Here is a 115,343-nt window from a genome sequence, read left to right as displayed (position 1 = left end):
CATTCATCCATTGGCTGGCAAGGTGCACTTGCAGTCGCACTTGTTCTTGTAGCGTTAACCATTTTAATTTGGATTCCACAGTTGAAATTTAATAAGCCTGAGCCTAATGTTAAATCTACGAAAGAGCGTACACCTTTATGGAAATCACCTGTTACTTGGGCAGTAGCGGGAGCTATGGGATTTCAGTCGTTATTATTCTATACAACTGCTGCTTGGATTCCTGAAATATATATAGCACAAGGATTAGCTGCAGATCGTGCAGGATGGATGTTTTCCATCATGCAATTTTCACAAGTCCCAATGGCCTTAGCTGTGCCTATTATCGCTAGTAAAATGATATCTCAGCGACCTCTCGTATTCATGTTTACGGCATTTTACTTAATTGGCTTTATCGGACTAGTAATGGAATGGACCAACCTCGCTATACTTTGGATGGTGCTACTAGGCTTAGCCGGAGGAGCTTCATTCTCATTAGCAATGATGTTCTTTACATTACGTACCCGTACAGCTTTTGAGGCAGCTGATTTATCAGGTTTTGCACAATCATTAGGGTATTTATTAGCCGCAATCGGTCCAATCTTATTCGGTTATTTACATGATATATTTGGTGGCTGGGATATTACTGGTTGGTTATTTGTTGTCGTAGCACTCATACTCTTCTTATGTTCATTTAGAGCTTCTAAAAATGAATATATAAATTAAAAAAGGTAGCTCATAATCTTATCTCAGCAGGTGTGGACACTCGCTGAAATAAGTTAACGTGAGCTGCCTTTCTCTTTCAATAAGGTGGTTTCTGATAAAAATAGTTAGGTGTATTGTAAACATTAACATAAGGCTTGTGATAAATATGAGTTGTAGCTGGCGAAAGAGGTGGAATCAACCATGTCCAATTGCCTGTAACCTCTCGATTTGCTGCTGTTTCTGAGTCCTCAAACAATTTAAATTGCTGTGCAGCTGTATGATGATCTACAATGCTCACACCATCTTTTTTAAAAGAATGTAGAACGGCCATATTCAGCTCAACTAATGCTCGGTCACGCCATAGAGAAGCCTGTTTAGTTGTATCAAGGTTAAAAATTTCTGCTATAGCAGGTAGCATATTATAGCGCTCATGATCTGCTAAATTACGTGCCCCGATTTCTGTACCCATATACCAACCATTGAATGGAGCTGCCTCAAAGTCGATACCTGCCATTTGGAAGCGCATGCTCGAAATAATCGGCACTGCATACCATTTTAATCCTAGCTTTTCTACTTGAGAAGATTCTGGGTGGCGAATCGGTACCTCTAGTACATATTCGTCAGGGATCAAAAACACTTGTGGCTCTCTGTCATCCACCTGTACGACAAGCGGAAGCACATCAAATGCTGTTCTCTCACCTTGCCAGCCAAGTGATTCACATACTTTTGTAAACGCAACGGAATGCGGATCACCAACGATTCCAGATTCCGTTTCATAGCCAGCATAGCGGATTAGCTGATGATTCCATATACGAACTCGCCCTGGTGCAAAAATCGTTATTGTCGGACGAATTTTCCCATCGTTTGTTGCGTATTGAATATGTTTAAGCAAAGCGTTGAAGATATCCTCTTCATGTGAAAGATCACGGGCATCTTTAACATGCAGCGATTGCCAAAACAATCGACCAATACATTTATTACTATTACGCCACGCGACTTGTGCACCAAAGATTAGTTCTTCCGTTGTCGGTGTATATTCTCCAGTTGTTTTAATATACTGTAATCTATTTTCTAGCCATGTTTTTGACTCGTTTTGCTCTACTTGATAAAGTTCTAAAAATCGTTGTACTTCATGTAAATTCATATCGAACTCCTCCATCTACCCTCATATTAGAGGAATGGAACTATTATCACCACGAAAAAATCTGCAAAAAAACATACATATTTTATATATGAAATACTTTGTTCAATATTTCTTATCATTTTGAGGGATTAGGGAAAAGATAGACACCTTCGCTTCAAGTGCTATTATGAGAATTTCGGGGGATTATAGAGGACAAAGCCTTTTTGTATGTAAAAATTGGTTATACAAGAGATATCTTCAGTTGCAAGTTCGATTTTATTTATCATGATTAAGCCCTTCGCAATACTTAGGAATAGACGTTATTACACGACCATTAGAAATAAAACTTCCTTAACACAAAGGGTGATCCTTTTTAGCTTTTAATTGGCATAAAAAAAGCATGTTACACAAATGTGCAACATGCTTGATGACCCCTACGGGATTCGAACCCGTGTTACCGCCGTGAAAGGGCGGTGTCTTAACCACTTGACCAAGGGGCCGTGGCTCCGAAGGCAGGACTCGAACCTGCGACAACCTGATTAACAGTCAGGTGCTACTACCAACTGAGCTACTTCGGAATAATGGTGGGCCTAAATGGACTCGAACCATCGACCTCACGCTTATCAGGCGTGCGCTCTAACCAGCTGAGCTATAGGCCCATTATTTTGGAGCGGGTGATGAGAATCGAACTCACGACATCAGCTTGGAAGGCTGAGGTTTTACCATTAAACTACACCCGCAAATGGTGGGTCAGGACGGAATCGAACCGCCGACACTTAGAGCTTCAATCTAATGCTCTACCAACTGAGCTACTGACCCGAAAAAATATGGAGGAGGTAGAGGGATTCGAACCCCCGCGCGGTGTTACCCGCCTGTCGGTTTTCAAGACCGATCCCTTCAGCCAGACTTGGGTATACCTCCGTAATATATAAATGGTGGAGCCTAGCGGGATCGAACCGCTGACCTCCTGCGTGCAAGGCAGGCGCTCTCCCAGCTGAGCTAAGGCCCCTTGTTAGGAAAGATGGTCGGAATGACAGGATTCGAACCTACGACCCCTTGGTCCCAAACCAAGTGCTCTACCAAGCTGAGCTACATTCCGATACTATTAGGCTTTATTTGGCGCGCCCGACAGGAGTCGAACCCATAACCTTCTGATCCGTAGTCAGACGCTCTATCCAATTGAGCTACGGGCGCATTTATAAAAACTGATGAGCCATGAAGGACTCGAACCTTCGACCCTCTGATTAAAAGTCAGATGCTCTACCAACTGAGCTAATGGCTCCTATTAAAAAATGAATGGCTGGGGTACTAGGATTCGAACCTAGGCATGACGGAATCAAAATCCGTTGCCTTACCGCTTGGCTATACCCCAATTATTAAAATGGGGCGACTGATGGGAATCGAACCCACGAATGCCGGAACCACAATCCGGTGCGTTAACCACTTCGCCACAATCGCCACTATATATAATCACAGTAGTGTTTGATAACGAGTACCTAGAAACCTGGCAGGGGCAGTAGGAATCGAACCCACACCAAAGGTTTTGGAGACCTCTATTCTACCGTTGAACTATGCCCCTAAAAATGGTGGAGGGGGACGGATTCGAACCGCCGAACCCTAAGGAGCGGATTTACAGTCCGCCGCGTTTAGCCTCTTCGCTACCCCTCCAAGGGATGATGCCGGCGATAGGAGTCGAACCCACGACCTACTGATTACAAGTCAGTTGCTCTACCAACTGAGCTACACCGGCAAAAAAAAATGGCGGTCCCGACCGGGATCGAACCGGCGATCTCCTGCGTGACAGGCAGGCATGTTAACCGCTACACCACGGGACCATTTTGGTTGCGGGGGCCGGATTTGAACCAACGACCTTCGGGTTATGAGCCCGACGAGCTACCACTGCTCCACCCCGCGATAATAGAGTGCTTGATAAAAAAATGGTGGAGGATGACGGGCTCGAACCGCCGACCCCCTGCTTGTAAGGCAGGTGCTCTCCCAGCTGAGCTAATCCTCCTGGGTATAATGCCTAGCGACGTCCTACTCTCACAGGGGGAAGCCCCCAACTACCATCGGCGCTAAAGAGCTTAACTTCCGTGTTCGGTATGGGAACGGGTGTGACCTCTTTGCCATCATCACTAGACTATTTTCGGCTTTCAATATACGTCGCATTTCTTCGTCAGCTTCAGTCGTTCAGTCAGTCACGTACTTAAGTACGCTCCTTCCCTCTCTCCATCGCTTCCTCGAACTACTCGTATCTTGAAACCCTATATGAAAGAAATTGTTCTTTCAAAACTGGATAAACGGTTCATTGAATGTTTCAAACATGTTGGTTAAGTCCTCGATCGATTAGTATTCGTCAGCTCCATGTGTCACCACACTTCCACCTCGAACCTATCTACCTCATCGTCTTTGAGGGATCTTACTTACTTGCGTAATGGGAAATCTCATCTTGAGGGGGGCTTCATGCTTAGATGCTTTCAGCACTTATCCCGTCCACACATAGCTACCCAGCGATGCCTTTGGCAAGACAACTGGTACACCAGCGGTGTGTCCATCCCGGTCCTCTCGTACTAAGGACAGCTCCTCTCAAATTTCCTACGCCCACGACGGATAGGGACCGAACTGTCTCACGACGTTCTGAACCCAGCTCGCGTACCGCTTTAATGGGCGAACAGCCCAACCCTTGGGACCGACTACAGCCCCAGGATGCGATGAGCCGACATCGAGGTGCCAAACCTCCCCGTCGATGTGGACTCTTGGGGGAGATAAGCCTGTTATCCCCGGGGTAGCTTTTATCCGTTGAGCGATGGCCCTTCCATGCGGAACCACCGGATCACTAAGCCCGTCTTTCGACCCTGCTCGACTTGTAGGTCTCGCAGTCAAGCTCCCTTGTGCCTTTACACTCTACGAATGATTTCCAACCATTCTGAGGGAACCTTTGGGCGCCTCCGTTACCTTTTAGGAGGCGACCGCCCCAGTCAAACTGTCCGCCTGACACTGTCTCCTGCCCCGCTAAGGGGCATGGGTTAGAATTTCAATACAACCAGGGTAGTATCCCACCGACGCCTCCTTCGAAGCTGGCGCTCCGAGATCTCTGGCTCCTACCTATCCTGTACAAGTTGTACCAAAATTCAATATCAGGCTACAGTAAAGCTCCACGGGGTCTTTCCGTCCTGTCGCGGGTAACCTGCATCTTCACAGGTACTATAATTTCACCGAGTCTCTCGTTGAGACAGTGCCCAGATCGTTACGCCTTTCGTGCGGGTCGGAACTTACCCGACAAGGAATTTCGCTACCTTAGGACCGTTATAGTTACGGCCGCCGTTTACTGGGGCTTCAATTCGCAGCTTCGCTTGCGCTAACCACTCCTCTTAACCTTCCAGCACCGGGCAGGCGTCAGCCCCTATACGTCACCTTACGGTTTTGCAGAGACCTGTGTTTTTGCTAAACAGTCGCCTGGGCCTATTCACTGCGGCTCTCATGCGCTTGCACGCTCAAGAGCACCCCTTCTCCCGAAGTTACGGGGTCATTTTGCCGAGTTCCTTAACGAGAGTTCTCTCGCACACCTTAGGATTCTCTCCTCGACTACCTGTGTCGGTTTGCGGTACGGGCACCTCTCACCTCGATAGAGGCTTTTCTTGGCAGTGTGAAATCAGGAACTTCGTCCATACGGACTCGCCATCACAGCTCAACGTTACAGTGTGCGGATTTGCCTACACACACGCCTTACTGCTTGGACGCGCATATCCAACAGCGCGCTTACCCTATCCTACTGCGTCCCCCCATTTCTCAAACGGTGAGGAGGTGGTACAGGAATATCAACCTGTTGTCCATCGCCTACGCCTATCGGCCTCGGCTTAGGTCCCGACTAACCCTGAGCGGACGAGCCTTCCTCAGGAAACCTTAGTCATACGGTGGACGGGATTCTCACCCGTCTTTCGCTACTCATACCGGCATTCTCACTTCTAAGCGCTCCACCAGTCCTTCCGATCTGACTTCAACGCACTTAGAACGCTCTCCTACCACTGACATCGTAGATGTCAATCCACAGCTTCGGTGAATCGTTTAGCCCCGATACATTTTCGGCGCAGCGTCACTCGACCAGTGAGCTATTACGCACTCTTTAAATGATGGCTGCTTCTAAGCCAACATCCTGGTTGTCTGTGCAACGCCACATCCTTTTCCACTTAACGATTACTTTGGGACCTTAGCTGGTGGTCTGGGCTGTTTCCCTTTTGACTACGGATCTTATCACTCGCAGTCTGACTCCCGTGTATAAATATCTGGCATTCGGAGTTTGTCTGAATTCGGTAAACCGGGATGGCCCCCTAGTCCAAACAGTGCTCTACCTCCAGTATTCTCATCACGAGGCTAGCCCTAAAGCTATTTCGGAGAGAACCAGCTATCTCCAAGTTCGATTGGAATTTCTCCGCTACCCACACCTCATCCCCGCACTTTTCAACGTGCGTGGGTTCGGGCCTCCAGTAAGTGTTACCTCACCTTCACCCTGGACATGGGTAGATCACCTGGTTTCGGGTCTACGACCACGTACTATTTCGCCCTATTCAGACTCGCTTTCGCTGCGGCTCCGCCTTCTAAAGCTTAACCTCGCACGTAATCGTAACTCGCCGGTTCATTCTACAAAAGGCACGCTATCACCCATTAACGGGCTCTAACTACTTGTAGGCACACGGTTTCAGGATCTCTTTCACTCCCCTTCCGGGGTGCTTTTCACCTTTCCCTCACGGTACTGGTTCACTATCGGTCACTAGGTAGTATTTAGCCTTGGGAGATGGTCCTCCCGGATTCCGACGGAATTTCACGTGTTCCGCCGTACTCAGGATCCACTCAGGAGAGAACGAACTTTCGACTACAGGGCTTTTACCTGCTCTGGCGGACCTTTCCAAGTCGCTTCATCTAACTCGCTCTTTTGTAACTCCGTATAGAGTGTCCTACAACCCCAAGAGGCAAGCCTCTTGGTTTGGGCTCTTCCCGTTTCGCTCGCCGCTACTCAGGGAATCGATTTTTCTTTCTCTTCCTCCAGGTACTTAGATGTTTCAGTTCCCTGGGTCTGCCTTCAAGACGCTATGTATTCACGTCAAGATACTACGCGATTAAACGTAGTGGGTTCCCCCATTCGGAAATCTCCGGATCAAAGCTCACTTACAGCTCCCCGAAGCATATCGGTGTTAGTGCCGTCCTTCATCGGCTCCTAGTGCCAAGGCATTCGCCGTGCGCCCTTAATAACTTAACCAAGTTATTAAGCCTATAAAAAACTTAAAAAATAAATGTGTTTGTTACAATTTCAATGTCGTTTTATCCAGTTTTCAAAGAACAAGTTTTGAAGTATTTCATTCAGAAGAATGAACCTTCAAAACTGAACGCAAAACGTAATCTTACAAACCCTAGGTTTGTATTCCGAAAATATCCTTAGAAAGGAGGTGATCCAGCCGCACCTTCCGATACGGCTACCTTGTTACGACTTCACCCCAATCATCTATCCCACCTTCGGCGGCTGGCTCCAAAAGGTTACCCCACCGACTTCGGGTGTTACAAACTCTCGTGGTGTGACGGGCGGTGTGTACAAGGCCCGGGAACGTATTCACCGCGGCATGCTGATCCGCGATTACTAGCGATTCCGGCTTCATGTAGGCGAGTTGCAGCCTACAATCCGAACTGAGAACGACTTTATCGGATTAGCTCCCTCTCGCGAGTTGGCAACCGTTTGTATCGTCCATTGTAGCACGTGTGTAGCCCAGGTCATAAGGGGCATGATGATTTGACGTCATCCCCACCTTCCTCCGGTTTGTCACCGGCAGTCACCTTAGAGTGCCCAACTAAATGATGGCAACTAAGATCAAGGGTTGCGCTCGTTGCGGGACTTAACCCAACATCTCACGACACGAGCTGACGACAACCATGCACCACCTGTCACCGTTGTCCCCGAAGGGAAAACCATATCTCTACAGTGGTCAACGGGATGTCAAGACCTGGTAAGGTTCTTCGCGTTGCTTCGAATTAAACCACATGCTCCACCGCTTGTGCGGGCCCCCGTCAATTCCTTTGAGTTTCAGTCTTGCGACCGTACTCCCCAGGCGGAGTGCTTAATGCGTTAGCTGCAGCACTAAGGGGCGGAAACCCCCTAACACTTAGCACTCATCGTTTACGGCGTGGACTACCAGGGTATCTAATCCTGTTTGCTCCCCACGCTTTCGCGCCTCAGCGTCAGTTACAGACCAGAAAGTCGCCTTCGCCACTGGTGTTCCTCCAAATCTCTACGCATTTCACCGCTACACTTGGAATTCCACTTTCCTCTTCTGCACTCAAGTCCCCCAGTTTCCAATGACCCTCCACGGTTGAGCCGTGGGCTTTCACATCAGACTTAAAGGACCGCCTGCGCGCGCTTTACGCCCAATAATTCCGGACAACGCTTGCCACCTACGTATTACCGCGGCTGCTGGCACGTAGTTAGCCGTGGCTTTCTAATAAGGTACCGTCAAGGTACAGCCAGTTACTACTGTACTTATTCTTCCCTTACAACAGAGTTTTACGATCCGAAAACCTTCTTCACTCACGCGGCGTTGCTCCATCAGGCTTTCGCCCATTGTGGAAGATTCCCTACTGCTGCCTCCCGTAGGAGTCTGGGCCGTGTCTCAGTCCCAGTGTGGCCGATCACCCTCTCAGGTCGGCTACGCATCGTCGCCTTGGTGAGCCGTTACCTCACCAACTAGCTAATGCGCCGCGGGCCCATCTTATAGCGACAGCCGAGACCGTCTTTCAGTATTTCACCATGAAGTAAAATAGATTATTCGGTATTAGCCCCGGTTTCCCGGAGTTATCCCAAACTATAAGGTAGGTTGCCCACGTGTTACTCACCCGTCCGCCGCTAACGTCAAAGGAGCAAGCTCCTTTTCTGTTCGCTCGACTTGCATGTATTAGGCACGCCGCCAGCGTTCGTCCTGAGCCAGGATCAAACTCTCCATAAAAGAAATTTGATTAGCTCAAATTGTTTTGCTGGCATCATGTTTGATGTCCAAAATTTTGTTTCGTTCACCAACTCAAGGTTAGCTACTAAAAACTTTATTGATTACGTTTTGCTTGTTCAGTTTTCAAGGTTCATTTCGTCACCACTTTTCAGCAGCAACTCTTATATAATAACACGCTACAAACCCGATGTCAACAACTAATTTCATTTAATTTAATTGTTTTTCAGAAGTTATCTTAGCGACTCGTATAATATTACACTCCTGATTCAAAAAGGTCAACACTTTTTCTAATAAAATTTTATACTTTTTCATTTCATTGAAAAACTTCCTATTTATATATTTACGAAAAAAATTATCATTAAACTCTACATCTTTAGTTAATTTAACTTTTTATTAGTATCTAAAATAGAATTTTAACATAACCATCAATAAAAAATTAATAGATTTCATAAAAAATAAATAAAAAACTCGGTATAGAAACCGAGCTTTTAAAATGGAAAGAAAAATGGAATTGCCAGCATCATAACGATAAACATAATAATCTGTAATGGTATTCCAATCTTCACAAAGTCCATAAACTTATAACCGCCAGCTGTCATAACTAGCGCATTTGTTGGGGAAGCAATCGGAGTAACAAACGCCATACTTGCTGCTACAGCAACAGCAATCATAAATGTCGTTGGACTTGCTCCCATCGCAATCGCAGCATTCATCGCAATCGGTGCGAATAATACAGCAGTGGCTGTATTACTAATAAACTGACCAAAGACTGCAGTTAAAACGTAAACTCCGATCAGTACTCCGTAAGGTCCATAGTTTCCAAGCGCATTAATAATACCATCAGATAAGATGGCCATACCACCTGTTTTTTCCAATGCAGTCGCCATCGGAAGCATTGCAGCTACAAGTACAATACTCTCAAAATTCATATTGCTGTATGCATCTTCCATATTACGTAAACAACCTGTTAATATCATCAATACGGCGCCAATCATAACGGAAATAACAGCAGGGAAAATTTCAAAAGCCATTAGCACAATCATTAAAAGCATAATGATACCTGCAATACCGGCTTTCCCCGTCGCTGCAGCTACACTAGCATGCTCTTTTGGCTGACCAACAACAACGACATCCTGTGTTTCCCTTGCAAGTAATAAAATTTCATCCCATGCACCTTGTACTAAAACGGCATCTCCAAATTTTAATTTATGCGTCACCATATCTTGCAGCTTATAGCCACCTCTACGATTGATGCCAATTATATTAAGATTATATTTCTCCCGGAAGCCTAGGGTGCTTACGGTCTTATTAATAAAGCTAGAATTTGGTGTCAATAATACCTCAGCAATACCAAGATGCTTCGATACTAATTCATCAGCCTCTCCTTCAGCCAGTTCCTGCATCTCCAGACTATAATCAGAAGCAAAACGACGAATATTCTCTTCCTCACCTTGGACGTACAATTCATCTTTGGCATGGATCACACTTGTCGGACCTGCCATTTCCTGATATGTCACTGGTAAAAAATTTATACCTTCTTGAGATCGTCGGTGAATTTTCATCATACAAAGCGTATATTTGGCCGGAAGCTTCAATTCTGCTAATGTTGCGTCAATAATCGACGAATCCTCGGGCACAAACACTTTAAACAAACGATTATTTAAATCATATTGCTTAATAATTTTCTTCGGAGATAGTCTATAATCAGCTTTTGTTTGTGTACGACTTTTTTCATTTGGTAAAAGAATGTTGCGCACAAGTACTAAATAGGTAATACCAACAATCATCCCTACAATACCGATGGGTGTTACTTCGAAAAAACCTAGTTTATTGTAACCACGATCGACCAATAACTGACTAACGATAAGATTTGTCGGTGAAGCAATAAGTGTCATAAGCCCAGAAAGACTTGCAACATAAGAAAGTGGTAGTAAAAATTTTGACGGACTTACTTTCATGCTAATCGCAATACTAACAACTATCGGCATCATCAAAGCTACAGTACCTGTATTACTCATAAATGCACCGACAGAACCTACAATAATGAGCAATAATACAAATAATTTCAACTCACTATTACCTGACCACTTTAGCAACAATTGCCCTGCCATCCCTGCAAGTCCTGTTCGTAAAATTCCTGCACCCACGACAAACAGCCCTGCAATCATTAAAACTACAGAGTTTGAAAAACCAGCTAATGCTTCTGCGGGTGTTAAAATATCCGTAATGACAAATGCTAGAAGTGACACAATCGCAACGAGGTCCGCTCGTACTTTATTAGTCACAAATGCAAAAATTGTCGCTCCTAAAATAAGAAATGTTAATGTAAGCTGCACTTCTAAGAATTCCTTTCTGACATTAAATCATTGTGTTTTACAAAAGGTTATACACAAAACCTGTTTCTATATCACTTAGATTTATTATATCTTACCCTAGACAACAAATGAGAAAGTTCACCATCTTTTCGAAATAAAAGTCTCGTCACATAACGTGAGGTTGATTTCCGTTTCAGCTGGGCGCTTTCCTAGGGGCGTCCGATGAGCCGCTTCGCTTCGCTGCAGGGTCTCATCTGTGACGCTAATCCCCAAGGAGTCGCCCAGCCTTCACTACAATCAACAACTTATCGACCAAAATAAACATAAAATAATACGTATCATTAAACTAATGTTGATTTCCACTCTGAGTTGGTGCTTTCAGCGCAAGCTCATCCCGTAGGAGTCGACATTCTCCGTGAAGAATCAACAACTCCTGATCATTAGTATTTGTAGGAAAGCTGCATCAAAAAAGTATAGCGATGTAAAACCTTTAAAACCCTACCTTAATTATAATGAAATATATTTTGATTATTTTTCATCCAAAGTAAACCTCTCCCCGAACGAAAAACAGGACCGTTCTGATGCTCCTTGCAATATCCTACACGGCGGGGTCTATCGATTAAATTATCCATACAGCTTTTCAGCAAATAGCGAAGCGCGGTATTATCCCGCACTCTCATGTATCGACCCTAGCTTGATTATTTTTGATAAAGATTATGCTCTTTAATATAGTCATAACAAGCTTCAGGGAGTAGGTATCTTGGTTCACCACCCATTGCAAATTCTTCTCGAATATAGGTAGAGCTAATTTCCATCGCTAACCCTTTATCAATTAAATGGAATCTTCCATCATCATGATTCCTCAAAATAGGAGAACGACTAATTGTTGATAACATATCTATTCCGTGCCTTGCCATTACAATAAATTTATTCTCAGCTACTAACGCATCTCCCCTTTTCCACAATCCTGCACCAATATCAACTAATAAATCAGCGCCCATAATAAAATGAATTTCATCATTCGGGTGTTGTTCTCTAAAATATTTCATCGTGTCATACGTATAAATATTCCAGCCTTCTTGCTCCATTTCATATGAATCTGCAATAAAACGCTCATCCTTAGCAATAGCCAAATGCAGCATATTCCAGCGATGCGTATTCTTTGTTTTTATCTCCTTGTCTTTTCGTTTGTTTGAGCAAGGTAAAAAGATCACTTTATCTAATTTGCAACGATGTGCGACTGTGCTTGCAGTCCAAAGGTGAACATTTGTAATTGGATCAAAAGATGATCCGTAAATCCCTATTTTCGCCATTTCCTACCTCCCATTCCACTTCTCTATTAGTTTCTCCCATTCATCATCTTCGTGACTTTTTCTTTAATTTCTTTAATTCTTGTCATTTTATTATCCCAGCACGCTTGACTTAAATCGACCGGATACTCTTCTGGATTCATTGTTCTTTTGTACTCACTCCATAGTAGATGTAAATTCTCCTCTACATATACTTGAATTTCTTGAAGTGTTGGTTCTTTGTACAAAATAGATCCACTTACCACAAGGTCTTGATGTAATTCTTTCGCTGTAAAATCCGTCACAAATTTACTGATATAAGTATGAACAGGGTGAAACATTTTCAAGCGTTTTTCCTCTTGCGGGTTTTCGTAGTCCAATGCAATATAATCTCCTTCAGCATGACCATTGGCTGTATTAATAATTCGATAAATACGTTTGCGGCCTGGAGTCGTTACTTTTTCCGGATTTCCGGAAATTTTGATGGTATCGACCATTTTCCCGTTTTCATCCTCAATAGATACTAATTTGTATACGCCACCAAGAGCTGCTTGATCGTAGCCTGTAATGAGCTTCGTTCCGATTCCCCATATATCGATTTTAGCCCCTTGAGACTTCAAATTAATAATCGTGTATTCGTCCAAATCATTAGATGCTATAACTTTTGCTTCAGTGAAGCCAGCTTCATCTAGCATTTCCCTTGCTTTTTTTGACAGATAAGCCAAGTCTCCGCTGTCCAGCCGGATTCCTACAAAATTGATTTTATCTCCAAACTCCTTTGCGGCCCGAATTGCGTTAGGGACACCCGAACGTAACGTATCATACGTATCTACTAAGAAAACGCAATCTCTATGCGTATTTGCATATTTTGTAAATGCAGTGTATTCATCACGATATGCCTGTATCATGGCATGTGCATGAGTACCTGAGACAGGAATGCCAAATAATTTTCCAGCTCTGACATTGCTAGTTGCAGAAAATCCACCAATATAAGCTGCACGAGTTCCCCAAATCGCTGCATCAAATTCATGCGCTCGACGAGTACCGAATTCCATCGCGATATCCTTTCCAATTACTTGTTTAATGCGCGAAGCCTTCGTTGCAATAAGAGTTTGGTAATTAACGATGTTCAATAAAGGTGTCTCCATTAACTGAGCTTCTGCCAATGGGGCTTCAATTCGTAAAATGGGTTCATTTGCAAATACTAGTTCACCTTCCCTCATTGCAGAAATAGTACCTGTAAATTTTAGATTTTGAAGGTATTTAAGAAATTCCTCTGAGTATTCTCCTTCCTCGCGTAAATATTGAATATCACTATTTGAAAAACCAAAGTTTTTGATAAACTCCATTATCTTTTTTAAGCCTGCAAATATCGCATAGCCATTCCCGAACGGAAGTTGTCGAAAGTATAGTTCAAAAACCGCTGTTCGATTTTGTGTACCATCGTTCCAGTACGTTTCCACCATATTTATTTGGTATAAATCCGTGTGCAACATGAAGCTATCGTCTGCATATTTCATCCCCCGCTCCTCCTCCGTTTATAAAATAGTAGCTCCGAGAGAATCCTCGAAATGTCCTAACGCCCACTCATGCCCTGCTTGATTAAAAGACGCTACTGCATCTTTATGAATAACAATGCTAAATCCTTTATTATAGGCATCTAACGCTGTATGAAGAACGCAAATATCCGTACATACACCAATTAAATGCAGTTCAGTAATGCCTCTTTCACGCAATTTAATCTCTAAATCCGTACCTGCAAAAGCAGAATATCTGGTTTTATCCAAATAGTAGACATGATCTAATTCTTTATTTCCTTCATATAACTCTTTTAATGAACCATATAGTTCTCTCCCCCTTGCACCTCGAATATTGTGAGGAGGGAAAAGCTTTGTTTCTGGGTGATAGCTATCTTCTTTTTCATGAACATCAATAGCGAAAACTACAAAATCGCCGTTTGACATAAATTCCTTTGTTAATTGTGTATTTACCCCTTCCAATAGTTGCCCTGATTTCCCGCAAGTTAGGGCTCCATCTTGAGCTACAAAATCCACTGTATAATCAATATTAATCAATGCACGCTTTGACATATTTCCATCACTCCAATTTCTCACTTAATTAGTAATTATTAAATTACAAATTAGTATATTGAAAATTAATTAGGAAAGACTGATGCTTTCCTAATGATAAATTGACTCTACTATTTCGAAGTCATTAAAAGAATATAATTGCGATGGTCTGAATGAATTTCTTTTTGTTTTCTTAGGTTTCCCATCTCCATCTAAAACTTTTTCAATAAAAGGCAGTTTAGGCGCTTTTGTAAAGAACACCGAATCGTTTGAAATACGCGGATCATCTCCCACTGTCAATAAAACTCTCTGTAGTTCAGATAACGTAAATTCTTTCGGTAAAAAATTTTTAGCAACTGTTGTTTGTATCATATCTTTCTTAATAAATTCTAAAGCGTCCGAAATAATTTTCCGATGATCAAAGGCTAAATCGAGTTTGAACACTTCATTTATATCGAAAAGCTCTACTTCTACCGCATCGTCACTGGCTTGACGTTGGTCAATGTATACTTCCGGAACGATTGCATAAAAGGCATTTGAAATCATCCAACCTCGAGGATCTCGATCTATATCATCGTAGACACCAAAGTGCTTAATGTGTAGACTATCTACATTCGTTTCCTCCTTCAATTCTCTTTTAGCAGCCATATAGGCGGTTTCCTTTTTTGTCGCATCTACAAATCCACCTGGAAGCGCCCATTTTCCCCCTTCGATATTTGGTTTTTCTTCATGATCTTTTTCGGCCCGTTTAATCAACATGATTTTAAGCGTCATCATCGGAGGTGCTTTTTCCTCTACTTTTTCGGATGTTATTGTAAAAATTGCGATATCTGATGTATATCCATCAGGTGTTTTATATTTAGAAGAATCATAATTCGCAAGAACTTCTTCTTGTGAACGATATTTTGTCATTTTAAGATAACTCCTTTGATTCAATGTTTTGTAGGAATGATGAAGAAGGTTTAGATAGAGCAAGTATTTGTTTTACTTCTTTATAATCACCACCATAACGTGTGGTCGATTTCCGTTCCGGCTGGGCGCTTTGTTACTGACGCTTCGCTTCGCTGCAGATTCTCAGGCCAACAGATTTTTTTGCGCGAAAGCGTAGTGTTAACGTAGCGGCAGCAGAGGGTTTTGTTTGTGCGAAAGCGTAGCGACAGCAGGATGTTGGTCACGAAGGCGTTAACACATGGCGTGATGCTTTTAGCCTTCGTTGCTCTATATCGCTAATCCCCAAGGAGTCGCCCAGCCCCACTCCAATCGACTTATATACGGTATTTGTTTAACAAATGTCATATATAAATTTGGAACTATACTTCATTATATTTTCTATAAATCGCTATCAGTAATTTGCAAATCAATAATTACTATTTAATAACATGATAACTTTTCCAGTTAACAATTTCAACAATTTTTATAAAAAAGAATAAGAAGAACAGCTTTCCATAAAAAAAGCATAAACAAAGCATTTCTGCCTTATTTATGCCTTTTTTATTATTTAATTTACTAGTTGATTTTTCAAAAGAATTCCATTCTGTACGACAACTCGCCCATTTTTAATGACAGTATTCGTATGATTCATACCATAGAAATATTGCAATTGCTTGTAATTGGCCACATCCAATATAATGACGTCAGCTTGTTTGCCCGCTTCAAGGGAGCCAATTTGATGTTCACGGTTAAGTGCATACGCTGCATTAACGGTTGTCGCCGTTAACACTTCCTCTAATGTCATCCCCATGTGCATACAAGCTAAATTCATAATAAATGGCAGACTCATCGTTGGAGATGAGCCAGGGTTAAAGTCAGTCGAAATAGCTACAGGTACCCCTTCATCAATCATCAGGCGTCCTCTCGCGAATGGTGCACGTAAGAAGAATGCTGTTCCAGGTAGCAACACAGCAATCGTGCCAGCTTCAGCCATTTTTTGAATCCCTTCATCAGAAGCGACTAATAAGTGCTCCGCAGAAATAGCTCCTATTTCTGCAGCAAGCTCCGCTCCCTCATAAGGTTCAATTTCATCTGCATGAATTTTCGGTGTTAACCCCAACGCTTTCCCAGCCTCTAAAATGCGTCGTGATTGTTCTGGCGTAAATACACCTTTTTCACAAAATACATCATTGAATTCTGCAAGGTTTAGCTCAGCTACTTTCGGTAACATATCATGAATGACTAGATCCACAAATTCATCCTCACGTCCTTTATAGTCACGCGGCACCGCATGCGCCCCCATAAAGGTACTAACGACATCAATATCATGTGTAGCTTGCAATTCCTTTGTCACTTCTAGTTGTTTCTTTTCAGTTTCCCAATCCAAGCCATAGCCTGATTTCGCCTCAACCGTTGTAACACCATGCTTTAAAAACACATCTAAATGATTCATCGCTTTTTCATATAAATCACCAAAGCTAGTTTCTCGTGTACGCTTTGTTGTAGCATGAATTCCGCCACCCGCATTCATAATTTCCATGTATGTGGCACCATTGAGACGCATATTAAACTCCTGCTCACGTGTACCTCCGTGAACTAAATGCGTATGACAATCGACGAGACCCGGCATAACAATCTTACCCGATGCGTCAATAACTTCAGCAACCTTTACAAAATCAGGGAAATCCGCTTCTAGCTGTTCAATAGAACCTACTGCTATAATGCTATTCCCCTCCATTAAAACACTACCATTTTCCACTATTGCAATGTCACGCATTTGTTCCTTTGTACGCGGACCTTGTACGGCACTTTTTAACGTGATCACTTCGTTTGCATTCTTTATTAAAATAGTCACTTAGCATCATCCTTTAACATTGGTATATGCACACCTTTGTTTTTCGCTGTATTAATAGCAATTTCATAGCCAGCATCTGCGTGACGCACAACACCCATTCCTGGATCCGAAATTAACACTCGTGCAATCTTCTCAGCAGCTAGCTCAGAACCATCCGCTACTAACACTTGGCCAGCATGTTGCGAGTAACCCATTCCTACACCACCACCGTGATGGACACTTACCCAGCTTGCACCACTTGCTGTATTAACAAGTGCATTTAAAATTGGCCAATCTGATACTGCATCAGTACCATCAAGCATACCCTCTGTTTCACGATTTGGCGATGCAACAGAGCCAGAGTCTAGATGATCACGACCAAAGACAATCGGTCCTGATAGCTCACCATTGGCAACCATTTCATTAACCTTCAATGCAAAACGATGACGATCACCATAACCTAACCAGCAAATTCGTGCAGGTAACCCTTGCCATTTCACCATCTTTTGCGCCATATCAATCCAATTCACAAGACCTTCATCTTCAGCAAACATTTCTTTTGCAAGTGCATCTGTTTTATAAATGTCCTCAGGATCACCTGAAAGTGCAGCCCAACGGAACGGCCCTTTCCCCTCACAGAACAATGGACGAATATACGCTGGAACAAAACCAGGGAAATCGAAGGCATTTGTAACACCCATTTCCTTGGCATAAGCACGAATATTATTACCGTAATCAAATACTTCTGCACCTGCTTGTTGGAATTCAAGCATTGTACGAACATGCTCAGCCATCGTCTCTTTTGCTCTTCGCTCATACGTTTTTACATCACTTTTACGCAATTCAATCGCTTCATCAAACGTCATACCATTCGGAACATAGCCATTGATCGGATCATGGGCAGATGTTTGGTCTGTGACAAAATCAGGGATAATTCCACGGTTCAATAGCTCACGATTAACGTCTGCACAGTTGCCAACAAGACCAATTGACGCAGGCTCTTTTTGGTCACGTAGTTTATTGACTAATTCAATCGCTTCATCAACTGTCTCTACAAGATAATCACAGTAACCCTCTTTAATTTTACGTTCAATTCGAGCACGTTCCACTTCGACTACTAAAATGACAGCACCAGCCATTTTCCCTGCTAAAGGCTGTGCACCACTCATGCCACCCATACCACCCGTAAGGATGAATTTGCCGCGTAAATCCGCTGTGCCAAATACTTTTTTGCCTGCCTCTACGAATGATAAGTATGTTCCTTGTAAAATGCCTTGAGCGCCAATATAAATCCAACTACCAGCAGTCATTTGACCGTACATCATTAAATCACGGTCCTCTAACTCATAAAAATGCTCCCAATTTGCCCACGACGGTACTAAATTAGAATTTGCAATTAATACACGTGGCGCATGTTCATGTGTACGGAATACAGCTACCGGCTTTCCTGATTGAATAAGAAGTGTTTCATCATTCTCTAATTCTTTTAATGACGCGATAATTTGCTCATAACTCTCCCAATTACGCGCCGCTTTACCGATTCCACCATAGACAATAAGCTCATCTGGATTTTCTGCTACTTCAGGATCTAGATTGTTCATTAACATACGCATTGCAGCTTCTTGTGTCCAACCTTTACATGATAATTCATTCCCACGTGGTGCACGAATATTTGTTTTGACTACCATAAAAAACACGCTCCTTTAAAATAGTAAAAATGCTATTGGTGTTACGATGATTAAAGTTAATACGACACGCTCAAACCAAATAAGTAAAATTTGGCGCAATGTCAATGGAATTTCAGATGATAAAATAAGTGGAATAACGGCTGAAAAGAACAAAACTGCCGATATTGATACAACTGCCACAATAAATTTCGTTACAAGTGTTGCTTGTGTGACAACAAGCGTTGGTAAAAATACTTCTGCTAACGATAATGACAGCGCTTTCGCTGCTAAATATGGTTCTGGAACTTGTAACAAGTATGTGAATGGTACAAAAATATGCGAAAGCCAATCAAAAATAGGTGTGTATGTTGCAAGCACAAGGCCTAACAGACCAATTGATAGAATCGACGGAATAACCCCCATCGCCATGATGAAGCCATCCTTTAAATTCATCCATAAAATTTTAGATAAAGGTGGATTTTGCTCAACTGCATCCATCGCTTGACGCCATGCTTCTTTAAAACGGTCCTTCTTCACAATCTTTTCTGGCATCGGCGTCGCGCCCTTGTAGTATTCATCCTTCATGGAACGAAGTGGATAAATGCGCGCCGTTAACGCCGTGACCACGAATGTTACAACGAGTGACACCCAAAAAAACGCATTCCAATGCTGCATAATATCCAGCGTACTCGCAATGACAACCATAAACGTTGCGGAAACAGTCGAGAAACCTGTTGCAATAATCGCAGCTTCCTTTGCTGTGTAGCGACCTTCCATATAAACACGGTTCGTTAAAAGTAAGCCAACCGAATAACTACCGACAAATGAGGCTACTGCATCCACTGCTGAACGTCCCGGTGTTTTGAAAATAGGCTTCATAAACGGCTGTGTTAAAACACCGATATATTCAAGCAACCCATAGCTTACTAAAAGCGCTAAAAACAAAGACCCGATTGGAATTAATATTCCCACTGGCTTAACAAGCTTCTCCAGTAAATACGGGCCTACACTTTCATCCGCTAACCACTCAGGTGCTATATTGAAAATTAACATAATCCCCGCAATCATACCGCCCACTTTAAAGATGGACATCACGATATTGACCGCCGACTTATTCCATTTCTTAGTAAGGAATGGATGAACCGCTCCACCTACAAGCATTATGAGCACATATGCAGTTACAAGTAGTGGTGCTTCGGCGCGAATAAAATTCACAATGTGATCAATTAAAATTGTATTCTTACCTTGCCATTCAAACGAGATGAAAAAACTAAATATTCCGACTAAACTACAGATAATCATCTTTAAAGCTGAGGAGACTCGAAAATCGGAGTCTTGCCTCAGCCCTTGTTGTTGAAATTCCATCCTATCCCCCCATGCAACTCTTTTTGAAAGAAATCCCCATCATTCGAACAAGTTGAAGGATTTTTTAGATTTTCTCTAGGAAGTTATCGTCTTATTGTTTACACATACTCATTCAACAGAACGTCACTCGTTAATAAGTACTCTGAAAGCGCTTCAATTTCATCACCGATAGGTTGATCCGCTAACAGCGGAGGGCAAAACTCACGCACTTTTTCTAAAAACCTTCGCGTTGTTGGAGATAACTGCTCCTCTGCTTTATCTAAATGGATCGCCTGCGATGCACAAATCATTTCTATCGCAATGACACGAGCGGCATTGTGTACGATTTGACGTACTTGGCGGGCTGATGTTGTCCCCATGCTCACATGATCCTCTTGGTTACCTGATGTTGGTATAGAATCCACACTTGAAGGATGTGCCAATACTTTGTTTTCAGATACGATAGAGGCTGCTGTATATTGAGCAATCATTAGTCCACACTCAATACCAGGATTTGTCGCTAAAAATGGTGGCAACCCTTCATTAAGCTGCGGATTAACCATTCGTTCTGTACGTCTCTCCGAAATATTCGCCCACTCACTTACACCAACTTTTAAAAAGTCCATCGCCAATGCAATTGGTTGACCGTGGAAATGTCCCCCAGACAATACTTCTCCATTTTCTAAAACAATCGGATTATCTGTCGTTGCATTCGTTTCAATTTGTACTCGGTCCTCCGCATAGAAAAATGACTGCCATGAAGCACCATGTACTTGCGGAATACAACGTAGTGAATAGGCATCCTGCATTCGGATTTCACCTTGTTTTGTCACACGTTTACTTCCTTCAAGCCATTTGCGGATTCGTCCACCAACAAGCTCTAATTCCGGGTGTGGTCTTACCGCCAAAAGCGCTGGGTCAAACGCTGAAGTAATCCCCCTCAGTGCCTCAAGTGTTAAACTCGCTGCCATATCTGCCGCTAGCCCCATACGCTCTGCCTCATTCACAGTTAACACGCCGATTCCCGTCATTGCTTGCGTACCATTTACAAGCGCTAATCCTTCCTTAGCTTGTAGTCGCACCGGTGTTAGTCCAGCTTGCTCTAACGCCTCATTGCCACTCATAACCTCGCCATTAAACTCCGCCTTACCTTCACCTACTAGCACTAAAGCCAAATGTGATAACGGTGCTAAATCTCCACTTGCTCCAACTGAACCTTGAGACGGGACAATCGGATGAACTCCCTTATTTATAAGATCCAATAGCAGCTGCACTGTTTCTAGACGAATTCCTGAAAAACCTCGAGCTAAAGCATTAGCACGCAAAACCATCATGGCGCGTACAACATCTGTTGGGAACGGTACACCAACACCTGTCGCATCCGAGCGTAATAAATTCAACTGTAAAAGCTCAATATCTTCCTCTTCAATCTTTATATTACTTAGCTTTCCAAAGCCTGTATTCACGCCATAAATGGTTTGCCCCTCAGCTAAGCGTTTTTCAATGCGTTCCCTACTTAAACGGATACGCTCCACACTGTCCGCAGATAGCGCAACCGTAGCAATACTGTTTACAATTTCCCCTATTTGTTGTCTTGTTAACGTCTTGCCATCAAGCTCGATAATAGACTTCATAATGCCATCCCCCTGTTCCCTTTACAACTATGTAAAAATGCTCGTAATCAATTTAGTTATCGCTACAAAAGATAAAAAAACAATTACTCTATCTACATTGTACTAACTACTTTTTTCAGAAAATAGGGAATTTTAAAAGAGAATACATGAATTATTTCAGATTTTTTGATATTTTAATAATATAACCGTATTTTTTTACGAAACTAGATAATTTTAAGGTGGGTTTGTATGTATGAAACTGCTATTAATTGATAGAGACTCCGCTGACCTTTCAGGTATTCGTTGGTTTTTACATACATATTTCCCTGGCGATGTAACCATCGAAATAAGTACAACTAATGAGGCAATTCATAGTATCCAGCAATTCGAGCCTGAGGTGATACTACTAAATATTGACCTATTCTCGAATAATCGTTTAACGGCACTTTATCGCGTTTTACAAAAACATTCAGGAACTATTTTAGCCATGACATCAGAGCCATTGTTTAAAAATGCATTAAAAGCAATCGATTTACAGGTCGCACATCTCTTCGTTAAACCAATTGATTTAGAATTATTAAAGCAAAAGCTCACTGCTATTTCCCTTCGGACACCAAGGACAGAAGCAGTGTATCAAGAAGCTACAGATGAATCTTTTTACGATCAACTATTTTTAGATAGTAAAACTAGTACCTTAGAGACAAATATACACTTCACCATGATCGAGCCTGAGCTTTCCGACATGTTTAACAAGCTATACAACTGGCTTCAGCAAACTCCTATTTATTCTAGTATAAGGATTTATCCTTTATCAGAGAGAATCGTTTGCTTATTCCAAACAACTGATTTAGAGAAAGATGTTCGAACATTAATCAAAGAATGGCGATTAACAAGTAATAGTTCTTTAAATATCGGTATTTACGATGGGGAACCTACAACTATGAAGAATATGTATACATTAACGAAGCGTGCACTTCGTCAAAGTTTTTACGAAGGCTATGGGCATATCTTTTATACGAGTAAACAACTGAAAACACAACCCTTCGATCCTTTACTAACACCCGAAGAGCAACAATTATTAATAAGTAGTTTAGAGGATGGGAATATTGAAGCTGTTAAAGCATTTTTATATCGACTATCTAATGAAGAAATTTATTACGAGCAGGATGACTTACGTATTCATCTAACAAGTGTTTTAGCACAAATCCGACGTTTTATGCTGAAGTATAAATTGCATGAGAAAGCTGCAATTGAACAAAATTATCGTCAGCTTTTTCATTTAATTATTGAGCACCCTATATTTTATACCATTCAAAATGGCATCATATCATTTACACAAAAACTGATTGAATTGGCCCGTGAGGCACGTATGGAGAAACGAGCTGACTATGTAGAACTGGCCATAGAAATTATCGACCAACAGTTTCAGGACAGCGGGTTATCTTTACCTTACGTTGCTCATAAATTAGGGATTAGTCCCAATTATTTAAGTACGATCTTTTCAAAGAAGCAAGGCTTGCCACTTAAACGCTACCTGCAGCAGGTAAGAATTCATAATGCCACAAAAATGCTAGTAGAAACTGATTTTGCTATTAGTGAAATTGCCTATTTAAATGGTTTCGAAGATTCGAATTACTTCATTAAAATTTTTAAACAGCACATCGGCATTACGCCTCATCGTTATCGTAAAGCTTAAAAGGACTTATCAACATAACGTGGGGTCATTTCCGCTCGAACTGAGAACTTGTGCGAAAGCGTAGCGAGCGAAGGCTTATCTTCACACGTGCAATCTCATTATCTAGTATTATTTTCAATTATCATATTTTCAATAAGAATAAATAAACAAGAGAATTCATTTGAAAGAGGTTAAATAATCCTCGAAAATGTTTAAAAAAACTAAATTTGTGGTAAAGGTTAGTCATAACCCCTTTAAATCTAGCATATATTTATAGTTTATATCTTACTATAAATATTCTTTAACAATAATAATTATAATTTACTAGCAATTCTATTTTGTATTTGTTATAGTTATTGTTGAAGAGTTTGACTCACAATTTTTTCTTCAGGAGGTAAACTAATATGACAAACCAAAATGATCGTAGCCGTCGTTTTACAACAGCAGGTGGCGCTCCAGTAGTAAGCAACCATGATTCAATGTCAGCAGGTCCTCGTGGTCCTCTACTTCTTCAGGATGTATGGTTAGTTGAAAAATTAGCAAACTTTAACCGTGAAGTTATTCCTGAACGTCGTATGCACGCTAAAGGTTCAGGTGCATTCGGTACTTTCACTGTAACGCATGATATTACTAAATATACTAAAGCAAAAATTTTCTCAGAGGTCGGGAAAAAGACTGAAATGTTTGCACGCTTCTCTACAGTAGCAGGTGAGCGTGGTGCAGCAGATGCTGAGCGCGATATTCGTGGCTTTGCACTTAAATTCTATACAGAAGAGGGTAACTGGGATTTAGTTGGTAACAACACACCTGTATTCTTCTTCCGTGATCCTTTACACTTTACAGATTTAAACCACGTGGTAAAACGCGATCCACGTACAAATATGAAAAACGCTAATTCAAACTGGGATTTCTGGACTTCATTACCAGAGGCACTTCACCAAGTAACAATCGTTATGTCTGATCGTGGTATTCCGGCTGGATACCGCAATATGCATGGGTTCGGTTCTCACACTTATAGCTTTATTAATGAAGAAAATGAGCGCGTATGGGTTAAATTCCATTTCAGTACAGAACAAGGGATTAAAAACTTAACTGGTGCTGAGGCTGCTGAAGTAATCAGTAACGACCGCGAATCTTCACAGCGCGATTTATATGAGGCAATTGAAAATGGCGATTTCCCTAAATGGAAAATGTCCATTCAAGTAATGACAGAAGAACAAGCTCGCGAATTACCATATAACCCATTCGATTTAACAAAGGTATGGTATAAAAAAGACTTCCCATTAATACCCGTGGGTGAATTCGAATTAAACAAAAATGCGGACAACTACTTTGCGGAAGTTGAGCAAGCTGCCTTTGCACCTTCTAACATTATCCCTGGCATTAGCTTCTCGCCAGACAAAATGTTACAAGCTCGTATCTTTGCATATGCAGATGCACAACGCTACCGTTTAGGTGTAAACCACTACATGCTTCCTGTAAACGCACCAAAATGTCCTTTCCGTACATTCCACCGCGATGGTGCTATGCGTTTCGATGGCAACCTTGGTTCAACTTTAGGCTATGAACCAAATAGCTATGGTGAATGGGAGCATAATTTAGACTATAAAGAGCCTGAATTACGTATTGACGGTAATGCTGGTATCCACGACTTCCGTGAAGACGACAACAACTACTTCGAGCAGCCAGGTAAATTATTCCGCCTAATGACTGCCGAAGAGCAACAACGCCTATTTGAAAATACTGCTAATGACATGGCATCAGTTGAAGAGTTCATTAAACGTCGTCATATCCTTCACTGCTATTTAGCTGATCCAGCATATGGTGAAGGTGTAGCAAAAGCTATGGGCCTTTCATTAGAAGGTATGGATCTATCAAACCCATACGTAAAACAACCAACTAACGTTTAATTGATTTCAGCGAGGCAAATTGATTTTTTTCCACTATTATTGATATCCAAATCCAACTTTCTCCATGTGAAGGGCCACTTCACATGGAGTTTTTTTATCTTAATGACAAATAAAACTTGTGCCCAAATTGATAGACACAAGCCCGCTCTAATAATTATTGATAAATTTGACTGCCCGCCTTTTTAAATTCCTTCGCCTTCTCTTGCATACCTCTGTGGATTGCTTCCGTCGTATTTAAGTCTTTCTCTTTTGCATAAGTACGAATATCCTGTGAGATTTTCATACTACAAAACTTAGGTCCGCACATTGAACAGAAGTGCGCAGTTTTTGCTCCTTCAGCTGGCAATGTTTCATCGTGATATTCGACTGCACGCTCTGGGTCTAGAGATAGATTGAATTGATCTCGCCAGCGGAATTCAAAGCGTGCCTTAGATAGCGCATCATCACGTTGCTGTGCCCCTGGATGCCCTTTCGCTAAATCAGCAGCGTGCGCAGCAATTTTATACGTAATAACCCCTACACGAACATCCTCACGATTTGGTAAGCCTAGATGCTCTTTTGGCGTCACATAACATAGCATTGCCGTACCAAACCAACCTATCATCGCAGCACCAATGGCTGATGTAATATGGTCATAGCCCGGAGCAATATCTGTTGTTAACGGCCCTAACGTATAGAAAGGAGCTTCCTTACACACCTCTAACTGCTTGTCCATATTTTCTTTAATAAGATGCATTGGTACATGCCCTGGTCCTTCTACCATCACCTGTACATCGTGCTCCCAGGCAATTTGCGTTAATTCCCCTAGCGTTTCCAACTCCGCAAACTGAGCCTCATCATTTGCATCTGCAATAGAACCTGGACGTAAACCATCACCTAAAGAGAAAGCAACATCATAGGTTTTCATAATTTCACAGATTTCTTCAAAATGAGTATATAAGAAGCTCTCTTGATGGTGATATAAACACCACTGTGCCATAATCGAGCCTCCTCTAGACACTATGCCAGTTACACGATTAGCCGTTAATGGCACATAGCGTAGCAATACGCCTGCATGAATCGTGAAGTAATCTACACCTTGCTCTGCTTGTTCGATTAACGTATCACGATACACTTCCCACGTTAAATCCTCTGCCACACCATTTACTTTTTCGAGCGCTTGATAAATCGGCACCGTCCCTACTGGCACTGCGGCATTACGGATAATCCATTCACGCGTCGTATGAATATGTTTACCCGTGGATAAATCCATGATGTTATCAGCACCCCAGCGTGTAGCCCAGGTCATTTTTTCTACTTCTTCTGCAATAGAGGATGACACCGCTGAATTTCCAATATTGGCGTTAATTTTCACGTGGAAGTTGCGTCCAATAATCATCGGCTCTGCCTCAGGGTGATTAATATTAGATGGCAAAATTGCACGCCCCGCCGCGATCTCTGAGCGCACGAACTCAGGATCCATATTTTCGCGAATCGCTACAAATTCCATTTCTGGAGTAATAATTCCCTTTCGTGCATAGTGAAGCTGCGTTACATTTTTACCTTTCTTCGCACGCAAAGGCTTTCTAGATAAATCCGGAAAAACATTTTCTTTCATTCGTGGATCTTCGGCATTGCGGAATCCATTATCTTCCGGCTTAATCGTACGACCCTCGTATTCTTCAACGTCGTCTCGTTCTCTGATCCATATACTACGTAAAGCTGGCAATCCTTTCGTAATGTCCACCTTATGTGCAGGATCAGTGTACGGGCCACTCGTATCATAAACACGCACTGGTGCATTTTCCTCTTCACCAAAGCTTCCTGTCGTCGGACTTAAAGCAATCTCACGCATTGGCACTAAAATATCTGGTCGAGAACCTTCTACGTAAACTTTTTTACTTCCTTCAAAATTTGACATAATCGTAATATTCTTTTCGCTAACTGTTGTCATAAACTACTTCGCTCCCTTTTATATTTATACAAGGACCGAATCTAGCTCACCCCAACAAAAACGAAAGCCGAATCCAAAAAAATTTTGGATCCGGCTAAGAATGTAAAGGTATAGTTATTGCAAATAACAGTGTGCAATAATGGTTAACTTTCCCACGCTGGTATGAGCCAGATCAGGTCCAAAGGGTCAAGAAACCTCTATGCGTTTCCCTCTCAGCCTGACTCATCAGACTCCCCTAGTTAATACTATTAAGTTTGATGCTAGTGTAGCAGATATTGCTAATAGATGGAAGCTTCATTTAATTATTTTTAGCACATTCATCAAGAATCAGCGTCAGATTAGACTTTGGCGCACAACTTCTCGTTATCTGATGAATTCATATACTTTGAAGTTTTATCGGAACAATTCCAGTTTGTATTAACCACGGCAATCAAATTAGCACCTAGCCATTAGGTAAACAACAACTCCGCTACATAAATCACAATCGTCACTGTAATACAGCTCACAATCGTTGAAAATAAAACTGTTTGTGCAGCAGTTGCCGATTCTACATCATATTCTAATGCCAGACTGGAACTATTTCGCGATGTCGGGAATGAACTAGCTATAAAAAGTGATTGTGCCACGACACCGTCTAGACCAAGCGCAAATATGATAAGCAATGCTACGGCGGGCCCTATGATTAATCGTGTAAAACAGCTAATGTATACCATCTTATTGAACATGGATTTTATTTCAAGCTGTGATAGCTGTGCCCCTAAAGTTATTAATGCTACAGCGATAAAACCATCTGCCACATGGTCTATCGGAATTCTTACGAACTGTGGAATAGGGATATTAAAATAGTTCATAGTAACGCCAATAATAAGCGCATGAATAATAGGCATTTTGAGGAAATCCTTCAAAATTGACATACCTGATTTTGTTGAAGAAATTAAATTGTACAAGCCGTAAGTATACGTCGTCATATTTTGAAATATAACGAGAATAACTTGAATCGCTACCCCAATCGGCTGAGTCACAAAAATCATTTGGGCAACTGGAATACCATAGTTCCCTGAATTAATGAGGACAACGCTATTTTTAAACACCGCAGCCTCTGTTTGTACTAAACCGAGCCCCTTTGCTAGAAAGTGACTAAGTACCATCTGGCTTCCGATAAAGAGTAGAATAAAAAACGCAACTTCCCCAAGCACAGACAACTCTATACTCGTTTCATATAAATTCACAAAAACAGCTGCTGGCATGAAGCAATATGTAATAAGTTGAGATAGCGCCTTTAAATTAAAGCGAAATTTCCTTTGTAAAACTGCGCCAAGTACTAGAAGCACTAAAATCGGAGCAACAATTTGAAAGAAAATCATACTGAGATACACCACAGTGTTGTCCCCCTTTCCTCTCCTATAGTAGTGCTGTTATTATGCTTGGTCAATGTACTTCAAAGTTAACTCATGGTCATTTATGAGAAATTTTCATCCACCTTCTTTTACTATAAAAAAAGAAAGACTGCCTCAAATATCGAAGCATTCTTTCTTAAAGTTCCATTAAGCAAGCTTAAAGCGATTAACGACCTCTTGTAATTCTTTTGAAATCTCGTTCATATTATTGATGGAATCCGCAACCTTTTGTAGTTCCGCTTGTTGGTCAATAGCAGATGCACTTACCTGTTCTGCAGATGCAGCAGTCTCCTCAGAAATAGCAGAAATACTTTGGATTGACATAATCGCTTGATTTTTATGCTCTAACATATGAGAAAGTTTAGTCATTAACTCACTAATTGACGTTGCAATAGAACTAGAAAGTTCACTATTGTCTTTAAACGCAACCTCCGTGCTTTTTACTGAGTCATTTTGAGCATGTATTAAGCCCGCGTTTGAGGCAATGACAGCAACTGTTTGCTGGGAATTTTCAAGAATGCTATCTACCGTTTGCTTAATAACCTCTGTTTCATTTCTGGATTGCTCTGCTAGCTTTCTTACCTCCTCAGCGACAACTGCAAAACCTTTACCATGTTCACCAGCACGTGCAGCTTCTATACTTGCATTTAAGGCTAATAGATTTGTTTGCTCGGTAATACCCTGAATAGACGCTATAATTTGATTGATATTGGCAATATTAGAAGCCAATGACTCCATTTGCTCCTGAATACGTCCATTCATTACATTCGTTTCTGAGTTTCGTTCACGCAAGCTTTCGACTTCTTTCATTCCTTTGTCTGTTGTTGCTTTCGTTTTATTCGACAGCTCATCCATTTCTTTTGAAAGCGTTGTAATAGTATCAATTTGATCAGATAAGTCAATCATCCGATAATTGGTTTCTTCTGTATCCTCAGACTGCTTTGATGCTCCCTGTGCAATTTCATTAATAGCTACCGAGACTTCTTGACTTGAAGCAACTATTTCGTTAAACGCCTCATGAACATGATTTGATGATTGATTGAGTAATGTCGTAGCATTCAGCACCGTTTGAATGGCGCTATTCGTTTGATCCAACATATTATTATAAGCTAATGCAACAGCACCAATTTCATCAGGCTTAATATATTTACCATCAACTTTTTGAGTTAAATCTCCAGCCGCTGCTGTTTCAATAGAAGTACGTAAAAACTTTAATGGCCTCAGTAATTTATAAATAAACAGTGCACTAGCGACGGTCATTAATACGACTATAATAATTGACGCAATTATGGTAAAGACAAGCACATAATTATAGGTTTCTAATATTTTGGATTTTGGTAGCACTAATTGCACAGTCCACGTTTCATCAATACCATCTAAATTCATCGGAGCAAAAACGTTAAATGAATTTTCCTTAAGCTCGTCGGAACCCAAATACATACTTTTTAGCTCGCCACTATCCATTGTTTGTTTAATGCTTTTCCAATCCAAAATATCCTGCATATTTATTCCTTCTAATGAATTACCAAAGCTATTTGTAGTTAAAACTCCATTATTTGTAATAATTGCAGCATAGCCACCATTTGGCTTTACAGACTCTGTCAATTCCTTTAAATAATCAATAGCTATATCAGCCGTCAATGTTCCAAAAAATGACCCCGCAGCATCGACTAACGGAACAGCAATCGTTGTCATTAGTACTGTTTGTCCATTTATTTTATAATCATATGGTTCCGTTAGAACAGATCTTCCTTCTTCTTTTGGTATCCAATACCATTCGGATATACTTTTGTCATCGATGCCTTCAAGTGCAGCCGTTGTTATTCCATTTCCATCCTTATTTAAATAAGGTATAAAGCGGTTTTTTGAATCCACTAAAGTAGCATTTATTATTGGCTCCATTTTTGTGGAGTTCTGTTCAAAAACAGCACCTACACCAAGTAAATCTTCATTATTGACTAAGTTAGTTTCCATCATATCTATTATGTCTTCTGCGGAAAGCTCACCTTTTTTCTCCATACCTTCAACTATACGTTTCGTCGTAAGTAAAGTCGTGTTTACTTTTTTAAAGCGTTCACTCATCTTTGCTGCCGAATATTCAGCAGTTTTCAATGTTGCACTTTCTGCATCATCAACACTTTGACCCTTCAAAATAACGCCTACAATAACAGTATATGTAATAAACAACACTAAAAATAACCCTATAATTAGAGCGGACAGCTTTAAAGCAATACTCCTAGATTTCCCCATCACAACACCCCACTTTTATACATAATAATAATGGATGGAATGTCGCATCACAATAAGATATTTAACGAATTAAGTAGAATTTTACCGATTTATAGAGAATTCAAAGGTATATATCCTAAAAATCTAAACTACATAATAAAGGACTAATTATTCACCAATTTTGGTTATCTAGTAAAACATACCTAACATATACTAAAATATTGAAATATATGATATATTATCTACAAAATACTATGATCGGAGTGATTAACTTGAAGAATAAAGCGTTATCAACTTTTATGGCTACTGCTATTACAGCAACTTTAGTTTTGCCAGTATCAACTGCAAACGCTGCTTCAAATGATTCACCTTTAAACCACTCAATTCAAATTGATGGGCAAGTAGCTTCAGCCAAAACAAAGGGGCAAACCGTTACCATTAACAACGTCACTAAAGATAAAGTACTTACATCCAATGGCCAATTTAAAATTAGCCAGTCGCTGAAGCCCCTATTTAACACATCGAACAAAACTGCACTGATGAATGCCGAAGCAACAATAGTAGTAAAAAACGGCGAAATTACGAGCGTTACAGAACTAACACTAACTAAAGCTGGCACAAACAATAAGGCAGTATATTTTAATGGCGGTGACGCAGAAATTTCAGGAAACCTAACTGTAAATGCGGATTATGTAAAAGTTCAAAATGTAACTATTAAAGATGAGCTTATTGTAACTAATCGTGTGAAGAAGGCAATTACAATTGATGACGTTACTATCGGGGATACAATTACTTTTAAACCTTTATTAACTAGAAAAATTAATTGGTTAAATGTCACTTTAAAAGATATTAAATTTCCAGACATTAACTTGGAGCGTACGAAAGTACATGTGACTTCTGACAAAACTATTTCAAAAGTCGATGTAGTTGGTAAAGTTACAGCATTTGAAGTTACGGCCAATGTTGAAAAGCTTACAATCGATGTTGAGAAAGATTTTAGCCTTTACGGGGAAGGTAAAATTGAGCAAGTGATTGTTAAACACGGGGAAAAGGTGGCATTAGATTCAGGACATCTTATTAACAAGGTGCAGGTGGATGATAAAAAAGCCTCTGTGAAATTACCTGTGGCGAATAAAACTGAGCTAAGTAATTTAGTAGCTATACCCCCATACGTTACCGTTTCTGTTAATGGGAACGACGTTTTAACAACCGAGAAATGGACAACGCAGGCTGAACGTACAGCATTCGAATATGCCGTAAGTAGCGCAAGAACAGTAGCTAATAATTCCAACGCCTCTCAGGAACAAATAAACAATGCTATTACACAATACAGGATTGCATTAACCGTTTATCAAGCTGCGCAAAAGAACGGAACAAAATATGTTTACGGCGATAAGTCTTCATTACAATCGATGATTAATTCTATTCAGTATGTAACGGTTTCTTGGAATAATGGTAATGATGTAGCTTCATATACGCCTTGGACGACTCAAAGTGAGAAGGATGCTTTAACTTCCGCCGTTTCATCCGCTCAGTCTGTTGCAAATAATACCTATGCAAGTCAGTCTGATATCTCAAGTTCTATTAGCAATTTAAACTACGCGATCACAGTTTATAAAAATGCACAAAAATATGGTACTTACCAAACTAATGCCGATAGATCTGCCCTTTTATCGCTGATTAACTCTGTTCAGTATGTTGCGGTTTCTTGGAATAATGGTAATGATGTAGCTTCATATACACCTTGGACGACTCAAAGTGAGAAGGATGCTTTAGCTTCTGCCGTTTCATCCGCTCAGTCTGTTGCAAATAATACCTATGCAAGTCAGTCTGATATCTCAAGTTCTATTAGCAATTTAAACTACGCGATCACAGTTTATAAAAATGCACAAAAATATGGTACTTACCAAACTAATGCCGATAGATCTGCCCTTTTATCGCTGATTAACTCTGTTCAATATGTAACCGTCTCTGTTAATGGATCTGAATTATCTTCTTATACAATTTGGACGACACAAAGTGAAAAAGACGCTCTAGTTTCAGCTGTTTCATATGCTCAAAATGTTGCAAATAATGGCTACTCGTCTCAGTCAGAAATTTCGTCTGCATATAATTATTTATATAGCGCTATTTCAACGTATAGAAGTAATCATAAATCCGGTGTAAACTATCGAAATTATGTTGATAAATCTTGGCTAACGTCACTCATAAATTCTGTTCAATATGTAAAGGTTTCTGCTAATGGAGATGGAACTGATATACCTTATTATGAAAAGTGGACAACAGAAAGAGCAAAACGTGACCTAGAAAAAGCAGTGCAAAACGCTCAATCTGTTGCCAATAACTCCTATGCATCTTCGTACGAAGTGACAGATGCTATTAACAATTTAGACAAGGCAATCCGCGTTTATAAGGAAGCTCAACTTGACGGTAGTAAAAGATAGAAAATAAAAAGGACTCTACACTGAGAGAGTCCTTTTCATTCTCATATAGAGTCATTCTTAACCTAAAACATCTATTTGAGCCTGTGTATATTCTCTATTCCAGTTTTCATACCATCTCACAATTCCTTTACTCAGCTCCACCGCTAAGTGCTCCTCCTGCATTTTTTAACAGCCAATCTATCTTCACTTGCCGAACCCCGCACCTTCTTAAGATTATTATAACAAACTCTTCCCTTTGTACGAGGGTTCTATCTATTACTTTGTAGGTTCTATCCCTCTCTGCGAAAAAAGCGGCCTACTTTCCGTTCATATTTTCATAAGTACATAAGACACAAAGTATTAAAAAAATACATAACCAATCTTCCTATCCACCTAAAATATAGATAAAAAAATCCCGAGATATGATAAAATTGGTTTACCAACATAAATTAGGATATTTCCGTCTAGACTAGACTCTTTTCAAGAGACAAATAATATACTTATTTCTCAAGGCAACAAAAGGTCTCACTTAGGATAAAAATCCTACGATATACCATTAAAATTTATTTACAACCAAATTAGGAGGTTTCCCATACTATGAAAAACAAAAGAAAACTAGCCTTACTTACCCTAGTTGCAGTTCCTTCACTGATCTATACTGTGCCTGCAACGTCAGCATCGGCTGCTAATATTACAGAACAGGTTAAAACTGCTTACATATACGATAATACTTATTACTACAACTCTAAAGTTGCAAATGTTGTTCGACTTATTTCCAACATTAATGATACAACCGCTTCATTCCAAGCAACTTTAGAGACAGCCAGCAAAGCATACGATGAGTTAACCGCAACGGAACAACAGTACGTCACGAATTATTCAACGTTGTCAAATCATAAACAGACGAAAATAGCGTATCGTAAGCTTGCTGATCAAATTGAAGAGAAATTAGCTTCAGTGGAACCGTCTTCTGTGAATTACTACCAAAATGTTATGGAAACGAAAGATCGGTACAATACGTTAAATGCAGCACAAAAGACCTTTGTAAGTGCGGAATCACAAAGAATACTGACATCCTATATTTCGCCAAACACATCTATAGATAAAGTAGTTAATAAAATCCAATTATTAAACTCTTCTCGCATTACCTTCCATCAAGATGTAGCTGATGCTAGAGCGGAGCTTAATGCACTACGTAGACATACTAACGTTTCATTACCCGCTGGTGTCGAAAAAATGTTGTTAGATGCTGAACAGCTTGTTGTCAAGGATAAGGCAGCGGCTAAGGAAGTGGAAAACGCTATTGCCGCTTTATCTCCTAAAACGTCCACTGCTCAAGATGTACAAGCAGTGAAAACAGCTTTCGAAGCTTTAACGCCTGTGCAACAGCAGCTTGTGCCAAATGTCTGGACTTTAGTTGACTTTGTCAACGGGAAATATGATCTACCAGCTAAAGGAAATGGGGCTAAAACGCCAATTTTATCGGATACGGCAGCTGTACCTGGTAAAATCACAGCTATGACTAGAAACAAAAGTACTTATACAGCAAAAATAAACGTTGCTGACTTAGAAAATAGTACAGAGCGCTTCGTTTTAACAACAAAATCCAATATGACTGTTATCATTCCACCACTAGGAACTCTTCTTAATGAGGATACTGGTGTTATGGAAATTCAAATTACACGAAATTTGAATCGTATCACATTCAAAGCAACTTTAAATAATAAACCAGTTGAATTTGAAGCAGATATGGAAATTATTATCGAGAATTTATCACCGAATTCCTCAATCGTTCGTAATTACGACTTTGGCGAAGAGCCAGCTAATTACATAGTAGAAGGAAATCGTTTTTTCATTCAAACAAGCTCATCTAGTTCATTCCAAATTGTTAGATAGTAATCCACTAATAATTCCCAGTAAAAACCATAACCCTCTGCCAATTTTTATTATTTGCAGAGGGTTATGGTTTTTTCTGCTCTGCTACCGCTTCTTCACCCCTTTTAAAAAATTCAATGGGCACCTGTAACGAAATCTAACTTACATTAATAAATCATAAAGAAGACCTTTTTATATTATTACATCAACAATTTTGCTCTGTTTGGTATTCCAAACAACTCCCCTTTTTCAACATTTTTGGTCCAACAACTTCTTAAGCAATGTGCAATCATTCCCTTCATCAGAACGTACTTTTATCGCGTTATTTCATAAAATTTTCAGAAAACCATTGACAATTGTCATAAAACAGGGATAATCATTAATAAAGTTTCCTTAGAGAAACAATATTAAGTTCAGGAAATATTATTATGGAAAGGAACAAAAAATGCACATGGAAAAAACATCATTGAAACCACTTTCTGAATGCTCGTTTGGAGATTGCTTTTTAATAAAAGAAATAAATATTAAGGGTCCTTTAAGAAGAAGATTATTAGATTTAGGTTTTGTGAAAGAAGCAGAAATCACTGTTCTTCGTAAAAGTCCTTTAGGGGACCCTGTTGCTTATCGCGTAAGCAATACGACGATCGCATTACGTAAAGATGAAAGCTCTATGATTCTGGGCGAAATTGTTAGGGGGAATACAGAGTGAGAGTAAATAGAATAGCTTTAGCAGGTAACCCGAATACAGGTAAAAGTACATTATTTAATACATTAACGGGTTTGAAGCAACATACCGGAAACTGGCCAGGGAAGACAGTTGTTCATGCAGAAGGATCTTTTGAACACAAAGGAGAGCAATATGTACTCGTGGATTTACCCGGGACCTATTCTCTATTTTCCAATTCAGCAGATGAAGAAGTTGCCAGAGACCATATTGTTTTTGACCAACCGGATGCAACGATTGTTGTGCTTGATGCAACATCATTAGAGAGAAATTTAAATCTCGCACTCCAAGTTTTAGAAATGACTAATAATGTCATTATTTGTATCAATTTAATAGATGAAGCCGAGAAAAAAGGTATTCGAATTGATGAAAGAAGATTAGCTCGTGAACTAGGCGTCCCAGTCGTAAAAATATCGGCAAGAAATAAAAAAGGTATTAATCAATTGCTCGATACATTAGGTCAACTGGTGAAGGAGCAAATTGTCACTACTCCGTATCGCATGAAATATTCGAAAGAAATAGAGGAAGCAATTACAAAAATAGAATCGAAATTAGAAGGTTATTTTGATGAAAAATATCCATTGAGATGGGTTGCCCTTCGCTTACTTGATGGTGATGAGGAACTAATTTTAAAACTGCAAAATCATAAGAATAATAAACAGCATGAGGTGAGAACGAATGGAGTCCCAGTCAGTGTTAAATCATAATTCTCTTAAGAGTATTTTAGCTGAAGTGAACGAGGTTTCGAAAGAGGATATTCGAGATGAAATCGTTAGTGATATTTATACTAAAAGCAAATCTTTATGTAAAAAAGTAGTATCGCAGCAAACTGCAATGTACAGATCTGATAAATTAGATGAAATTTTCACATCCCGTATTTGGGGATTCCCTATTATGCTTATCTTGCTTGGGACTGTCTTTTACATTACTATTGCTGGCGCAAACGTACCATCTGATATGTTAGCAAACTTATTTGGCTATCTAGAAAGTAAGCTAACAATTCTGTTTGAAGCAATGCATGCACCAGAATGGCTACACGGTATTTTAATTCTTGGGCTATTTAGAGGTACCGGTTGGGTTATTAGTGTTATGCTACCGCCAATGGCTATTTTCTTTCCTATGTTCGCTCTATTAGAAAACTACGGCTACCTTCCACGTGTAGCATTTAACATGGACCGTTTATTTAAACGAGCAGGAGGTCACGGGAAGCAGTCATTAACAATGGCGATGGGCTTCGGCTGTAATGCGGCTGCTATCTTGTCAACGAGAATTATAGAATCTCCTCGTGAACGAATGTTAGCCATTTTAACGAACAATTTTGTTCCTTGTAACGGGAGATGGCCAACACTTATTTTATTAGCATCATTATTTATGGTAACTGGTTTTTCAGGTGCAACAGGTACATTTGTAACAGCAGCCATTTTAATAGGATTTGTTATGCTGGGCGTCGTGGTGACATTATCAGTTTCCTGGGTTCTTTCTAAAACCGCTTTAAATGGTGTTCCTACCCATTACACATTAGAGCTTCCACCATTCCGAAAGCCAAAGTTCTGGAATACAATTTTAAGAGCAAGTCTTGATAAAGCATGGTATGTATTAAAAAGAGCGGTTGTCGTTGCAGCGCCTGCCTCTATTTTGACTTGGGTATTTGCTAATATTTACGTTGGTGATACGAGTATTCTAATGCATTTTATTAACTTTTTAGATCCGTTTGGTCAGGCTCTTGGTATGGATGGCTTTATTATGGCTGCATTTATTCTTGGACTACCAGCCAATGAAATTGTGATCCCTATCCTAATTATGGCGTATTTATCGCAAGGAGCTATGCTAGAAATTGAAGATTTATCGAAGCTAAAACAAGTGTTTATCGACCAAGGCTGGACGTGGCTCACAGCTTTAAATATGATGCTGTTCTCACTGCTACACTTCCCTTGTGGAACGACTTTAGTCAATATTTATAAAGAAACAAAAAGTGCAAAATGGACGTTTATGTCATTTTTAATTCCAACGGTTATTGCCATTGGCATGACATGGCTGACGGCGACAGTTGCTCGCGCGTTTGGTTGGGTGTAGTGATGAGGATGCCCTTCTAATAAATCGCTCTGCAAAACAAAAATCAACCTTATTTTATTGAAGAGGCTGCTTTATTTAATAACAGCATTGATTATAAAAAGCGAAAACCAAGTGATCTTTAAATGACCACTTGGTTTTTTGATAATTATTGGATTGAAGGATCTTTATAACCAACCTTGGCATAGAACTTATGGTAATTACCATACTTATCTTCCAATACAATTGTCACCCAGTCACCGTTAAAGAATTTGGCTGGATGCGTTAGATCTTTTGTAACACGAGCAACATTTGTCGCAATCGTCCCTGTTCCTTTTGCTAATGAACTATTAGAACCGTGTACAACTGTATCAATTACCTCTGCTGGTAATCTATCTTTAATAACATTAAGATCTGTTCCTGCTGTATCTGATAAGTAGTAGTACTTCAGTAATTCGCCGTTTTCATAGAATTGTTGGGCAGAGCCAAGTAAATCGAATGTCGCTTGAACTTTTCTATCGTCACCTTGCGAATTAAGGTAGCTAAGTTTAATTTCCATAAACTTCGCATCCAATGTTCTGTATAGATATAAACCAGTATTAATGAACTTATGTCCTTCAAAGCCTGGAATAACAAAATCTCGAGTTTTATCATTCATTGTAACAGTAATTGTTTTATTAGCGTCACTAGGTAATTTCGGTTTAATAATGAGTTTACTTTCTTTTGTAGTATCTGTTCCTACTGTATAAGACACAGGTTCGTATTTGTCTGTAACATCAATATCATTATCATTCGTGTCTTTTGTAGTAATCTTCAAGATATCTGCCAAACCAACAACAACTTTATCATCTGTACCTACAAGGCTTGATTTACCGTTTTCATCACGCATAATAGTTTCACTAAACGTGATAGTAAATGTATCATCATCATTGCGGTAGATAAGTCCTGGATACTTTTTATTGTCCATAGGGGACGTCATGCCGATGCTTGGTGGTGTACCATCAGAGTAAAAGTCTTGTTTCATCAAGCCTGTTGCTGATTTATCATGGTCATTATACGAATCGTTCGCCTTATAAATCGTGAAGTTACCAGGCGTATCCTCTACTCCAACGTAAACTACATATTCAGTATGTGGCTTTAATGTTACTCCTTTCGCATCTACTGTTCCCGAAAGACCTTTTCCTGTTTTTTCAATGGATGGACTAGTTTTAAGCTTTGTTTCTAAATATTTTTCATCTGCTGGCGCAGTTAATTTAGCGTCTGGATTGTCAATTAAATTTCCATCCTTATCTTTAATTCTTTTTTCAACAAACCAGTAATGAACTATTGCTGTTTCATCCGTTTCAAAGCTAATTGTTGCTTCTGTATCTTTATTATTCTTTGGCTTAATCTCTAAATCACGAATTAAAGGTGCCTTGGTATCTTCAAATACTTTCTTAGAATCTGAGATTTTAGAGAGCTCTCCACCGCGATCTTTAAGTACCATGTAAACAGAGTAGCTACTAAATGGATCCAGTTTATTTTGTTCAACAGATACAGGGAATTTTTGTGTAGTTGTTTCTAAATCTGCTGTGCCTGTACCACGTTGAATATAGATATCTTTTCCACCAATTTGGAAGTAACCAGATTTATTAGAATCACCTGCAAATTCATTAGCAAAATCACGCTCTGTAATATTATGATCTTTTAAATACTGTTGGAAAGTCTTCGTCTCACCATTATCGACTACTGTATCTGGTAGTATCATATAGTAATACGTACCAGCCTTATTCGGCTCGAATTCGATTTCTGCTCGACGGAAACCATCAGATTCATCAGCTTTATTTACTATGTTTCCTATTTTTATAGTAGGCTTCACAGTATCTTCGTGTTTATATTCCGCATAGTTACGAATAGGGTCGCCTGGCTTCACTGTATTCGTATTTTCAAATGCATTGTCCGCTAAATCTTTAACACTAGGTAGCACCGTTACACGCAATGTATCACCATTAACAAACCCTGTATCAGATGGAATAGTTAACAATACTTTCTTGTCTCCAGGTTTATACTCTACAGCTGATGGTTTAATCCCCTTTTCTCCCGTTACATTTACAATAACTGTACCTGTTAACAAATAATTGTTAACATCGCGGGCACTTTCTGGATCTAGTGCTTCGTTCACAGTTAGCTCAAACTGATTGTTGCTCTTCCTTACTAGCTTTCCTTGTTCCACATACGGATTTATATTATCAAGTTCTCCCGTTTTAAATTCCTTAACTGCAGCAGGATCTTTTGAATAATTACCCGAATCATCCTTCATTACTACATAAAGTTGATATTCTGTTTCAGCCTCTAAACCTGTTAACATTTCAGTAATCCCAAGTTTACCCGCAACTGCCTTGCCCTTACCTGTTGGTTTAGCAACAATATCTGCTGTTGTTGGATCAGTAGCAGTTGTCTTTTTACGTACGTAGTAGTAATAGTCTCCTGGTTCACTTGCTGTAAATTTAAACTCTGCACGTTTTCCGCCATGTAGCGGTGTAACTGTTAAAGATTTAACAACTGGCGGTGAAGCATCCTTCATCTGGAATGATTGTGATTTAATATCCGAAACATTTTTCGCTCCATCAACGACCATCACATAAACAACATATTCTTTTTTCTCACCTAAATTAGTGATTTTAATAGTGTTTTTGCCATTCACTGCTGCGCCTGTTCCACTTGCCGCATTGTCGGTAGAAATGCGATTTACCATTTCTTTTTTCGTTGGTGTATCGGCGCCTTTTTCACGAACAATATAGTAGTAAGTTCCAACTTTATCTGAATTGAAGTCTACCTGAACATCACTACCATTTAAAACTGTTACATTCGTAATGTCGATTATAGGTTTTGTTTTATCAGCTGGTTTTTGATTATCTATATCGTCTTTATCGACTGGTTTACCATCTGGATCTGTAATAATACCGATATTATCTTTATCCTCTAAGAAGTCATCAAAGATATTATTCGGTGACTCGTCCTTCGGTAAAATAACTTTTTCAACATACGTGTAATCTCCAAGATCAACCCAACCGTATACATTATCAACATACAGAAGGCCTACGCGACCGTCTATATATATTTCTAAATCAGTAAAGCTGTTATAGTTAATCCTATCAATATTGCCACTTCCGTAAATCGTTAGCTTCGTTTCTGTATCAAGGTTTAGTGTACCGATATTTCCTTGAATCTCAAATTCACGAACATTCCCGATGATGTCTACACGTGGTAGCTTCATATTTGTTTCAATTTTTGTACCGCTTTGAGCAACAACTAGGCGCGATACAGTGCTGTTATAAAATTCAATATGTTTTTCAACATTTTTCATTGTTACTTTATCTTTAGACCAGTTCTCAAATGGTTTGTTTTTATCAGGATTCTTGTCGGAATTCTGATCTGTCCAATTTTGAAGATCTGTTGTCGGACCTTTATTGGACGAGGACGAGCCTTCATCATCTGGACTATCTGGATTAGACCAGTTGATAAATGCAGTATTGGTGCTTGCTATACGGCCAAGAGATAATGGCTTGTAGTAGGAAAAGCCTAATTGTAAAGGTGGACGTACCGTTTCGTTGACAAGCATTGTGCCAGTCAGTGTAACATTTGAAAACTCAATATAGTTCCCATTGACAACGATTGTCGCACCGAATGATTTATGATCGCCATCAAACTCTAGAAATCTTGAACTTGTCCCGCTAGCATTCAATGTGAGCTTCGAAACAGAGCGAATAGTTTCGCCTGAAAGATCCCCTTCAATAAGCGCCCCTTTTAATACCGGTGCATTATCTTCGTTAAAAATATGCGAGAGACTTTCCGGAACTGAATATGGCTCAGCATTTATGTAGACAATATCGTCTTCAACACCAGTAATTTTGAAAGATGTGGCGTTGCCCTTTTTCTCTTGTGAACGCACAATAAAGGATGCAATTTGTCCACGTGTTACGGCATCATATGGTGAGAAAGTGACAGGTGTTGTTCCTTCTGTAATTTTTAAATCCACTAAAGTTTGAATATAGATGGCGTTGCTTGTTTGGCTAGTTACATCTTTGAAACTATTGTTGTAATTAGATGCTATCTCAAATTTAAAGCCCAGCGCTAAAATTTTCGCTAATTGCCCACGTGTCACCACTTCATTTGGCATAAATGTTCCGTTTGAATACCCAGACATGATTCCTGCATTTTGTAATGCAGCTATATACTTGTAGTATTCACTGCTTTTTGGGACATCTTTAAAATATGGATCTTGGACATTTTTTAAATCTAAGTTTAAAACAGTTGCCAGCATTTTTGCTGCCTGACCACGTGTTACACTTTGATTTGGTCGAAAGGTTTTATCTGCATACCCACTAATTGCACCTTGAGAGTATAATTTTATAATATTGTCGTAATGGCTTGAATATTGGTCAATATCCGTAAATGGTGAAGTAGCTGCAGCTGCCGTTTGTGGTGGCACTACAACAGCAATCCCACTAGTAGCGAAAACAGTTGCTATAAGTGCTTTGTTCACTTTTTGGATTTTTGTTTTATCCATCCCACTCTTCCTTTCATCTATGTATTTGATACGTTCAAACTATCATTTTCATCATACCCTTTATATCGACAGGTAGATAGTGAACCTTCATAGATAAATCTAAATTAATGGAATAAAATTGTTAACAAAAATAGGTAATAACATTGTAAATAAGTAGCTTGGAGTGGAGGCTGGGCCGACTCAGTCGGAACAGCAATCAGCTCCACGTTATTGTGATGAATTCATTTTTAAATGAATACTTTAAAGATTTATCGGTACAAAATCTCATTTTATCGGAATATTTTCCTGTTTTATCGGAACAATTCCCTCATCCAACATAAAAAAAGCCAAGGAGCATCGGTGTTCGCTTGGCTTTTAACGATATATAGGCATACATCTAGACGTACTTGCGATGTCATAAGGGAAAGGGGGATAACCTTGCATCTTGTCAAGTCAATCGAGAGATGTGTCCCGAGTTTACGTATCATTTTGAACATGTTTGATAAGTCATATGGGGAATGACTTAAAAATAGCTTGCCCAAATGATCGTTGCATTAATCATGTACCCTAAAATTAGAAATGTATGCTTATTCCAAAAAAATTTTTATTTATTTTCTTGCTCTGCTACTATGACTTGATTTCGTCCTGCTTGTTTTGCAAGATATAGCGCACTATCCGCTGCTTCAATTAACTTTTCTGTCGTGTCGGCCATTTGCGGATACACGGCAACACCTGCAGATAATGTAACTGGGCGACCACAAGGACTTATAGTATTCGCTAACATATCCCGTAGTTGTTCTGCCACCTGTGCCGCTTCCTCAGCAGTAGTAGTTGGCAATAACATTACAAATTCCTCACCACCGTAGCGACAGCAAACATCTCCCTCACGAGCAACAGCTTTCATATTTTGAGCTAAAAATTGTAAAACCTTATCACCTACTGCATGGCCATACGTATCATTCACACTTTTAAAATGATCTAAATCAAATAAAATAAGGGCATGTGGCAACTTGTTGTCACGCCACTCCGCTAGCATCGCATCCATTGTGCGACGATTGGTTACACCCGTTAGCGGATCTGTCGTAGATTGATCTTTAAAAAAAGACACCTGTCCCTGTAAAAATGTTAAACTCCGAATGAGAGCACTTTTAAGATAATGCGCTTCAAAATACCAACTACGTACAGATTTCAAGCCTTCTACATTTTTCGAATCCATGCTCTCCTCTGTTAAAGTAGCTAATTGCTGTAAGGGATTTGCAATACGTGCTGCCGCCCAAAGGACAATTAAAATTGAAATGAGCATAAGCGGAATGGATTTTATAGCAACTTCCTGTACTCTATCAAATGAAGGAGCTAATGCTACATTTAACGGTCGTTGGGCAACTACTCCCCAGCCTGTCAAAGGTACGGTGCTATAACCAGCAAGCATTTCTACTCCTCTAGTATTCAATACTTGCTGAGCCCCATTTTTTCTAGAAACCACTGCTTGAACAACTTTATTATCGATAGCAATATCATTAACGCGGCTTTGGTCCTGATGATAAATAACGCGTCCATCCGAATCAACTACATACACATATGACCCATCATGATAATAATGCTCTCCAAGTAATGCATTAAAAATATTTCGTTCTTTTAAATAAATTGTCCCAGCTACCATTCCTAAATATTCATTGGTCTCTGAAAATATAGGATACGATATAAAAATAAGGAGACGCCCCGTTATTCCCTTATAAGGCTTTGAGACAAGAGGTTCCTTTTTAGATAAAGCATCTTTCGCTCCAACAGATGTTAATACTTCACCTAGTACTTCTTCAGATGGTGGTGAAATAGATAATACAAGACCTTCTGCATTTGTGATAAGTACAGAGTTAAACATATTATTTTGCATTTTCAAACGCTCAGTTTCCTGAACCAATGCATTGTTATCATGCATTTTTGTTTTTATCGAACCGGCGCTATATCCTAAAATCTGAAAAGATTCTTCAAGATAAGAACTAGCGGTTGTTGCTAATTTTTGTGCATAGACTCGATTCGTTTCAAGCGTGTTCTCTTTAATCGAGTCAACGTTCATCCGGTAACCACTCCAAATGCTACCAATACCAGTTAAGATAAAAGCAGCTATCGCAACGCCCATGATTAAATACTTTAACTTTATCTGTTTTGATTTCATCCTCTATCTTTTACCCCTAATTTATAATTTCTTCTATTATTCTATTAAAACACAAAAGAATTCCTTATTAAGAAAATATCTTATATTGAGAGAAAAGTATTTGTAAAAACAGTACTTTTCAAGGCTCTCTTATAACAAAAATAATAGTGCTTTCCTAGTGGAGTCCGATGAGCCGCTTCACTCGCGTTGCTCGCTCCAGGGTCTCAGGCCAACAGATGTTTTTTGCGCGAAAGTGTAGTGCTAACGTAGCGACAGCAGCAGAATGTTGGTCACGAAGGCGTTATCACAGGACGTGATGCTTTTAGCCTTTGTTCCTCTATATCGCTAATCCCCAAGGAGTCGCCCAGCCTTCACTCCAATCAACTTATTGGCACACATTTATCAGATCTTATCCCTTCAGAAGCCATATAGTAGGGGAAGTTCCATAAATTTAGCATCGTTAACAGAACAAAAGTATAGTAATTTATATCTATAAAACTTTTATTAATTCAATAGATTTTTATTATAAATTTATTTATGAAGAGGGTTTTAATATGTTGTTACGTAAAGTAGCTCCAATAATGGTTGGTTTTAGTATGGCTCTTTGGACAAATGCTTCTCTCAATCCAAATAAGCCAGCTCGTTCAAATGTAACAAATACACAAAAATCTTTGTTACTATCTAGCTTTCAAAGTGAATATAAAATGAAATGGCATCGAGTAGCGACGGACTACTCCCCACTTCTCCTCGTAGGAAAACATAATTCTAATGAGGTTGGAGGATATGAAACAAGTATTGGGCATAGCGTATTTGGTATTCGTATCGGTGCTAATCGAATAGATGTAAATAGAAAATACGGTCTTCCGCTTAGAGCCATTCACTATGAAAATACGAGCTATTTGCTCGATTACAACGATTGTGAAGGTAATACTACACACGGGACCTATTTCATTGATAATCACTACGTTACTTTTTTCTATGATTTACACAAAAACAATATAGTTCGTTCTATTGTTTGGATACATGCTAAAACCGAATTAAGTAAACGTAGTTATTATGGTAAGCCATCCAATGAACTACGAACAGGACTTGAAGATTTAATGGTTGTTCTTATTAACCATGAGCGAGTTATAGAAGGTTTGCAACCACTCATTTATGACATAGGGGCTAACCCTATCGCTCGGCAACATAGTAGTAATATGATTACACATCAATTTTTTAGTCATGAAGATCATAAAGGTAATCATTCCAACGACCGCCTCACTGCTGGGGGAGTTAATCACTATTGGTACGGCGAAAATATAGCGCAAGGTCAGCATAATAGTATATTTGCTCATGAAGCACTGATGAATTCCAAAGGACATCGTATAAATATTTTAAGGAAAGAGTTTACACATATTTTTGTTGGTGTTTGCTTTAAAGATAACGGTGCACCCTATTATACGGTTAACTTTTATTCTAAATAGTTGAACGGTTGAAGTTGATCAACGATATATACACAAAATCTCTATGCAGAAATCTATTGCATAGAGATTTTTTGCACTCTTATAACAACCGTTATCTGGAATATTCAACAAAGATTCTTCTGTAACCATAGATAACACCTCTGCCCCATGCATCCAGTCGGGAACAAGAATATCTCCTCATTATGGCGAAAATCCTATTTTCTGATTTTTTTTACTTTTATCGTTATTCTGACATATGATTTTTCGACTAATTATTTTATAATAAAATTTAACATAGTCAAGCCATCAATTCTTCTGTTATAATACTGATAATTTAAATTCACACTGTATTAATACAACGTTAATAAATGCTTTTCACAAAATGGGGATTATGAGAAAAGCGCTGCAATGCATTCTTGAATAGATCGCAATGTAGCCTACACAAAAAGGGGTTGGGAGATTTGGGTATTTTAAAGGGGTTAAAAATTCTCGATTTTTCTGCATTACTACCGGGGCCAATGGCGACAATGATATTTGCTGATTTAGGCGCAGAGGTTATTCATGTTGAATCCTCAAAGCGCGTAGATTTAACGCGTATTATGCCTCCTTACGACGATGATCATGAGGCCTATATTCATCAACATTTGAATCGCTCTAAAAAGTCATTAACATTAAATTTAAAATCACCTGAAGCTATAGAAATTGTGAAGTCACTCGTTAAAGAGTACGACATAATTATCGAAGGATTTCGGCCTGGTGTCATGCAACGGCTTGGCATTGGCTACGAAGCTCTAAAAGAAGTAAATCCTAAGGTTATTTTTTGTGCTATTACAGGCTATGGACAAACTGGACCATTTAGCAATCGGCCAGGACATGACAATAACTATTTATCATTAGCTGGCTTACTCGATTATTCACGCCATAAAGATAAAAAACCTGTCTCCATGGGTATTCAGCTAGCTGATATTGCTGGGGGCACGATGCATGCGGCAATTGGAGTACTCGCAGCTGCTTTACATCGTGAAAAAACAGGTGAAGGGCAATATATTGATATAAGTATGACCGATGCTGTATTTTCGCTCAATGCTATGTATGGGTCTGCCTATATTGGCGGTGGTCGCGTACCTCAGCCCGAGCAAGAAATTTTAAACGGTGGCAGCTACTATGACTTTTACAAAACAAAGGATGGCCGATTTTTCTCAGTAGGAAGTCTTGAACCTCAATTCCGCAAATTACTTTGTGAAGCGCTTGATATTCCCGAGCTCATTGATAATACGTTTAATGATTCATACTATACACAAATTCGTTTTAAAGAAGCCGTCCATGATGCATTCTTATCGAAGACTTACGAAGAATTGCTTGAAGTTTTTAACGAGGATTTCGAGGGATGTGTCGAACCCGTATTAACGTTTCCGGAAGCGTGCGAGCATCCTCAGCTCAAAGCTCGTGGCATGATTGTTGATATTCCTAAAAGCGACGGTACTACACAAAAGCAAATTGCATCAGCGTTTAAGTTTGACGGTGTTAAGCCGCAGTACAAGCATGTAGGTGCTAAGCTTGGAGAGCATAATGAGGAAGTGTTATCTTCACTTGGCTATAGCGTCGAGCAAATTGCAGATTTACAGGACAAAGGAGTTTTAGAATAAAAATCAAAAAAGTGTCTAATGCTGAATTTATAACACATTAGACGCTTTTTTTGTATTTCTAATCAATTACGCCTCAGCATAATTGTGTCCAAAATCGTCTGATAAAGGTTAAACATATGCACTTATAAAGACCCGTAACTTTTCGAAATGATCGTCTATAAGTAAATACTTTTTATATATTTCCATTAATTTTTCAAAAAGCTCGTACTGCTCCGTTACAAATAACACCTTTAAAATATTGAGCATATGCAAGGATGCGCTCTGTGCCACCAAAGAGTAAGGCGTTTCTGGCATACGATAATGTTGTCGCCACTCTTCAACAGACAAGCCAATATGCTGTAATGAATTATTTACATGGAGAGCGATATCCTGCTGAACTGACGCTTCAATCGCAATAAATTGCTCATTACTGTAATTGTTCTTTACTAAAGCGGCATGTATTTTTTTATTAGATGCTAATACATGTTCCTTTAAAAGCTGAAGCCCCTCTTGATAACGCTCCATTTTTACGTAATGATCCAACAATACTGCATACAAGTTTTCTAAAAAGTTTAGTTCATAATTTTTAATGATTGCAGGAGGTGTTGGCTTACGATTCGGCAATAACTCCTTATATTCCAACAAAATCTCTATCGCGTAATTATTAAGTCGTTCATCTTCTAATAAATACTCACCGTAGTGAATAACAGTTTCAGGATTCTTCTCCTGGTGTGCTATATGAAACTGAAGATAGGCAATTAGAGCTTTTTCTTTCTCTGTCAATGCATACATTGAATAACGCCAATCCGATTCAAAGGAAGTAATTAAAGCTTTAACGCATGAATAATCTCCTTCAGATAGACGATAATGCGTTACAATTTGGTAAAGATGTAACTGCTTTTTTGCTAAACAAGTAGAATTATAGTTATCCACGTAGGTTATACACTTATCCAGAGTTTTTTTATAATTATCCACAAAATTATTCACATATCCACAGGTTTTTCTTGTAGATTGTTCAACATGACCCATCATTTCATGGATAAATGTGAATTGTTCTAATGGTTTGTGGATAAACAGTGAATATACTTTTTTCATGAAAAGCCAATGCCAAAATTGAGTATCTTCTTTATAAATCATATGCACTAAATATTCATTTTCAAATTTATATAAAAATATAGTTTGTAGTTCGTTGACTGGCATTGTAATTTGCATTCGCTTTCCGAAAATTAGCCAGATTAACCGCTCTAAGTCCATTGTGTGCTGTGCAAAAAGTTGTTCAAAAAAGGTCTCCTTGCCTTTTTGCGTATAAAAAAAAGCATTGAGACGTTCATTCACAAATTTAGTATCCAATCCATACTTGTTAAAAAAAGTTTGCATATCTATCGTTACACGACCCCAATATTTTCGCGCAGTTGAAAACGCAATATTCATCGCAGTTTCCTCATTCACTAAAAATAAGTTCGGTGAAAGTGCAGTACCTAGAATTTTCGGGTCTGCCGGTGAATCACTCTCTGCCTCTAACCATTTTGACAGTAATTTTTCAGCACCCTTTTCACCATTATGTTTATATGTCATGAATAACTGCTCATCACAATCCAACAGCATGCAACTGGAGCCCCCCATCAAATTCAACCAACAACGATCTTCCCCTATTCTGTAAAATACTTGCCAAACCTTTTAACTCTCTTTCTTCAATATATCAAATCTTATCAATCATATGCTAAAGAAATCGAAATATGCATAAAAGAAGATAACAAAAGTATTCGTGCAAAATCGACAAGTTCAGCTGCAGCAGGATAAAAAAGCCATCTATAAAGGGCAAATCCCTCATAGATGGGTTAAAAGATTAAATTTGCTGTTTTAGAGAAAAACGGCAAACGAGCTCATTGGACAATCACTCATAAGTTGGTAGCCCATTTGTATTGTCACATAGCTCATTGCCACTGCCAGCTCAATGCTAGCACCCTAGTCCGCACAACTAAGAAAGCTAGGCATCATTCACCAATACAATCGAAAAAAATTTTCTCACAACAGTAGACGAGCGACCAATAAAATAGTTACAAATGCAGAGCTGCAGGGGCCAAAGACTTTCAAAACCGTCAAATTTTCGAGGGATGTTTTTCTGCATCGAAACGCACAACAATGTTTATCTGCACCAAAAACAAAACTCCCCCCACTTGCTAGAATCTATTCCTCACCAAAATAAAGGATACTTCCGCGTTTCACGTAGATTATTTATAATAAGACCAAAAAATACGATAATGAGAGCACCAATAAGAACAGGCATTACTAGATAGCTCCATCCATAGCCTCCTAAAATAATAATAATCGGATTTGCTCCTGCAGGGGGATGAATGATTCCTAATAGGGCCATAAAAAAAATGGTTAAACCTACGCCAATGCTAATGGAGACAATGCTCGTCCCTAGCAGCGTATACATGATCAAGCCGATAAAGGCTGAAATTAAATGACCTCCAATAATATTTCGAGGTTGGGATAACGGCGCATTCCAAACGACAAATACGAGTACACAGCTCCCACCAAGTGACGCCATTAACCATGGAGCCCCTGTATAACTCGTCAACCAAAGTAATACGGAGATACATATTAATCCACCGATTGCACCTGTTATAGCATCAGCAAAATTTGTTCGTGAAGGAGCATGTCCCCCACCTTTCATCTTGGATATGTATGTTTTAATAGGGCTCGTCTTTTCGCTCTCGCCCTCCAAACTTACGAAATCTGCCATAAGTCTACCTTCTTTTCTATCCAAATTTCTATAGAATCTTTCGATTTTTTGTATAATCTAAGCTTGTTCTATTATAACACTACTAAATAGAATCCAATTTCTAAATGTCGAATTTTAGACACATTTATAATAGTATCTAACTCAGTTGTTTTTCTATAGCAAAAAAGCAAACTATGAAATTTTCTAGTTTGCTTTTTTTCCATATGCATTTAATCATATTGTTTTTTCACTGGTTTATAAATTCGTGCTTTTTTCAGGACTGTTTTAGGTACTTGGAAGGTTGCTGTTACGACACCTGGATGACGACCAATTTCAATCGATCCTGTAATCGTCGCTCGATTCATAACTTCTGGCTCGCTCATCTCAAACAGCCTTGCAGCGCGGCTTATAGCATTAGTTGTTGCTTCATTTAATGATGTTCCTGAGCCAACAATTGATACAGGGAATGCTTCCTCCACTTGCTTAACGCCGAATTCCTCTGCAAGCTCACGTGCGCGACGTTTTTCTTCCTTTGTAAAAGGTTTAGCCGTATAAGGTAAATCCTCTGTATTTGGCAATAAAATAGGGCCATCCAAAGCAACCTTTTTCAATACGCTTACCTGAAGCTGAACTATACCAGCAACATCCGTTGTATGTCCCGCAATTTCACCGTCCCCTTGCATTGCGTGCATATCACCAATATACACACCACCACCCGGAACCTTTACTGGGCAAATAATGGTTGCCCCCTCACGAACACGACTTATATCCATATGGCCATCTGTACGGTGTGTATCTAATTCCGTCTGCGTAAATGAATATTCATGGGGTGCACCGATTAAAAACGAACCAAAATCACCTGCATTGTGGGAGTCTGGCATTGCCTTTGAAGGCGTCGTTCCAAGCTGCCCTAGAAACGGTCGCATTCTAGCCATAACACCTATCAAATCACTTGGCGCTAACGCAACTACAGGATTTTGCACAGAGTTTTCAGGCGTACGCATATAATTTTTCGCATCCATTGCAATACGGCGAGCCCCTTCTCGCCCAACCGTTACACCAATATTACCCTTATGATCTAACGCCATAGTATAGCCATTCGTCATGTTAAATGGTGATGTTTCAGTATCACATGTCGAACAGCGAATAGCCTGCCGACCTATCCCTTTGACAACTGTATTAGGATGAAGCTTACCACAGCCTGGACATTTTACTGATACAAATGGATCCCCAATGAAACGATCTATAATTACCTCATCGTGCCCAGATGCTGTTGCTGCAGATGTTACCTGTAGTGATTTAATCTTGATAACAATGGCGTCCCCTACCTCTGCACCTTCTACAAATACAGGCTTTGTTACTTCATGCCCACCACGAATCGTTGGTGTTAGCATCGGCCCCCAACATCCTGGTGTCGTATTAGCTATGATTGTTCCACCGTCTTTGACAGGTCCAAGCATTTTCTGTTGTGGATCTAAAATACCATCTATGAACTCATTTACGAATAATGTTTCGACGGCTTGCGGCTGCTGTACAAGATCTTCATTTTGTATTTCTTCTTTTTCTAGCACATGCAATTCGTTTATCATTTTTTCGTCACGCCCCTAGTTTTTATTTTATGTATATTGATTTTTGATCAATTTAATTTCAACGCTTCATATAATTCTTTAGTAGTACATTATCAATTGTAAAACTAAATTCGACATCAAGTTCGGTAGTTCCTTCCATTTTGAGGGGAATGCCAGGAATCGTATGTATTGGATAATTAAAGTAACGACAAAATCCTTTTTCCTTCGGTCATGATTTCCCCTAATAGAATGGCTATTAAATACATGGAAAATTATGACGTTTATTTTACATATTTTCAACCTTTTATACATAAAAAAGCACAGACCCGTACAAATGCATTGTAAAAGTCTGTGCTTTTTTTGTAATCATCACGAGCACCTTCATTCCTTTTAGCTGTAGGCAGTTTTAGTACTATAAAAAATGAGTGCCGCAGTTAGTAAAAGAGCTAAAACAATATTGAACGTATTAGGTGGATCAAGAACTCCTGTGAAGTAATTTGTCAAAAGTTTGTATACCCAAGATAAGAATCCTAAAATAAACGGCTTCTAATACTTCCGTAGCCCTTTACACTTTAGTTATTAACATATAAATCAAAAACTTGTGAGAAATCCTCTTTTTTGTATTTGTCCTTATGGTCGATCATCCAATCATTCGCAAAACGTGTAATCTCCTCGAATGATGCCGATGGTGCAACATTGTCATTACCGATACGACCAATGGATGAAGAAGCAATCGATAAACTCTTCTCTGCTACCTCTAACTTGTATGCATTTTGCTTTTGCTCATAGCTAATGGCATGCAGCGCTTTATACAAATCTTTAATGTCATTAATAAAACGTTTATGAATGTCAATTGAAAATGGCGTATTGTCGATTGTAAATTTAATTTCGACATCAAGGTCAATAGTTCCTGCTGTTTCCAGGAACACTTCACAAATATTGTGCATTGAGTAGTCGTAACGACGTAATAATCGCTTTTTGCTTATCGCACTTTCACCGTCTACATGAATAATTGCTCGATTTGTAAAGCAGTACTCATCCGCCTTCGTCTTAATTAAGAAATAAATTTTCTCGTCAATTTCATGTAAGATGAAATCATCTGCATCTGCCTTATCATAGTCCTCACGAGCCACAACTACTCCAATATCTGAAAGTCCAAGTGCGTCTGCTGCTATTTTTTTGAACATCCTTTTCCCTCCTAGATGGTGTGATACTCTTATTACGCTTTCTATCTGTAAAAAGTTTCAAAAGAGCCCTACTGCTAATCATAGAAGTTCGAGCAATCATAATGAAATGCTAGAGCTAGTAAGTACTCTAACGTAAAAAGCTGCTTTGAATATAGTAGACGTTTTAACAAAAGTCAGCCACAACTTTTGGTGATGAAACTAACTAATCGATATTTAAATAATGTCTCAATTCCTTTTTTAAGCAAGTTTCATTTATAATGAGTCACATAAGACACTTCATTCGGTGGGCAAATCCCAAGCTATGCGACCGTTTATCTTAGCACTTCTGTGTTTTACTGAATAAGGAAATGTTTATCGAGCTCCTGCTAAACATATAGCTATATGCAAATCTTGAAATAATAAAGAGAAAGGACGTGTGAACCATGCAAGAACCAACTATTCTAGTGGTGGATGATGAGGCTGATTTAGCAAACCTCCTAAAAGTCAGCCTACAAAAGGAAGGTTATAAACAAATTCATACAGCTGGCTCCATTCAAGAAGCCTGGATGAGCTTTCAACAAACACAACCTGATATTGTACTTCTTGACGTGATGCTTCCTGATGGCGAGGGCTACGATTTATGTCGTCGTATTCGAGAAGTGTCGCATGTGCCAGTGCTTTTCATGTCAGCGAAAAATGATGAAATTGATAAAATTTTAGGACTTGCTATCGGAGGAGACGATTATATTACGAAACCTTTTAGTCCTAAAGAGGTTGCCTATCGTGTGAAGGCACAGCTTCGCAGAGCTGGCTATCAAACGCAGGAAGTAGCACCCGTACCTTCCGCGAACTCAATTCAAGTTGGCCCCTTCTTGCTTAATGGTGATGAAACGGAGGTACATAAGGACGACGTTTTATTGGAGCTAACAGCGAAAGAGATCGGCTTGATGGCTTGCTTTATGAATAATCCTAATCGAATTTTAAGTAAAGAAACTCTTTTTGAGCGTGTATGGGGAGAGGACTTTTTCGGCTCAGACAATACCGTAATGGTGCATATTCGACGTCTGCGTGAAAAGGTTGAAAATGATGCATCAAAACCTGTGTATATTACAACTGTAAAAGGGCTTGGCTATAAATTTGTCGTTCCTAAAGAGGAGCAAGTATGAAATGGAAATTAACAGCTAGATTTCTTCTATCTGTGCTGTCTATTGTTATTATTGTTATTTTCGTAAATACAGCCATTTTAATTGGTTTTTTCATTTTTCAACAGGTAAATACTTATGATCATACAACTTCTTATTCAGAGGAAGACTTCGTGCGCGATTTCCAACAGTATATTGATATAAGTGGAATGCCAGCGGTAAGCAAGGATGGTCTTCAACAATTGCATCAGCGAAATGCTTGGATTCAATTACTTGATAATAATGGACAGGTCATTGAAGCCCATTTTGCTCCAGAGAAAGCTCCTGTACACTATGCGCCGATTGATTTAATTCAAGTTTATAAATATAAAGAATTCGACGTAGATACAACCGTATATGTGGGAAGTAAAGAAAGTATTAGTTATCTTATCGGCATCGAAGGAAGTGGCGTTACTAGATACGTCACTCATTTTTCTGGTTCTTCCGTATTACAGTTTATTGGTAAGTTTGGTTTGCTCATTGTCCTTGCTGATTTATTAGTAGCTACGCTCGTTGGCTGGCTTTTCGGTCGAACATTGACCAAGCCTCTACATGCAATGATTGAACGTATTCGTCATTTAAAGAATCATGAGCATGTGTCTAGTAAAATGCCAGGTGGTGTGTACAAACCTGTTTTCGAGAATTTAAATGAAGTATCAAAAGAGCTTGCCGCACACGAGCAGGAACGCAAAAGATTAGAAATGATGCGTGAGGAATGGATCAGCAATGTATCACACGATATGAAAACACCTCTTGCTTCGATTCGTGGTTATGCGGAGCTACTGAATGATGGAAAATTGACTGCTGATGAACTAACAGACTACGCTCACATTATCGAGAAACAATCATTGCATATGCAAGATTTACTGGATGATTTAAATTTAACTATGCGCTTAAGACATCAGCAGCTTCCGCTCAGCTTAACCGAAGTAAATATGGTGCAATTTATTCGCGAAATCGTTATTGATACACTCAATACCCCTCAATACGAGGAAGCCAATATTGAGTTTGATGCAACTAACGATGTCATCAAGCATCACATAGATGAGCACTTTATGCGACGAGCGATTATGAATTTTTTACACAATGCATTGCTTCATAATCCTTCTGATGTATCAGTTACTATTCTTGTTGAAGATCATTCAATTACGATTTCTGATAACGGTAACGGCATTTCCGCCGAAGATCTTGAACATATTTTTGAACGCTATTATCGAGGGACAAATACTGAGCAAACACATGGTACCGGATTAGGTACTGCTATTGCTAGAGATATTATTGAAGCACACGGTGGAACTGTAACGATTACCTCTGAAGAACAACAAGGTACAACTGTTAGCATTCAATTACATGAAGAAAAAAAGGAGTAGCCCGATACTAGGGACTACTCCTTCTTCTTATTTCTTCATTAGCTCCTGTACTTTTGTAGGTAGCTCATGGAATTTCACTTCATCATATGATGTAACTTCCGTTTCTTTTTTTACATAAAGCTTCATATATGCATCGTGGCGTAAATTTTTCTGAGCCGAAAACTTTAATGTTTGCTCTTTACCGTTTTCGTCATAAGCAGGTACCTCATACCAATACGACTTCCATATTTCACCGTTACTTGCCTTGAATTCCTCTACTTCACCGTCAGTAGTGATATGAACATAGTATGCTTCTTTATTTAAACGGTTAAAATCTACAGTCATTAGAACAACAAGACCTGCTACGAACAATAAAAACAATGCTCCTATACCTAAGAAAACCTTTTTCATATTAATTCCCCTGTCTAACAATTTTATAGAATGAACGAACTGTAAAGATATAATATATGCCGTAAATTGCAGAATAAGCAATCATCCACAGTATTACTGGTTTTGTTATATCCATACCAAATAGCTGTGAAAAGGCTATCAGCGCAAATGCACTATGTGCGATACCAACAACGAGTGGTGCACTAAAGATAACGGCAACCTGCCCTGCAACTGTTTTTAATATCTGTTTTTTATTAACACCGATTTTATTTAAAATCGCATATTTAGACTGATCTTCCTCAGCCTCTGTTAAAACTTTGAAGTAAATAATACTTCCTGTCGCTGCTAAAAATACTAATCCTAAAAAGCTCCCTACAAACAATAGTGATCCTACAGTAGCTAAACTATCCTCATAACTTTGCGGAACACTTGAGAATCCTTCCTGCTGTTCAGTAGCTAGTTGATTGGAAATCTCCTTTGAAATATCCTGTTGCTTCAAGTCATTATCCATACCAACTACTTGCATTTTAACATTTTCTGCATTTGTTGCAGCGAACACTTTATCATTAACAACAAGTACTGTACCAGCTGGTATAAAGTTTAACACACTCTCCTTAAACATTTTATCAACATGGAATGATTCCCCGTTCTCCAATTTAAACTCTTCGCCCGTAAAATCATGAGAGAAACGTTCATCGAAAGTTGCATCAAGTAATACCGTTGAACCATCTGCAATGTGCAGCTCTTCCTCTTTTCCCTGCAATTTTGCCAAACGATTATAGTCAGATTCCTTTAATAATGTATATTCAAAAAATGAATATTCATTATCGACACGTAAATTTTTTACAGAAAGCGCTTCGTTGTACAAGACGTCTTCTTGTGAAAATTTTACTGCCTCACCCTTCCACATAAATGTGTTAGGCAACATATGACGTACAGTTGCTTCCGCATTGTAATACATACCGAAAACGCCGCCACCTGCTGTAATTGTTGTCGCACTTAAAATAGCGATGATCGAAAGAGATTTAGCATTTGCTCGAATACGGTACAATAATTGTGATACACCGATTAAATTCAAGCCCTTCCATGACCAAGAAGTTGCTTTTTTCAGCGCTGTTAATACAAATACACTAACACTATGGAATAATAAATATGTCCCTGCAATTGTCACACCTATAACCATTAGTGGAGTACCTAGTACTGTGAAAAATCGCCAAATCTTGCTCGTAAACATATCTTCAGACGCTGTGTAATAACCAAATGCAATTAGCGCTGTCCCAAGAATAGCTGCTAATAATGATGCACGTGGTATTTTCTCTCCTTGCTTCTCTGCATGGAACAAGTCAATTAGTTTAAATTGATAAATAACACGATAGCCCTGTAAAGATGTGAATAAAAATAGTAGCGCAAAAATGCCTGTTGTATTTACTAGAGCCTCTGAGGAAAAAGTTAAACTCCCTACAACCTCATAGCCCATTAAACGAACTAAAATCATTAATAGCCCTTGTGACATAAAGAACCCAAGAATAATTCCTAGTACTAGAGAGACAAGCCCAATTACTAAATTCTCGAAAAAGAGCATTAAGCCAATTTTCTGCTTACGCACACCTAGTAAAGAGTAAAGTGCTACTTCCTTTTTTCGTCTCTTCATAAAGAACGAATTGGAATACGCCATAAAGATAATGATAAAGAATAATAGCACAACGGATGATGCACTCATCAATCCTTTAATTTGCTGCGATGATTGTTTTAATGCTGAAAGATCATCATTATATTTCAATGTCACAAACGTAAAGTAGATGACGATACTAAAGACCATTGAGGCGATATATAAAAAGTAGTTCGACAAATTACGCTGAACATTTTTACGCGCTAAACTAAATAACGTCATTTACTCCACCTCCGATGCCAGCAAGCACCTGTAAAATCTCTTGGAAGAACTGCTTTCTTGTTTGAGTACCACGATGAATTTCCTTAGAAAGCTGTCCATCCTGAATAAATAGAATGCGTTGGCAGAAGCTTGCTGCGAATGCATCATGCGTAACCATCATAATAGTGGATGCTTGAGAATTATTCAGATCACTTAAACTTTCAAGTAAGTCTGTTGCTGATTTTGAATCAAGAGCACCCGTTGGCTCATCCGCAAAGATTAGTTTCGGCTCTGTAACTAACGCACGTGATGATGCTGTACGTTGCTTTTGCCCACCTGAAATCTGATATGGGTATTTATCAAGTAACTCTTTTATCCCAAACAGTGTAGCTATGCGTTCTACCCTTGCGTTAATTGCCTTTGTTGGCACTTTTGCAATCGCAAGAGGCAGTACGATATTTTCACGAACTGTTAAAGAATCGAGTAAGTTATAGTCTTGGAAGATAAAGCCTAGATTGTCGCGACGAAAATCTGCTAACTCTGCATCCTTCATGCGTGCTAAGTTTGTATCACCAATAATAATTTCACCAGTCGTTGGCGTATCAATTGTGGCTAACACATTTAAGAGCGTCGATTTCCCAGCCCCTGAAGGCCCCATTACACCAACAAACTCTCCTTTTTCTACTTCAAATGATATATTCGATAGCGCTGTAAATGTATTTGCGCCTTTGCCGTAAGTCTTTTCTACATTTTGTACCTTTAATAATGGCGTCATAAACGCTCACCTCTTCTTTCTGACTTTAGTATACGCCCTCAAACTTACAACAAATTTGTCCCAAGCTTACAACAACCTTAAATCAACCTATCCACATGACATACGTTTTAACAAAATGTCGTCCAACTTTTTAATTTTATCTACTAACTTTTACATTTTATCCCCCAACTTTTAATTTTTATCGACACCCACCTGCCTAAGAGCAAAAAAGGATTCACACACAAAACTGTGCGTGAATCCTCAACTTTATTATGCTAAAACTTCTTTAATATCGTCCTCAAAGCTACTTGGCTTATCGGCTGATCCATAGCGTCCAACAACTTCACCATTTCGATTCACAAGGAATTTTGTAAAATTCCATTTTATACTGTTGCCGAGAATGCCTTTTGAATGCGATGTCAGATGCTCAAAAATAGAGTGTGCATCCTTACCATTGACCTTCACGATTTCATGCATAGGGAACGTCACGCCATATGTTAAACGGCATTGTGACGCCGCTTCCTCAGCAGTCGCTACCTCTTGTTTAAACTGATTGGATGGGAAGCCAAGAACCACAAGACCTTCATCCTGATATTTTTTATATAGACCTTCTAGTTCTTCAAACTGCGGTGTAAAACCACATTTGGAAGCCGTATTAACAATTAGCATTGCCTTGCCCTTATAACGATCTAAGCTATATTCAGTACCATCTTCTAAAGCAACCTGAATGTCGTAAATGCTCATTTCTAATAACCTCCTTCGTTATAAACGCGCATTTATTCTAGCCACCTGCTGTAATGGGTCCCAAACACCATTAAATGGAGGCGCGTAGGCTAAATCTAAATCTAGTAAATCGGGTAACGTCATTTTATTGTATAAGGCTGTCGCAAACACATCGATACGTTTATCAACGCCTGCCGGACCAACAATTTGTGTACCTAAAAGCTGTTGATCTCGTTTACGAACAACAATTTTTATAAACATCCTTTGGGCACCTGGATAATATCCCGCAATATGGCGCGCAGACAATTTAAATGCCTCATATTCAAAACCTAGCTCTTTAGCATTGCGCTCATTAATACCTGTCGTAGCAATCGTTAAATTGAAAAACTTTAAGATCGACGTACCTACAATCCCACGAAACGGAGCAAACTTGCCTGACATATTGAGTCCTGCTAAACGACCTTGCTTATTAGCTGTCGTTCCAAGAGGTATATAATCTAGGCGTTCTTTCACAATATTAAAATGCGTTGCACAATCTCCCGCAGCATAAATATTTTCAACAGATGTCTCTAAATGTCGATTGACGATAACCGCACCATTTTTCTCTAGTGCTATACCTGTACCTTCTAAAAATTGAGTATTTGGTTTAATCCCCGCAGCCATAATGACTAAATCCGTATCAAATGCACCATTGTCTGTTATAACACGCTCGACACGGTGATTCCCCTCAAATGCCTCTACTTTTGTATTTAGCACAAGTTCGATATCATTCTTTTTCGCTTCTTCATGAACATGTTGTGCAAGCTCTTCATCTAGAATTCTTGCAACATAGTTACCTCGTTGAATCAATCTTACTTTTTTGCCGCAAGCATGGATCGTCTCAGCCATCTCTAACCCAATATAGCCTGCGCCTATAATTGTTACATTTTCTATATCCGGCGTTAAATCGGCTAGTAACTCATCTAGCTGAGGTATTGTTTTCACCGTGTGTATACCCGCTAAATCTGAACCTTTCTTCACCGGCATAATAGGATCAGCGCCTGTTGCAATAAGTAGCTTATCATAAGGAATTTCAAATGATTCACCCGATGACTGTGTTCCAAAAACAAGTTTCTTGTCTACATCAATTCCGTTAACCTCATGACCAACACGAGCATCGATACCGTACTTATCACGAAATGTTTCTACATCTCTTGCTATAAGACGCTTTGTCGATGAAATACGCCCATCTACAACATAGGGCAAGCCACACTGCCCATATGAATAAATAAATCCACGTTCTACAGATATAATCTCTGCCCCAGGTACATTTCGATATATTTCCATTGCTGCTGACATTCCGGCAGCATCTCCTCCGATGATTACGTATTTCATCCAACAATCCCCCTATTTTTTTCTCGTTGCTAGTAAGCCTGCATAATAGTCCATATAAAAACGGCGTCTACCTCCACTTACAATGACACGAATTACATGAATAGTAATAACCATCATTAGAACAAAGTTCGCTAAAAAGGCTAACAATGTAATGACAATTTGTAGTACATAAAATGGTGAATCCATATCTAATTTTATGTTCCCTATAACTGTTATAATCTCCGAAGTGCAGACTATCACAAGAATAGCAACGCAACGACGCAACGATTGACTGACAATACTTTTGCCGTTTTCACTGACCATTGTAAATCGCATAAACTTCATCCCTAATGTTGCACCGTTTGTAATGCTTGGAACAACACCAAAGAGCAACATATATAAAGCAATTTTCACTAAAAACTCAAACATGCCACTATATCCTGTTACAGCACTAATGATGAACAAAATGATTTGTGCGATAAATAAATCTATTGCTAGTGCCAACAAAATCGATAATGGTTTAACAATATCTTTCTCGACCATTTCAGCTGCTTTAGCCGTCACCTTTTCATGAGAAGGAAACAGCGCCCACACAACAGGGGCTAAGAAGAACCCTAATAGCGCACCAACACTGTTAAGTATTAAATCATCCACATCAAAAATTCGATACGCACAATTAAAGATGCCATAAATTCCTGTATATTGGGTTACCTCATAAAACAATGTTAGCAAAAAGCTAAATAGAAATGCACGCTTCCAGTACTTTCTTTTTTTAAGGAAATAACGCAAGTACACGCCAAAAGGCATGAGCAGCAAGAAATTAAAAAATGCCTGAAAAAAAGCAGGCTGCTTTGGTATATAAATCCATGTTGATGGATTCGTCAAAACAATCCCACTATCCTTTAAAATGTCCGTAACAAATTGAAAAGGATGTAAATTATAATGGACTGTATCTGGGGCCTGCAAAGAGCAAGTATCACGTGTTTCTGGGAAAGGCAATAACACTAAGCATAATGCCGATAAAAAGTAAAAAATAAATGAGAACGTAATAATAGTTTTGGATACAGATAAGTAGCCATATTTCCGATACGTATAAATTAACCAAGGTACAAATAGCATAAAGGATGAGAAAATTGTTATTAATAAAGCTACCATTATAGAATTTGTATAAACTGACATAGAACACCTCTTCGTTTAAAAATCGGCTATTCACCATAACGTGTGGTTGATTTCCGTTCCGGCTGGGCGCTTTGATGTTGGTCACAAGGCGTTATCACAGGATGTGATGGTTTTAGCCTTCGTTTCTCTATATCGCTAATCCCCAAGGAGTCACCCAGTCGTAACGAAGATCAACTTATAAATAGCATACGCTTTTAAAAAATCATCCCTAACTTTTGATGATAAACTTAAAAATTCCCGTTTTATTTAAATCTTAAACTTAGTTTACCCTATAAACACAACACTAATATTTCACCAATCTTAAATAATTCTTAATTAGGGATGTAAATTTAAAATTCCGCTTAAACACCCATGAGACAAACAAGAGTACCCCAATGTAACTCGTGCCTGTCCACAGAAAGCAAAGCGGAACTTTATCGAATAAGAAAACTATTTATTTTTGTTGGAAATGCTTTTACGCAGACCTACTACGCTTTTGCGATTTCCTCTTTGCAGAATGTTAAAATCTCTTCTAGCTCTTCATCCTCTAATGCAAAATCTAAATACTCACCTTCTGCTTTTTCCATGATGAAGTAATTTAAAACAAATGCCTCTTCACCTTTTTCAGCGATTAGCACGCGAATTTCAATCCCCGCTTCATGATAAAGCTCATCTTCTTCATCAATATCTACATCTAAAATAAATTCATAACGCTTGCCTTCAATAATGTTTGTTGGATCTAAAATTTCTTCCATTGAGAATTGTGTAATTTCCATTGTACGATCTCCTTTAAGTTAACCTGTTCTTATATATATTAAATCAAATTCAGCATGGGTCAAATAGAAAACTCGTATACACTTGAAAATAATTATGCCACAATGAAAATAAATTAATTGAGAGACGTGATTCTCTTACATAAAGGAGGCTTTTTCTTGAAAGAGCTACTATATTATCAAGATGTTATGTTACGTGAATTTAATGCAACAATTGTTAATAAAGGGACCGATGCAGATGGCCGTAACTACGTGGTGCTATCAAATACTGCATTTTATCCAACGGGAGGCGGACAACCTCATGACACTGGGACTTTAAACGATATCGAGGTTATCGAGGTCGAGAAAATCAATGATGAAATTCGCCATTATATTCAAGGCGACTCTTCTAGCTTAGTTGGAGAAGTGCATGGACAATTGAATTGGCAACGACGATTTGATCATATGCAGCAGCATGCAGGTCAACATATTTTAACAGCGTCCTTTGTTGAGCTTTTTGATGCACAAACCGTTAGCTTCCATTTAGGTAGTGAGCAAGTAACAATTGATATTGACGTAGATGTCCTAACGGAAGAACAGCTTGTGGCTGCTGAAGCCCGTGCCAATGAAATTATTTTAGAAAACCGCCCAATTGAAACGACATGGATTACAGAAAAAGAATTAGAGAACTACAGCCTACGTAAAGATGTTGCCGTTACAGGAGATATTCGACTTGTTATTATTCCAGACTTTGATTACAACGGTTGTGGCGGTACACATCCAACATCAACAGGACAAGTAAGCGCAATAAAAATCCTTGGCACAGAAAAAATGAAGGGCAATATTCGTGTCTCCTTTGTATGTGGTCATCGAGTTTTAGCAGAGCTAGCCATGCGAAAGAAAGTTCTAGCTGACGTTGCACGACAATTAAGTGTACCTGAAGTCGAAGCAGCTACAGCACTTACAAAAATCTTAACCACACAGAAAAGTACAGAAAAGGCACTTGTGGCGGCAAAAGAAGAGCTACTAAATTACGAAGCAAAAGCGCTAGTTTCTAGTAAAGAACGCCTTATTACTGCCGTTTTTACTCAACGTACTATGCAAGAGCTGCAAAAATTAGCTCGAACTGTTGTCATTGAGCAAGTAGAAGCTATCGTATTACTTGTTTCAGAAAATGAAGACAAGCTTCAGTTTGTCGCAGCACGTGGTGCAAAAGTTGAAAAGAGTATGAAGGACATTGCTGGAAAAGTACTGCCACTCATTAATGGAAAAGGCGGCGGCAGTGATCAGATGGTGCAAGGCGGCGGCGAGCGTATCATCTCTTCCGAGCAACTATTTGAAGCTATGCAAGAAGTACTAAACTAACCATTTCGATTACAACAAAGGAGCTGTTCCATTACCGGGATGGCTCCTTTATTCATTTATGCACACACCGATAATTATCCACAGATAATTGCTCAGCTAAGTTAATCAATCCTTCAATAAATTATTCTATCCACACATTATCCACAAACAGCACACGAATTATCCACAAACTACCTCGATTATATCTAATCGATTCACCAGTTAGTTTAATAACAATTTTTCATCTAAAAACAGAATAGTTTCTAGTACCACTAGGACTACTCTTTGAATTACTAATCGTAGCCCTCTTCTTATCACCTATAGGTATCCTAACAGCTGAATCCATAAAAAATACGAAGCTAAATATATCGGTATGGACATTGGCTCTGCTTTGATTACACCACCCGATTTTTAGTCAGCTACTCGTATTCTCCAATGATTATTTTATATGAAATAAGTATCTTGTTGCATGAATAGAGCGTAAACAAAAAAAGCACTGCGTTTCAAAGACGCAGTGCTTATTTTTTCTTTAATTCCATTACAAGAATTTCTGGTGGATTAAAAATTCGAATAGGTACTGTACTATTACCTAATCCTCGACTAACGGCCATAGTTGTTGTTCCTTCTTCAAAAACACCTGCCGTATACTTCGGAAGTATTCCCTGTCCTCGTGCGAAAAGACCACCAATACCAGGAATTCGAACTTGTCCACCATGTGCATGTCCTGCAAATACTAAATCAATTCCAAAGTCCACATACGTATTAAACACTTCTGGTCGATGCGCTAGTAAAATCGTTAATATATTCGGTGGAACATTTTTTGTTGCTATCTCTAGCATTTCTTTCGTTGTTCTACCCGATAACGGATCTTCGATGCCAACAATCGCCAAGCGCTCCCCGTCGCGCTCAATGACGGTCGATTCATTGGACAATACATGTACACCCAACGATGATAGCTCATCATAAATTACATTCACTTTATTCGTCGCTACTTCATGGTTTCCTAGTACATAATAGACATCCGCTAATTTAACTAATCCCCTAACAGCCTGCAAGCTTCGCTCCAAATTATAACGATTACTATCAACTAAATCACCTGTAATAAAAATCAGGTCAGGATTTGTTGCCTTCACCTTTGCTATGAGTTTCTCTTGATGTTCACCAAAGAGAGCATCCTGTAAATCTGTTATTTGCGTAATGCGTAGTCCATCAAAGCCGGCGGGCGCTTTTTCTGACTCGAATTCATACTTGCTTACAACCAGCCAATGATTGTTTACGTACAAAAAAATGACTATAAAAACAACAAAAAAAGCTACATATAATAATTTTTTCAATCGCAATCGCTCACTTTGTGGCTACTTTTTCATCAGATCCATTTCACCTTGGCGTAATTGTTGCTGTCGCTCCCACTGAAAAGGAACACATCCGCATTCATCTCACCACCTTCAGAGGAGGTGGGAGTTTCTACTGAATAAAGATAAAAATCTGACCCTCCTATTATAAGCATAAAACAAAGTAATTGTAAGCACATACACATAAAATCATTAGATTGAACAAAAAGAGTAACTTAAAATAAAAATCTGACTAGCTAGTTTTTCTACAGGGAGACCTCCATGTATGGATACATCAATAAATGAACTTAAGTAAACAAAAAACGCATTTAGATACTCCACTAAGGAGGTCTAAATGCGTTTACTCGTTTATAATACTTTTTCTAAGAAATCTTTCGCACGCTGTGTAGACGGTGATGAGAAAAACTGTTCTGGTGTTGCGTCCTCAATTAACTTTCCGCCATCAAGGAATAGTATACGGTCAGCCACTTCACGTGCAAAGCCCATCTCATGCGTTACGATTAACATCGTCATACCCGTATCAGCAAGATTTTTCATAACGGCTAATACCTCTTTTACCATTTCAGGGTCAAGAGCTGAAGTAGGCTCGTCAAATAAAATTACTTTTGGATCCATTGCTAGTGCTCGAGCAATAGCAACACGTTGCTTCTGTCCTCCTGATAGACGGCTCGGATATTCATTACGCTTTTCAAATAGTCCTACTTTCGTTAATAAATCTTCAGCCTTTTTGATAGCCGCTGTCTTATCCATTCCTTTCACATTAATCGGTGCGTATGTTAAATTTTCAAGTACCGTTTTATGAGGAAAAAGATGAAAATGCTGAAATACCATACCGACCTCTTCACGGATTTTCATAATGTTTGTCCCTTTATCCGTTAGAACGTCACCAGCAATTGTAATCTTTCCGCTCGTTGGCTCTTCTAATAAATTTAAGCAGCGCAGGAATGTTGATTTACCAGACCCTGATGGACCAATAATAGCAATTACTTCTTTTTCTTTAACTTCTGTTGAAATACCCTTTAGTACTTCGTTTTGTCCATATGATTTGTGTAAATCTTCAATTTTAATCACTTCTTCTCATTCCTTTCTCAATTCGTCTACCAAGGAACGTTAATACAAGCGTCATAATGTAGTAGATTACACCCGCAAATAGTAATGGCTCAAGATAGCGATATGTTGAACCACCTACAATGTAAGCACGGCGCATAATATCAAGTGCACTAATAACCGTCACGACAGCCGTTTCTTTATTTAGTGTAATAAACTCATTCACTAAAGATGGTAAAATATTTTTCACTGCTTGTGGGATAATAATATCTTTCATCATTTTCGCATATGGAATACCTAGCGCCTGTGCCGCTTCCATCTGTCCTTTATCAACCGCATTAATACCCGCGCGAATGATTTCTGAAATATAAGCACCTGAGTTTAACCCGAATGCAATAATAGCCGTTGGAACTGGCTCAATTTGAATATCTAATAATTGTGGCACTGCATAATAGATAATCATTAATTGTAGTACGAGCGGTGTACCACGAAAAATTGATGTATAAAAATCTGCAAACCAACGTAAAACACTCACTTTACCAATTTTGCATAACGCTAGTAATATACCAACTACAAAACCAATGATTGATGCACCGATTGCAATTTGAAGTGTAACACCTATCCCTTTTAATATATAAGGAATAGAGGGAATGATAGCTGTAAAATCTAAATTCACAGTGCCCCCTCCTTTCTTGTTCTTTTTTCAGGAAATGAAAGATATAAGCGATAGCTCGAGATAGAGCTATCGCAGTAAACTTACTTATTTAACTTTTAACCATTTTTCTTCTAGCTCTTGAATTTTACCTTCAGCAGCTAATTCTTTTAATGCTTTGTTAATTTTATCTTTAAGATCGCTACCTTTTGGAACAGCGATTGCTTTAAAGTCTTCAGGTTGCTCTTTAACAGGGAACGCTTCTAGTTTATCGTTCGTATCAAGATAGCCTTTCGCTACACCACTTTCTACAATCCCAGCATCTAAACGTTTTGACATCATGTCTTGAACTATTTCAGGAATTCGAGTACGACCTTCAACAGTGGCATCTACTTCTTTAGCAATTTTATTGCCCAAAGTTTCTTGGATAGAAGCGTTTTGAACACCAATTTTTTTACCAGCTAAATCAGCCTCTTTTTTAATACCGCTATCCTTTTTCACGATAAACACTTGCTCTGTTTGATTATATTTTTCAGAGAAATCTACAACTTTTTCACGTTCTTCATTAGGTGACATACCAGAGATAACAATATCAATTTTTCCGGCTTGTAGAGCTGGCACTAAACTATTAAAGTCGATATCTTGAACTTCTATTTCTGCACCAATCTTTTCACCAACTAATTTAATTAAATCAATATCAAAACCAATAATATCATCACCTTTTGCAGCATCGACATACTCAAATGGTGCATAATCAGATGAAGTACCTACTTTTAATACTTGCTTTTGTTCTGCGCCTTCGTTAGCATTTGAATCTTTTTCGCTTGCCTTATCATCTTTTGCGCCACATGCCGCTAGAACAGCAATTACTAGCACGAGCATAAGCATAAAAAATTTGTTCTTCATAGTCAACAATCTCCTTTTATTTATGTTTTATTATCTATAAAACTCTTGTTCTTGAAAATAAGCGAATGGATATTTATACATCGAACAGAATAAATATCTATCTGCTAATAAGATATACTCTTTCGAAGTAATAATCAAGCTAATCTGAATATTTCCCGATAAAATATTATATACATAATTTTCGGAAAAATCAATCCATTTAGATTTACCACCTACCAAATCAGTTCCTCAACATAACGTAGGAGTGATTTCCGTTCCGGCTGGACGCTTCACTTGTACTCCAAACAACTATATATGTCGTACGTTTTAACAAAAAAAGACCCCGAAAATGGGGGCCTCAGATTATTAACTAACGCTACTCATGCGAGATAAGCTTGAAATAAGAACCAAGCCCAAGAAAAGCGTCCACTCGAAGTGGAAATCAACCATTATTGCTTGATTCACATTTATGCCTTTGGAGGTTTGCCACTTATTTTATTTTTCATCTGCAAATAGCTTTTCCTTCAGCTCATCCTCTCCGGACCCTTCTGCTAAAGGTACGTGAGATCGATACGCAGCACGACATATTAAATGCCCAGCTACAGGAGCTGTTACAAAAACGAAGCCAATTCCTAATATTAAACGTACACTAACATATCCATCATGAACCCAAAAGTAAATAAATGCGCCTAATAGACATGTTAAGACGGACAATGTCGAACTTTTCGTTGCAGCATGTGAACGCGTGTATACGTCTGGTAAACGAATCATCCCAAATGCACTAATAACACTTACAATGGAGCCAATCAATATAAGTATAACTGCCGCCCATTCAATCATTTGATTTACGTTCAACAATCACACCTCTTTCAATATATTTCGTAAATGCAATCGTGCCGATAAAAGCTAAAATCCCTAATATTAATATCGCCTCTAAATACGCCTTTGTTTTCAAAATAATAGAGACGATAGCGATTGCTGATAGTAGATTAACACCTATTGTATCAAGTGCAATAGCACGGTCAGGCAACGAAGGGCCTCGAATCACACGAAATAGCGACAACGCAATCGATACACTGAATAATGCAAGAGCCAAAAGTAAAATTTTATCAATCATTAACGTGTCACCTCCATGATCGCTTGTTCAAATTTTCCTATTGAACGAATGACCGCTTCTTTGGATTGTTCAATATCCATTGCATGAATATAAAACATATCTCCCTCTTCAGAAACTTCCATAACGACTGAACCTGGAGTCAGCGTGAGCAACAATGCAAGAGCTGTTATTTCCCAATCTCCTTTTAGCGCTGTTTTATACGTAAATATTCCAGGAGTTATAGTGAGCTTCGGCGTCGTAATTTGTCTTAATACGCTGTAACTCGATAATAGTAGCTCCCAATTAAAGAGCCATAATAATTTAATGATTGAAAACACACGTCGTAAATAAAATTGTGTGCCGTAAAAGCGGTGCATCGCATATAAAATCCCTATTCCGACGATAAAGCCCATTAGAAATGTCGAAAACTGTGGTACCACTTCATCCTGTAACAAGAGCCAAAGTGTTGCGATAAATAAATTCAGGATAAATTGCATCGCCATTATTCATTCACCTCACCTTGCCATGTTGTGCCATCTAGCACTGCATCAATATAGATTGATGGCGTATAGAGTGTCTCTGCCGCATCTGTTACATACGGAGCCATCCATTCAGCTCCAACTCCTAATGCAATCGTACAAGCTGCCAACAATGTTAATGGTAAAACAATACGCTTTGGTAACGGCTTTTCATCCTCTAGACTAATAATCGTTTCCCCAAAGAATGAGGAAAGAAATATTCGTAATAGTGAATACAAAACAATTAAACTAGATAAAAATCCTAGCCCTAGTAGAACAAAATTTCCGCCCTCAATAGCTCCTTGTCCTATTAAAACCTTCCCTAAAAAGCCACTCAATGGTGGTATCCCAGCAAGGGAACACATGACAATAAAGAATAACCAGCCAAAAAGAGGGTAATTTCGAATAAGCCCACTCATTTTATCAATAACCGTTTCGCCAGTAACATACATCATCATGCCAACTGCTAAAAACAGCATGGCCTTAGCTACCATATCGTGCATCAAATAATATGTTACGCCCTGTAAGGCAGACTCGGTTCCGATCGCTAGACCAGCTACTATAAAGCCAACACCAATAAGGACATTATACGAGGCAATTGTTCTTACATCTCGTCCTGCTAGTGCTCCCATACATCCAGCAATAATCGTCAGTCCTGCCATAATTCCTAGTATCATATGAGTCACTTCAGTATTATTCGGGAAAAGTAATGTAAAAGTGCGGACGAGCGAATAAATGCCAACCTTTGTTAATAATGCTGCAAAAAGTGCGGCTATAGCTGTTGGAGGTGCACTGTATGAGCCTGGAAGCCAGAAGAATAATAATAAGCCAGCCTTCAAACTAAAGACAATTAAGAAAATAAGAGCCACAGTCGTGATCAGTGGGTCAGCTCCTAGCTCCATCACGCGAACTGAAATATGTGCCATATTCAACGTTCCAACAGTTCCATATAAAAAAGCTAATGCCACTAGGAAAATCCAAGATGCAACAATATTAATAAGGACATATTTTAATGCCTCTCGCAGCTGAACTTTCTCGCCGCCTAAACTAATAAGTGCATAAGAAGCAAGTAACATCACCTCAAAGCACACAAACAAGTTAAAAATATCCCCTGTTAGAAATGAGCCATTCACACCCGCCACCATAAGTAGGACAAACGGGTAAAAATACATCTTTTCAAAGCTCTTACCGATTGTAAAAAAGGCATATAACAGACAAATAGCTGCGACAATACTCGCTACTAGTACAAGAAGCATTGCGAACGAATCAGCAACAAATAAAATGCCGAATGGCGGTGCCCAGCCACTAAAATCAATTCGCATTACACCTTGTTTTTGAATCTCTAGCAATAAAATGACACTAATAAAGGCAACAAAGCTTAATGTCACCAAACTAATGATGCGCTGCAAAAATACATTGTCACGTAAAAACACAAGTAAAATGGCCGTAATAACCGGCACAATTAATGGTAAAACAATCATATTACTCATCCGGCGTACCTCTCAATTCATCAAAATTCGCCGAACCGTTCGTTTTATAAGCTCGGTAACCCAGAACAAGTACAAACGCCGTCACCGCAAAGCTAATCACGATTGCAGTTAATATTAATGCTTGCGGCAAAGCATCTGTGTAAGGACCTTCTGATTCCTCTAAAAGTGGTACATTCCCCTTCTTCAGTCCACCCATCGTTAAAATCAGTAAATGTGCCGCATGCGATAATACCGCCGTTCCTAAAATCACACGTAATAACTGTTTCGAGAGGATTAAGTACGTCGCAACAGCTACTAATACACCAACTAACACTAGTATTAAAGACTCCATTGGCTACTCATCCTCACTTATACTTAAAATAATCGTGACTACAACACCAACTACTGTTAAAGCCACGCCAGCCTCGAAAATGGTTACCGTCGAAAAGCCCATCTTCCCGAATATCGGTACATTTATATAGCTATATGTCTGCGTTAAAAACGGAACATCAAAAAATAGTGAGCCAATTGCTGTGCCCGTCGCAAGTAATACGCCAAGCGCAGCAACTTTTTTAAAATCAAAAGGCATCCCTTTATGCACTGTTTCAATGTCATACGCTAAATATAGTAGAACAATACCGGAGGCTAGCACGAGACCGCCTATAAAACCTCCACCTGGAGCATGATGCCCTGCAAAGAACAAATAAATTCCAAGAGTTAAAATTATGAATACGACTGTCTTTGTGACAGTACGTAAAATGACGTCATTGATTTTCATGATCCGTTTCCTCCTTTCGTGGCTTTAGCTTCGTTAATGTATACACTCCTAAGCCAGCAATCAGAAGAACGACAACTTCTAGCATCGTATCAAATGCACGAAAATCGCCTAATATAGTGTTGACGATATTTGAACCACCCGCCAACTTGTAAGAATCATTAAAGTAAGTAGCTACTGGCTCAAAGCGATCGAAATGGACAACCGCTAAGCCTACTAATGTAACTGTGGCGCCAACGAAAATGGATATAATGACCTTAGACCATTGCATTTTTTTGCGGGAGGATTCAGGCATTAAATCAGGTAAATATTTAAAGCATAGAAGGAATAAAGCCGTTGTCACAGATTCAACGACTAATTGCGTTAATGCTAAATCAGGCGCACGGAAAATCACAAAGAAAAATGCGATTGAATAGCCAAGTACGCCATTTAATAACATGGCTGTTACGCGTCCCTTAGCAAAAATTATCCATACGGCAGCAAACATCATGACAAACACTAAAATGAGCTCATAGGACTCAATTGCGGAATCCTTCGCAAAATTAAATGCAATCGCATCCGACCATATAAAATATCCTGCGATAAGGGCAACAAAGAATACATATATATAGACAAAATAATGCGTTAAATTACCTGTCATATAACGGTTCGTAAGCTTTGCAGAACTATTTTCACCAAACTCAATTAAACGATTGTAATACATATTAAACGTATATCTTTGTGGGAATATCCGATATAAAGGCTTCCAGCTTTTTAACGTTTTAAATAAAATCATACCTAGAATAATGACACCAACAGTCATTAACAATTCAGCATTAATGCCATGCCAAGCATGAATATGTGGTGTTAATTCACTAGTCGATGGGAATGCTGGATAAATACTTGCCATAGCAGGCTCTAAAATATAATGCCCTAGCACATTTGGGAAGAAGAAAATCCCAACTACAAAGACGCACAAAATGATTGGCGAAAGTAGCATACCTAACGGAGCCTCATGCGGTTTTTTATCCAACTTATCAAGCTGTAGTTTTCCGAAAAACGTTCGACTAATTAAAATCATACAGTAAATAAATGTAAAGATACTCGCTACCCATGCCACTATTGGAAATAAGAGTCCCAAATCAGAAATTGAAAATGCCTCTACATTGCGAATAGTTAATACCGCGGCGAAAAACATTTCTTTACTTAAGAAACCGTTAAATGGGGGTAAGCCGGCCATAGAAAATCCACCAATAACTGCAATGGTGAATGTTATAGGCATTAAAGCCATTAACCCTCCAAGACGACGAATATCACGTGTGCCCACCTCATGATCAACAATACCGACCATCATGAAAAGGGCACCTTTAAATGTGGAGTGATTAATAAGATGAAACAACGCTGCAAAGCTTGCCTGCGTGTAAAGAACAGTATCTGCAGCATAGCCGTAATAATGCGCTACTGATCCTAGTCCAAATAAACTCATAATCAAACCGAGCTGACTAACTGTTGAAAAGGCCAGTAACGCCTTTAAATCTGTTTGCCGCACAGCATTAAATGAACCCCAGAACAACGTTACAAGACCAATCACACTGACTAGCCAGAACCAAACAGCCTCTCCTCCAAACACTGGAGAAAAACGTGCAACTAAATAAATCCCGGCCTTTACCATTGTTGCCGAGTGTAAGTAAGCACTGACAGGAGTTGGCGCCTCCATCGCATCAGGAAGCCAAATATGGAAAGGAAACTGTGCAGATTTTGTAAATGCACCGATTAGAATAAGGATTAACGCTGGAATAAACAGTGTATGATCTCGTATAACCTCTACGTCGGCTACAATTTCACGAATACTAAATGTACTCGATGCTACGTACAGCATCAAAAAGCCTGCAAGCATTGAAAGGCCACCAAAAACGGTAATAGTCATCGCTTTTCTTGCACCAGCACGAGATGCTTTTCGATGATGCCAAAATGCAATTAACAGGAATGATGACACACTTGTTAGCTCCCAAAATGTGTATAATACCATTAGATTATCTGAAAAGACGACGCCAAGCATTGCACCCATGAATAGTAATAAATAGCAGTAAAAATGGTGAAGAGATTCTTTCGTTGAAAAATAAAATATAGAATATAAAATGACTAAACTACCTACACCCGTAATCAGCAAGCCAAAAATTATACTGAGTCCGTCGAGGTAAGTTGTGAAATTTATATTAAAAGAGGGAATCCACTCATATGTATGAATAAACGTTTTACCCTCGGCAATTTGAGGAATATAGCGCGCGAGTAAAAGAAATAAGATGAATGGAACGGATAAAACAAACCAGCCAAGATGTGCAACACGCCTTAGTCGCCTGTAAAGTAGTGGAATAAGCGCAGCACAGACAAATGGTAAAAGTATCGCAATGAGAACTGTAACCAAGTGAAAACCTCCTACTATCAATTTCGTTCAGCAACTGTTTACTATAGTGCGAAAAACTGTGATAACCGATAATAAAGTATTCCCAAATCTACTGAAGTTACTACAGTTTATACTTTATTTCGAACACAAAAATTCTATAGCAATTGCTGGAGACTCTAACTTTATTCAGCAAACGTATACACTGAAAAAAAGTTAAGCCTTTTTGCAACCCATCAGGAAGATATTAGATCTATAAAGCTAATTAACATATCAGAAATTTTCTTGAAATTTGATTTTTACGTAATAAATTTGAATTGGAAAGTAAGCGGTATGTGTTGTAATAATAGACATTCTAAATTAAACAAATCTAGTTCATTCAACATATACTTTACGCAGAGAAAAGCTTTTGATGGTAGCACTGCATAAAACTTGGGGAACTTTTTAGCTATTTAGCTTCATATCTTGAGAAGCCAAAACAACCAATATCGCCTTAATCCTATAGAGAATGGCATGATTTTTAAACGAGATAATATGTACACACACAATGGCGTACCAAGTCACTTGACTATCTATTTAACTAACTGCATAATAGTGTGGCATATAGAGGCAATTGGTTTAAATGCACGAAATGCATAAATCAAATAACTGTAAAGTATAAAGATAACCCAGTTTTCTCAAGGTTTTCCCGATATATTGTCATTAACTTTTATACGTTTTTTAGTATACAATATAAATGAGCATAATGCACTGTATCAGCATCAATTTTAGCTGTTTTAAGATATTTTTTTCAAAATCGACAGTAGAATTAACAAAATAACAACATGATAAGAGGTGTTAATTTTTATGAAGCATGTAAAAGGGCGTTTAGACGAAAGTATATTAGTTTGTGTTTACTATGGGCTTAACGGCGAGCGATTAATACGACGCGGCCATAAAATGGCTACAATGCTAGATTGTCCACTCTATATCCTTTCAGTCGATTCGCAACCCCTTGATGCATTTGACGCAGAGAAGTCTAGCTACATTGAGCAATGGAAAAAGTTATCTGATGAGCTTGAAATTGAAGAGTTCATATTACAAGATAATGAAAAGCGTCCAATACAAAAGGTTATTGCAGAAGTGGCAAAAAATTACGGAATTTCTCAAATCATCGTAGGCCAAAGCGCACAAAGCCGCTGGGAAGAGATTACAAAAGGTTCCTTCCTAAATGTTTTATTAAAAGAGGTTCCTTTCGTTGATTTTCACATCGTGGCTGTCCAACGTCCATCTGACGATGATGATGCAAATGATACATATGAGAAAGGTGTACGTGCTTATTTAATTCAAGAACAGGAAGACTTTAAAGTAGCATTTACATGTCCTAAATATGTATCCATTGAAGGTATATTCTTCAAAGAGATTGGTACTGACTTTGATAATGGTATTTTTAAATTCACTTACAATGATAAAATGCATGAAGTTCACATATCAGAGGGCTATATACTAGATAAGGGAAAACTCCCATCTGAATTTTTATCACCATTACGTCAATAATAAAAACGCGTTTCTCTAATAATAAGGGAACGCGTTTTTTGCTTATCGATAAAATAATGAATACCTTTCACTTTGGAAGAAACAAACTGGACGCTCCTCGCGATTTTTATGATTACACCGTCGAAGCTGGTTTATCCTTAGGTAAGAAAAAGGCTACTAGTAATAATAATGGTAGCAAAGATACAACCATCATTGTAAAATCAATCCCTCTATGATCCATCAATACACCAATGACCATCGCACCTATTGCCCCCATTCCGAAAGCAAAACCAGTTGTTAAACCAGCCATTGTACCAATTTTTGTTGGCACAAGCTCCTGTGCGTAAACCACCGTTACCGAGAAGCTAATCATAATGAGTGTACCGATAATTACTAAAAATATAATGGCTGCCCATAATGGTACATATGGCAACGCTAAACAAAATGGCATCGGTACAACAACGGACAGTAAAATAACATTTTTTCGACCAATACGATCTGATAATGAACCCCCGAAAAATGTACCAATAACGCCAAATGCCATAAAGGTGAATATTAAAACTTGGCCTAGTTGAAGGCTAACCTCATAATGATCCATCAAATAAAACACATAAAAACTTGTAATATTAGTAGTATAAAATGATCGCGCAAAAATAATAGTAAACAGTAACGTCAACGCAATGCCTACTTGCTTCTTCGTTAATGGAGGCAAGTTAGAAACTAATACTCGCTTTTTCTTTGCCATACGTTCTTGCTCCATCTGCTTCTTATACCACTTTGCAATTTTACTTAATAGTAAAATACCTATTGCTGCAACTACTAAGACCATTGCTGCACCACGTTGTCCAAAGATAGCAAAAACATAAGCGCTAATTAATGGTGCTAGTGCTTGCCCAGAGTTACCTCCGACCTGATAAATCGATTGAGCAAGTCCTCTTTTTGAGCCTGCTGCCATAAATGATACACGTGAACCCTCGGGATGGAAAATAGCTGAGCCAAACCCTAAAAATAATACTGCAATAATTATTACCCAGTATTGTGATGTGAACGCTATAATGGCTATGCCAATAAATGAACTAATCATACCAATTGGTAATGCATAGGGCATCGGCTTTTTGTCGCTAACAAAACCTACAACCGGTTGCAAGGCAGATGCGAACATATTTAATACAAACGAAATAAGACCTATTTGAGTGAAAGTTAACCCTAAATCACTCTTTAATATTGGGAACATCGCTGGTATAACAGCTTGCATCGTATCATTGATAAGATGGGCAATAGCTATTGCTATCATAATTGGATACACTGGATTATTTAAATTTCCGACTTGTTTCATGCTGCCACCTCACTTTTTAAATTATCTCAAAATTTGGTTACAAATGATTGTCGCATACTATCGACCTTTTTGCACAAGCTATTTTCATTAGCGGTTTAAGGAGTTGATTTATGTATGGACGATTTTTTTCACACTCATTTTTGGGAAATGATACTTAGAGCAACGCTTTCTTTTTTCGCACTACTAATGGTAGCCCGAATTCTTGGAAAAAAACAGCTTGGTCAACTTACATTTTTCCACTATACAACAGGTATCACATTTGGTTCGATTGCTTCAGAAATAGCAGCACAGGCAGAAACACCCTTTTTAGATGGCCTTATTGCATTAATTTGGTGGGGCGTTTTAACATATTTGATGACTATTCTTACTATTAAATCTAAAAGAGCTCGTGTAATTATTGATGATAAGCCAACAATCCTTATTCAAAATGGACTTATTTTAGAATCTGCCTTAAGAAAAAATCGTTTGCATATGGATGAGTTAACAATGATGCTACGAGAACAAGCTGTATTCTCTGTTCAAGATGTGCAATATGCACTACTTGAAACTACCGGTAAACTTAGTGTGCTACCAAAGCCTGCTGAACAAGCGGCTACAAAACAAGATGTAAAGGCCGATGTAACACCACCAACTTATATTCCAACAGAAGTGGCTTCAGATGGCCAAATTATTTATGAAAACTTAGTTGAACTTGAGTTGACGGAAGAGTGGCTTATGAAGAAGTTAAAAAAACAAAATGTCCAATCCGTTACAGATGTCTTTTTTGCCCAAGTTCAAGCAAACGGCTCCTTATATATAAGCTTGAAGGATAAAGCAAGACGATCAAGCCCTTAACAGCTTGTCTCGTCTTGCTTTATCTATTTTTACATATCTGACGGTTTACAATGCCAATTCGTTTTCGAGCCGGAGTTGCTAAAAAACACCAACCCGATAAAAATCTACCAAGTTGATGCTCATTAAGCTATTTAAAAACAAAGTACAAACGGAGTTCTCGAGGGCCGCTTCGATGTCGGCCATTTTAGTAATGCCACAGGACGTGGCGTTTTTAGACGTGCTCCTCTATTTCAATCGTTGTTCGGACACCCGCTGAAAGAAGTTAAATTTTCGTCATCGGTGCGTTTTTCTTCATCGTCAAAGCTCCGATACTCATACAAATTATCGTGATCACTAATGTAATAGATAGACTCCACCAATAATCCGACATCTCCATCGTGCCCCTCATTAATTGAACGCCATATACCGGTAATTTCCACGGTGATATTGTCCAAAATGCCCCTACTAAAGCATCCACTATTTGCCCAATGAATATGACAGCGAATGCACATGCTGTTGCTACCACTGTTGTAAAAGCTGCACTCATCATTAATGTCACTGCTATCACGAAGAGTAGCCAAGAAAAATACGTGAAAAAACTTGCCATCAATGTCCCTATCTCAAATGTCCCATAAAGCACGACCGTATAGTATATGCTCGCAGCAAAACCAGCTAAAATACTAATTAAGCTAACAGTACTCATGACGATAAATTTGCTCATAAAATAAGCGCCGAAAGATATAGGACGGACATACAATAAAGTAGCCATCCCACTTGCTCTTTCTTTACTAATAGCTCCTACAAAAGAAGCTACTAATACGAGTAAACCTATCGTTTGAAATTGACCAACGGAAGCTTGTAATAGGTCAACTGGCATTAATTCTGGCATCAACATTTCAAAGCCTTCTGGTAAGTTACCAACAGCATTTAAAATATCCATCATGTAATAGTTTGTTAGCGGATCACTCATACCGAGCAACGCAAATACAAGAGGTATCCATAAAAACTTCCAGCTTCGCCAAGCTTCTCTGAATTCCTTTTGTAGAAGTACAGTAAATCCTCTCATATTTTTCTCGCCACCTTCATGAAAATCTCTTCAAGTGATGCTGTTTGCCGCTCCACTTTTCGTATTTTATAAGGACTACTACTTAAATATTGAAGGAGCCCTTGCATGCTCGGCTTTTCATCAATAATTTTTATATATACATTACGTCCCTTTGCTTCCCCAACAAGTTCAGATTGACTGGCAAAAAGTTTTGCCTCTTTTTCAGTGCTAAATTCTATAACATAATTTGGTTCATCGAAACGTTGTCGAACTTCACGTAATGTCCCCTGTTCTACTAACTTCCCATCACGTAAAAACAATAATTGATCGGTCATCTCTTCGGCATCATTTAAAATATGCGTAGAATATAAAATAGTTGTTTCTTGTTGTAAACCCTTTAACAAATCAAGAACTTCTCTACGACCTACCGGATCCAATGCAGACACAGGTTCATCCAATAACAGTAATTTAGGCTTATGCACAATTGCCTGGGAAATTCCAAGCCGTTGTTTCATGCCACCAGAAAATGTAGCAATTTTTTTATTTACATCATTACCTAGACCTACAAACTCAAGTGTTTTTTGTGCCTCTACTATTGCTTTTTTTGCAGGCACACCATTTAATTTTGCAGCCATTTCAGTAAACTCTAACGCACTTAACCAAGGATGGAATTGCGGGTATTGTGACAAGAAACCAATATTAGCTCTTAAATTACCATCCAGCATTTTTACACTTCCAGAGGTTGGTTTTAATAAACCTGTTAGCATCGATAATGTCGTTGTTTTACCAGCGCCATTAGGTCCAATTAATGCTGTCGATGTATTTTTTTCTAATGTGAACTCCACTCCGTCCACAACTACTCTCTCTGCAAATTGTTTTGTAAGTCCTGTTACCTGAAGTAATATCGTCATGATTGTTTTCTCCCCACTATAAAGTACGCAATCGAACCAAGATAACTAGTAAAAATAATAAGAAACACCCATAAAATTTTAGGCCCATTAGTTGCATGGATTTTGCGTAAATCAAGTAGAGCTATAATCATTAAAACAAATTGGACGACAATTAGTGGTGCTATGACTGCCCATGGAACTTTCGCTAATTCCTCGAACATAGAAATCACCTCACTTTTGTTATATTACAACTATAACAAAGTTTTCTTCTTATATGTATAGCACTATTTATGTGTGTTGCAAAATGAAAATAAGAATTCAAATATTTTCGGATACTAATTTCCACTGCGGGAGAGCCTTGAGCCGCTTACTCCGCTTTGTTGACGCTTTTCGCTCAGAAAACATTTCACTCCGCGCAAGGTCTCTTTTGTCTTGCTTTTCCTGCTCGAGTAATAAACAGATGAATTATTACTAAAGTTGGATTCGAAAATACTTGAAAGCTAAGAAAGGCCTTTGAATTACTTCACACACGAGGAAACAAACTTCCAAATAAACATTAATGGTATAATTTAGCGCAATATTATTTCTATAATGTAAGCAAAAGAGGGGGGTAAGCTATTCGGGAGAATTACAGAATCTTCATTTTTATATGAGTGGTTCACTTTTTACGAAACACAACACTTCAACGTATTTATTGTCTTTTTTGGTATCGTACTTTTCGCACTTGGAAAATAAGTGCGATAAAAGGCATTTTTTAGAAAGTCAGTCTCTAATTAGTGATTAATATTGCTTAAACAATATTATTAAAAGAAGTAACTCCGTTTTGTTCAATCTTTTTTCAAAATGGAGTTACTCTTTTTCAAGCAAAAATACTAAAGCGAACTCTTTCCATTCCACTTTGGTGCAGGTAAATTTCCAAATAAAAACCATGCACGTGGGAAAAGAAGATGCAATGAGCGAATAAATACATAACAGCAAATGACCGTTAAGAAAAATCTTAGGAATACATAGACATGTATATGGGAAGAAACGAGGTTGCTCAAAATAATATCGCTTAACAAGTATAAAATCCATGGATGGACTAAATAAAACCCGAACGAATAAATTCTTAAATGCTCTGCAAATTCGTTGAGCTTTCGCCCTCCGTGATGGGCTAAATAGATACTAATTTTGAATAGTACAAAACATGAGAGAAGCATATAGCTAGAAGATAACAATTTAAATACTATGTATGAAATTTCATCATACCCCAATATGCTGCGGAAATAATATAGAATTGTGTAAACTATGCCTACTAAAAAGGTAAAGGACATCCATACAATATATTGTCTTTTCGACCATTGTTTCTTTAAAAATTGATAATATAAAGCAACCCAACCACCAAAGAAAAAGCTTGCAATGTAGATCGCAAACAATGGAACGATAAAGGAAATTTCAAACATTTCAAAGTAACTTTGAACAACTAATTCGACAGCGAAGCCAATAAATAATAAATATTTTTTAAACCACCAAAAGCGTTTCACGAGATATATAAAAAGAGGCATTAAAAAATAGAGTTGTACTAAAATTAAAATGAAATATAAATGATAATAGGCTCCCCCTGTAACGATGGAAGTGAACATTGCCTTCCATCCTGTAAACACTCGAAATCCTTGGTAGTAGGAAAACAACTCATAAAAAATAGACCAAATGAGGAAAGGTCCTAGAATAAACAAAAATCTACGTTTGTAAAAGCTTGTCCATGTTTGTTTTGTAAAGGGTTTCGATTCATAATTGTAAAACAATGTAAGACCGCTTAAAAATACAAAAACAGCCCCTTCAAAGCGGGTAAAGCGATTTAAAAATAAATAGAAAAAATAAGAGTTGTTATCATTGGAAATTTCAATTAATGCAACCCCAGTAGCGTGAATTACAATAACAAGTAACATCGCTGTTACTCGCATAAATTTTACTGCGTCAATTCGTTCTTTATTTAAAGGCAATTGAAGAACCTCCCTAGACACAATAATAACTATATATTAACTAGGTCGTCAATAAACCGGAATTTCAATAGCTTATCTCCATAAGGTGGGATTGATTTCCGTTTCAACTGTGCGCTTCTAAAGGCGGGCTGGACGAGAAGGCGTAATCACAAGACATGTTGTTTTTAGCCTTCGTCCCTCCACTTTCCAGCGTCGCCTAACCACCACTCCAACCAACTTATATAAATGGCATAGTTTTTATGTGTTTCTCACCCCTATTAATTAGAAACAAAATCGTTAGAACTATCGACTGCTAACGCCATAGCTAAAGCATAGAATGTGCGACGTGCTCCAGCACAATTTGGCGATTCTTTATCAGTAGTCGTAAGATCTGTAGCAGAGCTAACAGTCCCATCTGTATTTGAAGCATCTGCTAAAATATCTAAGCGGGTCAAATCCCAAAGCCCTGAACGACCGTGCGATGGGAAAGAACTTTGACCATGTAATGCTTGACCAACATCTAGTTGAAGTTTAGCTGCTTCTCCGATTGTATTATTAATACTGGTAAATCCTTGACCTGTAAATCCAGGATAAACATTGAACAATCCAACCATAGCTTGATTGATTCCCTCACCCTTATTAGGCATTTGCCACGGATTTTTGACCAACTCTGATGAGCCTAACATAGCATTTTCTGGAATGTACATACCCCAATATTTAGCCTGGCTAAACGAATTATTAATTAAAGTATTTTTGATACTTGAATAGTCTGTAAATATATCTTGGTAGGTATTAATCATCTGAGTTACCATAATTCCAGCGTCTGAATCAAAATTTAGAACAAGATTGTACCATGATGAAGCTGTTGGATTTTCGATTAAGCTTGCAAAAATTTGTAAGAATGTTATTGCAAATGTATTATATGCTGGAGAATCAAATCGAGATCGTAGCATACTATTCGCTAAGGTTACTTCGGAAAATCCATGAACCGGCAGAACTCTTTTAGCAGTTAACGAATTGTTAAAAGGCTCTTGTTGGAAACACCCTTTAGAAGCATTAGTAACTGACGTATTGGAACCCCAATGAGTATAACTAAGAACATCTCTTATTGCGTTTTTCATGTTATATGCAGGGTTTAATGAAGCCCCAGTCTCATTAACTTTTACATCATAGACATGTGCGGCCATCCAAAAAGCAATTGCATTTAGCGAGGCATTGAGAATAAATCGCTGGTTTTTAGTATTAAAATAGGAATGGTGATCTATATAATCTCTACCACTTGTCCCTGGTTGAATGCCCGCAAAAGCAACTTGCCCTGAATTATCAAGAACTGTTGGCATCCCTAGGTAATTTTTTTGAGGATCGGTAGATAAATCTGCGGTAGTTAACCAGTATCCAATTTGCCCCGAATATGGTCCTGTGGCAAAACGGTATGCTTTTTCTGAGTCATTGTATGTCCAAGCTGACGGGGTACGATGATACTTTAAAGCATAGTATTCTTTAGAATTTAATACTTCATTAGCAAAATAGTCTCGATATCGCACTAACAACTCATCTACTTTAGAAAGTGATACGTCACTTTGAGATTCATCTAACTTCTTGAGCATGGCTACACCAAGATAAATAAAGCCCGCTAAAGGATTAATTGTGGGAAAATTATATGTTCTATCTAGCAGTTTTGGAATAACAGTATTAACAATTTCTTTGTAAACTGCATCACGCTCTCCAGCTAGTGCCTTTTGTTGTGCGAACTGGGCACAGAACATCATTAACTGTCCAACACCTTGTTGATATGTGGACGCATCACTTGTGCCATTTAAGAGATGATTTTGGAAAAATTTTCGCACACGTGGATATCGACCTTTATCCTTCTTATATGGATGGTTTAAAGATACCTGCTCATTAGACAATAGAAATGCTTCGGCAAAGGCATGAGCCTCTTGTAAGGGTGTAAATGTAGTCAACTGATTCACTCCTAAATTTGTATTTTTTACTTACAAACATTAAAGTGAATTATGTTTTCTAAAATAAACCAGTCTATTATTTTTGATCACTATAGCGTGGAGGTGATTTTCGTTCTCATGACATACGTTTTAACATAATGACATCCACCTTTTAAAGAGCAAAAAAGGATTCATACACAATTTTCACATGTCGCACAGCCTCCACTCCAATCAACCTAATAGACATGATATACGTTTTAAACAATGTGATGCGTTCTATGTCGTTAAACAATATTCACCAAAAATCTACCTAAAAAAGAAGATGTACCAAAGTTAAAAAAACCTTTTGGTACATCTTCTCATTTATTTATATAGCTTTTGCAAAGCATCTGCCATTTTTGGACGAATTGTTACTTGTGGACGGGCGTTCTTTACGGCCTCTTCCGCTGCCTCAAGAGAATTGGCCATGCCAAGCTCCATTAATACAGCAGTGGCTGCCACTCCTGCGCGGCCTCCCCCACTTCCACAATGGAAGTACACTTTCTGCCCACTCTCATAGGCAGCAACAATTTCCTTCGCAACGTTTTGAATAGATGGTGCTACTTCTATGTCCTCATCAGCAATTGGCATATGCTTGTACACATATGCAGCCGCTCCCTGCTCCTCATTAGATAAACCGTTTACGCGAACATCAATCACAATATCCACTTTTTCTTGTTCAAAAGCTACATCTGCATCTTTCGCACCGCCAAAGAATAATCGATCCTTCACTAATACATCGTAATTTTTCTCCATTGTATGCACACTCCAAACGACTATTTAAGTAAATGCTTAATATCATCATAGTATGGAAGAGCTGTTAATGCCCCTGCTTTAGTAGCTGCCAAAGCACCTAGCTTATTGCCAAAACTTGCGCAACGAACAAGTTCTTCCTCTGTTGTAGGTAAACCATTGTAATGAACATCGCGTAATACACCAGCCATAAATGCATCTCCAGCACCTGTAGTATCTACTGGTACAACCTTTTCTGTCGGTACATGGATAACCTCACCATTTAATACCGCATATGTACCATTTTCCCCTACTGTTACTAAAATAATAGGCACTAAATAGCTGTTTAATTGCTCAATTCCCTCTTGCAAGCTAGTTGTTTCTGTCAGGAAAAACAATTCCTCATCAGTGACCTTTAAAATATCTACGTTCTCGAAAAATGACGTGATCGTTTCACGGCAAATCTGCTCACTGCTCCAACGTAGAGGGCGAATATTCGCATCCATTGCGATAATTGCGCCTTTTTCTTTTGCCATCTCTACAGCAGCACGTGTTGTCTCAAGAGCTGTAGGATGGAACATAGTTCCCGAGCACACTGTTAAAGCAGATGCATGTTTAAAAGCTGCTTCGTTTAATTGCGTTGCTTCTACTTGTAAATCTGGCGTCTCATCGACATAATCTTTAAAAATTCGCTCGCATGCCTCTGTTAAATGAACATAGACACCGCTAACACGCTTCGCAGGGTCAAATACCGCATAATCAAGGTTTACCCCTTCTTGTGCAAGGCCATCTCGAACGAATTGTGAGCCTTCGTCGTCTCCAGTAATCGTAATTAATGCAGATGGAGCACCGATACGGCTAATTCCCGCAGCAACATTTACAGTCGCACCACCCATATATTTAGTAAATGATGTATTTGTTACATCATCAGCGATATAGTCAATAAAAGCATCTCCATAAACTAAAATATAATCCTTATCTTCCTTTGTCATTGTTGTCCTCCCGAAACTCTAGTCATTATAGATTAACACGAAATCAGATATCGTATAAAGTTTTAAACTTTCGGAAAAATAATCAAATATGGCTTGGTATAATTGTAGCTGTCGCTTTGCTTTCGCTACAGAAAACATTTGCCGCAGTCGCTTCGCTTTCGGGCAGATAAACAATGCGGTAAAGATGCCGTCAGAATATCACCATTTATTCAAAAATTTGAGTCATCCTTTATCTTTGTTATACTTGCCTATAGAAAGGTAGGGATTTTGACAATGAGTATTACAATTCGACAAGCGCAACTACAGGATGCCCATGCCGTTATACCACTAATTATTGATGCGATTGGTGAAATTGCAAACCGTTTAACAGGAGAACAGACAGCAGAAGCAGTAGAACAAGAACTTACTGTATTATTCAAGCGTGAGGATAATCGACATTCCTATTTAAATACTTTTGTAGCTGTTGAGAATGAGCAAGTACTAGGAATTCTTGTTTACTATAATGGTGTCGAAGCCATTCATATGGATGCGAATCTCGTAAAATGGCTTGAAGAAAAAAATGCACCATCCGTCATCATCGATAAAGAAGCTCATGAAGATGAATATTATATTGATACTATTTGTGTATCACCAGAAGCGCGTGGTAAAGGAATAGGAACATTATTATTACAATTCGCCTTAGAGGAAACGCAAAAACGAGGCTATTCAAAATTATCATTAAATGTTGAAACGGAAAAAGCGGACGCTCGTCGCCTTTATGAACGTATGGGCTTTGTTATTACAGAGCCATGGTCCATTATCGATGAACCATTTCATCATATGGTGAAACAGTTTTAGGAAGTGAAATAAAAAACATGAAAAAGAATTTAATTTATCCTCTATTGATTGTCATTGCTTCTAGTAGCTACGGAATACTATCGACAATTGTCAAAGTAGCTATGCAGCATGGCTTTACAACAGGAGAGGCAGTATCAAGTCAATATATTATTGGCTTTATGCTTGTTGCAACTATTTTTATAGTGACACAAAGACAATTACCGAAGATTTCTAAAAAGGGACTGCTAATTTTAGTGTGTGCCGGGATACTTACCGGTACTACAGGGATTGTATATGGAGAATCGTTAAAGTATCTTCCTGCCTCTCTTGCAGTAGTAATGCTCTTCCAATTCACATGGATTGGCTTATTAATAGATTGCGCACTTCATAAACGCTTACCCAGTCGGACTGAAGTGATTTCTATCATTGTATTATTTGCTGGAACCATTTTAGCGGCTGGTGTACTAAATGTGGATTTAAGCGGTATTGCTATTCAAGGCTGGCTGCTAGGTTTTGCTGCTGCCTTTACTTTTGCTTGCTTTATCCAATTTAACTCTCGTCACGTGGAGGGTATTACAACTACATCACGCGTGATAATTGTTTCCTTTGTCGCCCTTATCATCATTAGTATTTTCTTAAACCCTGAAGTTCTTTGGAACGGTAAATTATTTGCCGGTGGTCTATGGAAATTCGGACTAGCACTTGGACTCTTCGGTATTATTTTGCCGATTTATTTATTCTCTATAGCTGTTCCGAAGGTGGGAGGAGCCCTTGCCTCTATTTTAAGCGCTATCGAGTTACCCGTGGCTGTAACTGTTTCAGTTATTGTTTTACATGAACCTTTAACTCTTTTACAAATAGCGGGTATTATTTTGGTTATTCTAGGTATGATGCTACCGACAATACTTTCGCAACGACGACAAAAGGATAAATCTTTAGAGCCTATCAGTAAGTAAATACTTTAATCTAAATTTCCAAAGGGGGAGGTATCATATTTTTTTGATACATCTCCCTTATTTCTTTATTCACTTTTATAAACCAAGCGCTCTATACATGCACGCCGTAAATTCTGCGTGTTAAGTTATCATTTGGTCTAATATTACCGTTTTCATCGCCTAGTGCGATGTTATTGTCTGCTAGAGTGGCAATATACCCACTCGTCAACACGACGAGACTTTAAAACTCTTCGAATTCTTCTTTTGTCATGTATTTAGCCTTCCGTTCTATCAACTACTATTTCTCCTTCATTTAATTCAGCTGCAGAACTTGGAGTAATTGAAAGACCTAAAAATAATACTACTCCAAAAATTGTTGATAATAAGTATCTCATTTTTACTTCACTCCTTTTCATTTTAAAAAACAAACAATTCGAATTATTCTAGAAATGATAGCATGCATTTCAAATTTACCAAAACCAACTTTTGTTCACTTTTGAACATATTTTGATAATCCTTAAATTTCCGCTATTTTAAAGAGTTTTGATTTTAGTGAAACACCATTGTTTTATGTACGAAAGCTCAGAGGTAAGATGTTGCTCAAAGGCGTTATCACACGACGCGATTCGCTTAGCCTTCCACTCTCCGCTACGCTTACTCATAAATTTAATTTTATAGATGTCCTTGTTTCAAATCGTAGCATGCATTTCAAAATCACCAAAATCAACTTTTGTTAACTTTTGAACAAAAGTTGATAATCTATTCCGAAAAGCTTTAATTCTCGCTATTTTAAAGAGTCTCCGACTTTAGTGAAGTACCATTGCTATCTAGTATTTACATAGTTATGATGAATCTAATTATAATTTTTTAACTATTCTAACATTAATGTAAGGTCTCCGGATTATACTGCTATATGTATGTTTTTCATTATTAGGGAGGGGGAAGATTATGCAGAAAACACGTATCTTCGGCTTTTTACTTGTACTGATGGTTGTTGTCTTAGCTGCTTGTAGTAGTGATAACAAGACTGCTACAAAAGATGCAACAGACAGTAACAAAACGTCCGATTCTGAAAAGACCGATGTGGCAGCTACGCCATCTGGAAAGCTTGTGATCTATACCGGGCGCGATGAAGAAATGGTGCAAAAGGTAATCGATCAGTTTAATGAAAAGTACCCAGACATTGAAGTGGAATTTTTAACGATGGGTGCGCAGCAAATTTTGGAACGCCTACGTGGTGAAAAGGCTAATCCTCAGGCTGACTTTTGGTGGGGCGGTACGCAATCTGCACTAACGGTCGGTGCCGATGAAGATTTACTTCAGGCTTGGAAGCCTAGCTTTAACGACTCCATTGATGCGGCTTATAAAGATGCAGATGGTCGTTGGTTTGGTGAAATGTTACTACCCGAAGTGATTATGATTAACAGTGATGTATTAAAGAAAGAAACGGGCCCACAGGATTGGGATGATTTATTAGATCCAAAGTGGAAGGATAAAATTTTAATTCGAGGTGTATTAGCATCTGGGACGATGCGTACTATTTACTCATCAATGATTTTACGTCAAGGCGCAGATTCTCCTGAGAAGGGCTACGATTGGTTATTAAAATTAGATGCCAACACGAAGGAATATACACAAGATCCGAATGCACTTTATTTAAAGATGACACGACAAGAAGGCAGCGTTTCTTTATGGAATTTGCAAGATATTTTATTAAAGAAATATACGACTGATTATCCGTTCGATTACATTTATCCAAAGAGTGGTGCACCGATTTTAGTTGATGGTGTTGGTGTTGTGAACAATGCTAAAAACTTAGAAAATGCAAAGCTCTTCACAGAATTCATATTTGAAAAAGGTATGGTGACTCAACTAGCCAACGATTACTATCAAATTCCTACTCGCTCAGATATCGATAAAGCGGCAATGCCTGAGTGGTATAAAGAATTAGATTTAAAAACTTTTGATATAGATTGGAAGCTCATGACTGAGAAAGAAGCTGAATGGATGGAGCATTGGGATAACAATATTAAAGGCCGAGGAAAAAAGTGAACGATTCCTAACCTGTCCTATGGTGCTGAAATTATAAGACATCTATGAATATTGTTCATATCTTTAAGCCTCGAGTATATTTTGCTCGAGGCTTCATGCAACTAATTTTCTAACGAGAAAGGAGCACTTCAGTTGAAAAGTGTCAAAATAGAAAATGTCTCTAAGAAATTCGGTCACATTCACGGCGTAAAAGATTTAGATCTTCATATTAAATCTGGTGAATTTTTTACCTTCCTCGGTCCAAGTGGTTGTGGGAAAACGACAACACTAAGGATGATAGCCGGATTTTATTACCCAACGGGAGGAAAAATTCTTTTTGATGATTTTGATGTGACAAGGCTTCAACCTAATAAAAGGAACATTGGTATGGTGTTTCAAAATTATGCCCTCTTTCCACATATGACGGTAGACGAAAATATCGCCTTTGGATTACAAGTACGGAAATTTTCAAAGGCAGAGATTAAGCAAAAAGTTGACCGTATTAGAGGACTTGTCCATTTATCGCAATATGGTAATCGGAAAATTAATGAATTATCTGGTGGGCAGCAGCAACGAGTTGCATTAGCAAGGGCGCTTGTTATAGAGCCTGATATTTTATTATTAGACGAGCCCTTGTCGAATTTAGATGCTAAACTACGCGAAGAAACCCGCGTAGAAATAAAACGTATTCAATCCGAGCTCGGTGTTACAACCATCTATGTTACACATGATCAAATGGAAGCTATGTCTATGTCAGATCGTATAATGGTCATGGAGAATGGGCACGTCAGACAAATCGGTACACCACAAGAGATTTATAATCGACCTTCAAACCGCTTCGTAGCAGATTTTATCGGCGAGACGAACTTAATTGAGGCGACAATCGATGCTATTAACGGTAACGATATACAAGTAAAAACAGCGAGTGGACTTGTTCTCACTGGGCGAAAGCAACAAAGCTCCCCCACTTTAACGCATATGATTGGAGACAAAGTGTTTATTTCTATTCGTCCTGAATCTATTCATGAAGGTATTGGTGAAAACACATTAACGGGTAAAATCACTTTTGTTGAATTTACAGGAATTAGTGTGAACTACATTGTGGAATGCCTAGATTTTTCACTAAAAGTAATGATTATTAATATGAATGGTCAATTCAAAAAAATTGGTGAAGAAATCACTCTAACTATAGCCCAAGATTCACTGTATTTTTTAGGAGAATAGGAGGGTACTAACATGGAAAAAACACACCACAGTTCTTCTGAAGGAAATGCATGGACACGTCTAACTAGCTCGAACTGGTTTGTCTATATTTTAGTTGCACCTTTATTTTTAGTGTTGTTTGCCTATGTGGTATACCCGTTCTATCAAACGTTTAAAGAGAGCTTTTCAGGTGATGATGCACTCTCTAATTATAAAAATTTCTTTAATATAGCTAGCCCAGCAAATATAGAGGCATTGTGGACTAGTATATATATATCCGCTATCAGTGTTATTTGTTGTGCGATCGTCGGTGTAACTATGGCATTTCTTCTGGAACGCTATAATTTCCCAGGTAGACGGATACTCTCTGTTTTAGTATTGGTACCTATGGCTCTTCCTCCGTTAGTAGGTGTACTGTCCTTTACCTTTTTGTATGGAGACAGTGGTATTTTCCCGCGTGCATTTCAGCACCTATTCGGTTTAGAGCAAGTACCCTTTTCATTAAAAGGCATATGGGGAGTTATCGTAGTACATACATTCACTATGTACACTTACTTCTACTTAACCGCCTCAGCAGCTATAAAAGGTCTTGATCCAGCTTTAGAAGAAGCCGCTACTAGCTTAGGTGCCGGGCGTATTCGGGTATGGACAAAGGTTATTTTGCCCATGTTAACACCTTCGATTGTTGCCTCCTCCTTACTCGTCTTTATGATATCTATGGCATCCTACACTGCACCTTTAATGTTCGGTGTCGAACGCACGATGACCATGCAAATCTATTTATCTCGTACGAATGGGAATTTAGATATGGCAGCGACACAATCTATGATTTTATCCTTTGTGTCCATTACCTTTTTAATTGTGATGCGCTGGTATCAAAACCGTCGAAATTATCAAAACCTCAGTAAAGGGATTAGTGTTCACCGTTCTGAAGTGTCTTCAAGAGGCATGAAAATTATGGCGACTATTGCATCTTTCATAGGCACATTAATTTTAATTTTGCCGATTTTACTGCTTATTTTAATTTCATTTTCCGTTGATGGTGCATGGAAAACACAAATCCTCCCAACAGACTATACATTGGATCATTATCAAGCACTTTTTACAGATGAACGGACGTGGCGACCGATTTGGAACTCCATTCAAATGGGGATTGTTGCAACATTCGGCAACATTCTTTTCGGTGTTGCAGCAGCTTATGCAATGGTTCGCTTAAACTTTAAAGGTAAAACATTACTCGATATTTTAATTATGGTTCCTTGGGCATTGCCGGGAACGGTTGTAGCTGTCAATTTGATTGCTGCTTTTAGTACAGAAAATATATTCGCCTTTAATCAAGTTCTTGTCGGGACGTTCTGGATTTTGCCGTTAGCTTATTTTATTAGACATTTACCTCTTGTTTTCCGATCGACATCGGCATCACTTGTTCAATTAGATCAATCTATCGAAGAAGCGTCACGGAGTTTAGGTGCAACATGGTGGTATTCATTTAGACGTATTGTACTTCCCCTTACATTTACGGGCATTTTGGCAGGTACGTTACTAGCACTTGTTCAAAGCTTTGGCGAATTCGTAGCGTCTATTCTTATTTACAGTACGTCAACCATCCCATTATCAGTGGCGATCTTCCAAAAACTATATTCGTTTAAATTTGGAACTGCTTGTGCATATGGAGTATTACAAATTTGTTTAATTTTAATTGTGCTTATTATTTCTGAGAAGTTATCTAAAGGCAGTGCTGGTTCGGCCATATAACTGCTAATCTAATAGGAGGCAATTCATATGTTTGAAGATTTTCGCAACAAAACACAGCAAGAAGATGGGATGATCTTCCCTTCTAATATTTATCGTAAAATTGTCTTACAGCCGGCTTACGATGAAGCCAAGAAAAACTTTTTAACAATTATTCTACAAATCAATATTGCACACTTAAAAATGTTAGAAGAACAGGGACTAGTAAAAAAAGAAGAAGCTAAAGAAATCGGAATCGCTCTAAAGAAACTAGATTTGAACTATTATCGTATAGAGGATTACAGCCCACTATATGAGGATTTGTTTTTCCGCATCGAAAATAAATTAATAGAGCTTGCTGGAGATGTTGCTGGAAATCTTCACATTGGGCGAAGTCGTAATGATATGGGCATTGCCATCTATCGAATGACTTTAAGAAAAAAATTGTTATTGCTTATGCGAGAATTATTGACATTACGGGATGATTTAATCGCAGCTGCTGAGGAGCACGTTGATACGATTATGATTGGCTATACACATACGCAGCAGGCACAGCCAACAACTTTTGCTCATTATTTGAAGGCTGTCATCGATCAACTTGAACGTGATTTTGAACGTTTACAGCATGTCTACAAAACGGTGAATCGCAGTAGTATGGGAGCAGCAGCATTAACGACAACAGGCTTCAATATTAATCGAGGGCGCATGCGTGAGTTATTGGCTTTCGATGATATTATCGAGAATGCGTGGGATGCTGTTGCTGGTGCAGATTATATCGCAGAGGCAGCGAGTATCGTTCAGCTTGCAGCACTTAATCTTGGCCGTACATCCCAGGATTTTCTACTATGGGCTACACAGGAATTCAATGCATTTACGTTGGCGAGCCCGTACGTACAAGTTAGCTCGATCATGCCACAAAAACGCAATCCTGTTTCAATAGAGCATACACGTTCATTGCTATCAGCGGTTGTTGGTGACGCTAGTACAGTATTACAGATGGTACATAATACACCTTTTGGAGATATTGTAGACACAGAAGATGATATGCAACCATATTTATGGCGCGCCATCGACCGTTTAATAGGTATTTACGAACTATTTGGTTCGCTAGTTGTCACGATGGATGTAAACAAGAAAAAACTAAGAAATCGAGCAAACAATAGCTTTGCCAATGTCACAGAGCTTGCCGATACGTTAGTGCGTTCTGAAGGGATTTCATTCCGGCAGGCACATAGTATTGTTAGTAAATGTATTAAAGTATTGCTCTCTCATGGTGAGGAATCTTTAGCAAGTCTTACATGGGGGCTTACTAATACACAAGCCAAATTAATTACAGGTAAACCATTAAAAATTTCTGAGGAAGATTTTTATAACACATTAAAGCCGGAGACCTTCGTTGGTGTACGTACATTACCTGGTGGTCCAGCACCCGCAACGATGAAAGAATCTCTTGAACACTCCAAGACAAATTCTCATAATCTTTATGAGTGGATTCGTTTGAAGGAATTTAAAATTATTGAAGCAGAAAAACAATTAACAGTATTTTTAGAGGAATGGAATCAATGATGGGATGGCTACTTATTATTGACGGTGGTGCTACAAAAACGGCATGTGCGCTCGTACATGCCGAGTCAGGTGAAATAATTTATACAACATCAACAAGTGGCTCGAATTATCAAGCAATCGGTGCTGCATCTGCTACAGAAATATTGCAAGCGTTATTAGCAAATGTGCAGGACTTTTTACAAAAGCAAGATGACGCAAATATTGCTGTTGCAACCTTCGCAATGGCTGGGATTGATTCTCCCAAAGATCAAGAAATCGTATCAGAAATCGTTCATAACGCCGTATCAACATTACAGCTAAAAATAGATACGCTTATTATAGAAAATGATGCGCAAGCCACTTTACTTGGCGTTACTGCTGGACAGGCAGGAGCGTTACTCATCGCTGGAACAGGAGCCATTGCTTACGCATTTACCGGTACGCAAATAGTACGTGCAGGTGGCTGGGGGCATCGTGCTGGAGATGAAGGCAGTGGCTATTGGCTCGGTCAAGAAGTAATACGCGCTATTTTCCGCATGGAGGACGGGCGCGATGAGCCGACTCTATTAAAAGATGCTGTCTATAATCACTTACGGATCCAAGACGTCACAGAGCTAGCTACATGGCTTTTCCATCCATCTTACACGAACGCGCAGCTTGCAAAAATGGGGGCATTTTTAGCCGATGCCGTGGACAAAAAGGATCCATGCGCCATCCAAATATCAATGCGTGCTGCCCAAGAACTAGCGCTCCTTGCATGTGCTGTGTTGAAAAAAACCGACTATCAAGGCGACACTTTTAGCCTTTATTGTAATGGTGGTGCCATTAAGCATAATCCATTAATTTTTAAAACTTTTTCACAGGAAATGAAATCGATGTATCCGCAAATTGAAGTTTCTCTGTGTCAACATCCCCCAATCCATTATCTTATAGAGCGAACAAAAAGAGCCTATGACAATCTGTAATGTCATAGGCCATTCATGTTGTTGAAAACTATTATGTTCAATGGAATCTAGGTGCATTTAAACAAAGTACTACTCTTCTGCAAAGCGAGCACTTCACATAACGTGTATCTTCTGGCATGTCACTCATATCATTTTATTGATCAAGTTAAAGCGCCATTTTTTTCAGTTCATTTGTCGTAAAATATAAATAGTTGTCCTTCACAAATAAATCCTTTGTTTCTTCCCTATTTAATATTTGTTCTCCGCTCCCATCCGGACGAATCTTCGTTAAATACGCTCCTTGTGAATAATTACTAAAATATAGCCAACCATCCGCATAAACAACGTACTGTGCGCGTGAATTGGAAATGCGTTTCGATTTACCTGTTTCTAAATCAAGCACGTACAATTTATTATTATCAGAAACATTACTATAAAATATTTGTTGCCCTACCTTTGCAGCGAAATCTACATTGTGAAAGTAGTTATACTTTGTACTCGTTGCTTTCGGATAGTCTCCAGCAATCCACGTATGATCTTTTGCCATCGTTCGATCATCCACTAAAAAATATTGATAACGCACTGCCCCTTTACGATCAGGCACCGGATCATTCCATGTAGTATCGAGATGGTACCATTGTCCATCCAGCTTTACTAAATTCCATGCATGTCCTTCCTTTCCGACATAGCCTACTATATATTTTGTTTCTATACCTAGCTTTTGTAACATCGAATGAGCCAGCAATGCATAGCCCTGACAAACGCCACCATGTTCCGCAAGCACTGTGTAAGCGCTATGTGGACTTGAATTCGTTTGATCCGTATACGCGGTATTGGCAACAATATAATCATTGACAGCCCTAACCTTTTCTACATCATTTAATGATTGTTTATCAATAGAAGCTACGACCTCTTGAACATTCATTTCAACATATCCGGACTGCTCTGGTGTCATTAAATAACTTTGCTCCCCAAATACTTTGGCAGTTCTTCCTCCATATTCAAAACGAATTGAGTGTTTACTAATATGGCCATATACATAATCATCTCGTTTTATAGCATTTTCATAAGCTTCTTCCACTAACTGTTCAATTCGTTGTGTATTGCCTTTATATTGAATCTCAAAAGTAGGTGAAAAACTACTGTAGTACGCATACATCGCATCAGCCATTTCCTTTGCATTTGTTACAACTAACTTCGCTTCAGGTTTTTTGACTGCAGGAGCTGTAACGGCTACTCCTTCTTCTGGTTTTTCTTCTATAGGTGCTGTGGCCGTTTCAATGGAGGTATTCTCTGAAAGTTTAGCAGTAACGTCTATGATTTTTTCCTTTGTTGAAAGAAGCATCGTTTCTATCTCATCATTATTGGCCCAAGTTATCACTTGTTGTACAACTGCCTTACCAGCCGTATAAATGGGGTCAATAAAAATAATGATTATTACGATAATGGCTAACTTTTTCCACAAAATCCTCGCCTCCAACCTGTTTCCTGTATTCATTATATACAAAAAAAGCACAAAGAGCTCAGTTGGAGGCCCTTTTGTGCTTTCATTTTATCAATAGATAAGGATATTCTTATTTAATTTTAAGTTTCTGTTCGTTGCCCTTAACATTATAAACTAAAAAATTACCGTTAATTCTTAAATCTGTAACTGCTTGTTTCACGAGCACCTCAGTTTTTAATGTTTTTAGATTTAAATTTGTTAAGTAACCGCTGTTACTGTAATCACTGAAATATAAAGAGTCATCTGCTCCAGTAATATACAAGGCACGTTTATCAATAACCTTTGTTTTCTTACCACTTGCTAGATCAAGCTTATACAATTTATCTTTATCGGCTGTATTACTAAAGTATAGTGTATTTTTATCCTGATATGCAAAATGAACATTTAGCATATAGTTATATTTTGAACTTGTTGCAGCTGGATAATTGGATGCTATCCATTTATGATCTTTCTTTAGTTGTGCATCCGTTACTAAAAAATAATCGTACGAAGAAGCGCCAAAACGATTTGGTAATGGATCATTCCATGTTGTATCTAAATGATACCACTGACCATCAACCTTTACTAAATTCCATGCATGCGCCACGTTACCATTAACAGTTCCAACAACATACTTTGCATCAAATCCAGCTTGATCCAACATTTTATAAGCCGTTAACGCATAACCCTGACACACAGCTTGTCCTTCCATTAACAATGCATAAGCACTATGGGGACTAGCCTTTGTTTTAGTACCATATGTAGCATTTGACACGATATAATCATTAATCGCTTTTACTTTTTCGAACTCTGTCATCGAAGGCTTAATAATCGCTTTTAATATTTGATCAACCTTTTTTTGCACCGCCGCTTCTTGCGTTTGGTTTGTCAAATACTTCACTTTAAACGTTACATTGCCTGTTGAGTCTGCAGAAATATTGGTACTTTCCATATGACCACCCGCATAGACTGCTTGCTCCTGTGCTTTTTTAAAGGATTCCATAAATTTCTTTTTGAAATCTGTCATTGGTCCACTATATGTAATGTTAATTTCGGGAGCGAAATTATTTAATTGCTTTACGATTTCTGTTGTGAATTGATCCCAAGTTGTTACGTTAGTACTAGCTACTACATGATGTGCACTTATTGGGGAAGTATTTACTGAACGAGCATCCGCCTGTTGAGCATAGGCTGCTGTTGGACTTAACATCAGCAATGCCGCTCCGCCTATCAACCATTTTTTCACAATAAATCACCTTCCCATTTGTTATATTCTTGTAATTAGAATAACAGAGAAAGTGACTACGAATCTATCGGACAAGTTCACTAACTGTGACTTTTAACTGCATTACCTTCAAACATCACATAGGTATAAACTCCCTCTAATAAAAAATAAGTATCGAATTAAACTATATTTTTGTACAAAAATAAAAACTCACCTGTTTTAAGTGAGTTTTCTTAGCCATTTTCTATCGAGCAGGCTTCTCTTTATGTTAACGACTTTTTACAACTAAATTAACTGCTTCTTGAATAACTTCATTCATTTTCTCGCCATCACCTTCAGCATTTTGTACACATTCTAGAAGATTCGTGCTAACAATTACACCAACTGTGCGATCTACTGCTGAACGTACGGCCGATAATTGAGTAATGACTGCCTTACAGTCCTTTTCTTCTTCCATCATTTTTAAAATCCCACGTAGCTGTCCTTCCATGCGCTTCACACGATTTTTCACTTGATCTGAATATTCCATCATCATTGCTCCTTCTTTCTATACTCGCTACGCTATTGAGTAATTATTATCCTATTACAAAATTAAACATGTAGCTATTTTTCCCTCGGTTTTAAATAATTCATAAGCATGGTAGCAATAATTGACCCTGCATTTGTTATTTCATCATACTGTATCACTGTATTTTTCTTTATCCGTAACTGCCCTATCTCTACCTCAAAAATTGGACACTTTCTTTTAAGCGCAGCGACTAGCATATTTGTGTCGTAGTCATATCGTTCACCTTTTACTTTCATCAGCCACGGTAGTTCCTTTATAGAAATAAACCGCAAACCTGTTTGGGTATCCACTAATCTTCTATGATAAAGGATTTCAAAAAACAAACTTGTTGCACGATTACCGCAGTAGGATAAAAGGCTACTGTCCGCCGAATGGAAGTTACGTACTCCTAACACAATTCCTTCAGAAAATACCTTTGTCATCGTTAAAACGAGCTTTACATCTTGTAAAGTATGTTGCCCATGAGCACCTACTGTAATGACACCTTGAAACATGCTTCTTTGCGACCTTACATAGGCAAAGGCTGTTTTTAGTGCGCCTCCCTTACCAACATTGTGGTCATGCTCTAGTACTCGACAGCAATCAATCTTTTTTAACTCTTCAAATACACTTGCATATTTTTGATCGCTACCATCATTGACAATAATAATTTGGCTAATAGTGGTAGCTAATAACTGATGGACATAGGTTATAAGTGACTGTTGTGGATTATAGGCTGGTATAATTGCTGCAATATTTTTCATCATCTCTATCCCCCGGATAACATGAAACTTTGACAGATTTACTTTTTTAATCGCTACTTCAAACCTCGACGAGTTTCCTTATAACACATAGTATCATGTACCGGGGACAATTCAACAATAACGGTATTTTCCCGATATATGAAAAAAGAGGAATTTATGAAAGAGGTGAGTGCTATCGTCATTCAATATGATATTCTCCAAGATCAATGTAAGAAACTAAAAGCTTTGTCCTTCTTTAAATTGGCTAAAAATTTACAGGATGCTAGCTCTCTCGCCACGTCAAAGCCAGCTCTATCTTTACAAAAATCACTCCTTGTACTGGAGGAAATTTTATATGAGCTTTATAAACTAGAAATGGATTCAGAACCAAAGCTAAAAAACATTCGGTCATTACTCAATAATCGTAGCTTTGTGGCAAAAATTCATCCTCGTCGCATTTATTTACTAATGAATCTTGTAAACAAAATGACTTCTAGTAATAGTAGTGAAATTGTGGAAGCAAAGGTTGCAAAAATTGTTCTTGATTATATAAGTGATATTGTAGAATGGTTTATTAAACGCTATGACCTTAGCGTAAAGGCAAAGATGATTCGCTTAGCCCCTAGTTTTGAACATATAACTTCAGTTTTTGATGTAAATATGCTTCTTCAAGATAATCAATCAACTGAGGCCTATAAAAGTGCCGCAAACTGGTTTGAGCTTGCAGCAAAACAAGGGAATGCAAGTGCTCAATATAATTTAGGTGCTCTTTATAATCAAGGGCGTGGTGTTAAGAAAGATTATGCAGTTGCAAAAATGTGGTATGAACGTGCAGCTGCTCAAAAAGATGTAAATGCACTTTATAGCTTAGGCGTGCTCTATCATTTAGGACATGGTGTTGTACAAGACTATGAAGAAGCTACTCGCTATTATAAAGCTGCTGCAGATTTAGAAAACGCAGATGCACAGTACAATCTGGGGGTTCTATACAATCAAGGTCTTGGTATGCCACAAAACTTTGCAGAAGCAGCACAATGGTACATGCTAGCAGCCAATCAAGGGAATACAAGTGCTCAAAATAACCTTGGATTCCTTTATCACAACGGAACTGGCGTCGAGCAAAGCTATGAGGAAGCTATAGCCTGTTTTGAAATGGCCGCATTAGCTGGTGATGCAAGTTCTCAATATAATCTTGGCTATATGTACCTTAAAGGTCGTGGCATCTCACAAAATTTTGAAGAAGCTGCACAATGGTTCCATTTAGCTGCACTTCAAGATCATACTAATGCGGAATTTCAATTGGCAATGCTATATAACACTGGTCAAGGTATTCCTCAGGATCGTATAGAGGCTATAAAATGGTTTAAGCTCGCAGCTCATAAAGGACACCTAAATGCTCAATACTGCCTCGGTGTACTCTATGTCAAAGAAAACGATATATCTTTAGCTGAAAAATGGTTACAGTTAGCCACTAACACTGGACATATAAGTGCAGGATTTGAGCTTGGACGTATTTATGTATACCAGCTTAAGCAACCAGAAAAGGCGCTCCCTTACTTCAAAGCTGCCGCTGAAAAGGGGTATGCTGATGCTCAGTACGAGCTCGGATTATTATATGAAGCTAACTTGAATTATGATGAAGCAGTGAAATGGTGGAGAGCCGCTACTGATCAATCTCATATTCAGGCTGAATATCAATTAGGGTTATTATATGAGCATGGATTGGGGGTCGAGCAGGACTTAGAAGAGGCACGGCGCTGCTATCGACTAGCAGCCATCCAAGGACATTCAGGTGCTCAATATCAGCTCGGTAATTTATTTGATAAGGGAAAAGGTGTCGCACAGGATTATACCGAGGCAGCAAAATGGCTTGAACAAGCTGCCGCTACGGGGCATGCCAAAGCACAATATCAATTAGCTCAAATGCACAGTCATGGACAAGGGGTACCAAAGGATTTTGCGAAAGCAGCCCAGCTGTATCGACTCGCTGCCAATCAAGGGCATCAAAAAGCACAATTCCAGCTCGGTATGCTTTACAAAAAAGGACATGGTGTCGCACAAGACTATACCGAGGCAACAAAATGGCTTAAGAAGTCTCTTGAAAGTATAAAGTAAAAGAACTCCTCACCATAAAGTAGGGTTGATTTCCGTTCCGACTGGGCGCTTTGTTGCTGACGCTTCGCTTTTGCGCAGAGCAGAGCTTCCTGGGGGCGTCCGATGAGCCGCTTCACTCTCGATGCTCGCTCCAGGATCTCGGGCCAATAGGATGTTGGTCACGAAGGCGTTATCACAGGACGTGATGCTTTTAGCCTTCGTTCCTCTATATCGCTAATCCCCAAGGAGTCACCCAGTCTATACTCCAATCAACTTATTTATGGCATATGTTTCAAAAAATATCATATCAAACCTTGTGTAATAGGCCAATTAAAGCCGTTCTTCCAAAACAATACCGTGCCACCTCATAAAGACAGTGACACGGTATTGTTTAGCTTTTCATTTCTTCTTTTAGATTCACCATAAATGTTACAACGATAAATAAAGCAAAGCTAATTAATAGCGTTGTCCCACCTATGATAAAGAAAATTAATGTAAATGTACTGCTAAAATGAAATGGATTTATATTGTAGAACCACATGCCTAGTGTTAAACCAAAAACTCCGAGAATAGCCGTCCAACCATGTGCTGTCACTAATTTTTGCGATTTCACTTTAAAAGCTCGATAGAAAATGCCCCATGCAAACATACTTAACCAACCTACGAGCAAAATATGTGCATGTATCGGTCTATATTCATAACTACCTGAGGCGGAAATATGTGAGCCTAGATACGTTCCCAATAAGGCAAAAATCGCAGCAAGACGAATAAGGCGTATACTCCATTTTAATTCCATACAATAACTCCCCCTAAGTTTTTTTCAACTTAGTCAGCAGTTTATCTCATGAACATGAACTTTACATGAACTCCTCATTACAATTTTGGTAAGTGAACACGGACCTTTGTGCCGGAATTCATAATGCTCTCCATATGAACCGTTCCCCCATGTAGCTCAGCAATTTGCTTCACTATGGCTAGTCCAAGCCCAGTACCTTGCTTTGTTCTGGACTCATCTACTCGATAAAAGCGATCAAATACCTTTTGTAGTTGTTCAGCAGTCAATCCTATGCCACTGTCCTCAATAAGCACTTCAATTGAGGTTGAGAATTCTTGCAAGTGAATATGAATTTCTCCACCTTCGACATTATATTTAATAGCGTTCGTCAATAAATTATCCCAAACATTTTGCAATAGCCCAGCATCACCATTACATGTTACTGGTTCAAGCTGATACGATAATTGTACATTTGCGTCTTCAAGCTGCCAGCGATATTTTCTTACGGTTTCCTTTAATTGCTCATCTAAACGATAAGGCTCACGCTTTAACAACCTTGTAGATTGATCGAGTGACGTTAGTAATAGTAATTGCTTAGTTAATGTCGACAGACGCTTCGTTTCTAGTTCAATAATCGTTGTATATTCCCGCCTCTCCTTATCGGTAAATGAAGGATTCTTTAGTAAATCTACATAGCCTTGAATATTCAACAACGGCGACTGAAAATCATGGGACACATTACTAATAAATTCTTTACGTATTCGATCATTTTCCTGTAATTTTTCTGTCATGACATTAAAACTGTCTGCTAATTGTCCAATCTCATCAGCTCGCTCTATATCTAGTAATGTATCGAATTTTTCATGTGCAAGCTGATGTGTTGCCTCTGTTAGTTGTGTAATAGGGCGAATTAGTGCCTTAGCAAAAAGGAGCATTGCCAACAGACTAAGTACTGTCATCGTTAGAATAAGTCCACCAAGTATCGTATGAACCTCAGAAAACAGCAAGCGAATATCGGGTCTAATAAACAGTGCATACTGCTTATTTTCATAAGTAAATGGCACACCTATCGTATTTATTAACTCATTCGCAAAAAAGCCGGTCACAAAAGTTTCTTTAGGAAAATCACGCATACCATGATAAATTCCCCCGTTTAAAACCTGCTCGACTGTTTTGGGCGGTAGTGCTTTATCACGATACTTACCGCCGAAAAAATGTCTTTCGTCACCGGTTGTTACATAAATCTGATAACCTATTTCCCCAAGAGTTGTTAAATAATTTTCTAAATCGCTAGGCTTTGACGACTCAATGTATTTCGCAATATCTTGCGCAATCTTCACGTTTTTCGCATCGTTTTTTTCCTTTACAACTTGATGATAATAAATATTCGTCGCTAAAAAGCCGATACACAAGCTGCCGATCATAACGAGTATTGTCGTGACAACAAATTTACTATATAACGTTTTCATCATGCAATAACCTCTAGCTTATAGCCAACACCACGCACCGTTGTAATCTCAACACCTGTTTCATAACGATGCAGCCGTTCACGAATCCGCTTCACATGCGTATTTAAAGTCTGCTCATCTCCATCGTAGTCATAGCCCCACACTTGCTCCATAATAAAGCTTCGTGTAAACACCTGATTCGGTCGGGAAGCTAGTAAAGCCAATAGTTCAAACTCCTTTAAAGGCAGTACAAGTGTATCTTCCCCAATGACCACCTCAAAGCTACGACGATCAATAACTAGCCGGCCCACCTGGATGGTTACCTGGTTTTTCTTATCCAATCTACGCAATATCGCTGCTATGCGAAACAGCAATTCTTTAGGTTCAAAAGGCTTTACAACGTAGTCATCTGAGCCTGCCAAAAAACCTCGTTCCTTGTCCTCAAGCTCGCCTTTTGCTGTTAATAACAGTACAGGAATATCGTAGTCCTGGCTCAATGTCTTAGTTAATGTAAAACCATCCATTCCTGGCATCATGACATCTACAACAGCCAAATCAGGTAAGTTTCCCTCAAGTAGTTGAAGGGCCTGTTGTCCGTTTTCCGCTTGTATCACCTGATAGCCCTCTTTTGTCAGATAAATATTTACTAGCTGTAAAATATGTACATCATCATCTACAACGAGAATTTTCATTCAAGCTTACCCCCATCCAACTTGTTTCCGATACACTACTTTAACAAAAAATCCGCTCCAATCCGTGTGGGCGATTTGCTAATGCAATGATCGCTTTCTCGCGAGAGTGTAGCGAATTTTTAACTTCTTTCGCATTTATATTATAACGAAAAGAAAGAAATCAAGAGCAATATAAGTAACGGTAAGCCAATTACAATATAGCCTCGTGGATTTGCAAAGTTCATCGTCCAACCGACCCCAAAACGTTTCTCTACAAAAACGGAAGGATCTTGACGATTCACATAAATTAATCCACCCTTCCAATAGCGATCCTCATCAACATCCATTACTTCTGAGGCAACATTATTTCCATATTCCACCCTCAGCTTGCGTTTTTTCCATGCGTAAATAAGGACAGAGCCAAAAACAAGGCATAAGAATAAAATAAATATCGGTAATAGCCTATTTCCTGAAGTCATTGAAGGATAGATATTGCTTAACTGTAATACTGTAAATAATATAGTAAGGGCATAGCTTAACAACATAATGTTCCAGCTCATATACTTTCGGCTTTTCAACTGATCTTCCAATGATTCTTCCTTACGATTAACGGCCAACTTGATTGCAGAACGCTTTATGGAATCTACAATTCCCCACATCATACATTGCATCATTAGCATGACAAGCGGTAGTGAAATCGCAGTAAAATATGTTTTCTTTCTCCATGAATCCGCTTCACCACTTGGTCCCCAGTGTATAGCAATGTCATCTGGTATTTGGTCATAATGAAGGAATGTAAAGATAATGAGAAACACCGTAACACCAAAAGGGACTACGTAAAATGGCCATGGAAGCATTTCATCACGACTACGTGCCGTTACATCAACAGTACGAACTTGTTTTATATTTAAGCCCCATTGCTCTTCCTTTTTAAGCTTTAAAACTCTTTGGTGGTATATCCAATATAATGTCATACTAACTGTAAGCATCGCAAACAAGCATCCAATCAGAAAGCTACCTTGCATAAACTCAGATGGTGCAAGGTAATAATAGCTAACAATCATCATCATTAAAAACATGACGCCAGAAATTCCAACAATTTGAGTGTAATGCTTTTTCATATTACGTAATACAGGATGTTTTACATTTTGTTCGGGTACTGTAACGCCAAAAGCAATTGTCTCTCGTACTATAAACGGAATGAATAATTGTAGAGCAAGTGTAATGATGTAGACGGTTGAAAAAACGCCAAGTAGCATGTGCTACACCCCTTCTGCAGGTATTTGCAAATCAGAAAATACCTTTTTCATCATGTGCTCGATTTGATCAGCAGTTGCGCCGAGCACCATTCCTTCAACCACAATCGGCTTTAAACTTTTTTCAAGTTGCTGTAATTGTTCAGGAGTTAACGCTCGCTCCTCCGTTGAACGAATAATAGCACCTGATTTAGCTCTAATTGTAATGATCCCCTTCTCCTCCAGCTCATGATAGCTTTTATTAACCGTGTGCATATTGACGCCCAGATCAGCCGCTAAACTACGTACAGATGGCAAAGTATCTCCTGGCTTCATTTCTCCTCGCGCAACCCCTTCCATAATTTGCCGAGTTACCTGTTCATAGATTGGTACATCAGATTGTGGCTCTATTTGCATAAACATTAATATCATCTCCAAAATTGTTATACAAACAATATAACAAATAATCATTTTTTTGCATAAAGAAACAATTACAATGAGTTCTTAACAGTTTCTATAAACTTTTGCACAAGTACACTGTACTTTTCATTCTTTCTAGTGCAAATTGCAATTTTATGATTAATATGAACATCCTTTACATAAACTCTCGCCAATTGCCTACTATCAACATACTCTCGAACTGCTAGTGACGAAATAAAATTTGCACCATAGCCGGCCATAACTGAACGGATCGTTTCATTGATTCCATTAAACTGTAGTGCGACTTTAGGTGGCTTGACTTGATACGTTTGACATAAAGAATAAAGATGCTCTCTCATTGAGCTTCCTTCCTCACGCATAATAAAAGGCTCTTTCATCATGTCAGCAAGTGTAATGTACTGATTTGCATATGGATGATCAGGTGCGACTACAAACCATAATTCATCCTCAAAAAGCTCCTCCCACTCTACTTCTTCCGGTCTTTCTAAAATACCACCACCATAAATAGCAATATCAGCTTTATACTGAATTAATTGCTCAAAGGCGTCTTTGGTGTTAGTAGTCGTAATGACTAAATTTACGTCTTCATTTGCCCCTTTATAGGTAGCTGCCCACTTAGGGATTAGAAAGTTAGCCGGTAAGTATGTAGCAACTATATGTATTGTTCCTGCTTTAGCATGACGATAATCTTCAATGAACGAAATAATATGCTCTTCAAGCGTAACAAGATTTTTCGCTTTTTCCGCTAAAGCTTCCCCAAATTCAGTTAATACTACGCCACGTCCTTGTTGCTTAAATAATTGAATCCCAATCTCATGCTCAAATTTTTTTATTTGGCTTGAAACTGCTGGCTGACTAATACGAAGTAATTCTGCCACTTTCGTAAAACTACCAGTATTAGCAACTTGATAAAACAATTTTAATCCATGAATATTCATGTTTTCACCTCACCTCATAACTTAAAGTTATGAATTAATAATAATAATATATTTTTATTATGATTCATCCTATCATACACTTTACATGCAAGCTTGCAAGAAAAAATACGAAACGGGGACTGTTTGATGACCAATTTAAATGTTTGGAATAATGTAGATAAGTACTTTATGGAAAAACTAATACCGACAGACACAGAACTTGAAGCAGTATTACAAGCTAATAAAGTAGCAAGTATTCCGGAGATTGATGTCTCACCTACTCAAGGCAAACTATTATATTTACTAGCCAAAATTAAAGGGGCAAAAAACATTTTAGAAATCGGAACACTTGGTGGCTATAGTAGTATTTGGATGGCACGTGCCCTTCCAAACGAGGGTAAAGTTTACACACTTGAAATTGATCCCGAGTATGCCTCAGTAGCCAAGGAAAATATTAAAAGAACTGGTTGTGAACATAAAGTTGAAATTATAGTTGGAAAGGCATTAGATACATTGCCTATTTTGAAAAAAGCAGGGCCATTGTTCGATTTAATCTTTATTGATGCAGATAAGCCCAATAATTCACACTATTTGAAGTGGGCATTAGAATTAGCTAAATCAGGAGCAATAATCATCGCTGATAATGTAGTGCGTGATGGCGCTGTAATTGATGAAAAAAATGTAGATGAAAGGGTACAAGGTGTGCGACAGTTTATGGATTTATTGCAAGAAGAATCTCGAATTGAATCTACAGCTATACAAACAGTTGGCAATAAAGGCTACGATGGTTTTGTGCTTGCCATAGTTAAATAATCAAAAAAGGAGATATCTCATGATTTATTCGAGACACCTCCTTTCAATTACCTATTTCGTAACTATTGCTAATTTTTGTTTCAAACATATAACAGCTTGTTCTGTATCAACTGTACTTCCTATTCCATTTAATGTTTCCCCTATTAATCGGTCCAGGAACCAATAATATCTCGTTATTCCGTATGTTATACTTCCCCCTTACAATATTTTTGAAAATAAAAAAATGCCTTACAAGCCCCCATCTAAGCTCGTAAGACATCCTTCACCCCTTTTAAATCTCTTTTTATTAATAGACCCCTTTTTGTAACCGTGTTCATTTTTCAGTAAGGAACGGGGGAACAGACCCCGCTCTTTACATAAGTGGAATACAGTGGACTCCATTCGAGTTTAGTCCACAACAATTTAGGAAAGTTGGATATGTTCATTTAGTAGATTCGTATCTCAAATCAATTATGCTGAAAGCAAGTTAAGCTAATTTTTCATAACCTGGAAGCGTCAAGAATTCTGCAAATTCGTCTTGTTCAATTAAAGATTTAAACAGCTCAGCAGCTTCATCATAGCGGCCACTGTTATAGACTTGTTCCCCAACAGCCTCTTTAATTCTCACAAGCTCTTCCTCCAAGATTTCTAATACAAAGGCCAATGTAATACCACGGCCATCATCCAAGATACCTTTTGGATGACGAATCCATTGCCATACTTGTGTACGAGAGATTTCTGCAGTTGCAGCATCCTCCATTAAGTTGTTAATCGGTGCAGCTCCGTTGCCTCGTAGCCAAGAAGCAATGTACTGAACACCTACGCTACAGTTAACACAAAGACCTTCAAGTGTAATTGTACCTTCTGGAACAGCTACTAAATTTTCCGCTGTAACATTTACATCCTCACGTTTTTTATCGATTTGGTTTGGTGTCGTCATAATCGCATCAAACTGTTCCATCGCCGTTGCAACCATACCCGGATGTGCTACCCAAGTTCCATCATGGCCATCTGTTGCCTCACGACGCTTATCTTCGGCAACCTTTGCAAACGCTACAGCATTCGCATCGTCATCCCCTTTAACAGGAATTTGTGCTGCCATACCGCCCATCGCAGGAGCATTACGTTTATGACATGTTTGAATACATAAAGACGTATATGCCTTCATGAATGGTACAGTCATTGTTACTTGTCCACGGTCCGGTAAAATTACATCAGGTTGATTACGCAGACGCTTGATATAGCTGAAAATGTAATCCCAGCGTCCACAATTCAAACCAGCTGAATGTTCACGCAGTTCATATAAAATTTCATCCATTTCAAATGCAGCTAAAATTGTTTCGATTAATACAGTAGCCTTAATTGTCCCTTGTGGAATTCCGATATAATCTTGTGCAAACACAAAGACATCATTCCATAAGCGAGCCTCCAAATGGCTTTCAAGCTTCGGCAAGTAGAAATAAGGTCCTGTACCTTGTGCCAATGCATTTTTAGCATTATGGAATAAATAAAGACCGAAATCAAAGAAGCTACCAGAGATCGGCTGGCCATCTACTAGTACATGCTTTTCAAGTAAATGAAGACCACGTGGACGCACTAATAACACAGCTGTGTTTTCGTTTAACTTATACGTTTTACCATTAGATACTTGTGTAAATTCAATTGTTTTATTAATAGCATCACGCATATTTATTTGGCCACCAATCATGTTTTCCCATGTCGGAGCAGATGCATCCTCAAAGCAAGCCATAAACATTTTTGCACCGGAGTTTAAAGCATTAATAACCATTTTACGGTCAACAGGTCCTGTAATTTCTACACGACGGTCTTGTAAATCTGCTGGAAGTGGTGCAATTGTCCAATCTCCCTCACGTATATGCTTTGTCTCTGGTAAGAAGTCGAGTTTCTCACCTGCATCAAGACGTTTTTGGCGTTCTTGACGAGCCTCTAACAGCTCTTTTCGACGAGCATCAAATTTTTCGTGTAGGGCAAGAACAAACTCAATGGCTTCTGGTGTTAAAATTTCTTTTGTTTGCTCATTTTGTTCCCCAACAATTTTAAGCTTACCTGTTGTTGCTTGTTCCATCAGTTATTTCCCCCACCTTTGCGATTTTAAGTAGTCTTCCCCCGCTTTAGGAGGAGCCGGGGAGACTAATCTATGATTATGAATTTAGGAATACACGTGCTTTATAAAAATTATACGAATTGTTCTGTTTCAGTAGAGCCAGCCATCGCTGTTGTAGAAGAAGTACCACCAGAGATAACTTGAGATACGTCATCAAAGTAACCAGTACCTACTTCACGTTGGTGGCGAGTAGCTGTGTAGCCTTTTGATTCTGATGCAAACTCAGCTTGTTGTAGCTTAGAGTATGCAGCCATACCATTATCTTTATAATCATGCGCAAGCTCGAACATAGAGTGGTTTAATGCGTGGAAACCAGCTAATGTTACGAATTGGAATTTGTATCCCAATTTACCTAACTCGCGTTGATATTCTGCGATTTCTTCTTCTGATAGATTTGCTTTCCAGTTGAATGAAGGTGAGCAGTTGTATGCTAGCAATTTACCAGGGAATTCAGCATGAATAGCTGCCGCAAATACACGAGCTTCCTCAAGAGATGGTTTAGAAGTTTCACACCAAATTAAATCTGCATATGGCGCGTAAGCTAACCCACGAGCAATCGCTTGTTTGATGCCTGGTTTTGTACGGAAGAAGCCTTCTGGAGTACGTTCACCAGTAATAAACTCAGCATCACGTGGATCAATATCAGATGTTACCATATCAGCAGCATCAGCATCTGTACGAGCGATTAAGATTGTATCAACACCCATTACGTCTGTTGCAAGACGGGCAGCAATTAAGTTACGAACAGCATTTTGTGTTGGAAGTAAAACTTTACCGCCTAAGTGACCACATTTTTTCTCAGAAGCTAATTGGTCTTCTAAGTGAACACCAGCAGCTCCAGCTTCAATCATACCTTTTACAAGCTCAAATACGTTTAGTGGACCACCGAAGCCAGCCTCAGCATCTGCCACGATTGGAGCGAACCAATCAAATTGATCTACACGTCCTTCAGCATGATCAATCTGATCTGCACGTTGTAAAGCTTGGTTAATACGCTTTACTACTGCTGGTACAGAGTTTGCTGGATATAAGGATTGGTCAGGGTACATTTGACCAGAAAGGTTAGCATCAGCAGCTACTTGCCAGCCTGATAAATAGATTGCTTTTAATCCGGCTTTCACTTGTTGTACAGCTTGATTACCAGTTAATGCACCTAATGCATTAATGAACGGTTCTTCTTGTAAAGAGTTCCAAAGTCGAGCCGCACCTTTAGTTGCTAAAGTTTGTTCAAGTACAACAGAGCCCTGTAACTTTACAACCTCTTCAGCTGAATATGCACGTTCAATACCTGCCCAACGAGGGTTCTCTGCCCATTGTTTTTCTAATGCTTGAATTTTTTCTTGACGTGTTGACATATTGAAATTCCACCTTCCCCTTTGTAGACAATATACTCTGTTAAAAAACTTTTAATCCGCTGTTCCATAACAGGTTTATTTGTTGTAAATTAATATATAACAGAACATCTGAATTTTCATTATTTTTAGATAAAATACCAGATTTTAAAGATGAAACCGCTTTTTTCGGCGATGAAATTTGGTAAACTGTTTACAAACAAGGGGGATATTCACAATGAATAATGAGTTTAATTCTTTGCCAAAAGATATTTCACAACAGTTTATTTCAATGCTAAAGGACTGGGTTCCAGTCAATTCATCCATTGCCATTGCCGCTGAAAACTCTTATATTTATTTTCATTCTGGACATCAAAACATTAACTTAGAAGTAGGCCAACAAGTAAAATCCGGCAGCATTGCAGAACAAGTACTACGCACAAGGAAACGAACAGACGCCGTTTTAGATAATTCCTTATTTGAAACACCGTATTATGGGATAGGTTACCCTATTAACATTTTAGATGTGCCTGCAGCACTTATTGTAGTATTACCTTCAACCTTTACCGAAAAGAAATTAGAGCCCTTTCAATTTTTAACTGGAAAGCAAGAAGAGGAATGGAATCCTGTTGCCATTGAAAAAATCTCTCATATTGAAAGCCTGCAGAAAAAAACGTGGTTTTATGTGGAGGGAGAACAATTTAAAACAAGTATTACACTGAAAGAACTCCAAATGCGTCTACCGTCATCTTTTATTCGAATTCATAGATCTTATATTGTTAATATTCATTTCATAAAAAAAATGGCTCGTGACCTTACTTCCAATTTTATTGTCACTTTAAAGGATGGAAGTGAACTCCCCGTTAGCCAATCTTATTTAAATAATCTTCGTAACGCTCTTGAATTTTAGATTTTGTTTTAGTGTAATTAATATTATTGTGCTGTCGCTTTGCTTTCGCGCAGAAAAACATTTGCTGAATAAAGATAAAAAGCTGTCTTATACAACGGTTGTATAAGACAGCCTAAAAAAATAAAAAAGCCTGAGAAATATTCTCAGACTTTAGATTGCCTAGCGACGTCCTACTCTCACAGGGGGAAGCCCCCAACTACCATCGGCGCTAAAGAGCTTAACTTCCGTGTTCGGTATGGGAACGGGTGTGACCTCTTTGCCATCATCACTAGACTATTGTCGACCTCCAATACACGGCGTATTACTACGTCAGCTTCTCTCGCTCAATCGATCACGTACAGAGGTACGCTCCCTCATTCACTCGTTTGCTTCCTTGTACTACTTGTGTCTTGAAGCTCTTTTAGAAAGTTTGTTCTTTCAAAACTGGATAAACGGTGCATTGAATGTTTCAAACATGTTGGTTAAGTCCTCGATCGATTAGTATTCGTCAGCTCCATGTGTCACCACACTTCCACCTCGAACCTATCTACCTCATCGTCTTTGAGGGATCTTACTTACTTGCGTAATGGGAAATCTCATCTTGAGGGGGGCTTCATGCTTAGATGCTTTCAGCACTTATCCCGTCCACACATAGCTACCCAGCGATGCCTTTGGCAAGACAACTGGTACACCAGCGGTGTGTCCATCCCGGTCCTCTCGTACTAAGGACAGCTCCTCTCAAATTTCCTACGCCCACGACGGATAGGGACCGAACTGTCTCACGACGTTCTGAACCCAGCTCGCGTACCGCTTTAATGGGCGAACAGCCCAACCCTTGGGACCGACTACAGCCCCAGGATGCGATGAGCCGACATCGAGGTGCCAAACCTCCCCGTCGATGTGGACTCTTGGGGGAGATAAGCCTGTTATCCCCGGGGTAGCTTTTATCCGTTGAGCGATGGCCCTTCCATGCGGAACCACCGGATCACTAAGCCCGTCTTTCGACCCTGCTCGACTTGTAGGTCTCGCAGTCAAGCTCCCTTGTGCCTTTACACTCTACGAATGATTTCCAACCATTCTGAGGGAACCTTTGGGCGCCTCCGTTACCTTTTAGGAGGCGACCGCCCCAGTCAAACTGTCCGCCTGACACTGTCTCCTGCCCCGCTAAGGGGCATGGGTTAGAATTTCAATACAACCAGGGTAGTATCCCACCGACGCCTCCTTCGAAGCTGGCGCTCCGAGATCTCTGGCTCCTACCTATCCTGTACAAGTTGTACCAAAATTCAATATCAGGCTACAGTAAAGCTCCACGGGGTCTTTCCGTCCTGTCGCGGGTAACCTGCATCTTCACAGGTACTATAATTTCACCGAGTCTCTCGTTGAGACAGTGCCCAGATCGTTACGCCTTTCGTGCGGGTCGGAACTTACCCGACAAGGAATTTCGCTACCTTAGGACCGTTATAGTTACGGCCGCCGTTTACTGGGGCTTCAATTCGCAGCTTCGCTTGCGCTAACCACTCCTCTTAACCTTCCAGCACCGGGCAGGCGTCAGCCCCTATACGTCACCTTACGGTTTTGCAGAGACCTGTGTTTTTGCTAAACAGTCGCCTGGGCCTATTCACTGCGGCTCTCATGCGCTTGCACGCTCAAGAGCACCCCTTCTCCCGAAGTTACGGGGTCATTTTGCCGAGTTCCTTAACGAGAGTTCTCTCGCACACCTTAGGATTCTCTCCTCGACTACCTGTGTCGGTTTGCGGTACGGGCACCTCTCACCTCGATAGAGGCTTTTCTTGGCAGTGTGAAATCAGGAACTTCGTCCATACGGACTCGCCATCACAGCTCAACGTTACAGTGTGCGGATTTGCCTACACACACGCCTTACTGCTTGGACGCGCATATCCAACAGCGCGCTTACCCTATCCTACTGCGTCCCCCCATTTCTCAAACGGTGAGGAGGTGGTACAGGAATATCAACCTGTTGTCCATCGCCTACGCCTATCGGCCTCGGCTTAGGTCCCGACTAACCCTGAGCGGACGAGCCTTCCTCAGGAAACCTTAGTCATACGGTGGACGGGATTCTCACCCGTCTTTCGCTACTCATACCGGCATTCTCACTTCTAAGCGCTCCACCAGTCCTTCCGATCTGACTTCAACGCACTTAGAACGCTCTCCTACCACTGACATCGTAGATGTCAATCCACAGCTTCGGTGAATCGTTTAGCCCCGATACATTTTCGGCGCAGCGTCACTCGACCAGTGAGCTATTACGCACTCTTTAAATGATGGCTGCTTCTAAGCCAACATCCTGGTTGTCTGTGCAACGCCACATCCTTTTCCACTTAACGATTACTTTGGGACCTTAGCTGGTGGTCTGGGCTGTTTCCCTTTTGACTACGGATCTTATCACTCGCAGTCTGACTCCCGTGTATAAATATCTGGCATTCGGAGTTTGTCTGAATTCGGTAAACCGGGATGGCCCCCTAGTCCAAACAGTGCTCTACCTCCAGTATTCTCATCACGAGGCTAGCCCTAAAGCTATTTCGGAGAGAACCAGCTATCTCCAAGTTCGATTGGAATTTCTCCGCTACCCACACCTCATCCCCGCACTTTTCAACGTGCGTGGGTTCGGGCCTCCAGTAAGTGTTACCTCACCTTCACCCTGGACATGGGTAGATCACCTGGTTTCGGGTCTACGACCACGTACTATTTCGCCCTATTCAGACTCGCTTTCGCTGCGGCTCCGCCTTCTAAAGCTTAACCTCGCACGTAATCGTAACTCGCCGGTTCATTCTACAAAAGGCACGCTATCACCCATTAACGGGCTCTAACTACTTGTAGGCACACGGTTTCAGGATCTCTTTCACTCCCCTTCCGGGGTGCTTTTCACCTTTCCCTCACGGTACTGGTTCACTATCGGTCACTAGGTAGTATTTAGCCTTGGGAGATGGTCCTCCCGGATTCCGACGGAATTTCACGTGTTCCGCCGTACTCAGGATCCACTCAGGAGAGAACGAACTTTCGACTACAGGGCTTTTACCTGCTCTGGCGGACCTTTCCAAGTCGCTTCATCTAACTCGCTCTTTTGTAACTCCGTATAGAGTGTCCTACAACCCCAAGAGGCAAGCCTCTTGGTTTGGGCTCTTCCCGTTTCGCTCGCCGCTACTCAGGGAATCGATTTTTCTTTCTCTTCCTCCAGGTACTTAGATGTTTCAGTTCCCTGGGTCTGCCTTCAAGACGCTATGTATTCACGTCAAGATACTACGCGATTAAACGTAGTGGGTTCCCCCATTCGGAAATCTCCGGATCAAAGCTCACTTACAGCTCCCCGAAGCATATCGGTGTTAGTGCCGTCCTTCATCGGCTCCTAGTGCCAAGGCATTCGCCGTGCGCCCTTAATAACTTAACCAAGTTATTAAGCCTATAAAAAAACTTAAAAAATAAATGTGTTTGTTACTATTTCAATGTCGTTTTATCCAGTTTTCAAAGAACAATAATTGGTGGAGCCTAGCGGGATCGAACCGCTGACCTCCTGCGTGCAAGGCAGGCGCTCTCCCAGCTGAGCTAAGGCCCCAAGAGGTATATATGGTGGGCCTAAATGGACTCGAACCATCGACCTCACGCTTATCAGGCGTGCGCTCTAACCAGCTGAGCTATAGGCCCTCTTAGAAGTTTTATATTTAGTCATAAACCTTCAAAACTGAACGCAAAACGTAATCTTACAAACCCTAGGTTTGTATTCCGAAAATATCCTTAGAAAGGAGGTGATCCAGCCGCACCTTCCGATACGGCTACCTTGTTACGACTTCACCCCAATCATCTATCCCACCTTC

At 39.1% G+C, this 115,343-nt stretch carries 84 protein-coding genes, 20 tRNA genes, 6 rRNA genes, 1 pseudogene and 1 riboswitch (2 of these 112 running past the window's edge); of the genes and pseudogenes, 27 read left to right on the top strand and 84 right to left on the bottom strand.

Features of this window, described 5'->3' with window-relative positions:
• Positions 1-702, top strand: partial view of a CynX/NimT family MFS transporter gene (locus AC3WSO_RS02295; RefSeq protein ID WP_492528355.1) — the 3' portion only. Its footprint begins 507 nt before the window's first position; 702 of the gene's 1,209 nt are visible here — the last part of the coding sequence; its start codon lies beyond the left edge, outside the window; its stop codon occupies positions 700-702.
• A gap of 76 nt (positions 703-778) precedes the next feature.
• Here the strand turns inward: AC3WSO_RS02295 and AC3WSO_RS02290 are convergent, their stop codons facing one another.
• The 23 genes from AC3WSO_RS02290 to AC3WSO_RS02180 all read right to left on the bottom strand — a co-directional run bounded on the left by AC3WSO_RS02290 (position 779) and on the right by AC3WSO_RS02180 (position 11,126).
• The gene (locus AC3WSO_RS02290; RefSeq protein ID WP_492528353.1) at positions 779-1,825 is read right to left on the bottom strand and encodes a nitric oxide synthase oxygenase; all 1,047 of its coding nucleotides are present in this window, start codon (positions 1,823-1,825) and stop codon (positions 779-781) included.
• A gap of 407 nt (positions 1,826-2,232) precedes the next feature.
• Positions 2,233-2,304 (bottom strand) — tRNA-Glu (locus AC3WSO_RS02285).
• Between the two features lies 1 nt (position 2,305).
• Positions 2,306-2,382, bottom strand: a tRNA-Asn gene (locus AC3WSO_RS02280).
• A 4-nt stretch (positions 2,383-2,386) separates the two neighbouring features.
• A tRNA-Ile gene (locus AC3WSO_RS02275) sits at positions 2,387-2,463 on the bottom strand.
• Positions 2,464-2,470: 7 nt separating this feature from the next.
• Positions 2,471-2,544: transfer RNA gene (locus AC3WSO_RS02270), tRNA-Gly, on the bottom strand.
• 3 nt (positions 2,545-2,547) lie between these two features.
• A tRNA-Phe gene (locus AC3WSO_RS02265) sits at positions 2,548-2,623 on the bottom strand.
• Positions 2,624-2,632: 9 nt separating this feature from the next.
• Positions 2,633-2,725: transfer RNA gene (locus tag AC3WSO_RS02260), tRNA-Ser, on the bottom strand.
• A 12-nt stretch (positions 2,726-2,737) separates the two neighbouring features.
• Positions 2,738-2,813: transfer RNA gene (locus tag AC3WSO_RS02255), tRNA-Ala, on the bottom strand.
• A gap of 13 nt (positions 2,814-2,826) precedes the next feature.
• Positions 2,827-2,903 (bottom strand) — tRNA-Pro (locus tag AC3WSO_RS02250).
• Between the two features lie 18 nt (positions 2,904-2,921).
• Positions 2,922-2,998: transfer RNA gene (locus tag AC3WSO_RS02245), tRNA-Arg, on the bottom strand.
• A 15-nt stretch (positions 2,999-3,013) separates the two neighbouring features.
• A tRNA-Lys gene (locus AC3WSO_RS02240) sits at positions 3,014-3,086 on the bottom strand.
• Between the two features lie 15 nt (positions 3,087-3,101).
• Positions 3,102-3,176, bottom strand: a tRNA-Gln gene (locus tag AC3WSO_RS02235).
• Positions 3,177-3,186: 10 nt separating this feature from the next.
• Positions 3,187-3,262 (bottom strand) — tRNA-His (locus AC3WSO_RS02230).
• Positions 3,263-3,309: 47 nt separating this feature from the next.
• Positions 3,310-3,383, bottom strand: a tRNA-Trp gene (locus AC3WSO_RS02225).
• Positions 3,384-3,388: 5 nt separating this feature from the next.
• Positions 3,389-3,472 (bottom strand) — tRNA-Tyr (locus tag AC3WSO_RS02220).
• Between the two features lie 9 nt (positions 3,473-3,481).
• A tRNA-Thr gene (locus AC3WSO_RS02215) sits at positions 3,482-3,554 on the bottom strand.
• A gap of 9 nt (positions 3,555-3,563) precedes the next feature.
• Positions 3,564-3,639 (bottom strand) — tRNA-Asp (locus AC3WSO_RS02210).
• Between the two features lie 4 nt (positions 3,640-3,643).
• A tRNA-Met gene (locus tag AC3WSO_RS02205) sits at positions 3,644-3,718 on the bottom strand.
• 24 nt (positions 3,719-3,742) lie between these two features.
• Positions 3,743-3,818 (bottom strand) — tRNA-Val (locus tag AC3WSO_RS02200).
• 10 nt (positions 3,819-3,828) lie between these two features.
• A 5S ribosomal RNA gene (rrf, locus tag AC3WSO_RS02195) occupies positions 3,829-3,944 on the bottom strand.
• 186 nt (positions 3,945-4,130) lie between these two features.
• A 23S ribosomal RNA gene (locus AC3WSO_RS02190) occupies positions 4,131-7,058 on the bottom strand.
• Positions 7,059-7,238: 180 nt separating this feature from the next.
• Positions 7,239-8,790, bottom strand: a 16S ribosomal RNA gene (locus AC3WSO_RS02185).
• The 16S, 23S and 5S rRNA genes sit together here with 18 tRNA genes alongside, the layout of an rRNA operon.
• A gap of 488 nt (positions 8,791-9,278) precedes the next feature.
• Positions 9,279-11,126 (bottom strand): SLC13 family permease, encoded by a 1,848-nt coding sequence (locus tag AC3WSO_RS02180; RefSeq protein WP_492528351.1) that lies wholly within the window; start codon positions 11,124-11,126, stop codon positions 9,279-9,281.
• Between the two features lie 394 nt (positions 11,127-11,520).
• Here AC3WSO_RS02180 and AC3WSO_RS02175 point away from each other — a divergent pair, with 394 nt between their 5' ends.
• Positions 11,521-11,832 carry a hypothetical protein gene (locus tag AC3WSO_RS02175; RefSeq protein ID WP_492528349.1) on the top strand — a complete coding sequence of 104 codons (312 nt, stop codon included), beginning with the start codon at positions 11,521-11,523 and terminating at the stop codon, positions 11,830-11,832.
• On the opposite strand, the gene nadD is transcribed toward AC3WSO_RS02175, so the two are convergent.
• The 8 genes from nadD to hutH all read right to left on the bottom strand — a co-directional run bounded on the left by nadD (position 11,804) and on the right by hutH (position 21,872).
• The gene (gene nadD, locus AC3WSO_RS02170; RefSeq protein WP_492528347.1) at positions 11,804-12,418 is read right to left on the bottom strand and encodes a nicotinate-nucleotide adenylyltransferase; all 615 of its coding nucleotides are present in this window, start codon (positions 12,416-12,418) and stop codon (positions 11,804-11,806) included. The genes AC3WSO_RS02175 and nadD overlap by 29 nt on opposite strands.
• Positions 12,419-12,444: 26 nt before the next feature.
• Entirely contained in the window at positions 12,445-13,914 is a 1,470-nt protein-coding gene (locus tag AC3WSO_RS02165) for a nicotinate phosphoribosyltransferase (RefSeq protein WP_492528345.1), read from the bottom strand.
• An 18-nt stretch (positions 13,915-13,932) separates the two neighbouring features.
• A complete protein-coding gene (locus AC3WSO_RS02160) occupies positions 13,933-14,484 on the bottom strand; it encodes a cysteine hydrolase family protein (RefSeq protein WP_492528343.1) in 552 nt (183 codons plus the stop codon).
• Between the two features lie 90 nt (positions 14,485-14,574).
• A complete protein-coding gene (locus AC3WSO_RS02155; RefSeq protein ID WP_492528341.1) occupies positions 14,575-15,375 on the bottom strand; it encodes an NUDIX domain-containing protein in 801 nt (266 codons plus the stop codon).
• Positions 15,376-15,961: 586 nt separating this feature from the next.
• The gene (gene hutI / locus AC3WSO_RS02150; RefSeq protein ID WP_492528339.1) at positions 15,962-17,248 is read right to left on the bottom strand and encodes an imidazolonepropionase; all 1,287 of its coding nucleotides are present in this window, start codon (positions 17,246-17,248) and stop codon (positions 15,962-15,964) included.
• Positions 17,245-18,915, bottom strand: coding sequence for a urocanate hydratase (gene hutU, locus AC3WSO_RS02145; RefSeq protein ID WP_492528337.1), 1,671 nt, complete (start codon positions 18,913-18,915; stop codon positions 17,245-17,247). The genes hutI and hutU overlap by 4 nt, the downstream gene beginning before the upstream one ends.
• Before the next feature lie 15 nt (positions 18,916-18,930).
• On the bottom strand, positions 18,931-20,259 hold the full coding sequence (locus tag AC3WSO_RS02140; RefSeq protein ID WP_492528335.1) for a YjiH family protein: 1,329 nt from the start codon (positions 20,257-20,259) through the stop codon (positions 18,931-18,933).
• Positions 20,260-20,357: 98 nt separating this feature from the next.
• Positions 20,358-21,872: a histidine ammonia-lyase gene (hutH, locus tag AC3WSO_RS02135; protein ID WP_492528333.1), complete on the bottom strand. Its 1,515-nt coding sequence runs from the start codon at positions 21,870-21,872 to the stop codon at positions 20,358-20,360.
• 232 nt (positions 21,873-22,104) lie between these two features.
• On the opposite strand from hutH, the gene AC3WSO_RS02130 reads away from it, so the two are divergent.
• Complete coding sequence (locus tag AC3WSO_RS02130) at positions 22,105-23,547, top strand: helix-turn-helix domain-containing protein (RefSeq protein WP_492528331.1); 1,443 nt, start codon at positions 22,105-22,107, stop codon at positions 23,545-23,547.
• 383 nt (positions 23,548-23,930) lie between these two features.
• On the top strand, positions 23,931-25,436 hold the full coding sequence (locus AC3WSO_RS02125) for a catalase (protein WP_492528329.1): 1,506 nt from the start codon (positions 23,931-23,933) through the stop codon (positions 25,434-25,436).
• A 154-nt stretch (positions 25,437-25,590) separates the two neighbouring features.
• Here AC3WSO_RS02125 and thiC read toward each other — a convergent pair whose 3' ends face one another.
• From thiC to AC3WSO_RS02110, 3 genes are all read right to left on the bottom strand, one after another.
• Positions 25,591-27,369: a phosphomethylpyrimidine synthase ThiC gene (thiC, locus tag AC3WSO_RS02120; protein WP_492528327.1), complete on the bottom strand. Its 1,779-nt coding sequence runs from the start codon at positions 27,367-27,369 to the stop codon at positions 25,591-25,593.
• 132 nt (positions 27,370-27,501) lie between these two features.
• Positions 27,502-27,616: riboswitch (TPP riboswitch) on the bottom strand.
• 202 nt (positions 27,617-27,818) lie between these two features.
• Positions 27,819-28,748: an AEC family transporter gene (locus AC3WSO_RS02115; RefSeq protein ID WP_492528325.1), complete on the bottom strand. Its 930-nt coding sequence runs from the start codon at positions 28,746-28,748 to the stop codon at positions 27,819-27,821.
• A 165-nt stretch (positions 28,749-28,913) separates the two neighbouring features.
• Positions 28,914-31,016: a methyl-accepting chemotaxis protein gene (locus AC3WSO_RS02110; protein ID WP_492528323.1), complete on the bottom strand. Its 2,103-nt coding sequence runs from the start codon at positions 31,014-31,016 to the stop codon at positions 28,914-28,916.
• Positions 31,017-31,267: 251 nt separating this feature from the next.
• Here AC3WSO_RS02110 and AC3WSO_RS02105 point away from each other — a divergent pair, with 251 nt between their 5' ends.
• From AC3WSO_RS02105 to AC3WSO_RS02085, 5 genes are all read left to right on the top strand, one after another.
• Positions 31,268-33,439 carry an S-layer protein gene (locus AC3WSO_RS02105; protein ID WP_492528321.1) on the top strand — a complete coding sequence of 724 codons (2,172 nt, stop codon included), beginning with the start codon at positions 31,268-31,270 and terminating at the stop codon, positions 33,437-33,439.
• Positions 33,440-34,015: 576 nt separating this feature from the next.
• Positions 34,016-35,314 (top strand): hypothetical protein, encoded by a 1,299-nt coding sequence (locus AC3WSO_RS02100; RefSeq protein WP_492528319.1) that lies wholly within the window; start codon positions 34,016-34,018, stop codon positions 35,312-35,314.
• A 430-nt stretch (positions 35,315-35,744) separates the two neighbouring features.
• Positions 35,745-36,002 (top strand): FeoA family protein, encoded by a 258-nt coding sequence (locus AC3WSO_RS02095; RefSeq protein ID WP_492528317.1) that lies wholly within the window; start codon positions 35,745-35,747, stop codon positions 36,000-36,002.
• Complete coding sequence (locus tag AC3WSO_RS02090; RefSeq protein ID WP_492528315.1) at positions 35,999-36,724, top strand: FeoB small GTPase domain-containing protein; 726 nt, start codon at positions 35,999-36,001, stop codon at positions 36,722-36,724. The genes AC3WSO_RS02095 and AC3WSO_RS02090 overlap by 4 nt, the downstream gene beginning before the upstream one ends.
• Positions 36,696-38,090, top strand: a complete 1,395-nt coding sequence (locus AC3WSO_RS02085) for a nucleoside recognition domain-containing protein (RefSeq protein ID WP_492528313.1) — start codon at positions 36,696-36,698, stop codon at positions 38,088-38,090. Before AC3WSO_RS02090 ends, AC3WSO_RS02085 begins: the two co-directional genes overlap by 29 nt.
• A 145-nt stretch (positions 38,091-38,235) precedes the next feature.
• Here the strand turns inward: AC3WSO_RS02085 and AC3WSO_RS02080 are convergent, their stop codons facing one another.
• Together AC3WSO_RS02080 and AC3WSO_RS02075 are read right to left on the bottom strand one after the other, a co-directional pair.
• The gene (locus tag AC3WSO_RS02080) at positions 38,236-42,615 is read right to left on the bottom strand and encodes an S-layer homology domain-containing protein (RefSeq protein WP_492528311.1); all 4,380 of its coding nucleotides are present in this window, start codon (positions 42,613-42,615) and stop codon (positions 38,236-38,238) included.
• A gap of 583 nt (positions 42,616-43,198) precedes the next feature.
• Entirely contained in the window at positions 43,199-44,767 is a 1,569-nt protein-coding gene (locus AC3WSO_RS02075; RefSeq protein WP_492528309.1) for a sensor domain-containing diguanylate cyclase, read from the bottom strand.
• 533 nt (positions 44,768-45,300) lie between these two features.
• On the opposite strand from AC3WSO_RS02075, the gene AC3WSO_RS02070 reads away from it, so the two are divergent.
• Positions 45,301-46,212, top strand: coding sequence for a CAP domain-containing protein (locus tag AC3WSO_RS02070; RefSeq protein ID WP_492528307.1), 912 nt, complete (start codon positions 45,301-45,303; stop codon positions 46,210-46,212).
• A gap of 440 nt (positions 46,213-46,652) precedes the next feature.
• A complete protein-coding gene (locus tag AC3WSO_RS02065) occupies positions 46,653-47,837 on the top strand; it encodes a CaiB/BaiF CoA transferase family protein (RefSeq protein WP_492528305.1) in 1,185 nt (394 codons plus the stop codon).
• Positions 47,838-47,945: 108 nt separating this feature from the next.
• Here the strand turns inward: AC3WSO_RS02065 and AC3WSO_RS02060 are convergent, their stop codons facing one another.
• From AC3WSO_RS02060 to AC3WSO_RS02045, 4 genes are all read right to left on the bottom strand, one after another.
• Entirely contained in the window at positions 47,946-49,421 is a 1,476-nt protein-coding gene (locus AC3WSO_RS02060; protein WP_492528303.1) for a hypothetical protein, read from the bottom strand.
• 589 nt (positions 49,422-50,010) lie between these two features.
• Complete coding sequence (locus AC3WSO_RS02055) at positions 50,011-50,565, bottom strand: HPP family protein (RefSeq protein WP_492528301.1); 555 nt, start codon at positions 50,563-50,565, stop codon at positions 50,011-50,013.
• Between the two features lie 209 nt (positions 50,566-50,774).
• Complete coding sequence (locus AC3WSO_RS02050) at positions 50,775-52,133, bottom strand: acetamidase/formamidase family protein (RefSeq protein WP_492528299.1); 1,359 nt, start codon at positions 52,131-52,133, stop codon at positions 50,775-50,777.
• Positions 52,134-52,684: 551 nt separating this feature from the next.
• Positions 52,685-53,299 carry a PH domain-containing protein gene (locus tag AC3WSO_RS02045; RefSeq protein ID WP_492528297.1) on the bottom strand — a complete coding sequence of 205 codons (615 nt, stop codon included), beginning with the start codon at positions 53,297-53,299 and terminating at the stop codon, positions 52,685-52,687.
• A gap of 422 nt (positions 53,300-53,721) precedes the next feature.
• On the opposite strand from AC3WSO_RS02045, the gene AC3WSO_RS02040 reads away from it, so the two are divergent.
• On the top strand, positions 53,722-54,444 hold the full coding sequence (locus AC3WSO_RS02040; RefSeq protein WP_492528295.1) for a response regulator transcription factor: 723 nt from the start codon (positions 53,722-53,724) through the stop codon (positions 54,442-54,444).
• On the top strand, positions 54,441-55,829 hold the full coding sequence (locus AC3WSO_RS02035) for a sensor histidine kinase (protein ID WP_492528293.1): 1,389 nt from the start codon (positions 54,441-54,443) through the stop codon (positions 55,827-55,829). Before AC3WSO_RS02040 ends, AC3WSO_RS02035 begins: the two co-directional genes overlap by 4 nt.
• A 27-nt stretch (positions 55,830-55,856) precedes the next feature.
• Here the strand turns inward: AC3WSO_RS02035 and AC3WSO_RS02030 are convergent, their stop codons facing one another.
• From AC3WSO_RS02030 to AC3WSO_RS02000, 7 genes are all read right to left on the bottom strand, one after another.
• Positions 55,857-56,219 carry a YxeA family protein gene (locus tag AC3WSO_RS02030; protein WP_492528291.1) on the bottom strand — a complete coding sequence of 121 codons (363 nt, stop codon included), beginning with the start codon at positions 56,217-56,219 and terminating at the stop codon, positions 55,857-55,859.
• A 1-nt stretch (position 56,220) separates the two neighbouring features.
• Complete coding sequence (locus AC3WSO_RS02025) at positions 56,221-58,089, bottom strand: FtsX-like permease family protein (RefSeq protein WP_492528289.1); 1,869 nt, start codon at positions 58,087-58,089, stop codon at positions 56,221-56,223.
• Positions 58,076-58,843, bottom strand: a complete 768-nt coding sequence (locus AC3WSO_RS02020; protein ID WP_323650654.1) for an ABC transporter ATP-binding protein — start codon at positions 58,841-58,843, stop codon at positions 58,076-58,078. The genes AC3WSO_RS02025 and AC3WSO_RS02020 overlap by 14 nt, the downstream gene beginning before the upstream one ends.
• 249 nt (positions 58,844-59,092) lie before the next feature.
• Entirely contained in the window at positions 59,093-59,566 is a 474-nt protein-coding gene (locus AC3WSO_RS02015; RefSeq protein WP_492528286.1) for a glutathione peroxidase, read from the bottom strand.
• An 18-nt stretch (positions 59,567-59,584) separates the two neighbouring features.
• Positions 59,585-60,919 (bottom strand): FAD-dependent oxidoreductase, encoded by a 1,335-nt coding sequence (locus AC3WSO_RS02010; protein ID WP_492528284.1) that lies wholly within the window; start codon positions 60,917-60,919, stop codon positions 59,585-59,587.
• A gap of 12 nt (positions 60,920-60,931) precedes the next feature.
• Positions 60,932-62,077 carry a VanZ family protein gene (locus AC3WSO_RS02005; protein ID WP_492528282.1) on the bottom strand — a complete coding sequence of 382 codons (1,146 nt, stop codon included), beginning with the start codon at positions 62,075-62,077 and terminating at the stop codon, positions 60,932-60,934.
• A gap of 467 nt (positions 62,078-62,544) precedes the next feature.
• A complete protein-coding gene (locus AC3WSO_RS02000) occupies positions 62,545-62,832 on the bottom strand; it encodes a DUF6509 family protein (RefSeq protein ID WP_492528280.1) in 288 nt (95 codons plus the stop codon).
• 156 nt (positions 62,833-62,988) lie between these two features.
• On the opposite strand from AC3WSO_RS02000, the gene AC3WSO_RS01995 reads away from it, so the two are divergent.
• On the top strand, positions 62,989-64,173 hold the full coding sequence (locus AC3WSO_RS01995; RefSeq protein WP_492528278.1) for an alanyl-tRNA editing protein: 1,185 nt from the start codon (positions 62,989-62,991) through the stop codon (positions 64,171-64,173).
• 497 nt (positions 64,174-64,670) lie between these two features.
• On the opposite strand, the gene AC3WSO_RS01990 is transcribed toward AC3WSO_RS01995, so the two are convergent.
• From AC3WSO_RS01990 to AC3WSO_RS01940, 11 genes are all read right to left on the bottom strand, one after another.
• A complete protein-coding gene (locus tag AC3WSO_RS01990) occupies positions 64,671-65,486 on the bottom strand; it encodes a metallophosphoesterase (RefSeq protein WP_349661480.1) in 816 nt (271 codons plus the stop codon).
• Between the two features lie 366 nt (positions 65,487-65,852).
• Positions 65,853-66,575, bottom strand: coding sequence for an amino acid ABC transporter ATP-binding protein (locus tag AC3WSO_RS01985; RefSeq protein ID WP_492528276.1), 723 nt, complete (start codon positions 66,573-66,575; stop codon positions 65,853-65,855).
• Positions 66,568-67,227 carry an amino acid ABC transporter permease gene (locus AC3WSO_RS01980; RefSeq protein ID WP_492528274.1) on the bottom strand — a complete coding sequence of 220 codons (660 nt, stop codon included), beginning with the start codon at positions 67,225-67,227 and terminating at the stop codon, positions 66,568-66,570. Before AC3WSO_RS01980 ends, AC3WSO_RS01985 begins: the two co-directional genes overlap by 8 nt.
• Positions 67,228-67,311: 84 nt before the next feature.
• Entirely contained in the window at positions 67,312-68,109 is a 798-nt protein-coding gene (locus AC3WSO_RS01975; protein WP_492528272.1) for a transporter substrate-binding domain-containing protein, read from the bottom strand.
• A 474-nt stretch (positions 68,110-68,583) separates the two neighbouring features.
• On the bottom strand, positions 68,584-68,943 hold the full coding sequence (locus AC3WSO_RS01970) for a Na+/H+ antiporter subunit G (protein ID WP_492528270.1): 360 nt from the start codon (positions 68,941-68,943) through the stop codon (positions 68,584-68,586).
• Positions 68,921-69,205 carry a Na(+)/H(+) antiporter subunit F1 gene (locus tag AC3WSO_RS01965; protein ID WP_079562764.1) on the bottom strand — a complete coding sequence of 95 codons (285 nt, stop codon included), beginning with the start codon at positions 69,203-69,205 and terminating at the stop codon, positions 68,921-68,923. Before AC3WSO_RS01965 ends, AC3WSO_RS01970 begins: the two co-directional genes overlap by 23 nt.
• Complete coding sequence (locus AC3WSO_RS01960) at positions 69,205-69,687, bottom strand: Na+/H+ antiporter subunit E (RefSeq protein WP_492528268.1); 483 nt, start codon at positions 69,685-69,687, stop codon at positions 69,205-69,207. The genes AC3WSO_RS01965 and AC3WSO_RS01960 overlap by 1 nt, the downstream gene beginning before the upstream one ends.
• A complete protein-coding gene (locus AC3WSO_RS01955) occupies positions 69,687-71,192 on the bottom strand; it encodes a Na+/H+ antiporter subunit D (protein ID WP_492528266.1) in 1,506 nt (501 codons plus the stop codon). Before AC3WSO_RS01955 ends, AC3WSO_RS01960 begins: the two co-directional genes overlap by 1 nt.
• Complete coding sequence (locus AC3WSO_RS01950; protein ID WP_079562761.1) at positions 71,185-71,523, bottom strand: Na(+)/H(+) antiporter subunit C; 339 nt, start codon at positions 71,521-71,523, stop codon at positions 71,185-71,187. Before AC3WSO_RS01950 ends, AC3WSO_RS01955 begins: the two co-directional genes overlap by 8 nt.
• A gap of 3 nt (positions 71,524-71,526) precedes the next feature.
• Complete coding sequence (locus AC3WSO_RS01945; protein ID WP_492528264.1) at positions 71,527-71,949, bottom strand: Na(+)/H(+) antiporter subunit B; 423 nt, start codon at positions 71,947-71,949, stop codon at positions 71,527-71,529.
• Positions 71,936-74,350, bottom strand: a complete 2,415-nt coding sequence (locus AC3WSO_RS01940) for a Na+/H+ antiporter subunit A (protein WP_492528262.1) — start codon at positions 74,348-74,350, stop codon at positions 71,936-71,938. Before AC3WSO_RS01940 ends, AC3WSO_RS01945 begins: the two co-directional genes overlap by 14 nt.
• Positions 74,351-75,172: 822 nt before the next feature.
• On the opposite strand from AC3WSO_RS01940, the gene AC3WSO_RS01935 reads away from it, so the two are divergent.
• Entirely contained in the window at positions 75,173-75,862 is a 690-nt protein-coding gene (locus AC3WSO_RS01935) for a histidine kinase (protein WP_492528260.1), read from the top strand.
• 112 nt (positions 75,863-75,974) lie between these two features.
• Here AC3WSO_RS01935 and AC3WSO_RS01930 read toward each other — a convergent pair whose 3' ends face one another.
• On the bottom strand, positions 75,975-77,177 hold the full coding sequence (locus tag AC3WSO_RS01930) for an MFS transporter (protein WP_492528258.1): 1,203 nt from the start codon (positions 77,175-77,177) through the stop codon (positions 75,975-75,977).
• Positions 77,178-77,291: 114 nt separating this feature from the next.
• Here AC3WSO_RS01930 and AC3WSO_RS01925 point away from each other — a divergent pair, with 114 nt between their 5' ends.
• Positions 77,292-78,011, top strand: coding sequence for a YetF domain-containing protein (locus AC3WSO_RS01925; protein WP_492528256.1), 720 nt, complete (start codon positions 77,292-77,294; stop codon positions 78,009-78,011).
• 262 nt (positions 78,012-78,273) lie between these two features.
• Here AC3WSO_RS01925 and AC3WSO_RS01920 read toward each other — a convergent pair whose 3' ends face one another.
• The 3 genes from AC3WSO_RS01920 to AC3WSO_RS01910 are packed head-to-tail and all read right to left on the bottom strand — an operon-like array spanning position 78,274 to position 80,146.
• On the bottom strand, positions 78,274-79,056 hold the full coding sequence (locus AC3WSO_RS01920) for an ABC transporter permease (protein ID WP_492528254.1): 783 nt from the start codon (positions 79,054-79,056) through the stop codon (positions 78,274-78,276).
• A complete protein-coding gene (locus tag AC3WSO_RS01915; RefSeq protein WP_492528252.1) occupies positions 79,053-79,946 on the bottom strand; it encodes an ABC transporter ATP-binding protein in 894 nt (297 codons plus the stop codon). The genes AC3WSO_RS01920 and AC3WSO_RS01915 overlap by 4 nt, the downstream gene beginning before the upstream one ends.
• Positions 79,943-80,146, bottom strand: a complete 204-nt coding sequence (locus AC3WSO_RS01910) for a PLDc N-terminal domain-containing protein (protein ID WP_492528250.1) — start codon at positions 80,144-80,146, stop codon at positions 79,943-79,945. Before AC3WSO_RS01910 ends, AC3WSO_RS01915 begins: the two co-directional genes overlap by 4 nt.
• A gap of 391 nt (positions 80,147-80,537) precedes the next feature.
• Between AC3WSO_RS01910 and AC3WSO_RS01905 the strand changes: the two are divergent.
• Positions 80,538-80,660 (top strand): annotated as a pseudogene (locus tag AC3WSO_RS01905) (YfzA family protein); the annotation flags it as partial.
• Between the two features lie 137 nt (positions 80,661-80,797).
• Here AC3WSO_RS01905 and AC3WSO_RS01900 read toward each other — a convergent pair.
• From AC3WSO_RS01900 to AC3WSO_RS01885, 4 genes are all read right to left on the bottom strand, one after another.
• Positions 80,798-81,907 carry an acyltransferase gene (locus AC3WSO_RS01900; RefSeq protein ID WP_492528248.1) on the bottom strand — a complete coding sequence of 370 codons (1,110 nt, stop codon included), beginning with the start codon at positions 81,905-81,907 and terminating at the stop codon, positions 80,798-80,800.
• Between the two features lie 257 nt (positions 81,908-82,164).
• Positions 82,165-83,850, bottom strand: a complete 1,686-nt coding sequence (locus AC3WSO_RS01895) for a hypothetical protein (RefSeq protein ID WP_492528246.1) — start codon at positions 83,848-83,850, stop codon at positions 82,165-82,167.
• 342 nt (positions 83,851-84,192) lie between these two features.
• A complete protein-coding gene (locus AC3WSO_RS01890; protein ID WP_492528244.1) occupies positions 84,193-84,624 on the bottom strand; it encodes a protein-tyrosine phosphatase family protein in 432 nt (143 codons plus the stop codon).
• A gap of 20 nt (positions 84,625-84,644) precedes the next feature.
• The gene (locus AC3WSO_RS01885; protein WP_492528242.1) at positions 84,645-85,592 is read right to left on the bottom strand and encodes a carbohydrate kinase family protein; all 948 of its coding nucleotides are present in this window, start codon (positions 85,590-85,592) and stop codon (positions 84,645-84,647) included.
• A gap of 273 nt (positions 85,593-85,865) precedes the next feature.
• On the opposite strand from AC3WSO_RS01885, the gene AC3WSO_RS01880 reads away from it, so the two are divergent.
• Together AC3WSO_RS01880 and AC3WSO_RS01875 are read left to right on the top strand one after the other, a co-directional pair.
• Positions 85,866-86,429 (top strand): GNAT family N-acetyltransferase, encoded by a 564-nt coding sequence (locus AC3WSO_RS01880; protein WP_492528240.1) that lies wholly within the window; start codon positions 85,866-85,868, stop codon positions 86,427-86,429.
• Between the two features lie 17 nt (positions 86,430-86,446).
• Positions 86,447-87,364 carry an EamA family transporter gene (locus AC3WSO_RS01875; RefSeq protein WP_492528238.1) on the top strand — a complete coding sequence of 306 codons (918 nt, stop codon included), beginning with the start codon at positions 86,447-86,449 and terminating at the stop codon, positions 87,362-87,364.
• Positions 87,365-87,455: 91 nt separating this feature from the next.
• Here the strand turns inward: AC3WSO_RS01875 and AC3WSO_RS01870 are convergent, their stop codons facing one another.
• Positions 87,456-87,575: an S-layer homology domain-containing protein gene (locus AC3WSO_RS01870; RefSeq protein ID WP_492528236.1), complete on the bottom strand. Its 120-nt coding sequence runs from the start codon at positions 87,573-87,575 to the stop codon at positions 87,456-87,458.
• A 716-nt stretch (positions 87,576-88,291) separates the two neighbouring features.
• Here AC3WSO_RS01870 and AC3WSO_RS01865 point away from each other — a divergent pair.
• The 5 genes from AC3WSO_RS01865 (at position 88,292) to AC3WSO_RS01845 (ending at position 94,818) form a co-directional block, all read left to right on the top strand.
• Complete coding sequence (locus AC3WSO_RS01865) at positions 88,292-89,395, top strand: extracellular solute-binding protein (RefSeq protein ID WP_492528234.1); 1,104 nt, start codon at positions 88,292-88,294, stop codon at positions 89,393-89,395.
• A gap of 132 nt (positions 89,396-89,527) precedes the next feature.
• Entirely contained in the window at positions 89,528-90,598 is a 1,071-nt protein-coding gene (locus AC3WSO_RS01860; protein WP_492528232.1) for an ABC transporter ATP-binding protein, read from the top strand.
• A 12-nt stretch (positions 90,599-90,610) separates the two neighbouring features.
• Entirely contained in the window at positions 90,611-92,332 is a 1,722-nt protein-coding gene (locus tag AC3WSO_RS01855; RefSeq protein ID WP_492528230.1) for an ABC transporter permease, read from the top strand.
• 27 nt (positions 92,333-92,359) lie between these two features.
• Positions 92,360-93,874, top strand: a complete 1,515-nt coding sequence (gene argH, locus AC3WSO_RS01850; protein ID WP_492528228.1) for an argininosuccinate lyase — start codon at positions 92,360-92,362, stop codon at positions 93,872-93,874.
• Complete coding sequence (locus AC3WSO_RS01845) at positions 93,871-94,818, top strand: N-acetylglucosamine kinase (protein ID WP_492528226.1); 948 nt, start codon at positions 93,871-93,873, stop codon at positions 94,816-94,818. The genes argH and AC3WSO_RS01845 overlap by 4 nt, the downstream gene beginning before the upstream one ends.
• A 145-nt stretch (positions 94,819-94,963) precedes the next feature.
• Here the strand turns inward: AC3WSO_RS01845 and AC3WSO_RS01840 are convergent, their stop codons facing one another.
• The 4 genes from AC3WSO_RS01840 to AC3WSO_RS01825 all read right to left on the bottom strand — a co-directional run bounded on the left by AC3WSO_RS01840 (position 94,964) and on the right by AC3WSO_RS01825 (position 98,819).
• The gene (locus AC3WSO_RS01840) at positions 94,964-96,262 is read right to left on the bottom strand and encodes a transglutaminase domain-containing protein (RefSeq protein ID WP_492528224.1); all 1,299 of its coding nucleotides are present in this window, start codon (positions 96,260-96,262) and stop codon (positions 94,964-94,966) included.
• Positions 96,263-96,371: 109 nt separating this feature from the next.
• Positions 96,372-97,526: a transglutaminase domain-containing protein gene (locus AC3WSO_RS01835; RefSeq protein ID WP_492528222.1), complete on the bottom strand. Its 1,155-nt coding sequence runs from the start codon at positions 97,524-97,526 to the stop codon at positions 96,372-96,374.
• Positions 97,527-97,773: 247 nt separating this feature from the next.
• Positions 97,774-98,034: a metal-sensitive transcriptional regulator gene (locus tag AC3WSO_RS01830; RefSeq protein ID WP_010857552.1), complete on the bottom strand. Its 261-nt coding sequence runs from the start codon at positions 98,032-98,034 to the stop codon at positions 97,774-97,776.
• A 74-nt stretch (positions 98,035-98,108) separates the two neighbouring features.
• Positions 98,109-98,819: a glycosyltransferase family 2 protein gene (locus AC3WSO_RS01825; protein WP_492528220.1), complete on the bottom strand. Its 711-nt coding sequence runs from the start codon at positions 98,817-98,819 to the stop codon at positions 98,109-98,111.
• A 153-nt stretch (positions 98,820-98,972) separates the two neighbouring features.
• Here AC3WSO_RS01825 and AC3WSO_RS01820 point away from each other — a divergent pair, with 153 nt between their 5' ends.
• Positions 98,973-100,910 (top strand): tetratricopeptide repeat protein, encoded by a 1,938-nt coding sequence (locus AC3WSO_RS01820; RefSeq protein ID WP_492528218.1) that lies wholly within the window; start codon positions 98,973-98,975, stop codon positions 100,908-100,910.
• Between the two features lie 370 nt (positions 100,911-101,280).
• Here the strand turns inward: AC3WSO_RS01820 and AC3WSO_RS01815 are convergent, their stop codons facing one another.
• The 6 genes from AC3WSO_RS01815 to AC3WSO_RS01790 all read right to left on the bottom strand — a co-directional run bounded on the left by AC3WSO_RS01815 (position 101,281) and on the right by AC3WSO_RS01790 (position 106,397).
• On the bottom strand, positions 101,281-101,685 hold the full coding sequence (locus AC3WSO_RS01815) for a hypothetical protein (RefSeq protein WP_492528216.1): 405 nt from the start codon (positions 101,683-101,685) through the stop codon (positions 101,281-101,283).
• A gap of 77 nt (positions 101,686-101,762) precedes the next feature.
• Complete coding sequence (locus AC3WSO_RS01810; protein WP_492534220.1) at positions 101,763-103,133, bottom strand: sensor histidine kinase; 1,371 nt, start codon at positions 103,131-103,133, stop codon at positions 101,763-101,765.
• Positions 103,133-103,804, bottom strand: a complete 672-nt coding sequence (locus tag AC3WSO_RS01805) for a response regulator transcription factor (RefSeq protein ID WP_492528214.1) — start codon at positions 103,802-103,804, stop codon at positions 103,133-103,135. The genes AC3WSO_RS01810 and AC3WSO_RS01805 overlap by 1 nt, the downstream gene beginning before the upstream one ends.
• Positions 103,805-103,944: 140 nt before the next feature.
• The gene (locus AC3WSO_RS01800; RefSeq protein WP_492528212.1) at positions 103,945-105,042 is read right to left on the bottom strand and encodes a DUF1648 domain-containing protein; all 1,098 of its coding nucleotides are present in this window, start codon (positions 105,040-105,042) and stop codon (positions 103,945-103,947) included.
• A gap of 3 nt (positions 105,043-105,045) precedes the next feature.
• The gene (locus tag AC3WSO_RS01795; RefSeq protein ID WP_492528210.1) at positions 105,046-105,441 is read right to left on the bottom strand and encodes a GntR family transcriptional regulator; all 396 of its coding nucleotides are present in this window, start codon (positions 105,439-105,441) and stop codon (positions 105,046-105,048) included.
• A gap of 68 nt (positions 105,442-105,509) precedes the next feature.
• A complete protein-coding gene (locus tag AC3WSO_RS01790) occupies positions 105,510-106,397 on the bottom strand; it encodes a LysR substrate-binding domain-containing protein (RefSeq protein WP_492528208.1) in 888 nt (295 codons plus the stop codon).
• Positions 106,398-106,523: 126 nt separating this feature from the next.
• Between AC3WSO_RS01790 and AC3WSO_RS01785 the strand changes: the two genes are divergently transcribed.
• Positions 106,524-107,189, top strand: a complete 666-nt coding sequence (locus AC3WSO_RS01785; RefSeq protein ID WP_492528206.1) for an O-methyltransferase — start codon at positions 106,524-106,526, stop codon at positions 107,187-107,189.
• Between the two features lie 466 nt (positions 107,190-107,655).
• On the opposite strand, the gene aceB is transcribed toward AC3WSO_RS01785, so the two are convergent.
• Both aceB and aceA read right to left on the bottom strand, forming a co-directional pair.
• Positions 107,656-109,254 carry a malate synthase A gene (gene aceB, locus AC3WSO_RS01780; protein WP_492528204.1) on the bottom strand — a complete coding sequence of 533 codons (1,599 nt, stop codon included), beginning with the start codon at positions 109,252-109,254 and terminating at the stop codon, positions 107,656-107,658.
• 110 nt (positions 109,255-109,364) lie between these two features.
• Positions 109,365-110,648, bottom strand: a complete 1,284-nt coding sequence (aceA, locus tag AC3WSO_RS01775; RefSeq protein ID WP_492528202.1) for an isocitrate lyase — start codon at positions 110,646-110,648, stop codon at positions 109,365-109,367.
• A 214-nt stretch (positions 110,649-110,862) separates the two neighbouring features.
• Between aceA and AC3WSO_RS01770 the strand changes: the two genes are divergently transcribed.
• Positions 110,863-111,534 carry a LytTR family DNA-binding domain-containing protein gene (locus AC3WSO_RS01770; protein WP_492528200.1) on the top strand — a complete coding sequence of 224 codons (672 nt, stop codon included), beginning with the start codon at positions 110,863-110,865 and terminating at the stop codon, positions 111,532-111,534.
• Positions 111,535-111,691: 157 nt separating this feature from the next.
• On the opposite strand, the gene rrf (AC3WSO_RS01765) is transcribed toward AC3WSO_RS01770, so the two are convergent.
• The 5 genes from rrf (AC3WSO_RS01765) to AC3WSO_RS01745 form a co-directional block, all read right to left on the bottom strand.
• A 5S ribosomal RNA gene (rrf, locus tag AC3WSO_RS01765) occupies positions 111,692-111,807 on the bottom strand.
• A 184-nt stretch (positions 111,808-111,991) separates the two neighbouring features.
• Positions 111,992-114,919, bottom strand: a 23S ribosomal RNA gene (locus AC3WSO_RS01760).
• An 89-nt stretch (positions 114,920-115,008) separates the two neighbouring features.
• Positions 115,009-115,084, bottom strand: a tRNA-Ala gene (locus tag AC3WSO_RS01755).
• A gap of 12 nt (positions 115,085-115,096) precedes the next feature.
• A tRNA-Ile gene (locus tag AC3WSO_RS01750) sits at positions 115,097-115,173 on the bottom strand.
• A gap of 94 nt (positions 115,174-115,267) precedes the next feature.
• A 16S ribosomal RNA gene (locus tag AC3WSO_RS01745) occupies positions 115,268-115,343 on the bottom strand; it runs 1,476 nt beyond the window's last position.

The sequence above is a fragment of the Lysinibacillus sp. EB106-09-02-XG168 genome, from assembly GCF_058791475.1.
Note: the sequence above shows the minus strand (reverse complement) of the source record. Positions and strands in the feature narration are given on the sequence as shown.

What these genes read in the sequence shown, in the direction of transcription:
- AC3WSO_RS02290 (WP_492528353.1), bottom strand. Translation starts at nt 1,825, where the DNA reads ATGAATTTACATGAAGTACAACGATTTTTAGAACTTTATCAAGTAGAG.
- nadD (WP_492528347.1), bottom strand. Translation starts at nt 12,418, where the DNA reads ATGGCGAAAATAGGGATTTACGGATCATCTTTTGATCCAATTACAAAT.
- AC3WSO_RS02165 (WP_492528345.1), bottom strand. Translation starts at nt 13,914, where the DNA reads ATGAAATATGCAGACGATAGCTTCATGTTGCACACGGATTTATACCAA.
- AC3WSO_RS02160 (WP_492528343.1), bottom strand. Translation starts at nt 14,484, where the DNA reads ATGTCAAAGCGTGCATTGATTAATATTGATTATACAGTGGATTTTGTA.
- AC3WSO_RS02155 (WP_492528341.1), bottom strand. Translation starts at nt 15,375, where the DNA reads ATGACAAAATATCGTTCACAAGAAGAAGTTCTTGCGAATTATGATTCT.
- hutU (WP_492528337.1), bottom strand. Translation starts at nt 18,915, where the DNA reads ATGGTAGTCAAAACAAATATTCGTGCACCACGTGGGAATGAATTATCA.
- AC3WSO_RS02140 (WP_492528335.1), bottom strand. Translation starts at nt 20,259, where the DNA reads ATGGAATTTCAACAACAAGGGCTGAGGCAAGACTCCGATTTTCGAGTC.
- hutH (WP_492528333.1), bottom strand. Translation starts at nt 21,872, where the DNA reads ATGAAGTCTATTATCGAGCTTGATGGCAAGACGTTAACAAGACAACAA.
- AC3WSO_RS02130 (WP_492528331.1), top strand. Translation starts at nt 22,105, where the DNA reads ATGAAACTGCTATTAATTGATAGAGACTCCGCTGACCTTTCAGGTATT.
- AC3WSO_RS02125 (WP_492528329.1), top strand. Translation starts at nt 23,931, where the DNA reads ATGACAAACCAAAATGATCGTAGCCGTCGTTTTACAACAGCAGGTGGC.
- thiC (WP_492528327.1), bottom strand. Translation starts at nt 27,369, where the DNA reads ATGACAACAGTTAGCGAAAAGAATATTACGATTATGTCAAATTTTGAA.
- AC3WSO_RS02110 (WP_492528323.1), bottom strand. Translation starts at nt 31,016, where the DNA reads ATGGGGAAATCTAGGAGTATTGCTTTAAAGCTGTCCGCTCTAATTATA.
- AC3WSO_RS02100 (WP_492528319.1), top strand. Translation starts at nt 34,016, where the DNA reads ATGAAAAACAAAAGAAAACTAGCCTTACTTACCCTAGTTGCAGTTCCT.
- AC3WSO_RS02095 (WP_492528317.1), top strand. Translation starts at nt 35,745, where the DNA reads ATGGAAAAAACATCATTGAAACCACTTTCTGAATGCTCGTTTGGAGAT.
- AC3WSO_RS02085 (WP_492528313.1), top strand. Translation starts at nt 36,696, where the DNA reads ATGGAGTCCCAGTCAGTGTTAAATCATAATTCTCTTAAGAGTATTTTA.
- AC3WSO_RS02080 (WP_492528311.1), bottom strand. Translation starts at nt 42,615, where the DNA reads ATGGATAAAACAAAAATCCAAAAAGTGAACAAAGCACTTATAGCAACT.
- AC3WSO_RS02075 (WP_492528309.1), bottom strand. Translation starts at nt 44,767, where the DNA reads ATGAAATCAAAACAGATAAAGTTAAAGTATTTAATCATGGGCGTTGCG.
- AC3WSO_RS02070 (WP_492528307.1), top strand. Translation starts at nt 45,301, where the DNA reads ATGTTGTTACGTAAAGTAGCTCCAATAATGGTTGGTTTTAGTATGGCT.
- AC3WSO_RS02060 (WP_492528303.1), bottom strand. Translation starts at nt 49,421, where the DNA reads ATGCTGTTGGATTGTGATGAGCAGTTATTCATGACATATAAACATAAT.
- AC3WSO_RS02055 (WP_492528301.1), bottom strand. Translation starts at nt 50,565, where the DNA reads ATGGCAGATTTCGTAAGTTTGGAGGGCGAGAGCGAAAAGACGAGCCCT.
- AC3WSO_RS02050 (WP_492528299.1), bottom strand. Translation starts at nt 52,133, where the DNA reads ATGATAAACGAATTGCATGTGCTAGAAAAAGAAGAAATACAAAATGAA.
- AC3WSO_RS02045 (WP_492528297.1), bottom strand. Translation starts at nt 53,299, where the DNA reads ATGTTCAAAAAAATAGCAGCAGACGCACTTGGACTTTCAGATATTGGA.
- AC3WSO_RS02040 (WP_492528295.1), top strand. Translation starts at nt 53,722, where the DNA reads ATGCAAGAACCAACTATTCTAGTGGTGGATGATGAGGCTGATTTAGCA.
- AC3WSO_RS02035 (WP_492528293.1), top strand. Translation starts at nt 54,441, where the DNA reads ATGAAATGGAAATTAACAGCTAGATTTCTTCTATCTGTGCTGTCTATT.
- AC3WSO_RS02030 (WP_492528291.1), bottom strand. Translation starts at nt 56,219, where the DNA reads ATGAAAAAGGTTTTCTTAGGTATAGGAGCATTGTTTTTATTGTTCGTA.
- AC3WSO_RS02025 (WP_492528289.1), bottom strand. Translation starts at nt 58,089, where the DNA reads ATGACGTTATTTAGTTTAGCGCGTAAAAATGTTCAGCGTAATTTGTCG.
- AC3WSO_RS02020 (WP_323650654.1), bottom strand. Translation starts at nt 58,843, where the DNA reads ATGACGCCATTATTAAAGGTACAAAATGTAGAAAAGACTTACGGCAAA.
- AC3WSO_RS02015 (WP_492528286.1), bottom strand. Translation starts at nt 59,566, where the DNA reads ATGAGCATTTACGACATTCAGGTTGCTTTAGAAGATGGTACTGAATAT.
- AC3WSO_RS02010 (WP_492528284.1), bottom strand. Translation starts at nt 60,919, where the DNA reads ATGAAATACGTAATCATCGGAGGAGATGCTGCCGGAATGTCAGCAGCA.
- AC3WSO_RS02005 (WP_492528282.1), bottom strand. Translation starts at nt 62,077, where the DNA reads ATGTCAGTTTATACAAATTCTATAATGGTAGCTTTATTAATAACAATT.
- AC3WSO_RS02000 (WP_492528280.1), bottom strand. Translation starts at nt 62,832, where the DNA reads ATGGAAATTACACAATTCTCAATGGAAGAAATTTTAGATCCAACAAAC.
- AC3WSO_RS01975 (WP_492528272.1), bottom strand. Translation starts at nt 68,109, where the DNA reads ATGAAGAACAAATTTTTTATGCTTATGCTCGTGCTAGTAATTGCTGTT.
- AC3WSO_RS01965 (WP_079562764.1), bottom strand. Translation starts at nt 69,205, where the DNA reads ATGATTGATAAAATTTTACTTTTGGCTCTTGCATTATTCAGTGTATCG.
- AC3WSO_RS01960 (WP_492528268.1), bottom strand. Translation starts at nt 69,687, where the DNA reads ATGGCGATGCAATTTATCCTGAATTTATTTATCGCAACACTTTGGCTC.
- AC3WSO_RS01955 (WP_492528266.1), bottom strand. Translation starts at nt 71,192, where the DNA reads ATGAGTAATATGATTGTTTTACCATTAATTGTGCCGGTTATTACGGCC.
- AC3WSO_RS01950 (WP_079562761.1), bottom strand. Translation starts at nt 71,523, where the DNA reads ATGGAGTCTTTAATACTAGTGTTAGTTGGTGTATTAGTAGCTGTTGCG.
- AC3WSO_RS01945 (WP_492528264.1), bottom strand. Translation starts at nt 71,949, where the DNA reads ATGAAAATCAATGACGTCATTTTACGTACTGTCACAAAGACAGTCGTA.
- AC3WSO_RS01935 (WP_492528260.1), top strand. Translation starts at nt 75,173, where the DNA reads ATGAAGCATGTAAAAGGGCGTTTAGACGAAAGTATATTAGTTTGTGTT.
- AC3WSO_RS01930 (WP_492528258.1), bottom strand. Translation starts at nt 77,177, where the DNA reads ATGAAACAAGTCGGAAATTTAAATAATCCAGTGTATCCAATTATGATA.
- AC3WSO_RS01925 (WP_492528256.1), top strand. Translation starts at nt 77,292, where the DNA reads ATGGACGATTTTTTTCACACTCATTTTTGGGAAATGATACTTAGAGCA.
- AC3WSO_RS01920 (WP_492528254.1), bottom strand. Translation starts at nt 79,056, where the DNA reads ATGAGAGGATTTACTGTACTTCTACAAAAGGAATTCAGAGAAGCTTGG.
- AC3WSO_RS01915 (WP_492528252.1), bottom strand. Translation starts at nt 79,946, where the DNA reads ATGACGATATTACTTCAGGTAACAGGACTTACAAAACAATTTGCAGAG.
- AC3WSO_RS01910 (WP_492528250.1), bottom strand. Translation starts at nt 80,146, where the DNA reads ATGTTCGAGGAATTAGCGAAAGTTCCATGGGCAGTCATAGCACCACTA.
- AC3WSO_RS01890 (WP_492528244.1), bottom strand. Translation starts at nt 84,624, where the DNA reads ATGGAGAAAAATTACGATGTATTAGTGAAGGATCGATTATTCTTTGGC.
- AC3WSO_RS01885 (WP_492528242.1), bottom strand. Translation starts at nt 85,592, where the DNA reads ATGACAAAGGAAGATAAGGATTATATTTTAGTTTATGGAGATGCTTTT.
- AC3WSO_RS01880 (WP_492528240.1), top strand. Translation starts at nt 85,866, where the DNA reads ATGAGTATTACAATTCGACAAGCGCAACTACAGGATGCCCATGCCGTT.
- AC3WSO_RS01875 (WP_492528238.1), top strand. Translation starts at nt 86,447, where the DNA reads ATGAAAAAGAATTTAATTTATCCTCTATTGATTGTCATTGCTTCTAGT.
- AC3WSO_RS01865 (WP_492528234.1), top strand. Translation starts at nt 88,292, where the DNA reads ATGCAGAAAACACGTATCTTCGGCTTTTTACTTGTACTGATGGTTGTT.
- AC3WSO_RS01855 (WP_492528230.1), top strand. Translation starts at nt 90,611, where the DNA reads ATGGAAAAAACACACCACAGTTCTTCTGAAGGAAATGCATGGACACGT.
- argH (WP_492528228.1), top strand. Translation starts at nt 92,360, where the DNA reads ATGTTTGAAGATTTTCGCAACAAAACACAGCAAGAAGATGGGATGATC.
- AC3WSO_RS01845 (WP_492528226.1), top strand. Translation starts at nt 93,871, where the DNA reads ATGATGGGATGGCTACTTATTATTGACGGTGGTGCTACAAAAACGGCA.
- AC3WSO_RS01830 (WP_010857552.1), bottom strand. Translation starts at nt 98,034, where the DNA reads ATGGAATATTCAGATCAAGTGAAAAATCGTGTGAAGCGCATGGAAGGA.
- AC3WSO_RS01825 (WP_492528220.1), bottom strand. Translation starts at nt 98,819, where the DNA reads ATGATGAAAAATATTGCAGCAATTATACCAGCCTATAATCCACAACAG.
- AC3WSO_RS01820 (WP_492528218.1), top strand. Translation starts at nt 98,973, where the DNA reads ATGAAAGAGGTGAGTGCTATCGTCATTCAATATGATATTCTCCAAGAT.
- AC3WSO_RS01815 (WP_492528216.1), bottom strand. Translation starts at nt 101,685, where the DNA reads ATGGAATTAAAATGGAGTATACGCCTTATTCGTCTTGCTGCGATTTTT.
- AC3WSO_RS01810 (WP_492534220.1), bottom strand. Translation starts at nt 103,133, where the DNA reads ATGAAAACGTTATATAGTAAATTTGTTGTCACGACAATACTCGTTATG.
- AC3WSO_RS01805 (WP_492528214.1), bottom strand. Translation starts at nt 103,804, where the DNA reads ATGAAAATTCTCGTTGTAGATGATGATGTACATATTTTACAGCTAGTA.
- AC3WSO_RS01800 (WP_492528212.1), bottom strand. Translation starts at nt 105,042, where the DNA reads ATGCTACTTGGCGTTTTTTCAACCGTCTACATCATTACACTTGCTCTA.
- AC3WSO_RS01795 (WP_492528210.1), bottom strand. Translation starts at nt 105,441, where the DNA reads ATGTTTATGCAAATAGAGCCACAATCTGATGTACCAATCTATGAACAG.
- AC3WSO_RS01790 (WP_492528208.1), bottom strand. Translation starts at nt 106,397, where the DNA reads ATGAATATTCATGGATTAAAATTGTTTTATCAAGTTGCTAATACTGGT.
- AC3WSO_RS01785 (WP_492528206.1), top strand. Translation starts at nt 106,524, where the DNA reads ATGACCAATTTAAATGTTTGGAATAATGTAGATAAGTACTTTATGGAA.
- aceB (WP_492528204.1), bottom strand. Translation starts at nt 109,254, where the DNA reads ATGGAACAAGCAACAACAGGTAAGCTTAAAATTGTTGGGGAACAAAAT.
- aceA (WP_492528202.1), bottom strand. Translation starts at nt 110,648, where the DNA reads ATGTCAACACGTCAAGAAAAAATTCAAGCATTAGAAAAACAATGGGCA.
- AC3WSO_RS01770 (WP_492528200.1), top strand. Translation starts at nt 110,863, where the DNA reads ATGAATAATGAGTTTAATTCTTTGCCAAAAGATATTTCACAACAGTTT.